General features: G+C 61.9%; 110 protein-coding genes and 1 tRNA gene (2 of these 111 only partly in view). 58 read left to right on the top strand and 53 right to left on the bottom strand.

What is annotated here, in order from left to right:
• Positions 1-18 carry the end of a LysE family translocator gene (locus CO670_RS07545; RefSeq protein WP_097589670.1) on the top strand. Its footprint begins 618 nt before the window's first position, so 18 of the gene's 636 nt are visible here — the last part of the coding sequence; its start codon lies beyond the left edge, outside the window; its stop codon occupies positions 16-18.
• A gap of 9 nt (positions 19-27) precedes the next feature.
• Here the strand turns inward: CO670_RS07545 and alr are convergent, their stop codons facing one another.
• A complete protein-coding gene (alr, locus tag CO670_RS07540) occupies positions 28-1,191 on the bottom strand; it encodes an alanine racemase (protein ID WP_097589669.1) in 1,164 nt (387 codons plus the stop codon).
• A 240-nt stretch (positions 1,192-1,431) separates the two neighbouring features.
• On the opposite strand from alr, the gene CO670_RS07535 reads away from it, so the two are divergent.
• From CO670_RS07535 to CO670_RS07525, 3 genes are all read left to right on the top strand, one after another.
• Positions 1,432-2,253, top strand: a complete 822-nt coding sequence (locus CO670_RS07535) for an AraC family transcriptional regulator (RefSeq protein WP_088677355.1) — start codon at positions 1,432-1,434, stop codon at positions 2,251-2,253.
• 67 nt (positions 2,254-2,320) lie between these two features.
• Positions 2,321-3,025 (top strand): AzlC family ABC transporter permease, encoded by a 705-nt coding sequence (locus CO670_RS07530; RefSeq protein WP_097589668.1) that lies wholly within the window; start codon positions 2,321-2,323, stop codon positions 3,023-3,025.
• Positions 3,022-3,324 (top strand): AzlD domain-containing protein, encoded by a 303-nt coding sequence (locus CO670_RS07525; protein WP_097589667.1) that lies wholly within the window; start codon positions 3,022-3,024, stop codon positions 3,322-3,324. Before CO670_RS07530 ends, CO670_RS07525 begins: the two co-directional genes overlap by 4 nt.
• Before the next feature lie 24 nt (positions 3,325-3,348).
• Here CO670_RS07525 and CO670_RS07520 read toward each other — a convergent pair whose 3' ends face one another.
• The 7 genes from CO670_RS07520 to CO670_RS07490 all read right to left on the bottom strand — a co-directional run bounded on the left by CO670_RS07520 (position 3,349) and on the right by CO670_RS07490 (position 10,382).
• Complete coding sequence (locus tag CO670_RS07520) at positions 3,349-4,845, bottom strand: replicative DNA helicase (RefSeq protein WP_097589730.1); 1,497 nt, start codon at positions 4,843-4,845, stop codon at positions 3,349-3,351.
• 375 nt (positions 4,846-5,220) lie between these two features.
• Positions 5,221-5,799 (bottom strand): 50S ribosomal protein L9, encoded by a 579-nt coding sequence (gene rplI / locus CO670_RS07515; protein ID WP_097589666.1) that lies wholly within the window; start codon positions 5,797-5,799, stop codon positions 5,221-5,223.
• A 20-nt stretch (positions 5,800-5,819) separates the two neighbouring features.
• Positions 5,820-6,806 (bottom strand): DUF2232 domain-containing protein, encoded by a 987-nt coding sequence (locus CO670_RS07510; protein WP_097589665.1) that lies wholly within the window; start codon positions 6,804-6,806, stop codon positions 5,820-5,822.
• Between the two features lie 156 nt (positions 6,807-6,962).
• Positions 6,963-7,211 (bottom strand): 30S ribosomal protein S18, encoded by a 249-nt coding sequence (gene rpsR, locus CO670_RS07505; RefSeq protein ID WP_004680498.1) that lies wholly within the window; start codon positions 7,209-7,211, stop codon positions 6,963-6,965.
• A gap of 12 nt (positions 7,212-7,223) precedes the next feature.
• Positions 7,224-7,682, bottom strand: coding sequence for a 30S ribosomal protein S6 (gene rpsF, locus CO670_RS07500; RefSeq protein WP_011424774.1), 459 nt, complete (start codon positions 7,680-7,682; stop codon positions 7,224-7,226).
• A gap of 267 nt (positions 7,683-7,949) precedes the next feature.
• Positions 7,950-9,110, bottom strand: a complete 1,161-nt coding sequence (locus CO670_RS07495) for a hypothetical protein (protein ID WP_141502243.1) — start codon at positions 9,108-9,110, stop codon at positions 7,950-7,952.
• 228 nt (positions 9,111-9,338) lie between these two features.
• A complete protein-coding gene (locus tag CO670_RS07490; protein ID WP_097589663.1) occupies positions 9,339-10,382 on the bottom strand; it encodes an aldo/keto reductase in 1,044 nt (347 codons plus the stop codon).
• Positions 10,383-10,590: 208 nt separating this feature from the next.
• On the opposite strand from CO670_RS07490, the gene fabD reads away from it, so the two are divergent.
• From fabD to gmk, 7 genes are all read left to right on the top strand, one after another.
• On the top strand, positions 10,591-11,535 hold the full coding sequence (gene fabD / locus CO670_RS07485) for an ACP S-malonyltransferase (RefSeq protein WP_097589662.1): 945 nt from the start codon (positions 10,591-10,593) through the stop codon (positions 11,533-11,535).
• Positions 11,536-11,566: 31 nt separating this feature from the next.
• Positions 11,567-12,304 (top strand): 3-oxoacyl-[acyl-carrier-protein] reductase, encoded by a 738-nt coding sequence (fabG, locus tag CO670_RS07480; RefSeq protein WP_097589661.1) that lies wholly within the window; start codon positions 11,567-11,569, stop codon positions 12,302-12,304.
• A gap of 286 nt (positions 12,305-12,590) precedes the next feature.
• Positions 12,591-12,827 carry an acyl carrier protein gene (locus tag CO670_RS07475; protein ID WP_003547058.1) on the top strand — a complete coding sequence of 79 codons (237 nt, stop codon included), beginning with the start codon at positions 12,591-12,593 and terminating at the stop codon, positions 12,825-12,827.
• Between the two features lie 93 nt (positions 12,828-12,920).
• Entirely contained in the window at positions 12,921-14,180 is a 1,260-nt protein-coding gene (gene fabF / locus CO670_RS07470) for a beta-ketoacyl-ACP synthase II (protein WP_097589660.1), read from the top strand.
• Between the two features lie 171 nt (positions 14,181-14,351).
• Positions 14,352-15,569 (top strand): endolytic transglycosylase MltG, encoded by a 1,218-nt coding sequence (gene mltG / locus CO670_RS07465; RefSeq protein WP_097589729.1) that lies wholly within the window; start codon positions 14,352-14,354, stop codon positions 15,567-15,569.
• Between the two features lie 19 nt (positions 15,570-15,588).
• Positions 15,589-16,476: a YicC/YloC family endoribonuclease gene (locus CO670_RS07460; RefSeq protein WP_097589659.1), complete on the top strand. Its 888-nt coding sequence runs from the start codon at positions 15,589-15,591 to the stop codon at positions 16,474-16,476.
• 3 nt (positions 16,477-16,479) lie between these two features.
• Entirely contained in the window at positions 16,480-17,142 is a 663-nt protein-coding gene (gene gmk, locus CO670_RS07455; protein WP_097589658.1) for a guanylate kinase, read from the top strand.
• Between the two features lie 39 nt (positions 17,143-17,181).
• Here gmk and rsmA read toward each other — a convergent pair whose 3' ends face one another.
• The 7 genes from rsmA to CO670_RS07420 form a co-directional block, all read right to left on the bottom strand.
• Positions 17,182-18,009 (bottom strand): 16S rRNA (adenine(1518)-N(6)/adenine(1519)-N(6))-dimethyltransferase RsmA, encoded by an 828-nt coding sequence (gene rsmA / locus CO670_RS07450; protein WP_097589657.1) that lies wholly within the window; start codon positions 18,007-18,009, stop codon positions 17,182-17,184.
• Positions 18,009-19,037, bottom strand: a complete 1,029-nt coding sequence (pdxA, locus tag CO670_RS07445; RefSeq protein ID WP_097589656.1) for a 4-hydroxythreonine-4-phosphate dehydrogenase PdxA — start codon at positions 19,035-19,037, stop codon at positions 18,009-18,011. The genes rsmA and pdxA overlap by 1 nt, the downstream gene beginning before the upstream one ends.
• Before the next feature lie 5 nt (positions 19,038-19,042).
• Positions 19,043-19,984, bottom strand: a complete 942-nt coding sequence (locus tag CO670_RS07440) for a peptidylprolyl isomerase (RefSeq protein WP_097589655.1) — start codon at positions 19,982-19,984, stop codon at positions 19,043-19,045.
• Positions 19,985-20,162: 178 nt separating this feature from the next.
• Positions 20,163-22,490, bottom strand: coding sequence for an LPS-assembly protein LptD (locus CO670_RS07435; RefSeq protein ID WP_097589654.1), 2,328 nt, complete (start codon positions 22,488-22,490; stop codon positions 20,163-20,165).
• On the bottom strand, positions 22,490-23,578 hold the full coding sequence (lptG, locus tag CO670_RS07430) for an LPS export ABC transporter permease LptG (protein ID WP_097589653.1): 1,089 nt from the start codon (positions 23,576-23,578) through the stop codon (positions 22,490-22,492). Before lptG ends, CO670_RS07435 begins: the two co-directional genes overlap by 1 nt.
• Complete coding sequence (gene lptF / locus CO670_RS07425; RefSeq protein ID WP_097589652.1) at positions 23,575-24,756, bottom strand: LPS export ABC transporter permease LptF; 1,182 nt, start codon at positions 24,754-24,756, stop codon at positions 23,575-23,577. Before lptF ends, lptG begins: the two co-directional genes overlap by 4 nt.
• Positions 24,757-24,856: 100 nt before the next feature.
• Entirely contained in the window at positions 24,857-25,627 is a 771-nt protein-coding gene (locus CO670_RS07420; RefSeq protein ID WP_097589651.1) for a phosphatase PAP2 family protein, read from the bottom strand.
• Positions 25,628-25,771: 144 nt separating this feature from the next.
• On the opposite strand from CO670_RS07420, the gene CO670_RS07415 reads away from it, so the two are divergent.
• Entirely contained in the window at positions 25,772-27,262 is a 1,491-nt protein-coding gene (locus tag CO670_RS07415) for a leucyl aminopeptidase (protein WP_097589650.1), read from the top strand.
• A complete protein-coding gene (locus CO670_RS07410; protein WP_097589649.1) occupies positions 27,262-27,714 on the top strand; it encodes a DNA polymerase III subunit chi in 453 nt (150 codons plus the stop codon). The genes CO670_RS07415 and CO670_RS07410 overlap by 1 nt, the downstream gene beginning before the upstream one ends.
• Positions 27,715-27,770: 56 nt before the next feature.
• On the opposite strand, the gene CO670_RS07405 is transcribed toward CO670_RS07410, so the two are convergent.
• The 6 genes from CO670_RS07405 to CO670_RS07380 form a co-directional block, all read right to left on the bottom strand.
• Entirely contained in the window at positions 27,771-28,694 is a 924-nt protein-coding gene (locus CO670_RS07405; RefSeq protein ID WP_097589648.1) for a Gfo/Idh/MocA family oxidoreductase, read from the bottom strand.
• 202 nt (positions 28,695-28,896) lie between these two features.
• Positions 28,897-30,936, bottom strand: a complete 2,040-nt coding sequence (locus CO670_RS07400) for a prolyl oligopeptidase family serine peptidase (RefSeq protein WP_097589728.1) — start codon at positions 30,934-30,936, stop codon at positions 28,897-28,899.
• A 188-nt stretch (positions 30,937-31,124) separates the two neighbouring features.
• On the bottom strand, positions 31,125-31,973 hold the full coding sequence (locus tag CO670_RS07395) for a polysaccharide deacetylase family protein (RefSeq protein WP_097589647.1): 849 nt from the start codon (positions 31,971-31,973) through the stop codon (positions 31,125-31,127).
• 126 nt (positions 31,974-32,099) lie between these two features.
• A complete protein-coding gene (locus CO670_RS07390; RefSeq protein ID WP_097589646.1) occupies positions 32,100-33,983 on the bottom strand; it encodes an ABC-F family ATP-binding cassette domain-containing protein in 1,884 nt (627 codons plus the stop codon).
• A gap of 43 nt (positions 33,984-34,026) precedes the next feature.
• On the bottom strand, positions 34,027-35,076 hold the full coding sequence (locus CO670_RS07385; protein WP_097589645.1) for a GGDEF domain-containing protein: 1,050 nt from the start codon (positions 35,074-35,076) through the stop codon (positions 34,027-34,029).
• Positions 35,077-35,216: 140 nt separating this feature from the next.
• Positions 35,217-35,726, bottom strand: a complete 510-nt coding sequence (locus CO670_RS07380; protein ID WP_097589644.1) for a DinB family protein — start codon at positions 35,724-35,726, stop codon at positions 35,217-35,219.
• A 139-nt stretch (positions 35,727-35,865) separates the two neighbouring features.
• Here CO670_RS07380 and CO670_RS07375 point away from each other — a divergent pair, with 139 nt between their 5' ends.
• Complete coding sequence (locus tag CO670_RS07375; protein WP_097589643.1) at positions 35,866-36,555, top strand: glutathione S-transferase family protein; 690 nt, start codon at positions 35,866-35,868, stop codon at positions 36,553-36,555.
• An 81-nt stretch (positions 36,556-36,636) separates the two neighbouring features.
• Positions 36,637-37,059 carry a nucleoside-diphosphate kinase gene (gene ndk, locus CO670_RS07370; RefSeq protein ID WP_004680549.1) on the top strand — a complete coding sequence of 141 codons (423 nt, stop codon included), beginning with the start codon at positions 36,637-36,639 and terminating at the stop codon, positions 37,057-37,059.
• A gap of 72 nt (positions 37,060-37,131) precedes the next feature.
• Here ndk and CO670_RS07365 read toward each other — a convergent pair whose 3' ends face one another.
• Both CO670_RS07365 and CO670_RS07360 read right to left on the bottom strand, forming a co-directional pair.
• Positions 37,132-37,635, bottom strand: a complete 504-nt coding sequence (locus tag CO670_RS07365) for a hypothetical protein (RefSeq protein ID WP_097589642.1) — start codon at positions 37,633-37,635, stop codon at positions 37,132-37,134.
• Positions 37,632-38,177, bottom strand: a complete 546-nt coding sequence (locus tag CO670_RS07360) for a CGNR zinc finger domain-containing protein (RefSeq protein WP_097589641.1) — start codon at positions 38,175-38,177, stop codon at positions 37,632-37,634. The genes CO670_RS07365 and CO670_RS07360 overlap by 4 nt, the downstream gene beginning before the upstream one ends.
• Before the next feature lie 65 nt (positions 38,178-38,242).
• Between CO670_RS07360 and CO670_RS07355 the strand changes: the two genes are divergently transcribed.
• The gene (locus CO670_RS07355; protein ID WP_097589640.1) at positions 38,243-39,139 is read left to right on the top strand and encodes a branched-chain amino acid ABC transporter permease; all 897 of its coding nucleotides are present in this window, start codon (positions 38,243-38,245) and stop codon (positions 39,137-39,139) included.
• Between the two features lie 10 nt (positions 39,140-39,149).
• On the opposite strand, the gene CO670_RS07350 is transcribed toward CO670_RS07355, so the two are convergent.
• From CO670_RS07350 to CO670_RS07330, 5 genes are all read right to left on the bottom strand, one after another.
• Positions 39,150-39,611, bottom strand: coding sequence for a molybdenum cofactor biosynthesis protein MoaE (locus CO670_RS07350; RefSeq protein ID WP_097589727.1), 462 nt, complete (start codon positions 39,609-39,611; stop codon positions 39,150-39,152).
• 248 nt (positions 39,612-39,859) lie between these two features.
• The gene (gene moaD, locus CO670_RS07345) at positions 39,860-40,114 is read right to left on the bottom strand and encodes a molybdopterin converting factor subunit 1 (protein WP_088687980.1); all 255 of its coding nucleotides are present in this window, start codon (positions 40,112-40,114) and stop codon (positions 39,860-39,862) included.
• Complete coding sequence (gene pgsA / locus CO670_RS07340; protein WP_088687979.1) at positions 40,111-40,701, bottom strand: CDP-diacylglycerol--glycerol-3-phosphate 3-phosphatidyltransferase; 591 nt, start codon at positions 40,699-40,701, stop codon at positions 40,111-40,113. Before pgsA ends, moaD begins: the two co-directional genes overlap by 4 nt.
• A gap of 163 nt (positions 40,702-40,864) precedes the next feature.
• Entirely contained in the window at positions 40,865-42,904 is a 2,040-nt protein-coding gene (gene uvrC / locus CO670_RS07335) for an excinuclease ABC subunit UvrC (RefSeq protein ID WP_097589639.1), read from the bottom strand.
• Positions 42,901-43,668, bottom strand: coding sequence for an SDR family oxidoreductase (locus CO670_RS07330; RefSeq protein WP_097589638.1), 768 nt, complete (start codon positions 43,666-43,668; stop codon positions 42,901-42,903). Before CO670_RS07330 ends, uvrC begins: the two co-directional genes overlap by 4 nt.
• A 365-nt stretch (positions 43,669-44,033) precedes the next feature.
• Between CO670_RS07330 and CO670_RS07325 the strand changes: the two genes are divergently transcribed.
• Positions 44,034-44,669, top strand: coding sequence for an outer membrane protein (locus CO670_RS07325; protein ID WP_097589637.1), 636 nt, complete (start codon positions 44,034-44,036; stop codon positions 44,667-44,669).
• A 97-nt stretch (positions 44,670-44,766) separates the two neighbouring features.
• On the opposite strand, the gene CO670_RS07320 is transcribed toward CO670_RS07325, so the two are convergent.
• Positions 44,767-45,363, bottom strand: coding sequence for a glutathione S-transferase (locus CO670_RS07320; RefSeq protein ID WP_097589636.1), 597 nt, complete (start codon positions 45,361-45,363; stop codon positions 44,767-44,769).
• A gap of 93 nt (positions 45,364-45,456) precedes the next feature.
• On the bottom strand, positions 45,457-46,326 hold the full coding sequence (locus CO670_RS07315; RefSeq protein ID WP_097589635.1) for a 23S rRNA (adenine(2030)-N(6))-methyltransferase RlmJ: 870 nt from the start codon (positions 46,324-46,326) through the stop codon (positions 45,457-45,459).
• 16 nt (positions 46,327-46,342) lie between these two features.
• On the opposite strand from CO670_RS07315, the gene CO670_RS07310 reads away from it, so the two are divergent.
• The 3 genes from CO670_RS07310 (at position 46,343) to CO670_RS07300 (ending at position 50,440) form a co-directional block, all read left to right on the top strand.
• Positions 46,343-48,547, top strand: a complete 2,205-nt coding sequence (locus CO670_RS07310; RefSeq protein WP_097589634.1) for a molybdopterin oxidoreductase family protein — start codon at positions 46,343-46,345, stop codon at positions 48,545-48,547.
• Positions 48,544-49,134 carry an NUDIX domain-containing protein gene (locus tag CO670_RS07305; protein ID WP_097589633.1) on the top strand — a complete coding sequence of 197 codons (591 nt, stop codon included), beginning with the start codon at positions 48,544-48,546 and terminating at the stop codon, positions 49,132-49,134. The genes CO670_RS07310 and CO670_RS07305 overlap by 4 nt, the downstream gene beginning before the upstream one ends.
• A gap of 136 nt (positions 49,135-49,270) precedes the next feature.
• Positions 49,271-50,440, top strand: coding sequence for an alpha-D-ribose 1-methylphosphonate 5-triphosphate diphosphatase (locus CO670_RS07300; RefSeq protein WP_097589632.1), 1,170 nt, complete (start codon positions 49,271-49,273; stop codon positions 50,438-50,440).
• Here CO670_RS07300 and purN read toward each other — a convergent pair.
• On the bottom strand, positions 50,437-51,108 hold the full coding sequence (gene purN, locus CO670_RS07295; RefSeq protein ID WP_097589631.1) for a phosphoribosylglycinamide formyltransferase: 672 nt from the start codon (positions 51,106-51,108) through the stop codon (positions 50,437-50,439). The two genes, CO670_RS07300 and purN, sit on opposite strands and share 4 nt — an antisense overlap.
• Positions 51,105-52,178: a phosphoribosylformylglycinamidine cyclo-ligase gene (purM, locus tag CO670_RS07290; protein WP_097589630.1), complete on the bottom strand. Its 1,074-nt coding sequence runs from the start codon at positions 52,176-52,178 to the stop codon at positions 51,105-51,107. The genes purN and purM overlap by 4 nt, the downstream gene beginning before the upstream one ends.
• Before the next feature lie 246 nt (positions 52,179-52,424).
• Here purM and CO670_RS07285 point away from each other — a divergent pair, with 246 nt between their 5' ends.
• From CO670_RS07285 to ppx, 4 genes are all read left to right on the top strand, one after another.
• Positions 52,425-53,549: an AI-2E family transporter gene (locus CO670_RS07285; protein ID WP_097589629.1), complete on the top strand. Its 1,125-nt coding sequence runs from the start codon at positions 52,425-52,427 to the stop codon at positions 53,547-53,549.
• Positions 53,542-54,255 (top strand): DnaA regulatory inactivator HdaA, encoded by a 714-nt coding sequence (gene hdaA / locus CO670_RS07280; protein ID WP_097589628.1) that lies wholly within the window; start codon positions 53,542-53,544, stop codon positions 54,253-54,255. Before CO670_RS07285 ends, hdaA begins: the two co-directional genes overlap by 8 nt.
• A gap of 65 nt (positions 54,256-54,320) precedes the next feature.
• Positions 54,321-56,525 (top strand): RNA degradosome polyphosphate kinase, encoded by a 2,205-nt coding sequence (locus CO670_RS07275; protein WP_097589627.1) that lies wholly within the window; start codon positions 54,321-54,323, stop codon positions 56,523-56,525.
• A 12-nt stretch (positions 56,526-56,537) separates the two neighbouring features.
• Positions 56,538-58,058, top strand: coding sequence for an exopolyphosphatase (gene ppx / locus CO670_RS07270; RefSeq protein ID WP_088687967.1), 1,521 nt, complete (start codon positions 56,538-56,540; stop codon positions 58,056-58,058).
• 91 nt (positions 58,059-58,149) lie between these two features.
• Here the strand turns inward: ppx and CO670_RS07265 are convergent, their stop codons facing one another.
• The 4 genes from CO670_RS07265 to CO670_RS07250 all read right to left on the bottom strand — a co-directional run bounded on the left by CO670_RS07265 (position 58,150) and on the right by CO670_RS07250 (position 63,418).
• A complete protein-coding gene (locus tag CO670_RS07265; RefSeq protein ID WP_097589626.1) occupies positions 58,150-59,508 on the bottom strand; it encodes an esterase-like activity of phytase family protein in 1,359 nt (452 codons plus the stop codon).
• Positions 59,509-59,613: 105 nt separating this feature from the next.
• On the bottom strand, positions 59,614-60,675 hold the full coding sequence (locus CO670_RS07260) for an adenylate/guanylate cyclase domain-containing protein (protein WP_097589625.1): 1,062 nt from the start codon (positions 60,673-60,675) through the stop codon (positions 59,614-59,616).
• A gap of 76 nt (positions 60,676-60,751) precedes the next feature.
• Positions 60,752-61,897, bottom strand: coding sequence for a ribonuclease D (gene rnd / locus CO670_RS07255; RefSeq protein WP_097589624.1), 1,146 nt, complete (start codon positions 61,895-61,897; stop codon positions 60,752-60,754).
• 129 nt (positions 61,898-62,026) lie between these two features.
• Complete coding sequence (locus CO670_RS07250; protein ID WP_097589623.1) at positions 62,027-63,418, bottom strand: multicopper oxidase family protein; 1,392 nt, start codon at positions 63,416-63,418, stop codon at positions 62,027-62,029.
• 250 nt (positions 63,419-63,668) lie between these two features.
• Between CO670_RS07250 and aspS the strand changes: the two genes are divergently transcribed.
• Positions 63,669-65,459 carry an aspartate--tRNA ligase gene (gene aspS / locus CO670_RS07245; RefSeq protein WP_097589622.1) on the top strand — a complete coding sequence of 597 codons (1,791 nt, stop codon included), beginning with the start codon at positions 63,669-63,671 and terminating at the stop codon, positions 65,457-65,459.
• Positions 65,460-65,526: 67 nt separating this feature from the next.
• Here the strand turns inward: aspS and CO670_RS07240 are convergent, their stop codons facing one another.
• Positions 65,527-66,696: a serine hydrolase domain-containing protein gene (locus tag CO670_RS07240; protein ID WP_097589621.1), complete on the bottom strand. Its 1,170-nt coding sequence runs from the start codon at positions 66,694-66,696 to the stop codon at positions 65,527-65,529.
• A 66-nt stretch (positions 66,697-66,762) separates the two neighbouring features.
• Between CO670_RS07240 and CO670_RS07235 the strand changes: the two genes are divergently transcribed.
• A complete protein-coding gene (locus CO670_RS07235; RefSeq protein WP_097589620.1) occupies positions 66,763-67,404 on the top strand; it encodes a TetR/AcrR family transcriptional regulator in 642 nt (213 codons plus the stop codon).
• Between the two features lie 87 nt (positions 67,405-67,491).
• On the opposite strand, the gene CO670_RS07230 is transcribed toward CO670_RS07235, so the two are convergent.
• A complete protein-coding gene (locus CO670_RS07230) occupies positions 67,492-68,679 on the bottom strand; it encodes a hypothetical protein (protein WP_097589619.1) in 1,188 nt (395 codons plus the stop codon).
• 234 nt (positions 68,680-68,913) lie between these two features.
• Between CO670_RS07230 and parC the strand changes: the two genes are divergently transcribed.
• Positions 68,914-71,169, top strand: coding sequence for a DNA topoisomerase IV subunit A (parC, locus tag CO670_RS07225; protein WP_097589618.1), 2,256 nt, complete (start codon positions 68,914-68,916; stop codon positions 71,167-71,169).
• Positions 71,170-71,381: 212 nt separating this feature from the next.
• Positions 71,382-71,843: an SRPBCC domain-containing protein gene (locus tag CO670_RS07220; RefSeq protein WP_097589617.1), complete on the top strand. Its 462-nt coding sequence runs from the start codon at positions 71,382-71,384 to the stop codon at positions 71,841-71,843.
• On the opposite strand, the gene CO670_RS07215 is transcribed toward CO670_RS07220, so the two are convergent.
• The 6 genes from CO670_RS07215 to hemB form a co-directional block, all read right to left on the bottom strand.
• Positions 71,833-72,225 carry a type II toxin-antitoxin system death-on-curing family toxin gene (locus CO670_RS07215; protein ID WP_097589616.1) on the bottom strand — a complete coding sequence of 131 codons (393 nt, stop codon included), beginning with the start codon at positions 72,223-72,225 and terminating at the stop codon, positions 71,833-71,835. The two genes, CO670_RS07220 and CO670_RS07215, sit on opposite strands and share 11 nt — an antisense overlap.
• A complete protein-coding gene (locus CO670_RS07210; protein ID WP_004673828.1) occupies positions 72,222-72,443 on the bottom strand; it encodes an AbrB/MazE/SpoVT family DNA-binding domain-containing protein in 222 nt (73 codons plus the stop codon). The genes CO670_RS07215 and CO670_RS07210 overlap by 4 nt, the downstream gene beginning before the upstream one ends.
• Positions 72,444-72,502: 59 nt before the next feature.
• Positions 72,503-73,390: a DMT family transporter gene (locus CO670_RS07205; RefSeq protein ID WP_097589615.1), complete on the bottom strand. Its 888-nt coding sequence runs from the start codon at positions 73,388-73,390 to the stop codon at positions 72,503-72,505.
• Positions 73,391-74,167, bottom strand: a complete 777-nt coding sequence (locus CO670_RS07200) for an arginyltransferase (RefSeq protein ID WP_097589614.1) — start codon at positions 74,165-74,167, stop codon at positions 73,391-73,393.
• Positions 74,168-74,347: 180 nt separating this feature from the next.
• Complete coding sequence (locus CO670_RS07195; protein ID WP_097589613.1) at positions 74,348-74,806, bottom strand: RDD family protein; 459 nt, start codon at positions 74,804-74,806, stop codon at positions 74,348-74,350.
• Between the two features lie 73 nt (positions 74,807-74,879).
• A complete protein-coding gene (gene hemB, locus CO670_RS07190) occupies positions 74,880-75,893 on the bottom strand; it encodes a porphobilinogen synthase (protein WP_097589612.1) in 1,014 nt (337 codons plus the stop codon).
• Between the two features lie 131 nt (positions 75,894-76,024).
• Here hemB and CO670_RS07185 point away from each other — a divergent pair, with 131 nt between their 5' ends.
• The 9 genes from CO670_RS07185 (at position 76,025) to CO670_RS07145 (ending at position 85,368) form a co-directional block, all read left to right on the top strand.
• A complete protein-coding gene (locus CO670_RS07185; protein ID WP_097589611.1) occupies positions 76,025-76,462 on the top strand; it encodes a DUF6163 family protein in 438 nt (145 codons plus the stop codon).
• 129 nt (positions 76,463-76,591) lie between these two features.
• On the top strand, positions 76,592-77,107 hold the full coding sequence (locus tag CO670_RS07180; protein WP_008522155.1) for a MarR family winged helix-turn-helix transcriptional regulator: 516 nt from the start codon (positions 76,592-76,594) through the stop codon (positions 77,105-77,107).
• Positions 77,108-77,593: 486 nt separating this feature from the next.
• Positions 77,594-78,514: a hypothetical protein gene (locus CO670_RS07175; protein ID WP_097589610.1), complete on the top strand. Its 921-nt coding sequence runs from the start codon at positions 77,594-77,596 to the stop codon at positions 78,512-78,514.
• 506 nt (positions 78,515-79,020) lie between these two features.
• A complete protein-coding gene (locus CO670_RS07170) occupies positions 79,021-79,896 on the top strand; it encodes a DUF4238 domain-containing protein (protein ID WP_176538886.1) in 876 nt (291 codons plus the stop codon).
• Positions 79,897-80,314: 418 nt separating this feature from the next.
• Positions 80,315-81,616: a L,D-transpeptidase family protein gene (locus CO670_RS07165; protein WP_097589608.1), complete on the top strand. Its 1,302-nt coding sequence runs from the start codon at positions 80,315-80,317 to the stop codon at positions 81,614-81,616.
• Positions 81,617-81,832: 216 nt separating this feature from the next.
• Positions 81,833-83,131, top strand: coding sequence for a serine hydroxymethyltransferase (gene glyA / locus CO670_RS07160; protein WP_097589607.1), 1,299 nt, complete (start codon positions 81,833-81,835; stop codon positions 83,129-83,131).
• 9 nt (positions 83,132-83,140) lie between these two features.
• Positions 83,141-83,617 carry a transcriptional regulator NrdR gene (gene nrdR, locus CO670_RS07155; RefSeq protein ID WP_088677088.1) on the top strand — a complete coding sequence of 159 codons (477 nt, stop codon included), beginning with the start codon at positions 83,141-83,143 and terminating at the stop codon, positions 83,615-83,617.
• A gap of 3 nt (positions 83,618-83,620) precedes the next feature.
• Entirely contained in the window at positions 83,621-84,748 is a 1,128-nt protein-coding gene (ribD, locus tag CO670_RS07150) for a bifunctional diaminohydroxyphosphoribosylaminopyrimidine deaminase/5-amino-6-(5-phosphoribosylamino)uracil reductase RibD (protein WP_097589606.1), read from the top strand.
• A complete protein-coding gene (locus tag CO670_RS07145) occupies positions 84,748-85,368 on the top strand; it encodes a riboflavin synthase (RefSeq protein ID WP_097589605.1) in 621 nt (206 codons plus the stop codon). The genes ribD and CO670_RS07145 overlap by 1 nt, the downstream gene beginning before the upstream one ends.
• On the opposite strand, the gene CO670_RS07140 is transcribed toward CO670_RS07145, so the two are convergent.
• From CO670_RS07140 to CO670_RS07130, 3 genes are all read right to left on the bottom strand, one after another.
• The gene (locus CO670_RS07140) at positions 85,349-85,864 is read right to left on the bottom strand and encodes a GNAT family N-acetyltransferase (RefSeq protein WP_097589604.1); all 516 of its coding nucleotides are present in this window, start codon (positions 85,862-85,864) and stop codon (positions 85,349-85,351) included. The two genes, CO670_RS07145 and CO670_RS07140, sit on opposite strands and share 20 nt — an antisense overlap.
• A gap of 26 nt (positions 85,865-85,890) precedes the next feature.
• Positions 85,891-86,394 (bottom strand): cupin domain-containing protein, encoded by a 504-nt coding sequence (locus tag CO670_RS07135; protein WP_097589603.1) that lies wholly within the window; start codon positions 86,392-86,394, stop codon positions 85,891-85,893.
• 111 nt (positions 86,395-86,505) lie between these two features.
• Positions 86,506-86,865 (bottom strand): hypothetical protein, encoded by a 360-nt coding sequence (locus CO670_RS07130; RefSeq protein ID WP_088677361.1) that lies wholly within the window; start codon positions 86,863-86,865, stop codon positions 86,506-86,508.
• A gap of 132 nt (positions 86,866-86,997) precedes the next feature.
• On the opposite strand from CO670_RS07130, the gene CO670_RS32890 reads away from it, so the two are divergent.
• The 4 genes from CO670_RS32890 to CO670_RS07115 all read left to right on the top strand — a co-directional run bounded on the left by CO670_RS32890 (position 86,998) and on the right by CO670_RS07115 (position 90,491).
• Positions 86,998-87,165 carry a hypothetical protein gene (locus CO670_RS32890; protein ID WP_176538885.1) on the top strand — a complete coding sequence of 56 codons (168 nt, stop codon included), beginning with the start codon at positions 86,998-87,000 and terminating at the stop codon, positions 87,163-87,165.
• A gap of 46 nt (positions 87,166-87,211) precedes the next feature.
• Positions 87,212-87,667, top strand: coding sequence for a 6,7-dimethyl-8-ribityllumazine synthase (locus tag CO670_RS07125; RefSeq protein WP_097589602.1), 456 nt, complete (start codon positions 87,212-87,214; stop codon positions 87,665-87,667).
• A gap of 3 nt (positions 87,668-87,670) precedes the next feature.
• On the top strand, positions 87,671-88,153 hold the full coding sequence (gene nusB, locus CO670_RS07120) for a transcription antitermination factor NusB (RefSeq protein WP_088677105.1): 483 nt from the start codon (positions 87,671-87,673) through the stop codon (positions 88,151-88,153).
• Between the two features lie 199 nt (positions 88,154-88,352).
• Positions 88,353-90,491 carry a sodium-translocating pyrophosphatase gene (locus tag CO670_RS07115; protein ID WP_097589601.1) on the top strand — a complete coding sequence of 713 codons (2,139 nt, stop codon included), beginning with the start codon at positions 88,353-88,355 and terminating at the stop codon, positions 90,489-90,491.
• 96 nt (positions 90,492-90,587) lie between these two features.
• On the opposite strand, the gene CO670_RS07110 is transcribed toward CO670_RS07115, so the two are convergent.
• Positions 90,588-91,121 carry an outer membrane protein assembly factor BamE gene (locus CO670_RS07110; protein ID WP_097589600.1) on the bottom strand — a complete coding sequence of 178 codons (534 nt, stop codon included), beginning with the start codon at positions 91,119-91,121 and terminating at the stop codon, positions 90,588-90,590.
• A 186-nt stretch (positions 91,122-91,307) separates the two neighbouring features.
• Between CO670_RS07110 and CO670_RS07105 the strand changes: the two genes are divergently transcribed.
• The 6 genes from CO670_RS07105 (at position 91,308) to CO670_RS07080 (ending at position 95,738) form a co-directional block, all read left to right on the top strand.
• Positions 91,308-91,898: a ubiquinol-cytochrome C chaperone family protein gene (locus tag CO670_RS07105; protein WP_097589726.1), complete on the top strand. Its 591-nt coding sequence runs from the start codon at positions 91,308-91,310 to the stop codon at positions 91,896-91,898.
• Between the two features lie 11 nt (positions 91,899-91,909).
• Entirely contained in the window at positions 91,910-92,464 is a 555-nt protein-coding gene (locus tag CO670_RS07100) for a DUF177 domain-containing protein (protein WP_097589599.1), read from the top strand.
• Between the two features lie 98 nt (positions 92,465-92,562).
• Positions 92,563-93,609, top strand: a complete 1,047-nt coding sequence (gene plsX, locus CO670_RS07095) for a phosphate acyltransferase PlsX (protein ID WP_097589598.1) — start codon at positions 92,563-92,565, stop codon at positions 93,607-93,609.
• A 20-nt stretch (positions 93,610-93,629) separates the two neighbouring features.
• Positions 93,630-94,601: a beta-ketoacyl-ACP synthase III gene (locus tag CO670_RS07090; RefSeq protein ID WP_088677362.1), complete on the top strand. Its 972-nt coding sequence runs from the start codon at positions 93,630-93,632 to the stop codon at positions 94,599-94,601.
• A 106-nt stretch (positions 94,602-94,707) separates the two neighbouring features.
• On the top strand, positions 94,708-95,046 hold the full coding sequence (locus tag CO670_RS07085; protein ID WP_088677111.1) for an integration host factor subunit alpha: 339 nt from the start codon (positions 94,708-94,710) through the stop codon (positions 95,044-95,046).
• A gap of 149 nt (positions 95,047-95,195) precedes the next feature.
• The gene (locus tag CO670_RS07080) at positions 95,196-95,738 is read left to right on the top strand and encodes a MerR family transcriptional regulator (protein WP_097589597.1); all 543 of its coding nucleotides are present in this window, start codon (positions 95,196-95,198) and stop codon (positions 95,736-95,738) included.
• Between the two features lie 114 nt (positions 95,739-95,852).
• Here CO670_RS07080 and CO670_RS07075 read toward each other — a convergent pair whose 3' ends face one another.
• Positions 95,853-96,200, bottom strand: coding sequence for a response regulator (locus tag CO670_RS07075; RefSeq protein WP_097589596.1), 348 nt, complete (start codon positions 96,198-96,200; stop codon positions 95,853-95,855).
• A 165-nt stretch (positions 96,201-96,365) separates the two neighbouring features.
• On the opposite strand from CO670_RS07075, the gene CO670_RS07070 reads away from it, so the two are divergent.
• Complete coding sequence (locus tag CO670_RS07070) at positions 96,366-98,009, top strand: response regulator (RefSeq protein WP_097589595.1); 1,644 nt, start codon at positions 96,366-96,368, stop codon at positions 98,007-98,009.
• Between the two features lie 40 nt (positions 98,010-98,049).
• On the opposite strand, the gene CO670_RS07065 is transcribed toward CO670_RS07070, so the two are convergent.
• Complete coding sequence (locus CO670_RS07065) at positions 98,050-98,367, bottom strand: DUF1236 domain-containing protein (protein ID WP_097589594.1); 318 nt, start codon at positions 98,365-98,367, stop codon at positions 98,050-98,052.
• A gap of 365 nt (positions 98,368-98,732) precedes the next feature.
• Between CO670_RS07065 and bcsN the strand changes: the two genes are divergently transcribed.
• The 8 genes from bcsN (at position 98,733) to CO670_RS07025 (ending at position 109,159) form a co-directional block, all read left to right on the top strand.
• Entirely contained in the window at positions 98,733-99,713 is a 981-nt protein-coding gene (gene bcsN, locus CO670_RS07060; protein WP_097589725.1) for a cellulose biosynthesis protein BcsN, read from the top strand.
• Between the two features lie 58 nt (positions 99,714-99,771).
• Positions 99,772-101,964: a UDP-forming cellulose synthase catalytic subunit gene (gene bcsA / locus CO670_RS07055; RefSeq protein WP_097589593.1), complete on the top strand. Its 2,193-nt coding sequence runs from the start codon at positions 99,772-99,774 to the stop codon at positions 101,962-101,964.
• Entirely contained in the window at positions 101,961-104,375 is a 2,415-nt protein-coding gene (locus CO670_RS07050) for a cellulose biosynthesis cyclic di-GMP-binding regulatory protein BcsB (protein WP_097589592.1), read from the top strand. The genes bcsA and CO670_RS07050 overlap by 4 nt, the downstream gene beginning before the upstream one ends.
• On the top strand, positions 104,372-105,418 hold the full coding sequence (locus CO670_RS07045; protein WP_097589591.1) for a glycosyl hydrolase family 8: 1,047 nt from the start codon (positions 104,372-104,374) through the stop codon (positions 105,416-105,418). The genes CO670_RS07050 and CO670_RS07045 overlap by 4 nt, the downstream gene beginning before the upstream one ends.
• Positions 105,415-107,781 (top strand): cellulose synthase, encoded by a 2,367-nt coding sequence (locus CO670_RS07040; protein WP_097589590.1) that lies wholly within the window; start codon positions 105,415-105,417, stop codon positions 107,779-107,781. The genes CO670_RS07045 and CO670_RS07040 overlap by 4 nt, the downstream gene beginning before the upstream one ends.
• 78 nt (positions 107,782-107,859) lie before the next feature.
• Complete coding sequence (locus CO670_RS07035) at positions 107,860-108,528, top strand: HAD family hydrolase (protein ID WP_097589589.1); 669 nt, start codon at positions 107,860-107,862, stop codon at positions 108,526-108,528.
• Between the two features lie 98 nt (positions 108,529-108,626).
• Positions 108,627-108,703 (top strand) — tRNA-Pro (locus CO670_RS07030).
• A gap of 240 nt (positions 108,704-108,943) precedes the next feature.
• Positions 108,944-109,159, top strand: a complete 216-nt coding sequence (locus tag CO670_RS07025) for a hypothetical protein (RefSeq protein ID WP_097589588.1) — start codon at positions 108,944-108,946, stop codon at positions 109,157-109,159.
• A 22-nt stretch (positions 109,160-109,181) separates the two neighbouring features.
• Here CO670_RS07025 and CO670_RS07020 read toward each other — a convergent pair whose 3' ends face one another.
• On the bottom strand, positions 109,182-109,415 hold the full coding sequence (locus CO670_RS07020; protein WP_097589587.1) for a DUF982 domain-containing protein: 234 nt from the start codon (positions 109,413-109,415) through the stop codon (positions 109,182-109,184).
• 186 nt (positions 109,416-109,601) lie between these two features.
• On the opposite strand from CO670_RS07020, the gene CO670_RS07015 reads away from it, so the two are divergent.
• Positions 109,602-109,814 (top strand): hypothetical protein, encoded by a 213-nt coding sequence (locus CO670_RS07015; RefSeq protein WP_097589586.1) that lies wholly within the window; start codon positions 109,602-109,604, stop codon positions 109,812-109,814.
• A gap of 13 nt (positions 109,815-109,827) precedes the next feature.
• On the opposite strand, the gene CO670_RS07010 is transcribed toward CO670_RS07015, so the two are convergent.
• Both CO670_RS07010 and CO670_RS07005 read right to left on the bottom strand, forming a co-directional pair.
• The gene (locus tag CO670_RS07010; protein WP_097589585.1) at positions 109,828-110,121 is read right to left on the bottom strand and encodes a helix-turn-helix domain-containing protein; all 294 of its coding nucleotides are present in this window, start codon (positions 110,119-110,121) and stop codon (positions 109,828-109,830) included.
• 73 nt (positions 110,122-110,194) lie between these two features.
• Positions 110,195-111,376: an ROK family transcriptional regulator gene (locus tag CO670_RS07005; RefSeq protein WP_097589584.1), complete on the bottom strand. Its 1,182-nt coding sequence runs from the start codon at positions 111,374-111,376 to the stop codon at positions 110,195-110,197.
• A gap of 313 nt (positions 111,377-111,689) precedes the next feature.
• Between CO670_RS07005 and CO670_RS07000 the strand changes: the two genes are divergently transcribed.
• Positions 111,690-111,903: the 5' end (the start) of a glycogen debranching protein gene (locus CO670_RS07000; protein ID WP_097589724.1), read on the top strand. It continues 1,541 nt past the right edge of the window; the window shows 214 of its 1,755 coding nt (coding positions 1-214); it begins with the start codon at positions 111,690-111,692; its stop codon lies beyond the right edge, outside the window.

The following is a 111,903-nucleotide window of genomic DNA, read 5'->3' as shown; positions in this document are numbered from 1 at the left end:
GCGCTCAGCAGCCGCTGACAGCAAGCTCTACTCCTCGGCCACGTAGCGCCGTTCGTGGCGCAGCCCCATGCTGGTCAGGATCTCGTATCCGATGGTGCCTGCTGCCCGCGCCACCTCGTCGAGCGGCATGTTCCTTCCGAACAGTTCGACATAATCGCCGGCGCGCACGGCATTGTCCGGCAGGTCGGTGATGTCGAAGATCGTCAGATCCATGGTGATCCGGCCCGCGACCGGCACCTTGTGTCCGGCGATGAAGCCTTGGCCGCCTTGCGGCACGACCTGGCGCAGAGGCACGCCGGCGCTCGACTGGCTGCGGATATAGCCGTCGGCATAACCGGCCGAGACGACCGCCAGCCGGCTGTCACGGTGAAGCTGCAGCGCCCGTCCGTAGCTGACGGTTTCGCCGGCTTCGACCGTCCGCACCTGTATGACGCGCGCTTCCGCGGTGGCGACCGGGCGCATCGGGTTCGCCATGCCGCTGACCGCTTCACCGCCATAAAGCGAGATGCCGGGACGGGTCAGATCGAAGTGATAGTCTTCGCCGAGAAAGACTCCGGCCGAGGCGGCAAGACTTGAATCGATGCCTTCATAGGCCGCGCTAACCTTGCGGAATGATTCGAGCTGGCGCCGGTTCATGGCATGGCCGGGATCGTCGCCACAGGCGAGGTGGCTCATAACAAGCACCGGCGCAAAGCTTGCCGGCCGCGAGACGTCGTCGGCGAGCGCCAGCGCATCTTCGATGTGCAGCCCCAGCCGGTTGAAGCCGGTATCGACATGCAGCGCGCAAGGATAATCGCCGTAATCGGCAAGCACTGCCATCCAGAAGGCGAGCTGCTCGTCGGAGGAGATCACCGGCACCAGATCGTTCTCGAAGAAGCGCCGTTCGGTGCCCGGCCATATGCCCGAGAGCACGAAGATGCGCGCCTCTGGCGCATAGAGGCGAAGCGTCACCCCTTCATCGACGGTCGCGACGAAAAAATCCCGGGCGCCCGCGAGGTAGAGCGCTTCGCCGGCATCCTCGATGCCCATGCCGTAGGCGTCCGCCTTGACGACGGCCGCGGCGCGCGCAGCGCCGGAGCGCCGCGCCATGTCGCGCCAGTTCTCCGTAAGCGCAGTCAGATCGACAGTCAGCCGCAGGCCCGCGGAAGCGAAAAGATCGTCATCTTCGAAGGGGATGGGAAAATCTGTCATGAATCGCCGTGAAGTAATGAAAGGAAATCGCCCGAGCCAGTCTAGAGCATGTCGCGCAAAACTGTGCAGCGGTTTTACGATTACGACATGCTTTAGAGAGCATTCTGGCCAAGGGAAAGCGCAGGCGGTGACATAACACCTTTTGCCTGTCCCACGATCACTTTTGTTCAAGACGCGTACAGGCTTCCGCGATAATCTAGCCGGATGCAGAACGTATCGCAAAAAGAGGCGGCCGAAGCCATGCCGCTTGCGAACGTGGAATCGGCCCGCTTCTGGCGGGATAGCCGCTTCCGCGACATGGAGTGTTTGAGCGCCACCTTCCTGACGCATGAATATGCGCCGCATGCGCATGATACCTTCAGCATCGGCGCGATAGAAAGCGGCAGCCAGATCGCCACGCTCAGCGGCAGGCGGGAGGAAACCGGCCCGGGAGACCTTTATCTCATCGATCCCGGCGTGATCCATGACGGCGCTCCGGGCGGCGAGGGCTATCGCTACCGGATGATCTATCCCGACATGAAGCTGTTCGTCGATATTCTGGAAGATGTCACCGGCAAGGCCTTCCATGCGACGCCGTCTTTCCCCGGCGGGCTTCCGCGCGATCCGCAGCTTGCCAATGCCTTTCATGCCGCCCACCGAACGCTGGAAAGCGGCGCGGGTGCGCTGGAGTCCGATGAGGGAATGTTTTCGGTGCTGGCGGCGATCTTTGCGCGTCACGGCAGCGCGATCATCGTTCCCGTCGATACCAAGGAGCGAAGCGCGGTCGCCCGCGCCCGCGAATACCTCGTCGAGAATTTCGACAGCGATGTGGGCCTCGAGGAACTGGCCGGCGTGGCGGGTTTGAGCCGCGCGCACCTCATCCGCGCTTTCCGCAAGGAATATCACATCACCCCGCACGCTTTTCTGACGGACCGGCGCGTGCAGGTGGCCCGCCGGCTGCTGCGGCAGGGGCGCATGCCGGCCGATATCGCGCTCGAATGCGGTTTCGCCGATCAGGCGCACTTCACCCGGCACTTCAAGGCACGCACGGGCGTGACGCCCGGCCAATTCCGCACGGGCTGATCACTTTCGTTCAATACAGCCATGGCCGCCTGGGTTAACCCTCCGCGATCTTGATCAGGAGGTTGCCATGTTGCAGCACAGCCGGCCATCCGGCGAGTTTCTCGCCGGAATGCGTGCCATTTTTCCGCTTGTTGTCGCCGTCTTGCCGATCGGCCTCGTTTTCGGCGCGGTCGCGGCCACCAAGGGGCTTTCGCCGCTGGAAACGACGCTGATGAGCGCGCTGGTCTTTGCAGGCGGTTCGCAATTCGTGGCCATGGACATCTGGACGCATCCGGCAAGCTGGATCGGCGTCGGCTTCGCAGCCTTGCTGGTCAATATCCGCCATGTGCTGATGAGCGCGTCGATCGGCACGAAGATGCAGTCTTTCTCCGGCATCAAACGTTATGTCGCCATGCTCTTCCTCGCCGACGAGCTCTGGGCCATGGCGGAATTCCGCGCCGGCAGCACACGGCTGACACCGGCCTGGTATGCCGGCATCGTCGCGCCCTTCTACCTCACCTGGGTCGGCTCTTCGCTGGCGGGCGCATTGCTCGGCGCCTTCCTCGGCAATCCAGCGGTCATCGGCCTCGACTTCGCCTTTCCGGCCGTCTTCATCGTGCTCGTCATGGGCTTCTGGAAGGGGCCGGAAACCGGTGCCGTCCTTGCTGCCAGCGGCGCCGCGTCCGTTGCGGTCCATCACTTCGTGCCGGGGGTCTGGTATATCGCCGCCGGCGCTCTGGCCGGGCTGGCAACGGCACTCTGGCAGGGCAGGGCGCGGGAGCAGGCGGCATGACGCTCGACCTCAACACGATCATCGCCATCCTCGCGATGGCGGCCGCTACGGTCTTCACCCGCGTCAGCGGCCTCGTCCTGATCCGTCATGTCGAGATGGATGAGCGGCGGAGAACGGCGATCGAGGCCATCCCGCCCGCCGTGCTGATGGCGGTCATTGCCCCGACCGCTTTTGCGGCCGGCTGGGCGGAGGCGCTCGCCTGCGCGGCAACGGCAATCGCCGCGCGCCTTCTGCCCATGCTTGTCAGCGTCGCAATTGGCGTTGCAACGGTTGCGCTGCTGCGGGCTGCCGGGTTCTAAAGGAGATTGATGCGGGAAACCACGTCAATGTTCCTCGTATTGTATGAAGGAAGGATCGGCGAGATCGGCGAAACGCGTGAACTCCGCCTGGAAGGCGAGCTTCACCGTGCCGGTCGGCCCGTGACGCTGCTTGGCGATGATGACGTCGGCCGTGCCCTTAACCTTGTCGAAAGTCGCTTCCCATTCCGGATATTTCGGATCGTGGATATCCCGCGGCTCCTGGTTCTTGACGTAATATTCCTCGCGGAACACGAAGAGCACGACGTCTGCGTCCTGCTCGATCGAACCGGATTCGCGAAGGTCGGAAAGCTGCGGGCGCTTGTCGTCACGGCTTTCGACCTGACGCGAGAGCTGCGACAGCGCGATGATCGGAACGTTGAGTTCCTTGCCGAGCGCCTTCAGGCCGGTAGTGATCTGGGTGATTTCCTGGACGCGGTTGTCGCTCGATTTGCCCGAGCCGGTCATCAACTGCACGTAGTCGACCACGAGCACATCGAGGCCGCGCTGGCGCTTGAGGCGGCGTGCGCGCGCCGAAAGCTGGGCGATCGAGATACCGCCGGTCTGGTCGATATAGAGCGGCACCTTCTGCATCATCATCGAGCAGGCGACGAGCTTTTCGAAATCCGCATCGTTGATGTCGCCGCGACGGATCTTCGAGGAGGAGACTTCCGTCTGTTCGGAGATGATACGGGTGGCGAGCTGTTCGGACGACATTTCGAGCGAATAGAAGCCGACGACGCCGCCGTTCTTGGCCTTCGTGCTGCCGTCCGACTGCACTTCGCCCTCATAGGCGGCCGCGATGTTGTAGGCGATGTTGGTTGCAAGCGAGGTCTTGCCCATGCCGGGGCGCCCGGCGAGGATGATCAAGTCCGACCGCTGCAGGCCGCCCATCTTGGCATCCAGCGAGTGGATGCCGGTGGAGATGCCCGAAAGCCCGCCGTCGCGTTCCTTGGCGACGGCCGCCATGTCGATCGCCAGCGCGACGGCATCGTTGAAGGACTGGAAGCCGCCGTCGTAGCGGCCGTTTTCGGCAAGTTCGAAGAGGCGGCGCTCGGTATCCTCGATCTGCGACTGCGGCGGCATGTCGAGCGGCGCGTCGTAAGCGATGTTGACGACGTCCTCGCCGATGGTGATCAGCGCCCGGCGCAGCGCGAGATCATAGATCGCCCGCCCATAGTCCTCGGCATTGATGACGGTGACCGCGTTGCTGACGAGGCTCGCCAGATATTGCGACACGGTCATGTCGCCGACCTTCTCGTCGGCTTTCAGGAAGGTCTTGATCGTCACTGGGTTGGCGATCTTGCCCATGCGGATGATGTCGCCGGCAACCTCGAAGATCTTCCGGTGCAGCGGCTCGTAGAGATGGATCGGCTTCAGGAAATCCGACACCCGGTAATAGGCGTCGTTATTCATCAGGATGGCACCCAGAAGCGCCTGCTCGGCTTCGATGTTGTTGGGTGCTTCGCGATAGTGCTGCTCCGAAGGAGCAACGGCTGCAATCTTTCGAGCGGCGTCGTTCATCATCATCCGTTCTGTCTTTTTCCAACTCCGGATTTGCAATTCCGGATGGAGAAATCAAGGGGCTGCGATCGGAGCGGAGCTGGTCTCGCCTAAATCCTGAACGCCTGTGCCCATTGTTCGACTTCTCCACAGTCTCGGGCGCCACAAAAGAGAAATACTGGCAGTGTCACCCTGAGGACACGGTACGGAGCCGACTCAGCTCATCCGTTCCGGAGAAGAAGATGTTAGCGCCATGACATCGGGCACGCAGCAAAAACATCGAGACAATCCCCCGGTAAAAAATGATCCGGCGGCTGCGCGCGCATCGAAAGAACGGAAACGAAAAAGCCCGGCGCGGTGGCCGGGCTTCCCTCTCGCGGATTGCTCCGGTGAGAATTATGCTTCGTCTTCGTCGAGGCCGTCGGCTTCCGGATCGAAGAAATCTTCCGGACGCAGTGCGTCTTCGTCGACGCCATAGATCGCGTCGACCGAGGTGAGCTCTTCGCCCTTGGCCTGGCGCTCTGCTTCTTCGGCGGAGCGGGCAACGTTCAGCTCGACGTTGATTTCGACTTCGGCATGCAGCTGCAGCTCGACCTTGTGCAGGCCGATCGACTTGATCGGCGTGTTGAGGTGAACCTGGTTGCGGCCGATGTTGAAGCCTTCGGCGGCGAGGATCTCGACGACGTCACGAGCAGCGACCGAGCCGTAGAGCTGGCCGGTTTCGCCGGCGGAGCGCACGACGATGAAGGACTTGCCGTCGAGAACGTCGGCAACCTTCTGGGCTTCCGACTTGCGCTCGAGGTTGCGGGCTTCGAGCGTGGCGCGCTCGGATTCGAAGCGGGCCTTGTTGGCGGGGTTGGCGCGCAGCGCCTTGCCGAGCGGCAGCAGGTAGTTACGGGCAAAGCCGTCGCGAACCTTTACGGTTTCGCCCATCTGGCCGAGCTTGGAGATGCGTTCGAGAAGAATGACTTCCATTTTCTTTCCTTTCTTGTGTCTCAGATTTTCGTGTCGGATTGTTTGGGGGCATCGGCATCTTTCGTCGGGGTCAGCGCGATCGCCTTGCGCGTATCGCTAAGACCCACGACCAGGATGAGGAGAGCTGGCAGCAGCATGAGCATCGAAGCCAGGTAGCAGAGGATGAGGGCCGGTATGCGCCAGTCCTTCCCACGCGTGCGGAAATGCAGCGAGGCGAAGCCGGAGAGCATGAAACCGGCGCCGAAGGCGCCGATCACGGTCGCCCCGAGCAGCGCCGGGACGCCGCCGAAGAAGCAGGCCGCAAGTCCGGCCAGGAAGATGAAGATCGAATTGCGGTTCATGCGCAGCGACGAGGGAATGTCCTCGCGCGGACGAAGGCCCCGGCCGGATGCCGCGACGATGCGCACCGCGAAATAATAGGCGGCAAACAGCATGCTGACCCACATGCCGCCCTGCACCGCCGGCAGCATCAGCAGGATCAGCGATTTGGTCTGCGCGGTCGCCGCTGGATCGGGCATGAATTCCGGCTGCTGCTGTTTGACCGAGGTGATCAGCAGATCGACGATCGGATCGGTAACCTCGGGCCCATAACCGATCATCACGCCGATGACGATGACGGCGATCGTCACCAGGCCGCAGAGATGCAGCAGGATATCGGAGAGCGGATACCAGGCAAGCAGATGGTCAGGGCCGCCGAGCTCGGAGGCGGGGCGCGCGAGATTGGCGAGATGGCTGAGCCAGCCGGCCGGCAGCAGCGTCACCAGCGTCATGATGAGCGCGAAAGAAGGAGAGATCAGGACCGCGCCGAGTGCGGCAGCGGTGACGACGGCCGAAATCGCGGCGGCATTGCCCCAGCCGAGCCCGACGATCAGGATCGGAAGCGCCGAGGCCGTGTAGAGGATCGCGCTGAAAAACGACGGCTGCATGCTCGCGCCCAGCACCAGCAGGGCGGCGGTCAATCCGGCGAGTGCGCCGATCAGCAGCGTTTTAAGGTTCGGTCGTTTCAAGGTCGCTGTCCTGCTTCATCAAGCAGTTAGAGGATGTTGCTGAATCGAATTCAGAAACGTCTCAACATGGGTTTTAACAGTTCCGATCCGCGCCCATCGCGGAAGGGAAAAGGGAAGGCACGAATGCCTTCCCTCGAATCTGATTGCGTCGGCCGATCAGGCGACGACGTAGGGCAGCAGGCCGAGGAAGCGGGCGCGCTTGATCGCCTGGGCGAGTTCGCGCTGCTTCTTCTGGGAAACGGCCGTGATGCGGGACGGAACGATCTTGCCGCGCTCGGAAATGTAGCGCTGCAGCAGGCGTACGTCCTTGTAGTCGATCCGCGGTGCGTTTGCGCCGGAGAACGGGCAGGTCTTGCGGCGGCGATGGAACGGACGACGGACCGGTGCGGAGGAAGCTTCAGACATTCTTATATCTCCTTATGCACGGTCTTCGCGGGGAGCGCGATCCGGACGCGGGCCACGCTGGAAGTCGCCGTCACGGCGCGGCGGACGGTCGCCGAATTCGCGGCGCGGGCCACGATCGCCGCCTTCACGCGGGCCGCGGTCGTCGCGGTCGCGCTTCTGCAGCATGGCAGACGGGCCTTCTTCGTGCTTTTCGACGGCGATGGTCATGTAGCGAAGAACGTCTTCGCTGATACGCATCTGGCGTTCCATTTCCTGGATCGCAGCCGGCGGTGCATCGATGTCCATCAGCGCGTAATGCGCCTTGCGGTTCTTCTTGATGCGATAGGTGAGGGACTTGAGGCCCCAGTTCTCGATGCGCCCGACCTTGCCGCCGTTAGCTTCGATCACGCCCTTGTACTGTTCTACGAGGGCATCGACCTGCTGAGCGGAAATATCCTGCCGGGCAAGGAATACATGTTCATAAAGAGCCATGACAGCTTTGCCTTTCTTGCGTTTGGTTCAACCCGATATTCGGCGGCTAAGCCTCAACGACTGCTCCTGATTGGGCGGACCCAGGCAAGAAAAGCGTTTCCGAGACGGTCGAGAGCGGAGACACGGGAGGCTGGAACGCTTCCGTTCCGAACGATTTCCGCGAGGAAACCGGCCCTCCGTTCAGCCACCAGCCAGAAGACCGGGTCAACGAACAGGCGCGCTTATACGGATTTTTGCGGGAAAGGCAAGCGAACGGGGCAAGAAACCTTATTTCGTTGCGTCCGGCCGTAGGAAAATGGTCTGTCCCGGCGGATTGTCTACGAAGAACCGGTCGTCGGCGATGAGCAGCGACTGCGTGTTAGGATTATAGCTAAAGCGAATATTATTGGCCTCGGTCATGCGGCCGGTCAGATTTATTGTAATCGTATCGGTATTGTGTGCGAAAGCGATTTTCAGCGTATTACCTTGCTTTTCGATAATTGCGTTCATCATATCGCCGCGTCTGGTTCCATCGCTGCTGACGGGCAGAATCTCCAGAAGATTGTTCGTCTCGATTGTGTCGTGGCCGTCTCCCTCTGCGAAAAAATAGGTCGACTGAACGCTCGATGAACCGTCCAGGATGACATAGTCGTCACCTTTACCGCCGGAGACGTTGTAAAGTGCGGCAGCGGAACTGGCGGAGATGATGTCGTTACCGTCACCGCCGTTGATGTTCATTATATTAAGACCCGCCACGTCGATCACGTCGTTACCACTGCCGCCATCCACATTGGTGACAAGGCGTGAGGCCACGTGGATGGCGTCATTGCCATTCCCACCATATGTGCTGTTTATGCTGGTCGAACTTTCTAGCGAAATGGTATCGTTGCCATCTCCACCATCGGTCGAATAGATCCCTTCAAACAGGTTTTCGACGGCTTCGGCGCCCCCACGCAGGGGAGCAGTTGTCACGATAGTGATCTTGTCATCGCCACTGCCGCCAGCGGTCGAAAAAACACTGCCTCTGCTCCTGATATCGATTGAATCGCTTCCGCTCCCGGCGTCAACGGAATAAACGGCTGGATTGAATATGCTATTGTCTTCTCCGCTACCTGCCGCGCGAATCCTGATCATATCGTCGCCGCTGTAGGTGGATACGTAGCCGACCTCACCGGCGGTGATGTCGACGACATCGTTCCCTCCGCTTGTGGTGGCTGAGACGGTGCCACCGGGAGAGTTGATCAGAACGCCGGAGTTGCCCTTCGCGTCAAGGATGATCCGCATTATGCTGTCGATTGCGCCGCCATTCTCGCTAACCGCGGCGACGCCGCTTCGGGTCGAGACGCCGTTCTGATTGCTGCCGCCGACGTCAAGCGAAGCTGTCTGCAACAGTTGCAGCGCGTATCTCCCGCTGAAACGAGCAGGAAACGTCGAAGAGATATTCGGCATCGCAAGGCTCCCACTTCCCGTGCCTTCTCATGAAGAGGAAGATGCGTTGTCGCCATCATGGCGGGAATGTTCCTGTGGGTAAAATTCAAGATGGCAGAATGGTGCCGAGGATCGGTTAATTGCCACTTAACAGCGAAGTACGAAATACAACTAAAAACGGCAGGGCCCTGCCGGAAATGAAAAGGGCGCGATCTCTCGCGCCCCAAAAAGCCGTCGCTATGGAAAGGTTCAAAGCGTCAGCGGATACTGCCGGTGCACCTTGGCGATCTCCGCCAGCACTTCGTCCGAAAGGGTCAGTTCGGCGGCGCCGATATCGACCTTCAATTGTTCCATCGAGGTCGCTCCGATGATGGCCGAGGCCATGAAGGGTCTCGACAGGCAGAAGGAGAGCGCCATTGCCGCCGGGTCGAGCCCGTACCGGGCTGCGATCTCCAGATAGGCCTTGGTCGCAGGCTCCTGCAGCGGCTGCAGGCGGCCGCCGATATCGTGGTTGATCGAGCCGCGCGAGCCCTTCGGCCTACCGCCGCCGACATATTTGCCGGTCAGGATGCCGCCGGCGAGCGGCGAATAGGCGAGCAGACCGACATCCTCATGATGCGAGAGTTCGGCGAGGTCGAGATCGAAATGGCGGTAGAGCAGGTTGTATTCGTTCTGGACGCTGGCGACGCGCGGCAGCCCCTTCTGTTCTGCGAGCGTCAGATATTTCTGGATGCCCCAGGTGGTTTCGTTGGAAAGGCCGATTGCGCGGATCTTGCCTTCATTGACCAGCGCGCCGAGCGTTTCCAGAATGTCGAGCATGTTGGCGACGGCCTGCTCGCGGTCCTGGTTGAAGGGATTGTAGCCCCAGTTCTGGCGGAAGTGGAAATGGCCGCGGTTCGGCCAGTGGATCTGATAGAGATCGACGTAATCGGTCCTTAGCCGCTTAAGGCTGGCCTCCAGGGCCAGGCGGATGTTCTTTGCATCCGCGCCTTCGCCGCCGCGCAAATAATCGCGGCCGAGGCCGGCGACCTTGGTGGCAAGCACGATATCGCTGCGCTTGCCTGATTTGCCGAACCAGCTGCCGATGTAATCTTCGGTCCAGCCCTGTGTTTCCGCCGAGACCGGGGTGGTCGGATAAAGCTCGGCGGTATCGAAGAAATTGACGCCCTTCTCGACGGCGTAATCCATCTGCGCATGAGCGTCGGTTTCGCTGTTCTGCGAACCCCACGTCATGGTGCCGAGGCAAATTTCTGAAACGGAGATGCCGGTACGGCCGAGCAAATTATACTTCATGGGAAAAACCTTGGGAGCGATCTTGAAGTGGAAGCCTTGGGAAGTGCCCGCGCAAATCTAGGCCGGATTTGACGGAGCGCAAGAGCAAAACCGGGCTTTTGTGCCGGTGCGAAAGGCTTTGCAGAGAGCGGGCCGCCACTTGACTCTCCGGGAAAGAATGTCAATTGGAGGCAAAATAGCCTCGAGGGGCGCAACCAGGGATACGAGAATGACCATCGCTTTCACTTTTCCCGGCCAGGGCAGCCAGGCCGTCGGCATGGGCAAGGATCTCGCCGAGAATTTCGCGGAAGCGCGCGCCGTTTTCCAAGAGGTCGACGAGGCGCTCGGTGAAAAGCTTTCGGACGTCATGTTCAATGGTCCCGAGGACACGCTGACTTTGACGGCGAATGCCCAGCCGGCCCTGATGGCCGTGTCGATCGCCGTCGTCCGCGTTCTCGAGGCCAAGGGACTGGATCTGAAGTCGAAGGTCGCCTATGTCGCCGGCCACTCGCTCGGCGAATATTCCGCACTTTGCGCTGCCGGCACCTTTTCGCTCGCCGACACCGCGCGGCTGCTGCGCATCCGCGGCAATGCCATGCAGGCGGCCGTTCCTGTCGGCGTCGGCGCCATGGCCGCGATCATCGGCCTCGAACATGCCGACGTCGTTGCCGTCTGCGAGGCGGCCGCAGCCACCGGCGCCTGTCAGATCGCCAACGACAATGGCGGCGGCCAGATCGTCATCTCGGGTGAAAAAGCGGCCGTCGAAAAGGCTGCCGGCCTTGCGACCGAGAAGGGCGCCAAGCGCGCCATCCTGCTGCCGGTTTCCGCTCCCTTCCATTCCAAGCTGATGGCGCCCGCTGCCGACGCCATGCGCGAGGCCTTGGCAACGGTTGCCAAATCCGACCCCGTCGTCCCGCTGATCGCCAATGTCCGCGCAGCCCCGGTCACAGGCGCCGGCGAGATCGCCGCGCTTCTCGTCGAGCAGGTGACGGGCCAGGTCCGCTGGCGTGAGACGGTGGAATGGTTCGCCGGCAACGGCGTCACGACGCTTTATGAACTCGGCTCCGGCAAAGTGCTGACCGGCCTTGCCCGACGCATCGACAAGACGATCAACGGCGTCTCGGTCAATGGTCCCGCAGACATCGACGCGGCCGTCGCCGCCCTCATGGCCTGATTGCTATCTCCAGACAATAAGGAACGTTTCCATGTTCGATCTATCCGGCCGCAAGGCTCTCGTCACCGGCGCATCGGGCGGCATCGGCGAGGAAATCGCCCGCCTTCTTCATAAGCAGGGCGCGATCGTCGGCCTGCACGGCACCCGCGTCGAGAAGCTGGAAGCGCTGGCAACCGAGCTCGGCGAGCGCGTCAAGATCTTCCCGGCCAACCTGTCGGACCGCGACGAGGTCAAGGCGCTCGGCCAGAAGGCGGAAGCCGATCTCGAAGGCGTCGATATTCTCGTCAACAATGCCGGCATCACCAAGGACGGCCTCTTCGTGCGCATGAGCGACGAGGACTGGGATGCCGTTCTCGAAGTGAACCTGACCGCGACCTTCCGCCTGACGCGCGAATTGACGCATCCGATGATGCGCCGCCGCTACGGCCGCATCATCAACATCACCTCGGTCGTCGGCGTCACCGGCAATCCGGGCCAGGCCAATTACTGCGCCTCCAAGGCCGGCATGATCGGCTTCACCAAGTCGCTGGCGCAGGAGATCGCCACCCGCAACGTGACGGTCAATTGCGTCGCGCCCGGCTTCATCGAAAGCGCCATGACCGGCAAGCTGAACGACAAGCAGAAGGAAACGATCATGGGGGCAATCCCGATGCGGCGCATGGGTACGGGCGGCGAAGTCGCTTCCGCCGTCGCCTATCTCGCCTCCTCGGAGGCCGCCTACATGACCGGACAGACGCTGCATGTAAACGGCGGCATGGCGATGATCTGAAACGACAAACGATCGGCACGGGAATAATTCCCGCAATAGCATGTTGAGCAATCACGAAGCGTTGATTTTCTGGCTTTGCGGCAGACATAAAGCATGTTAAGCGGGCCATGACTGTGAACAGTCGTCCCGAGAAAGCAGACGGACCGGCGGGCTTTTCGCAAGCCTGGGAAATCTCTGAAGCCGGGTAAACGAGTTTGCCGAGGATGTCTGACAACATCGCAGGCTGAAACAGGGTAGGGATGCCGTAACGGCATGCCGATCAGGACATAAGGTCGAGGAAACCGACATGAGCGATATCGCAGAACGCGTAAAGAAAATTGTTATTGATCATCTTGGCGTCGATGCCGACAAGGTCGTCGAGAGCGCCAGCTTTATCGACGATCTGGGCGCTGACTCGCTCGACACTGTCGAACTTGTCATGGCTTTCGAAGAAGAATTCGGCGTCGAAATTCCCGACGACGCTGCTGACTCGATCCTGACGGTCGGCGATGCTGTGAAGTTTATTGAGAAGGCCCAGGCCTGATCCTATGCATTTGAGAAAGGGCGGGCCGGGAGTCCGCCCTTTTCTTATCGGCATATTTCTCCATAGAACATAAGAGACGGGGGAAAGCACGCGATGAGACGTGTCGTCATCACCGGTACCGGCATGGTATCACCCTTGGGATGCGGAACAGAGGTGACGTGGTCGCGGTTGCTTGCCGGCCAGAACGGCGCCCGCCTGGTCACCGAATTCGAGGTTGACGACCTTCCCGCCAAGATCGCTTGCCGTATCCCACTCGGTGACGGTGCCGATGGCACCTTCAATGTCGATCAGTGGATGGAGCCGAAGGAACAACGCAAGGTCGATCCCTTCATCATCTACGGCATGGCGGCCGCCGACATGGCGCTTGCCGATGCCAACTGGCATCCCGAGACCGACGAGGACCAGATCGCCACCGGCGTGCTGATCGGCTCCGGCATCGGCGGCATCGAGGGCATCGTCGAGGCGGGCTACACCCTGCGCGACAAGGGCCCGCGTCGCATCTCCCCCTTCTTCATTCCCGGCCGCCTGATCAACCTCGTCTCCGGCCAGGTCTCGATCCGCCACAAGCTGCGCGGCCCCAATCATTCGGTCGTCACCGCCTGCTCGACGGGCGCGCATGCGATCGGCGATGCCGCGCGGCTGATCGCGCTGGGTGACGCCGACGTCATGGTCGCCGGCGGCACGGAATCTCCCGTCAGCCGCATTTCGCTGGCAGGCTTTGCCGCCTGCAAGGCGCTGTCGACCCAGCACAATGACGATCCGCAGAAGGCTTCGCGCCCCTATGACCGCGACCGCGACGGCTTCGTCATGGGCGAGGGCGCCGGCATCGTCGTGCTCGAGGAACTGGAACATGCCAAGGCGCGCGGCGCGAAGATTTACGCCGAAGTCGTCGGCTATGGTCTGTCGGGCGATGCCTATCACATCACGGCGCCGTCCGAAGACGGCGAGGGTGCCGGCCGCTGCATGGCGATGGCGCTGAAGCGCGCCGGGCTGACGCCGGCCGATATCGATTATATCAACGCCCACGGCACGTCGACCATGGCCGACACGATCGAACTCGGCGCTGTCGAGCGGCTGGTCGGCAATGCAGCGTCGAAGATCTCCATGTCCTCGACCAAGTCGGCGACGGGCCACCTTCTCGGCGCGGCCGGCGCCATCGAGGCGATCTTCGCCACGCTCGCCATCCGCGACAACGTCGCGCCGCCGACGCTCAATCTCGACAATCCCGAACGCGAGACGGCGATCGATCTTGTTCCGCACAAGGCGCGTGAGCGAGAAATCAACGTGGCGCTGTCCAACTCGTTCGGATTTGGCGGCACGAACGCATCGCTCGTGCTGCGCCGTTACGCCTAGCGGATACCCTACGGGTATCCCGGCGCCGTCGATAAGGCCGTCCTGCACGCCGCGTGGCAGGGCGTGCGAAAGCACAGCGGGTGACCGGCGTCATTGAGCGGCGGTAGACCTGCTTTTGCCGCATTGCTTCGCGAAATAGCGAAGTGAAGGCCAAGTTTTAGAGGATTGCCGGTGAGCGATACGACGAACCAGAGCAACGATAGCCAGGCGCAGAAGGGACCGATCATCCCCAAATCGCCGAACGAGGCCCTGCGTCCGGAGCGCGTTCCGGAGCCGCCGAAGCGGTCGAAGAATGCCCGCAGCCAGGTCGTTCTTTTCCTGAACTTCATCATGACGATGGCAGTTCTGGTCTGCATCGTTGCCGTTATCGGCTTCTACTACGCCAAATCGACCTATCAGAGCCCCGGTCCGCTGCAGACCAACACCAATTTCATCGTTCGCAACGGCGCGGGTCTGGCCGAAATCGCCTCGAACCTCGAGCGCAACGCCATCATCACCGATGCCCGCATCTTCCGTTATCTCACCGCCACGCATCTGTCGGCCGGAGAGAGCCTGAAGGCCGGCGAATACGAGATCAAGGCAAAGGCTTCCATGAGCGATATCATGGAGCTTCTGAAATCGGGCAAGTCCATCCTTTATTCCGTATCCTTCCCCGAGGGCCTGACGGTCCGCCAGATGTTCGACCGCATGCTGGCCGATCCGGTGCTGGAAGGCGACTTGCCGGCCGCGCTGCCGGGCGAGGGCAGCCTGCGCCCGGATACCTACAAATTCTCGCGCGGCACGAAGCGTTCGGAGATCATTCAGCAGATGGCGGCGGCACAGCAGAAGCTCGTCGACCAGATCTGGGACAAGCGCGACGCGTCGCTGCCGTTGCGGTCCAAAGAAGAATTCGTGACACTCGCTTCGATCGTCGAAAAGGAAACCGGCGTTCCCGACGAGCGCGCCCATGTCGCCTCCGTCTTCCTCAACCGGCTCGGCAAGGGCATGCGCCTGCAGTCCGACCCGACGATCATCTACGGCCTCTTCGGCGGCGAAGGCAAACCGGCAGATCGGCCGATCTACCAGTCGGACCTGAAGCGGGACACGCCTTACAATACCTATGTCATCAAGGGCTTGCCGCCGACGCCGATCGCCAATCCCGGCAAGGATGCGCTGGAAGCTGTTGCCAATCCCTGGAAGACGCAGGATCTCTATTTCGTCGCCGACGGCACGGGCGGCCACGTCTTCGCGGCCACGCTCGAGGAGCATAATGCCAACGTCAAACGCTGGCGTAAGCTTGAGGCCGACAAGGGGTCGGACCCGAACATAGCAGTTGACGGCCAGCCGGAAGAGCCGCCGGCGGACAATGGCACGGCTGTCGTCCCGCCGAAGAAAAAGAAGATCAACTGACAGATTTGGGGAGGCTCGCATGGCTTTGCAGTCCATGACCGGTTTTGCGCGGCGCGAGGGAACGAGCGGCCGCTGGCGCTGGGCATGGGAACTGCGCTCGGTCAACGGCAAGGGCCTCGATCTGCGCTTGCGCCTGCCGCCCGGGCTCGAACGCATGGAGGCGGAGGTTCGCCGCCTTGCCGGCGAAAGTTTCAGCCGCGGCAACCTGCAGGCATCGCTATCGGTCACCGCCGACGAGAACCGTTTCGAGGCGGTGCTGAACAGGCAAGCGCTTGCCGCCGTGCTTGCCATGCGCGGGCAATTGGAAGGCGTGATCGACCCCGCGCCGCTGAAGCTCGACACGCTGCTTCTGGTGCGCGGCATCGTGGAATTCCGCGAAGGCGAGGATAGTGAAGAGGCGCTTGCAGCCCGTGACGCCGATATTACCGCCGGCTTGCTGGCCGCGCTTTCCGATCTGAGGGCAATGCGCGAACAGGAGGGGGCGGCGCTTGTCCGCATTCTTCTCGATCATGTCGCCACGATCGAAGGCTTGACGCGGACGATCGAGCGCGATCCCTCGCGCTCGCCGCAGGAGATCGCAGCCCGGCTTTCTGCACAGGTGACCTTGTTGATGGATGGCATCGCCGCGCTCGACCGCGACAGGCTGCACGCCGAAGCCGCGCTGTTGGCGACCAAGGCGGATCTGCGCGAGGAAATCGATCGGCTCAAGGCGCATATCGCCGCTGCGCGCGATCTTCTGGTGAAAGGCGGCCCTGCCGGCCGCCGGCTGGACTTCCTTGCACAGGAATTTAACCGCGAATCGAATACCATCTGCTCGAAGTCGAATGCTTCGGCGGTCACCGCTGCCGGCATCGAGTTGAAAGTCGTGATCGACCAGTTCCGCGAGCAGGTCCAGAATTTGGAGTAGGACATGAAACCGGCGAAATCCTCGCCCGTACAGATCGCCCGCCGCGGTCTGATGCTTGTCATTTCGTCGCCGTCGGGCGCCGGCAAGTCCACCATCGCGCGTACGCTTCTGGAGACCGATAAGCATATCGGTCTTTCCGTCAGCGTCACGACGCGCCAGCGCCGCCCGAGCGAGGTCGAGGGCGTGCATTACCACTTCAAGAGCGTGCGCGAGTTCGAGCGGCTTCGCGATAGCGACTCGCTGCTCGAATGGGCCGAGGTGCACGGCAATTTCTACGGCACCCCGCGCGAGCCGGTCGAACAGGCCATGGCCGAGGGCCGCGATATGCTCTTCGACATCGATTGGCAGGGCGCCCAGCAATTGCAGGAGAAGATGTCGGCCGACGTCGTTTCGATCTTCGTGCTGCCGCCGACGATGACCGAACTCCAGTCGCGGCTGCACCGCCGCGCCGAGGATTCCGAGGAGGTCATCCAGACGCGTCTCGCCAACAGCCGCGCCGAGATCGGCCACTGGCGCGAATATGACTATGTCATCGTCAACGACGACCTCAACACCGCTTTCGACGCTGTCCAGTCGATCGTCAAGGCCGAACGCCTGCGCCGCGACCGGCGCCACGGCATGTTCGATTTCGTCCGCGAACTGCTGGAAGAGACGCCGTCACTTTGACGGCGAAAACTGTCGGCGGTTTTCGAAGAGCATTCGAATCTAAAGGCTGTTCGCCAGAAGGCAGAATTCCTCGACGGACAAGGTCTCCGCCCGGCGCGCCGGATCGATCCCTGCCTTGACGAGCAGGCTCTCGCCGCCGAGCGGCTTCAAGCTTTGACGCAGCATCTTGCGGCGCTGGCCGAAGGCGGCTTGCGTCACCTTTTCCAGATTGCCGACAGCGCAGGGAATCGGATTTTCGCGGGGAAGCAGCTGCACGACGGTCGAAGTTACCTTCGGCGGCGGCGTAAAGGCTTGCGGCGGCACATCGAAGGCCATGCGTGCGTCGGTTCTCCAGCCGCAGAGAACGCCGAGACGGCCGTAGTGATCGTCATCCTCGCCGGCAACGATACGCTCGCCGACTTCCTTCTGAAACATCAGCGTCAGCGACTGCCAGAACGGCGGCCAGGCCTTCGGCAGCAGCCAGTTGACCAGCAGCTGCGTGCCGACATTATAGGGCAGGTTGGCGATGATCTTGACCGGGCCTTCCGGCGCCAGGGCCTCGAAATCGGTCTTCAGCGCGTCGCCCTCGATCACCTCCAGCCGTCCGGGATAATGATCGGCGATCTCGGCGAGCGCCGGCAGGCAGCGTGTGTCGCGCTCGACGGCGATGACCTTCTTGGCGCCGAGCGCCAGGATCGCGCGCGTCAGCCCGCCGGGGCCGGGGCCGACCTCGAAGACGGTGGCTTCTTCGAGAGCGCCGGCCGTGCGAGCGATCTTTTGGGTGAGGTTGAGGTCGAGCAGGAAGTTCTGGCCGAGTGCCTTGCGCGCATCGAGGCCATGACGCTGGATAACGTCGCGAAGCGGCGGCAGACCGTCGAGTGCTGCCATCAGCGGCGGCTTTCCATGCTGCGGCCGAGCTGCGCGGCAAGCTTCAGCGCCGCGACGAGGCTCTGCTCGCGCGCCAGGCCCTTGCCGGCGATGCCGAAAGCGGTGCCATGATCCGGCGAGGTGCGCACGAAAGGAAGCCCGAGCGTCACGTTGACACTATCGTCGAAACCGAGCGTTTTGGCCGGGATCAGCGCCTGATCGTGATACATGCAGACGGCGACGTCGTATCGCGCCCGCGCTTCGTCGTGGAACATCGTATCGGCGGGCAGGGGGCCGATGGCATCGATGCCCTCGTCGCGTAGTCGCTCGATTGCCGGACGAATGATGGTCTCGTCTTCCTTGCCCATTGCCCCGCCTTCGCCGGCATGCGGATTGAGGCCGGCTACTGCAAGCCGCGGCGCCTCGATGCCGAAGCGCTGCCTCAGGTCTTCGTGGGCGATGCGGCAGGTTTCCATGATCAGTTCGCTCGTCAGCGCCTGCGGCACGTCGCGAACCGGAATGTGGATGGTGACGGGAATAGCCTTGAGCTTCGGTCCTGACAACATCATCACAGGCGTGACCGGCCGCCCTGTCGCTTTGGTAGCGAGATCCGCCAGAAATTCGGTATGGCCGGGAAAGCGGAAGCCCGCTTCGTAAAGCACACTTTTGGAAATCGGGTTGGTGACGACGCCAAGCGCCTCGCCATCGATCACCAGGGATACGGCTTTCTCGATCGCCGCAATCGTGCCTTTCGCCGTTGCCTCGTGCGGCTCGCCGGCGACCACCTCGATGCCGGCCGGCACTGTCCTGACGGGCAATGCATCGGCAAACATGCCGGCGGCCTCGCTGGCTGTGTCGCTCTCGCGGATCGAAACCGCCAGATTGAGCTGGCGGGCCCTCAACGCCAGGACACTCGGGTCGCCGATCAGGAAAAAGGGCGGCAGCCCGAGTTCACGCCGCCGGAGCCATGCCATCAGGGTGATATCCGGCCCGATGCCGGCGGGATCGCCCTGAGTGAGCGCAAGCGGGCGTGAGAACGGTATTGCCATCGTCGTCAGCGATAGGCGATCTGCGCCTTCTTGCGCAGCTCTTCCAGGTATTTCTTGGCGTTCTCGTTTTCCGGCGGACCGCTCTTGTCGGCCTTGGATTTGTCGAGATCCTCCTGGCGGAAGACCATTTCGGCGGCCTGGTCGTCGGAAACCTGACGCTGGCTGCAGATCGCCAGATATTCGACCCCTTTGTCGGTGACGCGGGTGCCTGTCGTGTTGCCCTTGGCCTGCTCGACCAGCGGCTTCCAATCCGGCGGGATCTCCGGGGCGAGCATGCGGCCGAGGTCGCGCACGGAAACGTCGCGCATCGTCGCGGCAAAAACCTTTGACTGGTCGCAGCCGGGGAATTTCGAGCGCGATGCCTCTGCCTCGCCCTTGCGCTTGCCGGTGATGGCGCCGCGCTTGGCTTGCGGAATGACGAAGATGATCTGCTGCAGCATATATTCCGTCGTCACCGGCTTCTGCTTGTTGTTCTGCATCATGCGGGAGACGAGGTCGTAATTCGACAGCCGAGACGTCGAACCGTAGCGCGCATTGACGACACGTGGCCAGCTCATCTGCACGGCAATGAAACTCTTGAAATGGTCGACACCGACACCGGCGCGATCAAGGATCTGCGACATCTGCTCAACGGAAAGCTTGTTGCCGCTCGAGAAGCGCGCGAACGAGGCATCGACGTCTTGCTGAGAAACCGACATGCGAACGCGGGCGACCTCCTGCCGCTTGAGCGTCTCGTCGATCAGCTGCTCCTCAGCAGTCTTGGCGTCTGCCTTCGTATGCTGCAGCCGCAGGAAGGCCTGGCGCTTGGCGACGTCGCCGCTGGTGATGGCGGTGCCGTTCACCACGGCTTTGACTTCGCTTGCGGCAAATGCCGGACCCGCAAAGCCAGCCAGGGTGATCGTTGCCCCCGTGATGAAGGCTGTTATGGCTTTTTTCGCGTCAATCATCTGTTGACCTCCCGATGGCGCCGCGAGACGTGTTCGCGGCGTTCTTACCACAGTGCGAGACACGCGGAAATCGCTTCCATCATGGCGCGAGACCGCTATGCCTCAGATATCGACTGGCGGCAATGTCCTGCACAGGCTTGCGGCGAAAGAATGACTTGAGGTCATGTTCCCCCGTCCGTCATTCAATACTATCGGTGCCGATCTTGATGTCGCCGAGCGTGCGGAAGGTAAGCCGCGCGCCGATCGTCCAGTCGCTTGCCGACTCTTCGTCGGAGTCCCTCGTATCGGTATAGGCGATCGTAAAGATCGTGCATTCGTCCTCGTAGCTGAGGCCGAGTGTGCGGCGGCTAATCACATCATTGTTCAGATCCCAGGCGATACCGCCGAAGATCGACCAATAGTCCTTGAACTTGATGCTACTGTTGGTCTGGATCTCGTCGTTGTCGTCGGCGAAGCCATATGCAGGCTGCGCGCTGAGATGGGTGTAGGTCACCTGCGTGGCGAAGGTGTCGTTCTGGTAAGCCGTCGTCAGGTCGCCGCGACGGAAATCGAAATCCTTCTCGTCGAGGCGATAGGAGGCCGTCACGGAAACGCCGAACGGCGTTTCGATGCCGCCGAGACCCACATAATCTGAGCGAGTGGTTTCGAGGCCCGAATCCGCGCCCACGTTGACGAGGTCATCGGTGGCGAACGAGTTCTGTCCGGCGATCTGGTAGGACTGGCCGAAGATGCCGTGCAGCTTGTAGCCGCTGTCGAACGTGCCGGTATACTGGATGCCGACATTGGCGCGGGTGCCGCCTTCGATACGGTCGTAGCCAGAGAATTTGTCGCGGTCGAATAGCGAGGTGGCGTCGAAGACGAAGCTCTGCGCATCCTCGTTCGGCAGCCGGCCGGCGAGCTGCTCATCCGGGCGGGCATAGATCTGGGCGATCGGCTCGAGGATATGGGTGCTGTTGTCAGTCGTCATCAGGATCGGATAACGCATCTCCAGCCCGGCGGTGAACATCGAACGGGTGGCTGAATTGCCGTCATAATAGTTGCCGGCATAGTCGGTCGGATCGTCCATGTTCAGCGCGAAAGCGTCGCCGCGCGCGGCCAGCAGCGGCGTGATCACCAGGCCGGTCGGCGTGACATAGGTACGCTTCCACTGCAGTTCTCCGCTCAGTCGCGAGGTCTGCCCCTTCAGGCCGCGGAAGCGGTCGAAGCCGTCGACGGTATAGAAGTCGTCATGGGTGCGCGAAATATTCGTCAGGTTGACATCGGCTGACAGCTCGCCGCCTGCAAGCGGCTGCGGCGCCACATAATGATAGTCGAGCGAGGGATAGACGATCGCCTGCTGCTTTTCAGCCGTGTTCGTACGGTCGGCATCCTGGACGTCGAAATAGAACGCCCGCATGTCGAAATAATTCCGCTTGCCCAATCCCGTCAGGTAGATCTGGTTGGTGCGATCCGTGCCGCTGAGCCCGCGCAGCTTATAGGTTTTCGAGAAGTTGTTGTCGCTCTGCGCCATGACGTCCCAGCCGAACGTCCAGCGCGGATTGATGCGGAACTCGGCCTTCGACGCCACCATGCCGCGCTGCTCGGCTTCGGCATCGCTGGTGCCGGAGCTGAAATTGCCCGGGGTTGCCTGGTCTATGCCGGCGACGCGCAGGATATGCGTGCCATTTTCAAAACGCTGGCGGAACTCGCCTTCGACGAGAAAGCCCTGGGCCGTGTAGCCGGTGGCGGTGACCGTCGCATCCATGCTCGGCGAGATCACATAATAATAAGGAATGGAAAGACCGAAACCGAGATTCTGCGACAGGCTCATCGTCGGGAAAAGAAAGCCCGACTTGCGCTTCACCGTGTTATCGGGAACTTCGATGAACGGCAGGAAGGCAATCGGATGGCCGAGCAGCTCGAATCGCGCCCTCTCCAGCCGGACCGTGTGCGTTTCGCCATTCTGGATGACGCGCTTCGCCTTCACCTGCCAGAAGGGCGCACGTTTGGGATCTTCGGCGCAGGGAAGGCAGGCCGTATAGACGCCCTTGTTGAGAATCATCAGCGTGCCGCCGACCCGCTCGCCGCTTTCGGCGACGATACGCGTATTGTCGGAGGTTTCGATGCGCAGCGAGTTCAGGAACCCGTCGGCGAAATTGTCGGTCACGTCGAGATTGTCGGCGTAGATGCGGTTGCCGTCGGGGCTGACCAGCTCGACATTGCCGATCGCCGTCATCCGGCCGGTCTTCTGATTATATTCGACCTTCTGAGCGACCATTTTGTAGCCGCCATAGTTGATCTGCACGCCGCCGATCGCCGACACCATGTCGGCATCGCGATTATAGACGAGTTCATTGGCCGACAGGAGAAGCTTGGCTCCTTCGGGGATCTTCTGCTGGATATTCTGTTCGGGCGCCGCGACCTGGCCGAAAGAGGCCGGCACGCTGCTGAAATAGGAACATAGAGTCGCGCCGGCAAGCAGGGCAACCAACTGTTTACTAAAGTACTTGCGGTCGCCTGCCGCCACTAGCCGTCCTCCTGATGAAGCAGAATAGTCGCGCCCAACGCCAACGCGACGACCACCGGTATCCACGTCGCCACGAAAGGAGGCACGACTCCACTGCTTCCGAATGCTTTTACAAGCACGGTGATGACATAAAGCACGAAGCCCGCGAGGATGCCACCCAGAATCACGGAGCGGGATTGGTTGAACCGGCTAAATTTTAGGGACACTGTTGCAGCAATGAGAGTCATCGCCACCAGCAGTAACGGCTGGGACAACAGCGCGTTGAATTGCGTCTCCAGTGCCTTGGTTGAGATGCCGAAGGATTTGGCCGCTGCAATCCGGTTCGAAAGGTCAAAGAAACCAATTGTTTCCGGCGCTGTCAGCCGCTCCTGGACGAAATCTTGTTTCAGATTGGTGCGAAGTTGAACCGAAGCTTTGCGCACGGGGATTTCGCCAGGCTTGCGCTCGACGACGGTGTTAAGTTGCCAGTAACCATCTTCCAACTTTGCCGTCGCGGCGTCCTGTCTCAGAATGACCTGGCCGCTTGAATCGAAATGGATCAGCACGGCGTCGATCAGCTTTGTTCCGTTCTCCTGAACGGTCTGGGCGCCGATGATGACATCGTCTCTGCCGCTGATCTGGCGCAGCCACGGAATCTGCGGCGCCTTGCGCAGGACCGCATTCTCGCCGCGCCAGTCGGATTCGACGAGAAGAGCCTGACGCTGTCCCCAGGCGGCAAGCGGGTTGAGCGCCGTCATCGTCAGCACGCCGATGGCCAGCGAGCCGACGATGAAGGGAAACATGAACTGCCAGACGGAAATGCCGGCGGCCCGCGTCACGACGAGCTCATATTTGCGGTTGAGCCCGATCAGCACCGTCATGCCGACGAAGAGCGTGATGAACGGCACCGTCTGCTGCAGGATAAGCGGCAGGCGAACGGCGGTCATCAGGATGCCGCCGCCGATCGTGTAGCCGGGCAGGCCGGACATGCGGCCCGCCGTCTCGCTGAAATCGAGGAGGAAGGCAATCGCCGACACGCCGATCAGGAACCAGCCCGTCGTCGCCAGATAGCGACGAAAAAAATAACGCGACAATGTGCCGAACATCATTGGGTAGCGCCCCCGCCGGTCCTGCCTGCAGCAGCGAGCAGTCTTTCCTGCATCCGTCTCCAGAACGACGAGATCCGATCCCGGATGAACGAAGGCATGACCAGTCGCTTGTGCAGGCCCAGGAAGACGATCGAAATGATGCTGCTGACGATCGGGATCGCATAGAGGACGGCGATATATTCAGGATCGGTGTCGATCTGATTGGCTGCGTAGAAGGCCGCCCAGCGCAGCGCGAAGGCATAGGTGAGCGCGCTGACCATCGGATGCAGCCGGGCTTCGCGATGCGAGCGCGCATCGCCGGCGATCGCCAGGGAAAACAGTGCGAAGACGACCGGCAGAATCCAGTCCGTCAGCCGCCGGTGCAGCTCGGCGCGGTAGCTCTGCGGCCGGATCGTATAGTCCTTGTCGGTCGGATCAGGGTTGAGCAGGAACCACAGATCCCGGTCGCTGGCGCGCAGCGTCGCCTGACCGCGATTTTCCGTCATGTCCGAGAGGTCGAAGGAATAGGAATCGAAATTGATGACCGAGACGTTGCCGTCAGGCGTTTTGCGGTGAACCTCGCCGTCATGCATGATCAGCGTGGTGCCCTTGTCGTCGACGGCGCCTTCCTTGGCGTAATAGATCAGTTCGTAGGCCGGATCGCGCTCGTCGGCGACGAACAGACCTTTCAGCATGCGGCCGGCCATGCGCTGCGAGATCTGCACATAGAGGCCTTCATCGAGCTTGCGGAAGGTTTTCTCCTCGATCACCGAGGAGAGAAGGTCGGCATAAGTCTCGGCGATCATCTGGCGGACCACCGTCTTTGCCCGTGGTTCGACGATGTTGTCGACGAAGAAGGAAAAGACGCTGATGACGGCGGCAAGCAGCAGGATCGGACGAATCAATATGCTGCGCCGCGCCCCGGCTGCATCGATGACGGTGAGTTCGGAATCGTTGTTCATCGTCGTCAGCGTCTGGGTGATGGCGATGACAAGCGCGAAAGGCAGCACGACGGGAATGATCGACGGGAGGATCATCGTCGCCAGCTTGGCGAACGAACCGATCGACTGGCCGCTGTCGGTGACGAGGTTGATGCGCTGCAGAACCTGTGTCGTCCAAATGATCGCCAGCACGGGCAGCAGCGCCACGAGAAACATCTGGCCGACGCGCCGTAATATGTATGTCTCGAGTAGTTTCATGCCGGCCCTTGAAAGCACCCTGCACGCCCAAGCGGCTTGCAGGAGAATCCCTCTACGCTCTTTGTCGCGCTTTTGCGACAAGCTGGTGTCAAAAATTCATTCAAATTTCAGAATTTTTTTGGCCCTGTTGCGACTCAGTTAATGCCAGCAGCGCGGCGAAGATGACGATCGTGGAAAGCCATCCCAGCACGACATCGGAAAGGTAATGCGCACCGAAGGATAGCCGCATCGCCGGTGTGAGGATCGAGATCACTACCACGGGCGGCACGATTGCGTAGCGCAGCGATTTCGGAACGAAGAGCAGCAGGCAGAGCAGCCAGCCGGCGCTCGCCGCCTCGCCGGAGACAAAGGAGCAGTTCGACACGCATTTGCCGGCGAGCGAACCCGCCTCGGCGAAATGCAGCGAGCCGCCAAAAATGTCCGTCTGCAGCGGCCGCGGCCGCCCCCAGTGTTCTTTCAGGATGACATTGACGAGCAGCACCGGCCCGATCAGCAGCGTTCCCAATGCGACTTTGAGCTTGCGCGCCCTCTCGGCATTGAAAGTCGCGCCATGCTGCTGATAACATTCGATGAATTTCCACAGCATCACGATCGCCACCACATAGGGCAGGCGGAGGAAGATGGTGCGCAGCAGGTCGAAATTCCCCGAGTCGCGATAGGGAAAACCGCCGCAGATGCTGCCGGCGGCGGTCGCATCGCAATCCGTCGCCACGAAAAAAAGCCGGGAAAAATAGATGTCTATTTCGGGAAAGGCGCGGAACACGGCAAGCAGCGCCCACCACGTCCAGAACAGCAGCACGAATGCACCGAAAGTCGTTTTCGGCAGGCGGATTGCCGAGCCGTGCCATCGATTTTTCGAAAAAATTGTCAACGCGAATATCTACGGAACTGACGAAAACAGAGAGGCCCTGATGGCCGCGGGCGACCATAACAATTGTCGCAAGCCATTGACAGACCCGCCAAACACGAAATTATCCGCCGGGAACGGATCCCGAAGAATCCCAGCGGAGAAGACATGTCAGCAAAGTTCGAAATTTCATTCTCAAAGTCGGCAAAACTCAACGGCGGCCTGGCGATCCTGCTGAAGTCGACTGAGGCCGAGAGCGCTGCGGGCGCCGAAACGGTCGATCCGGCCGGCGTGGTCGCCAAGGCTGCGAGGATCGGCCGGTTCTCCGCGAGATCCATGGCCGCGCTCGATATCGTCGCTCCCGAAGCCGCCCCCGTCGAGCGCATCGTCGTCATCGGGCTCGGCAAGGCTGCCGAACTCACCGCCCATGATTGGCTGAGGGCCGGAGGTGCCGCTGCATCGAAAATCAAGAATACCGACAAGGCCGCAATCTTCATCGATGTTCCCGGCCTCGAGACGACGGCCCGGGCAGCCGCCGATTTCGCGCTCGGTTTGCTGCTGCGCGCCTATAGCTTCGATACCTACAAGACGAAGAAGAACGACGAGGAGGAAAAGCCGGCGAAATCCGTGAAGGTGACGATCGTCACCGCCGATCCCGCCGGCGCAAAGAAGGCCTTTTCCCATTCCGAAGCGATTGCCGGCGGCGTCAATCTCGCCCGCGACCTCGTCAACGAGCCGCCGAACGTGCTTGGTCCGGTCGAGTTCGCGGCCAAGGCGAAGGAGCTGGAAAAGCTCGGCGTCGAAGTCGAGATCCTCACCGAAAAGGAGATGCGCCGTCTCGGCATGGGCGCCCTTCTCGGCGTCGCCCAGGGCTCGGTGCGCCCGCCCCGTCTTGCGATCATGCAGTGGAAAGGCGGAAAACCCAAGGATCGTCCCGTCGCCTTCGTCGGCAAGGGCGTGGTTTTCGATACCGGCGGTATTTCGATCAAGCCGGCGGCCGGTATGGAGGACATGAAGGGCGATATGGGCGGCGCCGCTGCCGTCACCGGCCTCATGCATGTGCTTGCCTCCCGCAAGGCCGCCGTCAACGCTGTCGGCATCATCGGCCTGGTCGAGAACATGCCTGACGGCAACGCCCAGCGTCCCGGCGATATCGTCACCTCCATGTCAGGCCAGACGATCGAGGTCATCAATACCGATGCCGAAGGCCGCCTCGTGCTCTGCGATGCGCTCTGGTACTGCAACGATCGTTTCAAGCCTCAGTTCATGATCAATCTCGCCACGCTGACCGGTGCGATCGTCGTCGCACTCGGCAATGTGCATGCGGGCCTGTTCTCCAATGACGACAAGCTTTCGGGGCAACTGACGGCAGCCGGGCTTTCGACCAACGAGAAGCTCTGGCGCATGCCGCTCGGCAAGGACTATGACAAGCTGATCGACAGCAAGTTCGCCGACATGAAGAACACCGGCGGCCGGCAGGCGGGCTCGATCACGGCGGCGCATTTTCTCAAGCGCTTCGTGCAGGAGACGCCTTGGGCCCATCTCGATATCGCCGGCACCGCGATGGGCTCGCCGCAGGACGAGATCAACCAGTCCTGGGGGTCCGGTTTCGGCGTGCGCCTGCTCGACGAGCTCGTCCGCGCCCACTATGAAGCCTGATGACCGACGTTCTCTTCTATCATCTGACCGAAACCAGGCTGGAGGATGCGCTTCCGCCGCTCATCGACAAAAGCGTCGAGCGCGGCTGGCGCGTCGCCGTGCAGACGCGGGAGCCGGCGCGGCGCGATGCACTCGATACGCATCTTTGGACTTTTCGTGAGGAGAGTTTCCTGCCGCATGGCACCGATGAGGCGGATTTCGCCGAGAGCCAGCCGGTACTTTTGACGGTGACATCGGACAATGCCAACGCAGCCACCGTGCGCTTCATCGTCGACGGCGCCGAGCCGCCGCCGGTCGTCGCCGCCTATGAGCGCATCGTCTTCATGTTCGACGGTCACGACCAGGCGCAATTGGACGCCGCACGCTCGCAATGGAAGAGGCTGAAAGGCGAGGGGCATAACCTCACCTATTGGCAGCAGACGCCGGAAGGGCGCTGGGAGAAGAAGGCTTAAACGTGCCGTCGGGATGGTCCTTGCCGTCGGGCCGACAGGCAAGGACCGCCAATCACTCAGTCGTGGAAGGCTTCGACGAACTTCCGCTTGCCGAGCATGAAGGCGTCGGCGACATGGCGCAGCGGTGCGAGATCGACATCCGATTTGCCGGCCTTGATGATTTCGGCGAAGCGGCGGTAGAGCGAGGGGTATTCCTGCTCCGGCTCGGCGAATGTCAGCGTGCCGTTGATCGAAAGTTTGGCGCCGCCTTCGGAGAGAACCATCTGGCCGGCAGCCGTTTCCGCGACGATGTCCCAGCTCTGCTTGCCGGTCTGGCGCCAGTCGAATTCGGCGTGAACCGGCAGGCCCTCCGCGTTCTGGAAGCGAATGTCGGCAGCGATCGGCGCATCGCGGTTTTCAGGAAATTCGAGCACGGCCCCGGTGATGAAGATCGGACTCAAGATATGCGTGACGATCGACAGCGCATTGATGCCGGGATCGAAAACGCCAAGGCCGCCGGCCTGCCAGATCCATTCCTGGTTCGGATGCCAGTGGCGGACATCTTCTTTCCAGATCACATGCACACTGTTGATCGTGGTCGAGGCAAGAAACGCCTTGGCAGCCTCGACGGCCGGCGCATAGCGCGAATGCCAGCTGGCAAAGAGCGACGCGCCTTGCCTTGCGGCAAGCGCCTCGAGATCGGCAACTTCGCTGAGCGTTGCGCCCGGCGGCTTTTCCAGGAAGACATGCTTGCCGGCGACGAGCGCCTTATAGGCTGCCTCGTAGCGATATTGCGGCGGCATGCAGAGCGAAACGGCATCGATCGAGGGCTCGGCATCGAGCATCGCGTCGATCGTCGTATAGGCGTTGATGCCTTCGACCGTGCCGTGGCGGCTTGCCGTGGCGACGAGCTTGAAGTCCGGGTTCTTGGCGATGGAGGGAAGGTGCTGGTCGCGGACAATCTTGCCGACGCCAACGATGGCGAGGTTGATAGGAGACATGGTGTTTCGCTCGAGCCTGTGAAAAGTATGATTTATTGCGCTTCTTGTAGCAGAAAGAGGAGCGCCGACAAGCTCTCCTCCTGCATTCTATCGCATCCTAAGGCGCGTCGCGATCTTTCAGGTTCGCTCCTGCCGCCTTAGGTCCTTGTTTTTACGCATGTCGTTGCCGCAAAAATCGCTGCACAGTTTTACGCGACGTGCTTTAGCGCTTGATGGTCTGGCGAAGGAAGCTGTAACCCATCGCTACGCGGGCCGCGCGCTCCTCGGAATTGCCGTCGCCGCCATGCCCGCCCGAACCGAATTCGTGGAAGAACGGCCGATGCCCTGCCTCCTCGAGCCGCGCGGCAAAGCGGCGCGCATGCGAGGGATGCACGCGGTCGTCATTGGCCGAGCTTTCGATGTAGATCGGCGGATAGGTGATCTCGGCTGCCGGCCTGACATTGTGAAGCGGCGAATAGCCGAGCATGAAATCCCGGTCCTCCGGCATGTCGGGGTCGCCATATTCGTCCATCCAAGCTTTTCCTGCGCTGAACAGATGGAAGCGCGTCATGTCGAGCACCGGCACCTGGCACCAGACGGCGCCGAAATCCTGCGGATAGCGTGTCAGCATGACGCCCGTCAGCAGGCCGCCATTGCTGCCGCCCTGGCAGGCGATCCGCGACGGCACGGTGTAGCCGCGGGCAACGAGATCGCGGGCAATGGCGACGAAATCGGCAAAGGCTTTGTCTCGTCCCTGCCGCTTGGCGCTGCGATACCAGTCGGGTCCGAATTCGCCGCCGCCGCGGATATAGGCCTGCACAAAGGCGCCGCCTTGCTCCAGCCAGCGTCCCGTTACGCCGGAATAGCTCGGCGAGAGAGCAACATCGAAGCCGCCATAGCCATAAAGCAGCACCGGCAGTTCTCCCTTGGTCCACTGCCTCGGCAACACCAGCCGATATGTAACCCTTGTTCCGTCTTCTGAGACAGCTTCCAGCAGTTCGGACGACATATCCGTTGCATCGAAATAACTCGGTGCGGCCGCGACAAAAACCGGCTCGGCCTCTCTGCTGCGATCCGAGAGTTCCAGGCGGTAACAGACCGGAGGCTGCAGAAAACCCTGGCCGACGATATGAAGCGTATCGTCGCCGAGATGCAGATCCGCGTAGAGTGGTCTGAAATGGGCCGTCTGCATGTCCGCGGGCAGCGGGATCTCGCGCTGTTCGGCATCCTGCCTTGTCAGATCGAGCACCATCAGACGCGGACGCAGCCGGTCGGAGATGATGAAGACGCACCATTCGCGCATCAGCATCAGCTGTGAGATGGACTGGCCTTCGCCGGGCTGGAACAGGATCCGCTTCGGCCCGAGCACGCTCTCAGATGTCGGATCGAAGCGCTGCAGCACGAGGCTGCCGGTGGGAACGCGCTCGTCGGTCTTCGCCCTCCAGAGGCAATGATTGCGATTGAACTGGAAGTCGGCCTCCGCAGGCAGATCGATGCGCTGCCGCTTACCATCGTCGTCGATGAGAAAAGCGCTTGCGACGCCGATCTCATGACCGGCGACAAAAATGCTGATCAATCCGGCATCCCGCGAGCCACCGGACAGGGCGGGGTCGATGACGAGATTGGAGCCGTAGACATCTTCGTCCGCAGCCTCGAACATGACGGCGGCATCTTCCGGCCGCTGCCCGCGCTTCAGCCGCCGCCCGACGCGCGGCCATCCGGAGCGGGTCGCCGAAAATCGGTCGATGGAACCGAAATAACAGATTTCGTCGCGGCTCAGCCAATTGGCGTGCGACCGCACGGCGGGGGTGTCGAAGCCGCCCTCGACGACCTGCCTGGTTTCGGCGTCGAATTCGAGCAACCGGAGAAGGTCGGAGCCGCCGTCTGACAGAAGGAGCAGCACACGCGTCGGCTCCCAGGGGCAGGTCACGGCGCCGCGCCAGTTCCAGCGCTTGCCCTCGCTGACGCAGAAGGCGTCGAGATCGAATACCGGCTCCCACTCGGCATCAGGCGACGGGTTCTGGCTGGCGGGCAGGCGAAGCCAGACGCCGAGCGGATTGTCCTTGGTCTGGCGGAAGTCGAACAGCCAGCTGCCCCGCCGCATTGGGATGATCAGCCTGTCCTGCCGCTCGATCAGCGCCTTGATCGCATCGCGATCCGCGGCGAACTCAGCCGTTCTAAGCGCCGTGTCCGAGTGCGCGTTGTGCTCGTCGATGAACTGGCGGGTGCGGAGATCGTCGTCCGTTTCGAGGTGAAGATTCATGTCGGACCTATCGGCTTTCATTGCGATCGCACTGGTTTAGAGCCTTTCCTGGTCAGATTGAAGCATTCTGTTGGCTCAAAAGGAGTCGGATGATCGACCGGCCCGTTTCAGCCAACCTGCTCCGGCAGAATGCTTCAATCTGACCAGGAAAGGCTCGAGGACAGCCGGTCCCGCCTTTGCAACCCGCCTTAGCGGGTCGTGGTGAGATCGGCTGAGGCGACGAGATTGCTCGGGGCGCGAGTCCCCTTGAATTTCAGCGTCACCACCTTGTAGCCTTCGGCCTCGAGTTTCGACAGCAGGGTCGGCAGCATCGTCGCGGTCCGCTTGTGGATGTCGTGCATCAGGACGATGCCGTGGCCGCGTCTGTGCAGCAGGTCCATGGTCCGCTGGGTCACCGAGGCCGGCGTTCCGGTGAAATAGTCCTTGCTGTCGATATCGACATCCATGACCACCATGTCGCGCATGGCGATTGCGGCGCGCAGCTTATGGCTCTCGGCAAGGTAGGGGAAGCGGAAGAAGGAGACATCCGTTCCGGTCGCCTTGGTCACCGCCATTTCGCCCTTCATGACTTCGGCCATCGCCGCTTCGAAGCTCAGCGCATTCAGGTTGGCGTGCCGGTAGGTGTGGCTGCCGATCGTATTGCCGTCCATCGCCACCTTGCGGGCGAGCTTCGGGTGCATCTCGGCCATCTGGCCGACCATCATGAAGGCGCCTTTGACGCCGAACTGGTCGAGCGTTGCCAGCACCTTGTCCGTCCGCCCGGGCACCGGACCGTCGTCGAAACTCAGGATCACTTCCTTGTTGTCGAGCTTGAGATCGGCAAGCGAGCCGACCTCCAGCGTTCGTCCGGCCAGATGATGCGGGCCGGCCGGAAGGAGCGGTGTGGCATCGCCATCGGCCATATCGGCAGGCTTTTGCCCTTCGGGGGCAATCACCGAGGAGGTTTTGATCGATGTGTCAGGAGCTTGTCTGGTCGTGCCGCAGGCGGTGAGGGCGGCTGTCAGGACGATGCAGGACAGAACGAAAAAACGATGCATGAAAGGGCTCAACAAATCAGTAATGAATGTTGAGGCAACCTTTCGAATTATGGTTAACGATCGGTTGAGATCGGCCGGAATTGTGCCGAAACGTGGCGCTTCGCCGCGTTTCATTGATGGCTGTGGCTATCCTGCCATCGCCTCTTCATATTCGGCCGACAGCATCAGCCAATCTTCTTCGGCGGCGGCGAGTTTTGCCGCGGCCTCGCCGCGCTGCTTTGCCTTCTCGGCGGCCTTGGCGGGCGTTTTCTCGTAGAGGGCGGGGTCCGCAAGTTCTGCGTCAAGCGCCTGAATCTGTTTCTCCAGCTTGGCCGTCAAGGATTCGATTTCGTTGATCTTTTTCCTGAGCGGCGTCAGCGAGGCGCGCTTTTCCGCATTGAGCTTGCGCTGGTCGGCCTTCGATGTCGTCTCGTCGGCGGCCTGCGGCTTCTCTTCTTTTTTTCTGCCGGAGCTGACGATCAGGTCCCGGTATTCGTCCATATCGCCTTCGAAACTGGTGACGGTGCCGCCATTGACCAGCCAGAGGCGGTCGACCGTCGCTTCGATCAGGTGGCGATCGTGCGAGATCAGGATGACTGCGCCGTCGTAGTCGTTCAGCGCTTCGATCAACGCGCGGCGGCTGTCGATGTCGAGATGGTTGGTCGGTTCGTCGAGGATGAGCAGGTTCGGCGCATGGAAGGCGGCAAGCCCCATCAGCAGGCGGGCCTTTTCGCCGCCGGAAAGATCCTTGGCGGCCGTCGCCATTTTCTCGGTCGCGAGCCCCATCTGCGCCACGCGGGCGCGCACCTTGGCTTCCGGCTCGGCCGGCATCAGCCGGCGCACATGCTCCACCGCCGACTGCTCGGGGATGAGGTCATCGAGCTGATGTTGCGCGAAGAAGCCGATCTTCAGGCCCGGCGCGAGCCGGACTTCGCCGCTCTCCGGCGCCAGCCGGCCGGAGATGAACTTGGCGAAGGTCGACTTGCCGTTGCCGTTGGAGCCGAGCAGGGCGATACGGTCGTCATTGTCGATGCGCAGGCTGAGGTTCTTCAGGATCGGCTTGCCGGGCTCATAGCCGACGGCGCCGCCCTGGATCGCGACGATCGGCGAAGCGGGCTGCTTCTCCGGCTCGGGGAAGGTGATCGGCTGCACATGGTCTTCGATGACGGCCGCGACGGTTCCCATGCGCTCGAGCGCCTTGACGCGCGACTGCGCCTGCCGCGCCTTGGAGGCCTTGGCCTTGAAGCGATCGATGAAGCTCTGCAGATGTTTGCGCGCCGCCTCGTTCTTCGCCTTGGCTTTCGTCTGCAGCTCGTCGGCTTCCGCCTTCTGCCGCTCGAACTGGTCGTAATTGCCGCGGTAGAAGGTGAGCTTCCTCTGGTCGAGATGCACGATGGAATTGACCGCGTTGTTCAAGAGGTCGCGGTCGTGGCTGATGATGATGACGGTGTGCGGATAGCGGCGGATATAGTCCTCCAGCCACATCGTACCTTCGAGATCGAGATAGTTGGTCGGCTCGTCGAGCAGAAGCAGATCCGGCTCGGCAAACAGCACGGCCGCAAGCGCCACGCGCATGCGCCAGCCGCCGGAGAAGGAGGAGGCTGGACGGGCTTGCGCAGCCTGGTCGAAGCCCAGGCCGGCGAGAATGCTTGCCGCGCGCGCTTCGGCCGAATGCGCATCGATATCGATGAGGCGCATCTGGATTTCGGCGATGCGGTGCGGATCGCTCGCCGTTTCGGCTTCGGCAAGAAGTGCCGCGCGTTCCTTGTCGGCCGCAAGCACGATCTCGATCAGCGAATCCTCGGTTCCGGGCGCTTCCTGCGCCACCTGGCCGATGCGCGCACCCTTGGGGATCGATACCGATCCGGTTTCCGCGCTGAGATCACCGGTGATGACACGAAACAGCGTGGATTTGCCCGCGCCGTTACGCCCGACGAGGCCGGCCTTCGTGCCCGAAGGCAGCGACACGCTGGCATTGTCGAGAAGCAGGCGGCCGGCGATGCGGGCGGAAATGTCTGTGATCGTGATCATGGCCGGCGTTTTGGCCGAAAGCGCCCGTCAAGGCAAGAGTGCTTCAGCGGCCGAAGGCCTGGACCGGCAGGCGGCGGTTCGACTGTGCGGCGAGAAGCGCCACGCGGGCATTGGCCTGTAGCTGTCCGGGGCTTGCCGCATCGGCGCTCAGCGCGACGCCGATCGAAACGGTGAGCCTGCCGGGATCTGATGTGTCGGAGGTCGAGAAGACGAGATTGTCCTCGACGGAGGTGCGCAGACGCTCGGCGATCGCCATCGCATCCTGCATGCCGACATTGGAAAACAGGAAGGCGAATTCGTCGGCCTCGGTGCGGGCGACGAAATCGTTCTTCTTGATCGATTTGCGGAAGAGGCTGGCGAGCTTCTTCAGGAGCTTGTTGCCGGCCTGGGTGCCGTATCGGCCGTTGAGATCGGCGAAATTGTCGATGTCGACCATGATCAATGCGCTGCCGGCCGCTCCCTCTTCGCGCTCATAGAGTTCGGCCATCGTCCGGTTGAGGGCAATGCGGTTCGCAAGTCCGGTGATCTTGTCGGCCACGGCGGCCGATTGCATCGCCGAAATCCCGCGCTCCAGCACTTCCAGCGCCTTGATGTCTTCCTGCAGCCTGGCTGCGGTTTCCATTTCCGCCGACAGCACCGTCGCGAGCGAGGCGGAGAGATAGTCGAGTTCGCTGATGAAGGCCGCAAGGCTCTGGTCCTCGTGGCCCGACACGGATTTCAGGATGGTGCCGCAGGCGCGCGCGAAGGCGTCCTTGTGCCTGAGGTCTTCGGCGAGCCGCTCGGCAACGTCGCGCAGCATCCGGCTTGCCTCGTTCCGTGACGTTTCGCCCGCCAGCCCGCAATGGCCGACCAGGCGGTATTTCAGCCCGAGTTCGTCGAGCATCGCCTGTTGCGGCTGAGGTCCGAGCGCGGCGATATCCTGGGCGAGGCCGGGATTGAGGCCAATAATCGCCTCGTGGAAGAGTTCGTAATTGCGCGGCAGCGCGGCGACATTCAGCCGCGCCATATGCTGGGCGATCCTCTGAATGTCGGCCGCCGGCGACGGGCGCGCGGCCTCGCGCGGCACCAGTGCGTTTGCGCTTGCATTCTGCATGACGATCCCTCGCGGCCCGGCCTCATCTCTGATGTTCCGCTATGCCCGCAAGCTTTTAAGAGAGGCTGAATTTGCGAAGGGAAACGCCCGATTGGCGGTGGGAACCGGCAAAGGCGGTTAATTCAGTCTTGATGTCTGCCTCACATCCACTCGCGTCCCTCGTTGCGCAGGAAGTGGATCAGGTCCAGCTGGAGGCTCGGCTTGCCGAGCGCCGTCAATGTCATGTGACATTGGCCGCGATGATGGGGCTGGTGATTGAAGAGATGCGCAAGCGCCGTCCACAGCGGCTGGGTGATCCCGACCGGCCGCGTCACCATCCTGTATGTGAAGTCGGCTGCAAGGCTTGCCTCATCGAGCGTGCCGGTCCAGGCAACGATACGCTCGTCCTCAGCCCGGCGTGCTGCGGTAAGCGTCTCCAACTCCTCGTAGAGCACGGCATCGAGGGTAGACGGCGCTTCGCCCGTGCCGGTGAAGCGCTTCATCCAAATCCGGTCGGCGACGAGCAGGTGATTGAGCGTTCGGTGGAGCGAGCCGAAGAAGGCGCCGCGGTCGCTATGAAATTCCGCATCGCTGAGCTCTGCCGCTGCCGCGTAGACGAGCGCGTTGGCCCAGCGGTTATAGGCGGCGAACATGCTGTATTGCCTGAGCATCCGGTCCCTCCCGTTCTCGTTGGGGCAGTCTAGCCGGTTTGCCCGAAAATCGCAGTGATGTGCCCATGAAATTTCCTGATTTGATCGCCGGCGCCTTCTGTCGTCGAATGGAGAAAGCTGCGATCTCGAAAGGACTGATATGACCAGAGTTCTCTATTCCCTGTGCGGCGCCGACGAGCGGCACTTCTTCTCTCCTCACTGCTGGAAGGCGGTGATGGCGCTGGCGCATAAGGGTCTCGATTTCGAGGAGATTCCGACGACCTATACCCGCATCCGCGCGATTGGCGGCGGTGTCTCCCCGACCTTACCGGTGCTCGACGACAACGGCCGGCTGATCCCGGATAGTTTCGCGATCGCCCTCTATCTGGAGGAGGCCTATCCCGAGCGGCCGTCGCTCTTCAACGGTGAAGGCGGCAAGGCGCTGTCGCGCATGGTGGAAGGCTATTCCCAGATGATCATCCATCCGGCAATCATGCGGATCGCCCTTCTCGACATCCATGCGATCCTCGATGAGGGAGACAAGGCCTATTTCCGCGAAAGCCGCGAGGTGAGGCTCGGCAATCCGCTGGAAGTGGTTGCCGCCGACAGCGAGGCGGAGAAGGCGGCTTTTGCCGCCAAGCTGGAGCCGCTCCGGCATATGCTGAAGTTCCAGCCCTTCATCGGCGGGCAGACGCCGCTCTTTGCCGACTATATCGTCTTCGGCGCGCTGCAATGGCTGCGTGTCTCCTCGGGCCTGACCATGCTGGCCGCCGACGATCCTGTCATGCTTTGGTTCGAACGCTGCCTCGATCTCCATGAAAGCCGCGGTCGGACTGTGACAGCGGCGTGAAATTGCCGCCGGCCTCTTGTTTTCGGGCGTTGGGGCGGGTAAAGACCGCCCACTTTTCCCGAGAAAACAGAGGATTTGACTATGGCGATTGAACGCACCTTCTCGATGATCAAGCCGGATGCAACCAAGCGCAACCTGACGGGCGCCATCACCAAGATGCTCGAAGACGCAGGCCTGCGCGTCGTCGCCTCCAAGCGCGTCTGGATGAGCCGCCGCGAAGCTGAAGGCTTCTACGCCGTTCACAAGGATCGCCCCTTCTTCGGCGAACTCGTCGAAGGCATGACCTCCGGCCCGACCGTCGTCCAGGTCCTGGAAGGCGAAGGCGCGATCCTCAAGAACCGCGAAATCATGGGCGCGACCAACCCGGCAAACGCTGACGAAGGCACGATCCGCAAGGTTCACGCCCTTTCGATCGGCGAAAACTCCGTCCACGGCTCGGATGCTCCGGAAACGGCTGCCCAGGAAATCAAGTACTGGTTCTCCGACACCGAAATCGTCGGCTGAGGCCACACTTCGGCATTGTCTGGCAATGCCTTGAATTGACTCTCGAAAGCCGGAGCTTCGCTCCGGCTTTTTCTATGCCGGGCACTTGTCGGCATTCGAGAAATCGACGCTGCCGTCCGGCTTAAAGACCTCAGGGTTCTTGTCATAAAGCGCACCGACGACGAGCGGCTTGCTCGGCAATACGGTCTGGTCGAGGTCGGATCGGAACTGCGTCTGCAGTTCCTGCAGCACCTTGCCGTCCTTGTCGACCAGCCGGACATTCACCGTATAGGGGCGGTCCTTGCGCACGCAATGCAGGTTTTCGCTCTGCAGCGCGATCTTGTCGTCGATCGGATAGATCTTCTGGTTCAGCATCAGCGGCGCGCCGCCTTGAGGATTTTCGAATTCGGCGATGATGAACGAACCGTCGGGAATGGGCCCGGTCTTCTTCAGCGTCAGCAGATAGGTGGCGCTCGCGACGCGGTAGTTGAAGACGAAGAGATGGCCGGTCACCTCGACCAGATTTTCGGCCTGGCGCTGGCAGGCGGACAGCAGAAGGCCGGCGGCTGCCGCCATCATGACCAGCTGTTTCCTCATGGCATTTCCTCCTTCTTGCGGCGGTAGTGCCGGTTCGCCTTGGCGCGGTTGCCGCAGACCGCCATGTCGCACCAGGCGCGGCTCCTGTTCTTGCTGCGATCGATGAACAGCCAGCCGCAATTGCCGCAGATCTTCATGCGCTCCGGATCCGGCATGGCGATCAGCCGCAGCACCGAATGGGCGGTCGCCGCGGCGAGACCCCCGGGGCTCGCGCTGCGCAAGGTCTTTGCCAGCGCCTCCAGCAGGCCGGCCAGCAGCCCGTCGTCGCCGCCATCGAGTATACGCTTGCGGAAATAGAGGTCGATCGCTTCGCGGAGCGCAATAAAATCCGCCTCTTCTTCCCCGGCCACCGGCGCGACATCGCCGAAGAGGGCGCGTTCGGCGCAGAATTGAGCGGCGGCGCTGGGAAAGCTCAGCATCTGGTCCCGAACCGCGAAGCGGTCGATCCGCCGATGGGTGTCGTGGCGCAGCACGACGCTGTTGGCGACATCGAGCGCCAGTGCGCCGCCCGCAAAGCGGTGAGGGGTCCAGGAAAAGCTCATGACGAAATTATAACTGGCGAAATAGCTTTTACCAGTTATAATTTTGCCGACGCGGAGTGTCTGGAATGGCCTATCTTCTGCAGCAGCTGGCGAATGCGGTTCCGCTCGCCGCGCTTTATGCAGCGCTCGCTTTCGGTTATGCCGTCGCCTTCGGCGTGACCAAGCGCGCCGACATCACCTATGGGGCGATCTTCGCCTTTTCGGGCCAGATCCTGCTGCTCTTCACGGAACTAGCCTTCAACCGCTTCTGGCTCGTGCTGCCGGCGGCTTTGGCCGTCGGCGCCTGCGCCTCCATCCTTTATTCGCTCGGGACAGGCCTATGGATTGGCCGCTCGATCATGCTGCCGCTGGTTAGGAAGTCGCCGAACACGGTCATCGTCGCCGCCCTCGGCATGATGATCGTGCTGATGGAAACCGCCCGGCTTGCCTCCGACACTCGGGCCATCTGGCTGCCGCCGTTCCTGAACGATGTCGTCATCTTCTGGAGCGACGGGCCGTTCAAGGTGACGCTCACCTATATTCAACTGATCGATACGGTGCTGATGTCGGCCATCGTGGCGATCGGTGCTCTCATTCTAAAGCGCACGGCCTGGGGCCGCGTCTGGCGCGCCGTCACCGACGATCCGCTGGCGGCCGAGCTTTGCGGCACCAGCGCCGATCGCGTCTTTCTCGTTGCGTATGCGGCGGCGAGCCTTGTCGCCACGATCTGCGGCATCCTCGCGACCTTCTATTACGGCTCGATGGATTTCGGCGCCGGGCTGATGTTCGGGCTGAAGGTGCTGCTGATATCAGCCGTCGGCGGCTATTCCGATCCACTGCGTTCGGCGGGTGGCGCCGCCGCGCTCGCCGTCGTCGAAACCATGTGGGGCGCCTACGGCCCCTTCGTCTGGCGCGATCTCGTCATCTTCTCGCTGCTCGTCCTGCTCCTGGTCATGAGCCGCAGGGAGCGCGTGATTCTTTAGAAAAAGCCGGTCACTTCCACTTGTCGCGCGCCGCATCGTCGGCGTCCTTCGCCGCGACCCAGTCGCCGGCGGCGCCGTCCTTGCCGTGCTCCTTCTTCCAGAAGGGGGCGGCGGTTTTCAGGAAATCCATGACGAAATTGGCGCCGTCGAATGCCGCCTGCCGGTGCGGCGCGGCCGCGACGACGAGCACGATATTCTCACCCACGGCGATTTTGCCGTAGCGATGGATCGCAGTCAGGCCGAGCAGCCCGAAACGCTCGACGGCAAGTTTGCCGATGCGAGCCATCTCGGCTTCGGCCATGCCGGGATAATGCTCGAGCTCCAGCGCCGCCAGCACACCGCCGTCATCGCGGCAGAGACCGGAGAAAGTGACGACCGCGCCGATGCCGGGCTTGCCCTTGGAGAGCAGGTCGACCTCGGCCTGCAGATCGAAGTCTTCGCGCTGGACGCGGATGGTGGGGGGGATGGTCACAGCGAAATCCTCCGCTGCTTTGATGCGCTGCCGAAGCCGCAACCTCCCTCATTCCTGTGCTTGTCACAGGAATCCAGCCACCGCGCGTCGGCGCGGTGAACGACTCTTTCCTTTTGGCAAGTGCTTCTCCCGCGCCCGAGGACTTGGGCGCACTGGATTCCTGTGACAAGCACAGGAATGAGGGAGCAGAGAGGGAAGTGCGCAGTCCTACCCATTGTAAGCTTTCTAAAACCCAGACGAACCGGGTTTCATCCCCCCGTCATCGGCGGAAAAATCCCGATCTCCTTCGCGCCGGAGATCGGCTCGTCATGTTCGACATGCTCCATGTCGAGCGCCACGCGGATCACGTCGGGATATTGAAGTGCGGCCTCATATTCTTCGCCCAGCGTCTTCAAATGATTCAGAAGATCGGCGACGGTGACGACCGAGGAGGGGAGGTCGATCTCCTCCTCGCCCTTGCCGATGCGTTCGCGCACCCAGGCGAAATAGACAAGCCGCGTCATTCCTCGTCATCCACGATATGTTTCAGCCCGGCGCGGAAATAATCGTAGCCGGTGTAGATGGTCAGCAGCGCTGCGATCCATAAGAGCGCGATGCCCGTCTGCGTCGTATAGGGGAAAATCTCGTCGCCGGCCGGTCCGGCGAGCAGGAAGGCGATGGCGACGAGCTGCAGCGTCGTCTTCCACTTGGCGATCCGTGTCACCGGCACGCTGACCTTCAGCGCCGCCAGATATTCGCGCAGGCCGGAAACCAGGATCTCGCGGCAGAGAATGGTGATCGCCGCCCAGATCGACCAGCCGGCGATGGTCTGGTCGGCCGCGACCAAGAGAAGGATCGAGGCGACCAGCAGCTTGTCGGCGATCGGATCGAGCATGCGGCCGATATTCGACGTCTGGTTCCAGATGCGGGCGAGATAGCCGTCGAGGAAATCGGTGATCGAGGCGATGACGAAGATCCAGAGCGCCACCCAGCGCGCCGTATTGCTGATCGACAATCTGCCTTCGATGAAGAAGCAGAGGACAATCACCGGCACGGCGAGGATACGGCCGTAGGTCAAAAGATTGGGAATGCTGTACGCACGCGATGCCATGGGATCGTTCTCTGAATTGATGCGCCGCGACAGCGCCGCGCGTCTTTACGAAAATCGATTCCGATTTTCGGGCCGATGCGGTAGATGACGGCTTTGACCGCGGACCGTCAACATTCTTTCTGTCTTTTCGCCGCCTTTGCGTGGAATTTGCGACGGAGGCCGGTTATTTCGCGGCGTCGTCGTGGAAATGGTTATAGACCTGCCTGGCGACGGCCTCCGATATGCCCTCCACAGTCATTAGGTCGGAAAGAGCAGCGCGCGAAACCGCCTTTGCTGTACCGAAATGCTGAAGCAGCGCGCGCTTGCGCGACGGACCGATGCCGCCGATCTCGTCGAGCGGGTTCTTGACCATTTCCTTCTTCCGCCGCGCCCGGTGCGAGCCGATCGCAAAACGGTGGGCCTCGTCGCGCATGCGCTGAATGAAGTAGAGCACCGGATCGCGCGGCGGCAGCGTGAAGCTTTCGCGCCCGGGCGGGAAGAAGCGTTCGCGTCCGGCTTCGCGGTCGACGCCCTTGGCGACGCCGATCGCCGTCACGCTGTCGGTGATCCCGAGCTCTGCCAGGATGGCGCGCACGGCGGTCATCTGCCCCTGGCCGCCATCGATCAGGATCACGTCGGGCCAGGCGGGGAAGGGCATGTCCGCGGCATCGGCGGCGGTTGCCTGTGCCGTCCGGTCGGGAATGCCTTCCTCCTTGATCAGCCGCGAGAAGCGCCGCGTCATCACCTCGCGCATCATGCCGAAGTCGTCGCCGGGGGTGATGTCGGTCGATTTGATGTTGAACTTGCGGTACTGGTTCTTCACGAAGCCTTCCGGCCCCGCCACCACCATGCCGCCGACGGCATTGGTGCCCATGATGTGCGAGTTGTCGTAGATCTCGATGCGCTGCGGCGCATAGGCAAGCCCGAAGGTCTCCCTGAAGCCTTCCAGCAGCCGCGATTGCGAAGCCGTTTCGGCAAGCTTTCGCCCATGCGCTTCGCGCGCATTGCCGATGACGTGCTCGACCAGATCGCGCTTCTCGCCGCGCTGCGGCACCAGGATGGAGACCTTGTGTCCGGCCTTCTCGCTGAGCGCCGCCGCGAGCAGTTCCAGCTCCTCGACCGTTTCCGACAGCATGATCTGTTTCGGCACCGGCTTGTCGTCATAGAATTGCGCGAGGAAGGCATTCAGCACCTCGGCGCTGGAAAGCTGCGGGTCGGCCTTCGGGAAATAGGCGCGGTTGCCCCAGTTCTGGCCGGTGCGGAAGAAGAACACCTGGATGCAGGAGACGCCGCCTTCGTGATGAATGGCGAAAACATCGGCCTCCTCGACGCCGGCGGGATTGATGCCCTGATGGCTCTGCACGTGCGAAAGTGCGGCCAGGCGGTCGCGATAGATCGCCGCCCGCTCGAAATCGAGGTCCTCGGCCGCCTGGTTCATGGCCTCGGCCATATGCGACTTCACCTTCTGGCTCTTACCGGAGAGAAAGTCCTTCGCCTCCTGCACCAGTTCGGCGTAACCCTCGTCGCTGACCTCGTGCGTGCACGGTCCGGAACAGCGCTTGATCTGGTAAAGCAGGCAGGGCCGGGCACGCGTCTCGAAGACGCTGTCGGTGCAGGTGCGGATCAGGAAGGCGCGCTGCAGCGAGTTGATCGTGCGCCCGACCGCGCCGGCCGAAGCGAAGGGCCCGAAATAGTCACCCTTGCGCGCCCTTGCGCCGCGATGCTTGAAAATGGCGGGCGCGCGGTGGTCGCCGGTGATGAGAATATAGGGAAAGGACTTGTCGTCGCGCAGCAGCACGTTGAAACGCGGCCGCAAGCGCTTGATCAGATTGGCTTCCAGCAGCAGTGCTTCGGTTTCCGTGCGCGTCGTCACGAATTCCATGTTCGCCGTCTGGCGCACCATCTGGGCGATGCGGTTGGAATGCACGCGGCCGACGGCGTAATTGCCGACGCGCTTCTTCAGGCTGCGCGCCTTGCCGACATAAAGCACGTCGCCCTCGGCATTGAACATGCGGTAGACGCCCGGGCTGTTCGGCAGGCGCTTGACGAATTCGCCGATCAGATCCGCGCCGATGAGGCCGGTCTCGTTGAGGCTGCCTGCATTCCAGTCGACGGCTGCCGCGAGCGGCGAGGCGGAAGCATCGCCTTCCACCTCGATATCGTCTTCATTCTCATCCGTTTCGTCGTAGAGAACGCCGCCATCCGGCAGCTTTCGTCCGTTCATTCCGTAATCTCCGCCACATCGGGCGTCTGCCAGGCAAGGTGCTGGCCGCCGTCGAGGGCAATCATCTGGCCGGTGATCGAGGGCGTGTCGTAAAGGAAGCGAATCGTTTGTCCGAATTCCTCCAGTGCTGGCCCTCGCTGCAAGATAAGGGCTGAGACCTGCGCTTGGAAGTCCTCCAGCGCCTGCCGCTCGCTCGGCATCGATGGACCAGGCCCGATGGCGTTGACGCGGATGCGTGGCGCCAGTGCCTGGGCGAGCGTCTGCGTCGCCGTCCACAGCGCGGACTTGGAGAGCGTATAGGAATAGAAGCTGGGCCTCAGCGCCCAGACCCTCTGGTCGATGATGTTGACGATCAGCCCCACTGCCTCGGCGGGCATCTGCTGCGCGAAGGCGGACGCCAGGATCGAAGGCGCACGCACATGCAGGTCGAAGTGCAGGGCCCATGTGGCGGCGTTGAAGCTGCGGGCGGAATCATGCTGGAAGACCGACGCATTGTTGACGAGCAGATCGAGCGGTCCAATGGCTTCGGAGGCCTTTGCAATGAGCTCTCCGGTTTGGCCGATATCGGTGAGGTCGGCCTGCAGCGCGATCGCTCCTTGCCCCTTTCGCTGCAATTCCGCCGCCAGCTCCTCGGCCTCGCCGACGGAGCCGTTGGCGTGGATCGCAACGGAAAAGCCATTTGCAGCAAGGTCTTCGGCGATTGCCCGGCCTATTCTCTTGGCAGCCCCTGTTATGAGGGCTGAGCGAAGTCTTTTGTGGTTCAAAATCCTGCCTTCTGGTCCCGCGAGTCTGTGTGCAACCTATATAAGGGCCGGCGGACATTATATAAATAGGCGGCGGCGGTTGCGTCCGCGGCCCGGATATTCTATGTATTATTTAAGAATGCGATTTCTTAAAATAAGTAATTTAAGTTTAACTCTTCAGTAGGGTTAATGAAGTGTATGTTGCTTCCAAGCAACATCGAATTTCGGCCATGCGGCAGCCACAATGATATCACAATTTGGCTCTTTCAAATCCGCAATTCAGTTCCAATTTCAGTCTCGATCCGGAAGGGACATCTGGCAAATTTCCCGCCAATGCTTCGCTGAGAGACAGTGATCAAGTGGTGCGGGACTGAAAGGAGAAAAGTATGCGTGTACTCATTGCTGGCCTCATGGCCTCCGCTTTTGCGATTGCGGGCATTTCGGCAGCTCAGGCGGCTGATGCCGTCGATCAGGTTCCGGAAGCACCGGTTGCCCAGGACGCCCCGGTCAAGCCGGCCGGCAACTGGGAGGGCTTCTACCTCGGCGGCGCCGGCACCTACAACATGGGTGACTTCGGTTCCGATCGCCACACCTACGGTTTCGGCGGCCAGGTCTTCACCGGCTACAACTGGCAGCAGGGCCAGATCGTTTACGGCGTTGAATCCGATCTCGGCTACAGCGGCGACGACGTTTCCTCGGGCGGTGTTGAGAACAAGTATGGCTGGAACGGCTCTGTCCGTGGCCGCGTCGGCTACGACATGAACCCCTTCCTGCTCTACGGTACGGCTGGTCTTGCCATCGGCGACGTCAAGGTTTCCGACGACACCTCGTCTGAAAGCAAGACGAACTTCGGCTACACGGTCGGCGCCGGTGTCGAAGCCTTCGTGACCAACAACATCACGACGCGCCTGGAATATCGCTACACCGATTACCAGAGCAAGGACTACGACCTCGACTCCGGCAGCTTCTCGCGCGGTTACGACGAGAACAGCGTCAAGCTCGGTATCGGCGTCAAGTTCTAAGCCGAGAGCATATCCAGAAATTAAAGAAGCCGGGCACGTCGCCCGGCTTTTTGCGGTTTGGCCGTCATTCGCAGGCGGCCCTGTACCGAGCCGCGGGTCAGGCGGTTGTCTTGAGCTCGCGATGGGCGGGGAATTTCTTTTCGAACTGCGCCAGCCAGTCGATCAGCGGCGCATGGTCGGCTTCCCACTGGTCCTTGAATCGCAGGTCGAGATAATCGAGCGTGGCGGCGAGCGCGAAATGCCCGCCGGTCAGCCTCTTGCCTAACTTCGGCGGGTTGGCGCCGAGATGAGCGAGCCCGGCCGTCGCCTTCTTCCATTGCCGATCGATCCAGGGCTGGTAAATTTTTTCCTCGTCGCGGAAGCGCCGCTCGTAGGTGATTGCGAGCAGGCAATCGCAGATGCCGTCACAGAGCGCTTCGAGAACCTCGGCATCCGTGCGCTTACCCTTCTTGGAAGGGTAGAGCCCGCCCTTCGTCAGCCGGTCGAAAAAATGCATGATCGCCACGCTGTCGAAGATCGAGGCGCCGTCATCGGTCAGAAGCGTGGGGATTTTGCCGAGCGGATTGTTGTCCACCAGGATCGCCGGCCCGGTATTGGTATCGACCCGTATGGCGTTCAGCTCGATGCCCAGATAGTGCGCGGCCATCCTGACCTTGCTGGAATAAGGCGAGGTGGATGAACAAAGCAGCTTCATGGGACACCTGATGAAAATTTGTAAGATCTGTAGGCGGGACAGTTTCCGACGCTAGCGCATAAGCCCGAAAATCGGAATCGATTTTCGGAAAGGTCAATCGTCCTTGACGGTCTTGTTCTCGCCGCGCAGCCAGAAGGCGCGGTGCGAGGCGAAGCGGTCCTGCGCCAGATGGTCCTTCAAGGCCGGCAGCATCTGATGCAGTTCATCCTTCAGCGTGAAGGGCGGATTGACGATGACGAGGCCGGAGCCGGTCAGTCCGGTAATGCCGCGGTCGCTGCGAACGGTCAGTTCGGCGCAGAGCATTTTCGGAATGTCGAGCGCCTGCAGCGTCTCGTGGAACTCCTTGATCGGCGCGCCCTTCTTCAGCGGATACCACAGGCAGTAAGTGCCGCCGGGAAAGCGGCGATAGGCCTTTTCCAGCCCCTGGGCCAGTCGCTCATATTCGTCCTCTTCCTCGAAGGGCGGGTCGACGAGTACGATGCCGCGCTTTTCCTTCGGCGGCAGATGCGCGCCGAGCGCCAGCCAGCCGTCGAGCTCGGTGATGCGGGCGTGGTGATCGCCTTCGAACAGCCGGTGCAGGCGGGCGAAGTCTTCGGGATGCAGCTCCATCGCCGACAGCCGGTCCTGCGGGCGGAACAGCATGCGCGCAAGCTTCGGCGACCCGGGATAAAAGCGGATGCCGCCCTCCGGATTGAGCTCGCGGATCGCCGAGAGGTAGGGTTCCAGCAGTTCGGAAACCTGGGATCCCAGATCCGCTTCCATCAATTTCCCGATGCCGCCCTGCCACTCTCCGGTCTTTTGCGCTTCCTCGGAGGAAAGGTCATAGAGCCCGATGCCGGCATGGGTGTCGAGCACCCGGAAGGCGCCTTCCTTCTTCTGCATGTAGCGGATCAGCCGCGCCAGCACGGCATGTTTCAGCACATCGGCAAAATTGCCCGCGTGGTAGATGTGGCGGTAGTTCATTTTCGCTGATGTCCGTATGAATTCACGTCATGGGGAGCTTTTGTGGCTTTTGGCCATTCAAGGCTTGGCATATACAAATGCCATGAACATTGCGACCCCCATCCACGCCAAATCCCCCAAGCTGGACAGCAAGGTCGGCCACACGGCCTGTCCGCACGACTGTCCCTCCACATGCGCGCTCGAGGTCGAGATATCAGAGGATGGCCGCATCGGCCGCGTGCGCGGCGCGGGCGATCATTCCTATACGGCGGGCGTCATCTGCGCCAAGGTGGCCCGCTATGCCGAGCGGCTTTATCATCCCGACCGCCTGATGCATCCGCTGCGCCGCGCCGGCGCCAAGGGGGCAGGGCAGTGGCAGCAGATTTCCTGGGACGATGCGCTGGATGAGATCGCCGAAGCTTTCGTGAAGGCCGAGGCCAAAGACGGCAGCGAGGCGATCTGGCCCTATTTCTACGCCGGCACCATGGGCTGGGTGCAGCGTGACTCGATCGATCGTCTGCGCCACGCCAAGCGTTATTCCGGCTTCTTCTCTTCGATCTGCACCAATCCCGCCTGGACCGGCTTCACCATGGCGACCGGCGTGCTGCGCGGCCCCGACCCGCGCGAGATGGGCCGCACCGACTGCGTCGTCATCTGGGGCACCAATGCGGTTTCGACCCAGGTCAACGTGATGACCCACGCGATCAAGTCGCGCAAGGAACGCGGCGCCAAGATCGTCGTCATCGACATCTACGACAATCCGACGATGAAGCAGGCCGATATGGCCTTGATCGTCAGGCCGGGCACCGACGCGGCACTCGCCTGCGCCGTCATGCACGTCGCCTTCCGCGACGGCTATGCCGATCGCCAATACATGGCTAGATACGCCGACGATCCGGCCGGTCTCGAAGCGCACCTGAAAACGAAGACGCCGCGATGGGCTGCCGATATCACCGGCCTTTCCGTCGAGGAGATCGAAGCCTTTGCCCGTCTCGTGGGCACCACGAAGAAGACCTTCTTCCGCCTGGGCTACGGCTTCACCCGCCAGCGCAACGGCGCGGTCGCCATGCACGCGGCTGCCTCGGTAGCCACCGTTCTCGGCTCCTGGCAATATGAGGGCGGCGGCGCCTTCCATTCGAACAGCGATATTTTCCGCATGAATAATGTGGAGCTGACTGGCCGGTCGATGAAAGACGCGGATATTCGCATGCTCGATCAGTCGCAGATCGGCCGCGTGCTGACCGGCGATCCGGTGGCGCTGCGCCATCGCGGCCCGGTGACGGCCATGCTGATCCAGAACACCAATCCCGCCAACATCGCGCCCGAGCAGCGCCTCGTCAGACGCGGCTTTGCCCGCGACGACCTGTTCGTCGCCGTCCATGAGCAGTTCATGACCGAAACGGCGGAGATTGCCGACATCGTGCTGCCCGCGACGATGTTCGTCGAACATGACGATATCTACCGGGCCGGCGGCCAGAACCACATCCTGCTGGGGCCGAAGCTGGTCGAGCCACCGCCCAGCGTGCGCACCAATCTCTTCGTCATCGAGGAACTGGCAAAACGCCTCGGCGTCGCCGATCGCCCGGGTTTCGGTTTCACCGCCCGCGAAATGATCGACCGCATCCTGAAATCGAGCGACCTGCCGGACTACGACCACTTCCTCGAACAGAAATGGTTCGATCGCCAGCCGGCTTTCGAGGAGGCGCATTTTTTGAACGGCTTCGCCCATCCGGACGGCAAGTTCCACTTCCGGCCGGACTGGATCAACCAGCCGGCGCCGAACAAGCCCCCGGCCGCGATCGGCGTGCTTGGGCCGCATGCCGAGCTGCCTGCTTTTCCCGATCAGGTCGATGTCATCGAAGTGGCCGACCCTGAGCATCCCTTCCGCCTCGCCACGTCGCCCGCCCGCAACTTCCTGAATTCGAGTTTTTCCGAAACCAAGACCTCCCGCCAGAAGGAAGGCCGCCCCGAGGTGATGGTCAATCCTGTCGATGCCGAGGCCAATGACATCGCGCATGGCGAACTCGTCCGCATCGGCAACGGCCGCGGCGATCTGCGCATCCACGCCCGCATCACCACCGAGGTGAAGACGGGCGTACTGATCGCCGAGGGCCTCTGGCCGAACAAGGCGCATGTGGACGGCGAGGGCATCAACGTCCTGACCGGCGCCGATCCGGTCGCGCCTTATGGCGGCGCGGCCGTGCACGACAACAAGGTCTGGCTTCGCAAGGACACGGTATGATGCAGCCGAAATCACGGGTGAAGATCGTCGGCGAGGAAATTCTGTCGAATGGATGGACGCGGCTGAGCAGCTATCTGCTCGACTATATCGACCGCAAAGGCGCGACCCAGCGGCTGAAGCGGGAGGTCTACCACCGCACGCCGGCCGCCTGCATTCTGCTCTATGATCCCAGGCGTGACCGCGTCGTCCTCGTCCGCCAGTTCCGTCTGCCTGTGCATCTCAACGGCGATCCTGCCTGGACGATCGAGGTGCCGGCCGGCCTTCTCGACGATGACCATCCCGAACAGGCGATCCGCCGCGAGGCGATGGAGGAAACCGGCTACCGCCTGCGTGAGGCCCGCTTCCTTTTCAAATCCTATACCTCGCCGGGGGCTATCGCTGAGGTCATTCATTTCTTCGTTTCCCTCATCGATACCACCGACCGCGTCGCCGAAGGCGGCGGTCTGGCCGAGGAACATGAGGATATCGAGGTTCTTGAAATTCCGCTGGATGAGGCGGCCCGGATGATCGAAACCGGCGAGATCTTCGACGCCAAGACGATCGTGCTGCTGCAATGGGCGGCCTTGAACAGACACAAAATTCGATAGCGGATGAGGCGGTCTTAGGGCGGCTTGGCGGCCCGTTTTCCGCATTGAGATAATAGCGCTTACGATTTCATACGAATGTCATGGAGCGGTTCTATCCGCTGCGGCTTGTCAACCTCGGATCGCTCAGGAGAAGGCCATGTGGCTCAGCAATTTCACCCTCGTTCTGCCAAACGAGGTGGTGAGTGAAGGTTCCGTGCGTGTCGAGGATGGCGCCATCGCCGAGATCCGGCCGGAACCGGTTGCCGGTGCCGTCATCGATGGCGGCGGGCGGCTGCTGATGCCAGGTTTCGTCGATCTGCACGGCGACATGATCGAGCGCGAGATCGCGCCGCGGCCGAATGCGACGATGCCGATCGATTTCGGCATTCACGAACTCGACAAGAAGCTTGCCGCCGCCGGCGTCACGACGGCATTTGCCGCCGTCTCCTTCGCGACCGAAAGCGTCTACGGCCATGTCCGTTCGCTGGAGACGACATCGGCCGTGATCGAGGGCATCAACCGGCTGCGCGACAATCTCCTGATCGACCACCGCGTCCACGCCCGCTACGAAATCACCAATATCGGCGCCGCCGCCGTGCTGGAGCGTCTGCTGAACGCCGGTGAGATCGACATGGTTTCGCTGACCGACCACACGCCGGGCCAGGGTCAGTACAACAACCTGCAGAGCTATATCCTCAGCATTTCCGAGCGCCGCGCCGTCTCCGAGGACATGGCGGCCGAGATCGTCGCCAAGCGCATCGCCATGCGCAACAATCCCGAAATCGAGACCAAGCTGAAGGAGATCGTCGCGCTGTCGCTGAAGCACAGGCTGTCGCTGGCCTCGCATGATGACGACAGCGTCGAAAAAGTTGCCGAAATGCACGATCTCGGCGTCACCATCAGCGAGTTTCCGGTTACCGCGCCTGCGGCCGAAGAGGCGCGCCGCCGCGGCCTCTGGACGCTGATGGGCGCGCCGAACGCGCTGCGCGGCCAGTCGATGTCGGGTAATCTCAGCGCGCTCGATGCTGCAAGGGCCGGACTGCTCAGCGTCATCGCCGCCGATTATCATCCAGCCGCCTTCGTGCCCGGCATCTTCAAGCTCGCGGAAATGGTGGAAGGCGGCCTCCCGGCCGCCGTCGCCATGGCGACCGGCAACGCTGCCCGTTCGGCCGGTCTTCAGGATCGCGGCGAAATCGCCATCGGCCAGCGCGCCGATCTGGTCGTGGTCGAGCCGGGCGACATCAACCGCATCCGCGCCACCTTCCGCGCCGGCCGCTTCGTCTACAGCGATGGCACGCTGCATCCGTTGCGGGCGCTGGCGGCTTAAGCCCGATCGCCGATCAGCGAAATCAGCTGTGCTTTGGGCACGGCGGCCGAACCCTGGGTGCCCACGGCCTTGCCGCCTTCCATCGCCACACCGCCTTCGGCAAAGAGCCGCAGCGCTTGCGGATAGATCTGGTGTTCGACGGTGAGCACGCGCGCCGCAAGGCTTTCGGCCGTATCGCCTGTGAGAATCGGAACGGCGGCTTGGCCGATGACAGGACCCTCGTCCATGCCTTCGGTGACGAAATGGACCGTGCAGCCGGCGATGCGCATGCCGGCGTCGATGGCGCGCTGATGGGTGTGCAGGCCAGGAAACAGCGGCAGCAGGGAAGGGTGGATGTTGAGCATGCGGCCTTCATAACGCTGGATGAAGGTCGCCGTCAGCAGCCGCATGTAGCCCGCCAGACAGAGGATGTCGGGCGAAAGCTTATCGAGGGCGGCAAAGATCGCCGCCTCATGCGCTTCCTTGCTGGCATAGTCCTTGCGAGGGAAGGCGAAGGTGGCGATGCCTTCGGCGGCCGCCTTGGCGAGGCCGCCGGCCTCCGCCTTGTCTGATATCACGCCGACGATTTCAGCCGGATAGTCGGCCGCTTTCGCTGCGGCGACCAGCGCCATCATGTTGGAGCCGCCGCCGGATATGAGGACGACGACGCGTTTGCGCGGCGCGCTCATATGGCAAGCGTGCCCTTATAGACTGTGCCGGCAGCGCCTTCGGCGCGGGCAATCATCCGGCCGAGCGTTATGACCTTTTCGCCTTCGGCTTCGAGCGCCTGCGATACCGCGGCGGCATTCTCTTCGGCGACGACCACGATCATGCCGACGCCGCAGTTGAAGGTGCGCAGCATTTCCTTGGCCTCGACGCCGCCCATCTTGGCGAGCCACGAAAACACCGGCGGGACCTTGACGGCGGCAAGATCGATCTCGGCCGCCAGGTGCTTCGGCAGCACGCGCGGAATATTTTCCGGGAAGCCGCCGCCGGTAATGTGCGCGAGCGCCTTCAGCGCACCCGTCTCGCGGATCGCCTTCAGCAGCGGCTTCACATAGATGCGGGTCGGCTCCAGCAGGGCTTCGCCGAGCTTCTTGCCTTCGGTGAACGGCGCCGGCGCATCCCAGCCGAGGCCGGACAGTTCCACGATCTTGCGTACCAGCGAGAAGCCGTTGGAATGGACGCCTGACGAGGCGAGGCCGAGAATCACGTCGCCCTCGGCAATGTCGCCGGAGGGCAGCAGCTTGCCGCGTTCGGCAGCGCCGACGGCAAAGCCGGCAAGGTCGTAGTCGCCGGAGGAATACATGCCGGGCATTTCGGCCGTCTCGCCGCCGATCAGCGCACAGCCCGCCTCGCGGCAACCGGCGGCAATGCCGCCGACGATCGCGGCACCCTGGTCGGGGTCGAGCTTGCCGGTCGCGAAGTAATCGAGGAAGAATAGCGGCTCGGCGCCCTGGACGACGAGATCGTTGACGCACATGGCGACGAGGTCGATGCCGACGGTGTCGTGATAGTCCGCGTCGATCGCGATCTTCAGCTTGGTGCCGACGCCGTCATTGGCGGCGACGAGAACCGGATCGGTAAAGCCCGCTGCCTTGAGGTCGAAGAGCCCGCCGAAGCCGCCGATTTCGCCGTCGGCGCCGGGACGGCGCGTCGAGCGCACCGCCGGCTTGATCTTCTCGACGAGGAGGTTGCCGGCATCGATGTCGACGCCTGCGTCGCTGTAGGTCAGGCCGTTTTTCCCAGACTGGCTCATGCTGGTCTCCGATGGCTGTTTTTCAGGCGGCCAACATGCCGCGTCATCTGCCGGTCGCAATTGCATGGCAGGGGCGTTTATGCAAGCGCTGCATGGGAAAAGCCCCCAATTTCCCGCGTCTTCAGCCGGCATTTTCCGGAATTGCCGCGACAGGGTTGACCATCTTTGCGCCTGCATCCTATGTGCTGATGACCGCGTCGCAGAAGACGCGGCGTTTAGCGGCGGCGAGCCATCAGCGGGGAAGCGATGCCACAGCATGTCAGCGGCAACAGTCTGAAGCGCCAGATCTTCTTCTGGCTGGCCGTGCTCGTCTTCTTCATCGCCTTTCTTTATGTCTTCAGCTCGATCCTGCTGCCTTTCATCGCTGGCATGGCGATCGCCTATTTCCTCGATCCGGTGGCAGACAGACTGCAGCGGCTGGGTCTGAGCCGCATGATGGCGACGATCGTCATCCTGATCGCCTTCGTCATCACCTTCACCCTGGCGCTGATGATCCTCATTCCCGTGCTCGTCAGCCAGTTCAACGATTTCGCCGAACGGCTGCCGGGTTATATCAGCCAGCTGCAGCAGTTCATCGACAATTCGAAGAACTCGCTGCTGCCGGAATGGGTCAGGAGCCAGGCCGGCACGATCAAGGACAATTTCTCCGGCATCCTCTCCGAGGGCATGGGCTTCTTGACCGGGCTCTTCGCGCAGATCTGGAATTCCGGCAAGGCGATCGTCGACGTCATATCGCTGCTGGTCGTCACTCCCGTCGTCGCCTTTTATATCCTGCTCGACTGGGACCGTATGGTCTCCAAGGTCGATCAGTGGATCCCGCGCGATTACGTCGCCGATGTCCGCCAGATCGCCAAGGAGATCGACCAAGCGATCGCCGGCTTCATTCGCGGCCAGGGCTCGCTCTGCCTCATCCTCGGCATCTATTACGCCGCCGGGCTGTCTCTCGTCGGGCTGAATTTCGGCCTGCTGATCGGTCTCTTTGCCGGCATGATCAGTTTCATTCCCTATGTCGGCTCGCTGGTCGGCCTCGTTCTGTCCGTCGGCGTGGCGCTCGTGCAGTTCTGGCCGGATTATCCCTGGATCGGCCTGGTGCTCGTCGTTTTCTTCAGCGGCCAGTTCCTGGAAGGCAACATCCTGCAGCCGAAGCTCGTCGGCTCCAGCGTCGGCCTGCATCCGGTCTGGCTGATGTTTGCGCTCTTCGCCTTCGGCGCGCTTTTCGGCTTCGTCGGTCTTCTGGTCGCCGTGCCGGCTGCCGCCGCCGTCGGCGTTCTTGTCCGTTTCGCGCTTTCACGCTACCTTCAGAGCGATCTTTATTTTGGCGGGTCGCCTGGTACCCGCGCCCGGAAGACGAAATCAGTTCCCAATGAATGACGTGAAGAATGCTGTGCTGAAGCGCAAGGCCGCGGAGCAGTTGTCGCTGCTCTTTTCGCACGATGCCGCAAGCGGCCGTGACGATCTGCTGATCTCGGAGCGCCTTGCCGCCGCCGTTTCGATCGTCGATGCCTGGCCGGAATGGCCGTCGCCGGTCGTGGTGCTCGCCGGCCCCGTCGGCTCGGGAAAATCCCATCTCGCCCGCATCTGGAGCGAGTTGAGCGGCGCCGTCAGCATCCATCCCGAGCTTGGCTCGGACGCCGCGGTTGCCGCAGCCGCCGGCCCGGTGCTGTTCGAGGATGCCGACCGCCAGGGCTTTGACGACAACGCGCTCTTCCACGTCATCAACAGCGTGCGCGAAAACGGCACCAGCCTGTTGATAACAAGCCGTCTCTGGCCGATGTCCTGGCCGGTTCAGCTGCCCGATCTGCGCTCTCGTCTCAAGGCTGCGACCGTCGTCGAAATCGGCGAACCCGATGAGGCGCTGTTGTCGCAGGTGATCGTCAAGCTCTTCGCCGACCGGCAGCTTTATATAGATGACAAACTCGTGCTCTATATCGTCAACCGGATGGAGCGGTCGCTCAACGCGGCCCAGACGATCGTCGACAGGCTGGACCGGCTGGCCCTGTCGCGGGGCACGAAAATCACCCGGTCTCTTGCTGCCGAAGTATTGAATGAATTGGGAAATTCGGAACCGGCCGATTGACTGTCACAGTTCCGTCGTGAAACTGATATATTCGCCGTCGCGATTGGAAACGGGGGAAGCGGATCATGGACAGCGCAGTCGCAGAAAATCAGGAAGTCTTCCCGCAGACCAACGACAACATGCCCCCGCTGGAAGAGCTGCTCACGAGCCCAGAGCGCTTCATCAACCGCGAATTCTCCTGGCTGCAGTTCAACCGCCGCGTCCTCGAAGAGACGCTGAATACCGAGCATCCGCTGCTCGAGCGGGTTCGCTTCCTGTCGATCTCGGCCGCAAACCTCGATGAGTTCTTCATGGTGCGTGTTGCCGGCCTCGAGGGCCAGGTGCGCCAGAACATCGCCATCCGCAGCCCCGACGGCAAGACGCCGGCCGAACAGCTCGACTCGATCCTGCAGGAGATCGATCATCTGCAGATGGAGCAGCAGGCTTCGCTTGCCGTGCTGCAGCAGTATCTCGCCAAGGAAGACATTCTGATCGTGCGGCCCGGCGCCTTGAGCGAGGCCGATCGCCAGTGGCTGGCAAACGAGTTCGAACAGTCGATCTTCCCGGTGCTGACGCCTTTGTCGATCGATCCGGCCCATCCGTTCCCGTTCATTCCGAATCTCGGTTTCTCGATCGGCCTGCAGCTCGTCAGCAAGAGCGGCCGCGAGCCGATGACGGCGCTGCTGCGCCTGCCGCCGGCGCTCGACCGTTTCGTCCGCCTGCCGGATGACGCCGGCACCATTCGCTACATCACGCTGGAAGATGTCGCCAACATCTTCATCCACCGGCTCTATCCGGGTTACGAGGTGCAGGGTTCCGGTACGTTCCGCATCATCCGAGACAGCGATATCGAAGTCGAGGAAGAGGCCGAGGATCTCGTCCGCTTCTTCGAGACGGCGCTGAAGCGCCGCCGCCGCGGCAAGGTGATCCGCATCGAGACCGACTCCGAAATGCCGGCCTCGCTCCGCCAGTTCGTCGTCCAGGCGCTGAGCATTCCCGACAATCGCGTCGCCGTTCTGCCGGGCCTTCTGGCGCTGAACACCCTGTCCGAGATCACCAAGGCGCCGCGCGACGATCTCAGGTTCCAGCCCTACAATGCGCGATTTCCCGAGCGCGTCCGCGAACATGCCGGCGACTGCTTTGCCGCCATCCGCGAAAAGGACATGGTCGTCCACCACCCCTACGAATCCTTCGACGTGGTGGTCCAGTTTCTCCTCCAGGCTGCGCGCGATCCTGACGTCCTGGCGATAAAGCAGACGCTCTACCGTACCTCCAACGACAGCCCGATCGTCCGTGCGCTGATCGATGCTGCCGAAGCCGGCAAGTCGGTGACGGCGCTGGTCGAGCTCAAGGCGCGCTTCGACGAAGAGGCGAATATCCGCTGGGCGCGCGATCTCGAGCGCGCCGGCGTGCAGGTCGTCTTCGGCTTCATCGAGCTCAAGACCCACGCCAAGATGTCGATGGTCGTCCGCCGCGAGGAGGGCAAGCTCAGGACCTATTGCCATCTGGGAACCGGCAACTACCATCCGATCACCGCCAAGATCTATACCGATCTCTCCTATTTCACCTGCAACCCCGTCATCGCCCACGACATGGCGAACATCTTCAATTTCATCACCGGTTACGGCGAGCCTGAAGAAGGCATGCAGCTCGCCATCTCGCCCTATACGTTGCGCTCGCGCATCCTGCGCCACATCGAGGAAGAGATTCAGCACGCCCGGAACGGCGCGCCGGCCGCGATCTGGATGAAGATGAACGCCCTCGTCGATCCCGACATCATCGACGCGCTCTATCGCGCCAGCCATGCCGGCGTCGAGATCGACCTCGTCGTGCGCGGCATCTGCTGCCTGCGTCCGCAGGTGCCGGGCCTCTCGGAAAAGATCCGCGTCAAGTCGATCGTCGGCCGCTTCCTCGAGCACAGCCGCATCTTCTGCTTTGGCAACGGCCATGGCCTGCCGTCCGACAAGGCGCTGGTTTACATCGGCTCGGCCGACATGATGCCGCGAAATCTCGACCGCCGCGTCGAAACCATGGTTCCGCTGACGAACCCGACCGTTCACGAGCAGGTCTTGTCACAGATTATGCTCGGCAACGTGATTGACAATCAGCAAAGCTACGAGATATTGCCCGACGGTACGTCGCGGCGCATGGAAGTGCGCAGAGGCGAGGAACCGTTTAATGCGCAGCAGTATTTCATGACGAATCCGAGCCTCTCAGGCCGTGGTGAAGCCTTGAAGTCCAGTGCGCCGAAGCTGATCGCCGGCCTGCTTGAAGGCCGCAACAACAAGTAAAACTGGACCTAAATGGTTGAATCTGAAGCCCAGGGGCGCCTTCCGGGGATCGCCCCGGTCTCCGTGGTCGACATTGGATCGAATTCGATTCGTCTCGTCGTCTACGAAGGACTGTCCCGCTCGCCGACCATCCTCTTCAACGAAAAGGTCCTTTGCGGCCTCGGCAAGGGCATAGCCCTCACCGGGAAGATGGATGAGGAAAGCGTTGCGCGCGCGCTCCAGGCCCTTCACCGGTTCAAGGCTTTGTCCGATCAGGCTCGCGCCGCCACCATGTATGTGCTGGCGACCGCCGCCGCGCGCGAGGCGAGCAACGGACCGGATTTCATCCATCAGGCCGAGACGATCCTGCAACGCCATGTTCGTGTGCTGTCGGGAGAGGAGGAGGCTCGCTTCGCCTCACTCGGGATCATCAGCGGCTTCTTCAATCCGGATGGCATCGCCGGTGACCTCGGCGGCGGTTCCCTTGAACTGATCGATATCAGGGGCAAGGACGTCAGCAACGGCGTGACGCTGCCGCTCGGCGGCCTGCGGCTGTCCGAATATGCCGGCGGCTCGCTCTCCAAAGCGCGCACCTTTGCCCGCAAGCAGGTCAAGATGGCCAAGCTTCTCTCCAGGGGGGAGGGGCGCACATTCTATGCGGTTGGCGGCACGTGGCGAAACATTGCCAAGCTGCACATGGAGATCACCCGTTATCCGCTGCATATGATGCAGGGCTACGAAGTCTCCCTCGGCGCGATGATACAGTTCCTCGATCAGGTGGTCGCCGCCAAGGATTCCAAGGAGCCGGCCTTTCAGGCCGTATCCAAGCATCGCCGCTCGCTGTTGCCCTTCGGCGCCATCGCCATGCAGGAAGTGCTGACTGCGATGAAGCCTTCGGTGATTTCCTTTTCGGCACAGGGCGTGCGCGAGGGCTATCTCTATTCCTTGCTGTCCGAATCCGAACGCAGGGCCGATCCGCTGCTGGCTGCTGCCCGTGAGCTCGCCATTCTGCGTGCCCGCTCACCGGAGCATGCCCGCGAGCTGGCGGAATGGACCGGGCGCATGATGCCCTTCTTCGACGTCCAGGAAAGCGAAGAGGAAAGCCGCTATCGCCAGGCTGCCTGTCTGCTAGCCGATATCAGCTGGCGCGCCCATCCCGATTATCGCGGCCTGCAGGCGCTGAACGTCATCGCCCACTCCTCCTTCGTCGGTATCAGCCATCCTGGCCGCGCCTTCATCGCGCTCAGCAATTATTACCGTTTCGAAGGTCTGCACGACGACGGCGCCACCGGTCCGCTGGCGCAGATTGCAACACCCCAGTTCATCGACCGCGCCAAGCTGCTCGGCGGCATGCTGCGCGTCGTCTACCTCTTCTCCGCCTCGATGCCGGGGATCGTCAAGAACCTGACCTTCCGCAAGTCGTCGAACCCGGATCTCGATCTCGAATTTGTCGTGCCCCCCGAATACCGGGACTTCGCCGGCGAACGCCTGGATGGCCGCCTGCAGCAGCTGTCGCGGCTGACGAACAAAAGGCTGGCGTTCCGGTTCGAATAGGCTGAATTGCGGCCGTTATGCCGCACGGCATGCCCTCAAAAAAGGGCGGAACCTTCGCGCCGCCCTCCATATTTCGTACCAGGAATCGCGATTACTTCGCGTTCAAAAACGCGCCGACCTCAAGCAGGCTGAATTCGTTGTTGTCGGCCTTGTCGACGGCGCGGCCGGCCGAGAAGGGCAGGTTGTTGTCGTTGCCGATGATGATGTGGGTGGCGTCGACGCGGTCGACGTTTTCGATGGTCACGAACGGCATGTCGTAGACGCCGGCCTTGCTTCCGGCCTTCTTCTTGTTGTCGGGATCCTGGATGTTCAGGAGATCGATATAGCCGATCTTGCGGACGGCCTTGCCGGCATTGGCGTCGTTGAACTCGATCTTGTAGACGCGCTTCAGCACGGCCGGAGCTTCGAAGCAGTCCGGCTTCGGCTGCTTCGGGTCCGCGCAGGCCTTGTCGGCAGTGCCGGCGCCGCTGTCGCGCTCGATGACGAGGGCGGTGGTGTCGTCGAGCATGTTGAAGTCGCCGATCGACACGCCCTTGTCCTCGAGCGGATAGAGCCAGCTGCGGCCGGTCCACTTCTTGGCGGCGACGTCGAACTCGATGACGCGGATGGCGGTGTGGCCGTCGGCTGATTCCATCTGGCTGTCATCCTTGTAGATGGCGCCTTCGAGCAGGCCGTAGAGCTTGGAGCCGTCCTTCGACATGGCGAGGCCTTCGAAGCCGCCGGAGCGCTTCAGGTTGAAGACCGGCATCTTTGCGACCGGATTGCCTGAGAGCTGGATCAGCGGATTGTCGGGCGAAAGCACCGGCTTGCCGTCGAGCGTGGTCGGGATCACGTCGGTCAGGCGGCCTTCCGTGTCGACCTTCAGGATGTAGGGACCGAATTCGTCGCCGAGCCAGAAGCCGTCGGCAACCGGCTGGATCGATTCGATGTCGAAGTCGGCGCCTGTGAGGTAACGCGTATCCGTGCCTTCGAGGACGATCGGGAAGGGCGCGATCTTGTTGGGGTCGGAAAGGAAGAGGTTCTTGACGACCTCGGCCTTGTTGGCCGTCCAGTCGAACTTCATCTGGTGCAGAAACAGCATGGAGTCCGAAGAGTTGGCTTTCGAGCCGAAACCGTTGTCCGAGAGCGTCCAGAAAGTGCCGTCGGTCATCGTCTTGACGCCCGAGAAGCCCTGGATCGGCTGGCCGTCGAAGGGAAGCTTCAGGTCGGTGACGCGGGCGCCGTCCTTGCCGGGAACGGTGGCGAGCGCCTCGGTGCGCTTGCGGTCCGCCGTCGTGAACTTGCCAGAATGCTTGAGGAACTCAGGAGCGTCGGCCGGAGCCGGGACCATGGTGTTGGCAGGCAGGATCGCCTGGCCGGCGAGCTTGGCCGGAAATTCCTGCTGGTCGGCCGAAGCGGGGCCGGCAATCAGAATGAAAAGCGATACGGAAGCAAAAAGGACCTTCTTCATAATATCCCCTGGGAACGGATGCCAATGCCTCCGCTTAACAGGGCTTCCGTGTCAGCGAATTGACGGTTGAATGAAGCTTTGGTGACGTGAGGCCAGGCCCGTTGCTCAGCCGTGCAGAATGACCGCGGGCGTGTTCAGCACGGTCACCGCGCGCGAGGAAAGCGCCATGACGCCAAGCGCCTGGCCGCGTCCCTTGACGGCATGGATGCCGAGATCCTCGCAGGAAATCTCGTCGGGAAACGTCATGCGTCCCGCGAGCTCTGCAGAGATCAGCACGTGCCTGTTCAGGCTGCGGCAGAGCGTCTCCAGCCGGGCGGTGGTGTTCACCGTATCGCCGAAATAGCTGATCTTGTGGTGATCGACGCCGACTTCCGCGGTAATGATCTCGCCGCCGTGAAGAGCGGCGCGAAGCTTCGGCACCTGCCCGTAGCTCTTCCGCCAGCCGGCGGCATTGGCCTCGATATCGGCAAGGATATCGAAGATGCAGCGAACGCAGCGCGCATCCTTGATGCCGCGGGCAAGCGGCCAGGTGATGATCGCGGCATCGCCGACATAGTCGTTGATCATGCCCTTGTGGCGCCGGACGGGCTCGGCGAAGGTCGCAAACAGCGAGCTCAGCAGCTGCTGCGCCCGGAGATCGCCATGCTTCTCCGCAAAAGCCGTCGAATCGACGAGGTCGATGAACAGGAAGACACGTTCTTCCTTGCGCGGATTGCGATAGCGGCTGATGAGCATGCTGATGAATACTTCGCGGCCGAGCAACTCGCGCACACGCAGGATAAAGATCAGCGCCGAGCAGACGGCAAGCGCATAGAGGAAGATCTCCAACGGCATGATGACGAGATCGAGGAGAGACGGCGGCTTCAACACGCCGAGCGCCCAGAGCAGCAGGCCGGCGCAGGCAAAGCCGATGCTCATCAGGATTTCGTAGATCACCAGCTCGGTGATGATGAAAACGAAAGTCGGCAGCCTCTGGATGCGCCTGTAAAGCGTGCGAAACAGCACCTTGCGCTCGAAAGCGAGGATCGGCATGCCGATGAACAGCGCGAAGATCGCTCCGATGACGGGCGTCTGATTGGAGTAGAACATCAGATCGTAGACGACGCCGCTGGCAGCCAGCACCAGCGCAATCAAGATCCAGTTCTGCGTCGGAGATATTTCCCGCATGCCGACTCTTCGTCCTGAAGTTTTCCCGGTCATTGTTTCAGCTGGGAAAAAAGCGTCAAGCGAATTCGATTTGGTTTCAGAGGCTGACGGTTTCGACCTTCCGGCCGGCGAACCGCAATCCGATCTGGCCCTGGATGAGCTGCAGCGCCGGCTCGCCGAAGAGATCGCGTCGCCAGCCGTGCAGGGCGGCGACATCGGCCTTCTCGCCGTCGGCGGCGATCTTGTCGAGGTCCTCGCTGTTGGCGATCACCTTCGGCGCGACGCCGTGTTTCTCCGAGATCAGCTTCAGGAGCACTTTCAAGAGCTCGACTGCGGCAGCAGCCCCCTCGGGCGCCTGCGTCTGGCGCGGCACATGCGGCATCTCGGTCTTCGGAAGAGCGAGCGCCGCATTGACGGCTTCGACGACCGCGGCGCCGGCGGCCGAGCGCTCCCAGCCTTTGGGAATGGTGCGCAGGCGGCCGAGTGCCTCGGCGTCCTTCGGCTGCTGCTGGGCGACCTCGTAGATCGCATCATCCTTCAGCACGCGCGAACGCGGCACGTTGCGGGCGCGCGCCTCACGCTCACGCCAGGCGGCGACAAATTTCAGGACCGCCAGTTCCTGCGGTTTGCGCAACCGCATCTTCAGCCGCTGCCAGGCATCGTCGGGATGCATGTCGTAGGTTTCGCGCGATTCGAGAATGTCCATCTCCTCGCGAAGCCACGACGTTCGGCCTTCGCGGTCGAGCTGCGCGCTCAGCGACAGGTAGACGTCGCGCAGGTGGGTGACGTCGGCCAGCGCATATTCCAGCTGCTTGTCGGAGAGCGGCCGGCGGCTCCAGTCGGTGAAGCGCGACGACTTGTCGATATGGACGTTCTTGATGCGGCTCACCAGCTGGTCGTAGGAGACGCTGTCACCGAAGCCGCAGACCATGGCCGCGACCTGCGTGTCGAAGATCGGGTGCGGAATGAGGTTGCCGCGATTGAAGATGATTTCGATGTCCTGCCGCGCGGCATGAAAGACCTTCAGCACCTTCGTATCGGCCATCAGCTCGAAAAAGGGGGCGAGATCGATGCCCTTGGCCAGCGGATCGACGAGAACTTCCATCGTCGGGCTCGCCATCTGGATCAGGCAGAGCTCCGGCCAGAAGGTCGTTTCGCGCAGGAATTCGGTGTCGATGGTAATGAAGTCGGACTTGGCCAGCTCTTTGCAGGCGGCCGCCAAATCGGCGGTGGTTTCGATCATATCATTTCATTCGCAAGGAAAAGGTCGGTTGAACCTTCCTTCTCCTTTCGGTTCGATATGTCAATACAACAGCATAAGCTTCCCGCACTGCTGGCTAAGAATCACGTCCAAACTGTGGCAAACCGAACCTCAGCTCACTCTGAGATAGCTCGTCATGCCCGTCTTCTGGTGCTCGATGATATGGCAATGCAGCAGCCAGTCGCCGGGATTGTCGGCGACGAAGGCGAGCTGGACCTTCTCGTCCGGCTGGATGAGGTAGGTATCCGAGACCAGCGGCATCACGGCCCGCGTCGAGGAGGAGATCACCGTGAAGCTCATTCCGTGCAGATGGATCGGATGCGCATGCGGCGTGGTGTTCTCCAGATTGAAGGCATAGCTCTTGCCGAGCTTCAATTCCGCAAGCGGAGCGGTCGGATCCGGCGTATCGCCCGGCCACGGCACCTTGTTGATTGCCCAGAAGCTGTAGCCGAGCGTGCCGCAGATACTCTCGACGGCGGCATTCTCCGCCGTGGCGCTCAGAACCAGCGGGATCTGCTCGGCGGCGGAAAGATCGGCCCTCGGCACGGGATTTTCGGCAAGCAGAGCAAGATCGCCGACATTGCGCTTCAGCGACTGTCCGATGGCGCGCAGGCTGGCGATCGTCTTCGGCGTCGTGCCGCGAATATCCTCGAGCGTCGCGACGGCGCCTTCGCCGTCAGGCATGCGCACGGCCAGATCGAGCCGCTGCCCCGGCCCGATCTGCAGCAGGTCGAGCGCGAAGCGCTTCGGCACCGGATTGCCATCGATCGCGATAACAGTCGCATCGGCGCCTTCCATCTTCAGTGAGAAGATGCGCGTCACGTCGGTGACGGCGATGCGCAGCCGCACCAGCCCGCCGGCCGGCGCGTCATATTGCGGCTCCCGGTGCCAGTTGGCGGTGCGCACCGTGCCGTAGGTGCCGGTCTTGGCGGCGTCACGCGGTCGGAAGGGGGCGATGAACTGGCCGTCGCCGCCAAGCCGCCAGTCACGTAGATTCAACACCACCTCCGCGTCGAACGCCGGATCGGCCGGATCCTCAACGACGATGACGCCGGTCATGCCGTGCCCCATCTGCGTCAGCGTATTGCAATGCGGATGATACCAGAAGGTGCCGGCGTCGGGCGGCGTGAAGGCATAGTCGAAGCTGTCGCCGGTATAGACGTAGGGCTGGGTCATGAAGGGTACGCCGTCCATGCCGTTGTCGATGCGAAGCCCATGCCAATGGACCGTCGTCGGTTCGTCGAGCTTGTTGATCAGCCGCGCCGCATAGGGCCGTCCCCTCGTCATTCTGAGAGTGGGCGGCATGCCGTCCTGGCCCCAACTCATGATATCGCGGGTCGGTCCCGCCGCGGTCAGCATCGCCTCGGTCTTCAACGCCGTCAGCACCTGCGGCTCCGGCGCTGCCTCGGCAAGCCCGAATTTACCGGCAATGCCGATACCGGCGCCATAGGCGCCCGCAACGGCGGATGCCTTCAGCAGGTTGCGGCGGGTCAGCAGAGGCATGGGGCGCTCCAAGATGAGAATGCGTCCTTTTAAAGTTGACCGGCATTTTCATCAATATGGAAGGCGCGGGCCAAACTGCCGCAGCGTTGACGCCGCAGCCTCGCCATAAACCCGTGCCAAACACCCGGCTGCGCGCGCCAAGCCTTGACAAATCGGACCGTCCATGCGCTTTTCCGCCCGATTTTCTTGTCGGCGCTTGAGGGTCTTTGAGCCCTTGCAGCCGTCTCACCACATGCCAGGATTTGAGATCATGCATCGCTACCGCAGCCACACATGCGCCGCCCTCCGCAAGACGGATGTCGGCTCGACCGTCCGCATCGCCGGCTGGGTCCACCGCGTTCGCGACCATGGCGGCGTTCTCTTCATCGACCTTCGCGACCACTACGGCATCACCCAGGTCGTTGCCGATCCCGACAGCCCGGCCTTCAAGCTGGCCGAGACCGTGCGTGGCGAATGGGTCATCCGCATCGACGGCCTGGTCAAGGCCCGCACCGAAGAGACCGTCAACAAGACGATGGCGACCGGCGAGATCGAACTCTATGCGCAGGAGATCGAAGTTCTCTCCGCCGCCAAGGAGCTGCCGCTGCCTGTTTTCGGCGAGCCGGACTACCCGGAAGATGTCCGGCTGAAGTACCGATTCCTCGACCTGCGCCGCGAGACCCTGCACAAGAATATCGTCAAGCGCACCCAGGTGATCTCGGCGATGCGCCGCGAAATGGGCACGGCCGGCTTCACCGAATATACGACGCCGATCCTGACGGCCTCCTCGCCGGAAGGCGCGCGCGACTTCCTCGTGCCGAGCCGCATCCATCCCGGCACCTTCTACGCGCTGCCGCAGGCGCCGCAGCAGTACAAGCAGCTGCTGATGGTCGCAGGCTTCGACCGCTACTTCCAGATCGCGCCGTGCTTCCGCGACGAAGACCCGCGCGCCGACCGCCTGCCGGGTGAATTCTATCAGCTCGACCTCGAAATGAGCTTCGTGACCCAGGAAGACGTCTGGAACACGATGGGCCCGCTGATGACCCGCGTGTTCGAGGAGTTCGCCGAAGGCAAGCCGGTCACCAAGGAATGGCCGCGCATCCCCTATGACGAGGCGATCCGCAAATATGGTTCGGACAAACCGGATCTGCGCAACCCGATCGTCATGGAAGCGGTGACCGAGCATTTCGCCGGCTCCGGCTTCAAGGTCTTCGCCGGCATGATCGCCTCCAACCCGAAGGTCCAGGTCTGGGCGATCCCGGCCAAGACAGGCGGCTCGCGTGCCTTCTGCGACCGCATGAACGCCTGGGCGCAGAGCCAGGGCCAGCCGGGTCTCGGCTACATCTTCTGGCGCAAGGAAGGCGACAAGCTCGAAGGCGCCGGTCCGCTTGCCAAGAACATCGGCGAGGAGCGCACCGATGCGATCCGTACCCAGCTCGGCCTCGATGACGGCGACGCCTGCTTCTTTGTCGCCGGCGAGCCGGAAAAGTTCTACAAGTTCGCGGGCGAAGCCCGCACCAAGGCCGGCGAAGAGCTGAACCTCGTCGATCGCGACCGCTTCGAATTGTGCTGGATCGTCGACTTCCCCTTCTTCGAATGGAGCGAGGAAGAAAAGAAGGTCGACTTCGCACACAACCCGTTCTCGATGCCGCAGGGCGGCCTCGATGCGCTGCAGAACCAGGATCCGCTAACGATCAAGGCCTTCCAGTATGACGCGGTCTGCAACGGCTTCGAAATCGCTTCCGGTTCGATCCGTAACCAGTCGCCTGAAACCATGGTCGCTGCCTTCGAGAAGGTGGGGCTCAGCCAGCAGGATGTCGAGGATCGTTTCGGCGGCCTCTACCGCGCCTTCCAGTACGGCGCCCCGCCGCATGGCGGTGCTGCCTTCGGCATCGACCGCATCATCATGCTGCTCGTCGGCGCGAAGAACCTTCGCGAGATCTCGCTGTTCCCGATGAACCAGCAGGCCCAGGATCTTCTGATGGGCGCGCCGAGCCCGGCAACGCCGACGCAGCTGCGCGAACTCGCAATCCGGCCGATCCCGCCGGTCAAAAAGGACTGACGGTTTTGTCAGCGTGAATGCAAAAGCCCGGCGATGCTGTCGCCGGGCTTTTTGCCGTCTCGGTCGCTCACCGTTCCGCGTAGATCGCTTCGCGGAGATCGACCGTGAACTTGCCCCACATGCCTTCCAGCGTCGTGTTCGTCAGCGCCACGACGGTCAATCCGTTGACCGGGTCGATGAACCAGCTATGGCCATAGACGCCGCCCCATTTCAGAGTGCCGGCGGGGAAGGGGACGCCTGCCTCGAGCGGATCGGTGAGAACGGACCAGCCGAAGCCGAAGCCGGAACCGGGCTCGTGTCGCTGGCGGTGGCCGCCGGCCTGGTCCGTCGTCATCATCCGCACGGTTTCGCTCGAGAGCAGCGGTGCGCCGCCCTTGCGGATGGTTTCGAGGATGGTCAGCACGTCAGCCGCCGTTCCCGCCATGCCGGCGCCGCCTGAATGATAGGAGGCGGGATCGAAGATACGGTTCGGCGCAAACCGGATGGGACCCATCAGCGACATCACCACGGCATTCTCGCCCATGAGCGCCGGCTCCGGCGAAGCATTCATATAGGCGGCCGCAAGCCGGCTTCGGTCACGGACGGAAAAAGCGGTGTCGGTAAGCCCAAGTGGCCCCGTCACCAGTTCGGCAACGCTTTCGCCCAACGGCATGCCGGTTTCCGCTTCGACGATGCCGCCGAGAACGTCCATGGCAAGGGAATATTGCCAGTCGCTGCCCGGCGCGAAACGCAGCGGCACGCTGGCGATCCGCCTGAGATTTTCGGCGAGCGGCAGTCCCGGTTCGTCAAGGCCGTCTGAAATGCCGGCGCTGATATAGGGACCGCCGTCCTCTTCGGAGAAGCCGTAGCCGAGCCCTGACGTATGGGTCAGCAAATGGCGGATGCGAATGGTTGCGTCGCTGCCGTCAGCCAGCCTCGGCCGGAAATCCGGCAGCCATCGCGTCACGGCGTCGTCGAGCCCGATCCTGCCTTCCTCGACGAGCCGCATCGCGGCGATGGTGACGATCGGCTTGGTGATGGAGGCAAGCCTGAAGATGGTGTCCTCGCGCATCGCCAGACCCTTCTCGCGATCGGCAAGACCGCCGGCGCGGCGGTGGACGATCTCTCCGTCGCGGGCGACCAGCACCACCGCTCCGACAAGCCGCTTTTCGTCGAGCGCATTGGTGATTACCGCGTCAACAGCCGCGCCGAGGGATGAACGCCGGTTGGCCTCTGCCTTTTCGAGGGGAAGACTCATCAGATTAAACCTTCTATAATCACAATGACCGTTCCTGAATATAGCAAGCTGCCTCGAATTTCTAGAGTGATCATTGTGAAAAATAGTGCCGACGTGAAAAACCCTCCCGCCCGCCGCCGCGGCCGCCCGCCGGCTTTCGACCGCGAGACGGTTCTGTCCGCCGCCCGCGAAACCTTCTGGGCGCACGGATATGAGGGCGCCTCGATCGCCGATCTCACGGCCGCCATGGGCATCACGCCGCAAAGCCTTTATGCCGCCTTCAATTCGAAAGCCGATCTCTATCGCGAGGCGCTGCAGCAATACCGAGGGCTTGGCGCGAACACTTTTTCAGCGCTTGGGGAACCGATCGACACCGTCTCCGCCTTCGAGCATATTTTGCGAGGGTCGGCTGCAATCTTTTCCGCGCCGGAACATCCGAAGGGCTGCATGATTTCGACGGCGGTACTGAACTGCGCCACCGAGAACGACGCCGTTGCCGATCATGTTGCGGCGCTGCGCCGCCAGTCGCTGAGTGCCTTTGCAGCAAGGATCGAGCGCGGCATGCGCGAGGGCGATATCAAGGCCGGGACCAATGCCCGCGCGCTGGCGCGATTCCTCGCCGCTATCGTCCAGGGAATGTCGGTGCAGGCGAGGGACGGCGCATCCCATGAAGAGTTGCTCGATATAGCAGACCTCGCCATCGCCGAGGTCGCCCGCCATCGTGCCTGAAAACGAAAAGGGCCTGACGGTCGTGACTGACACCAGCTGCTGGGGTCAGTCACACGCTGCCAGGCCCTTCAAGAATGAAACAGCCGATCAGTCGTTCGCCGAAACCTTGACGCCGAGCACCTGCGGCAGCGTGTTCGGAGCGCCCATGGCAGCGCCGACGATCGTCGGGAACGGCACCGGCTTTTCAGGCGCGGCCTTCACCGTCAGGCTCTTCGGGTCGTCGAGGAAGGTGTTGACGGCCGCCGATACGGCGTTCTGCAGCTCCGGCACATTGAATTGCGCCAGCATGATCGGCGTCATCGCCTTCAGCGAATCCGCCATCTGCTGGCCGGAAATGTTCTGCTGCGCGCCGGCATAATCGAGCGCGCGCTTGGTGATCGAGGCATCTTCGAAGCGCACCTGTGCGCCCTCGAAGGAGAGCTGCTGCATCAAGCCGAGCATGGCGAGACCGAGCGCCTGCTGCGCCTGCTCCTTGTTCGGATTGGCCTCGGACTCCTTCATCGCATCCTGCAGCGACTTCACGAAAGCCATCGTGTAGCCGGAGATCTTGAAGCCGAGATTGAGCTTGCCGATGTTGTTGAAGTCCAGAGCGAATTCCGAAATGTCGATCGTGCCCGGCGCGAGTTCCCAGGCGCCCTTCATGGTGATGTCGCCCTGAACGTGCTGCAGGGCGAGCTTCTCGATCGCATCCTTGCTCTGCGGGTCCTCGGCCTTGCTGAGATCGGCCTTCATGCTTTTGAAGGCGCCGTCGAAATCGAAGCCGGATTCGTCTTCGCGCAGCGTCAGATTCATGTCGCTTTCGAGCACGGAGAAGACTTCCGCACCATCCTTGACCACCTTCAGCGGACCGGTATGGGCGTTTTCGTAGAGCATCATGGTGTCGAGCGAGTCACCGCCCGGCGTTGCCGGGACCGAGATGCCGCCGAGCGTCAGCTCCTGCGCCGTCACCGTGACGCCTTCCTTCGTCGTATTGATGTCGGGGAAGGCGGCTTCTTCGATGTAATAACCGCCGTCTTCGTCTTCTTCCACGCCGGAAAGGGTGACTTCGCCGATGGCGAGGCTCTCGCCGCCGGTCGGCTTGACGCTGACATTCTTCAAAATCACGGTCGTGCCGTCGATGTCGACGCCGTCAGCCGAAATCGTTCCGCCCTGTTCGGCATAGGCGGCATTGAGCTTCTTCAGCAAGTCGGCGCCGTCGAGAGCGAAAGCCGAGCCGGCGAGCGAGAAAAAGGCTGCGCTCGACAGCATCAGCCGCGTTGTCCGGTAAAAGTTCATGGGGTGATTCCTCTGGTGGCGTGTGGCGGTTTGGAAATCTGCAGTTACGCTACTACGGATTAGGCCGGCTTTATATTGCAGCCCACTAATTTTTTGTTGAAGGGAAGGGCAAACGAAATCGAAATTGCGACGAACAGCTTGTCTCATCCTTTGATGTCGGCCGGAAGACTTCATCCACAGCTGCAATAGGCTGGATTCCTTGCCCCCCGGGCTCTTCTGAGCTAGTCAAGGCCCATGGGACAAGAGATTTTGCCGCCTTCGGGCGGAGACGACGACAACATTCAACCGGTCGACCTCAAGGCGGCGCTTGAGCAGCGCTATCTCGCCTACGCGCTATCGACCATCATGCATCGCGCCCTGCCTGACGTGCGCGACGGGCTGAAGCCCGTTCATCGCCGCATCGTCTATGCGATGAACGAGATGGGGCTGCGGCCGACCTCGGCCTTCAGGAAATGCGCCAAGATCGTCGGCGAAGTGATGGGTAACTACCATCCGCACGGCGACCAGTCGATCTACGACGCGCTTGCCCGTCTCGCCCAGGATTTCTCGCAGCGCTACACGCTGGTCAACGGCCAGGGCAATTTCGGCAATATCGACGGCGACAGCCCTGCCGCCATGCGTTACACCGAATCGAAGATGACGGCGGTCTCGGAACTGCTGCTCGAAGGCATCGATCAGGATGCCGTCGATTTCCGCGACACCTACGACGAATCGAATTCCGAGCCGGTCGTCCTTCCCGGCGCCTTCCCGAACCTGCTCGCCAACGGCTCTTCCGGTATCGCCGTCGGCATGGCGACCTCGATCCCCTCGCACAATGCCCACGAGCTTTGCGACGCCGCCCTGCACCTGATCAAGCATCCCGACGCGACCGTCGAGAAGCTCGTCGAGTTCATTCCCGGCCCGGATTTCCCGACCGGCGGCATCATCATCGACAGCCGCGACAGCATCATCGAGAGCTACCGTACCGGCCGCGGCGGTTTCCGCGTGCGGGCGAAATGGCAGACCGAGGATCTCGGCCGCGGCGGCTACCAGATCGTCGTCACCGAAATTCCCTTCCAGGTGCAGAAGTCGCGGCTGATCGAGAAGATCGCCGAGCTGTTGATTGCCCGCAAGCTGCCGCTGCTCGAAGACATCCGCGACGAATCGGCCGAGGATATCCGTATCGTCCTGGTGCCGAAGAGCCGCAGCGTCGATCCGACGATCCTGATGGAATCGATGTTCAAGCTGACGGAGCTCGAAAGCCGCTTCCCGCTGAACATGAACGTCCTGTCCATGGGCCGCATCCCCAGGGTCATGGCGCTGAACGAGGTGCTGAAGGAGTGGCTGGACCACCGTCGCGAAGTCCTGCAGCGCCGTTCGCGCTTCCGCCTGGCGGCCATCGACAAGCGCCTCGAAATCCTCGGCGGCCTGTTGATCGCCTACCTCAACATCGATGAGGTGATCCGGATCATCCGCGAGGAAGACGAGCCGAAGCCCGTCATGATGGCGCGATGGGACCTGACCGACAATCAGGTCGAGGCGATCCTCAACATGCGGCTGCGCGCCCTGCGCAAGCTGGAAGAATTCGAGATCCGCAAGGAGTTCGACGAACTCACCAAGGAAAAAAGCGAGATCGAGGCGCTGCTCGCCTCCGACGACAAGCAGTGGCAGACGGTCGCCTGGGAAATCGGCGAGGTGAAGAAGAAATTCGCCAAGGCGACCGAGGTCGGCCGCCGCCGCACCCAGTTCGCCGACGCGCCCGAAACCGACGAGGAAGCGATCCAGCAGGCGATGATCGAGAAGGAACCGATCACCGTCGTCATTTCCGAAAAGGGCTGGATCCGCGCACTAAAGGGCCATATTGCCGATACGGCGACGCTGACCTTCAAGGAAGGTGACGGCTTGAAGGTGGCCTTCCCGGCGCAGACGACGGACAAGATCCTGATCGTCACGACGGGCGGCAAGGCCTTCACGCTTGGCGGCGACAAGCTGCCGGGCGGCCGCGGTCACGGCGAGCCGCTGCGCATCATGGTAGATATGGATAACGACCAGGCAGTGCTGACCGCTTTCGTCCACGATCCCTCGCGCAAGCAGCTGATCGTTTCGACTGCCGGCAACGGCTTCGTCGTTCCGGAGGCTGAGCTCGTCGCCAACACCCGCAAGGGCAAGCAGATCATGAACGTCGCGCTGCCCGAGGAAACACAATTGCTCGTGCCCGTCACCGGCGACCATATCGCCGTCGTCGGCGAAAACCGCAAGCTGCTGGTCTTCCCGCTGGTGCAGGTGCCGGAAATGTCGCGCGGCAAGGGTGTGCGCTTGCAGCGTTACAAGGATGGCGGCATTTCCGACGTCCGCTGCTTCGCGATCTCGGATGGCCTCGTCTGGGAAGACAGCGCCGGCCGCACGTTCACGAAGAACAAGGACGAGCTTGCCGAATGGCTGGGCGATCGCGCCACCGCCGGACGCACCGTGCCGAAGGGCTTCCCGCGCAGCGGCAAGTTCGCCGGCTGAGCCTTGCAGCGCGGCGCGCCTCACAGGCAGGTGCGTCGTAACGCCTTGATTTGACCCATAAGTAAATTCCGCGCTCCGCTCTTGGCGGGCGTGGGAACTTCTCTATCTCACTCCTGTTATCAAAAATAAGAGAAGGCCGGTTCCGTGGGCGGACGGTGCGGCTGTAGCTTTTGCGCCCTGGGGAGGCGCGCGGCCTTAACGGAGGAAAATCGATGCCCGCCGCCAATACCATCAAATTGCATGTCAGCCACACCTATAAGGCGCCGCCCGCTGCCGTTTACGACGCCTGGCTCAATCCCGAAATTGCCCGCCGCTTCCTGTTTGCGACCGATGAGGGCCATGTCATCCGTGCCGAGATCGATCCCCGTGTCGGCGGCCGTTTCTTCATCGTCGACCGCCGCCCGACCGGTGATGCCTTCCATCAGGGAGTTTTTCTGGAGCTGAAACGCCCTCGGCACATGGCCTTCAGTTTCTCGGTCGAGGAGCACGACCACAATTGCGACCGCGTCGAGATCGATATCGAACCTCTCGGCGGCGGCAGCCGCCTGACGCTGACCCACGAAATGTGCGCCGAATGGGCCGAACACGAGGAAAAGACCCGGCAAGGCTGGGCGCATGTAGTCGAAGGGCTCGGCAGGGAGCTGGAACAGCAGCAGCTGAAGGCTACGGGTTGAGCGGCACGCTGAAATCCTGAAGGAAGCGGGTTGCGCCTTCCTCATCGATCTCGCCGGCGGCGACGTCTAGCACAAATGCGATAACCTCCGGGTTATCGGCATCAATGATGTAACCGTTGATATAGAGAAAAGTAAACGCGGCAAGATAGCCGGTGCGCTTGTTTCCATCCACGAAGGGATGGTTTCTCACAATGCCGTAAAGATAGGCTGCGGCGAGTACGAAGATATCGGTTTCGCCATAGGCAGCTTTGTTGGGTGGGCGTGCCAAGCTTGTTTCCAACGCGTTGGCATCCCGTAGGCCCGACAAGCCGCCATGCTCGGCAATCTGCTCAGCATGCATATTTTCGACGGCTTGGCGGCTGAGCCATTTCAGCCGTATCATTTCGCGAGTTCGCGGAGCGCTACCCGATATTTTTCCATGCCGATGCGGGCTGCCCGCATTTGTTCAGCCAGATCTGCTGATTCCGGCACGAGGTGAATGTTGCCCTCGATCTCCCGCAGTTCCAGGCTGTCGCCGCTGCTAAGGCCCAACCGCTGCAACACCTCCTTGGGGATGATGACACCCTCGGAGTTTCCGATTTTGCGGATCGTGACGTTCATCGCTCTATCTCTCTGTGTGGCAACAAGGTTATAACATGGGTGCGGAGAGCCGACAACATCTACTCAGCGGCCTGCCTGACGCTCTTCCCTCGTACCATCCAGAAACAATGCCCGGCGATCGCGGCTACCAGGATACTGCCGCCGACGAGTGTCATCGTCGCCGGCGTTTCCGCGAAGATCAGCCAGACCCAGATCGGGGCGAGCACCGTTTCGAGCAGGTAGAACATGCCGACCTCAGGGGCGGAAAGATAGCGCGGCCCGGTCGCAAGGCACCAGAAGGCGACCGGCATCATGATGGCTCCGTTGACGAGGATCCAGCCGGGATGGGCGATGGAAAGCCCCGAGGGCAGAGCTTGCGCGAGGCCGAGCGCGGCCGGCAGGATGGCGGCAAGCAGCGGCACGAAGCCCATTTCCCGGCGCGAGGCACGCCCGATGGTGATGGCTGCAGCAAGAATGAGCGCGCTGAGCAGCGCCATGGCGTCGCCAAAGAAATGGCCGCTGGAAAGCCCTTCGCGTACGATCAGCCCGACGCCCAAGATCATGAACAGCATGGCGATCAGCGTCGCGGGCCGCGGCTTCTCCTTGAGGAAAATCCAGGAAAGAAGCGCCCCGAACATCGGGTTGAAGGCGACGATGAAGACGACATTGGCGGTGGTCGTGTTGAAGATAGCGAGCACGAAGGTCAGCGACGAGAGACCGTAAAGCAGACCGGCGAGAACGCCAGGCCGCCCGGGAACGAGGACCGGCCATTTGCCCGAGGCAAGGCGCATTGCTGCAAGGATGACGAGCGTGGCGACAACGGTGGCCGCGCTTCGCACTCCCAGGACCGACCAGATGTCGCCCTCGCCGAGGCGGACGAGCGGGATATCCATGGAAAGCGCCAGGCCGCCGATCGCCGTCAGCAGCAGGCCCTTCCGGTGGTCGGAAAGAGCGGTCGGAAAAGACATTCAGTCGTGGGTGCTTTCGGGCATCGTGGAGGGGTCGAAACGCTCCCAGCCGCGCGGCGTCAGATGCTCCTGCGGCTGGAAACGCGTTTTATAGTCCATCTTTCGCGACCCTTGCACCCAATAGCCGAGGTAGACATGCGGCAGGCCGAGCGCCTTGGTGCGCCGGACGTGGTCGAGAATCATGAAGGTGCCGAGCGAACGGCGTTCGAGCGCCGGGTTGAAATAGGAATAGACCATCGAAAGCCCGTCGCTCATCGTATCGGTCAGCGCAGCGGCGAGCAGTTCGCCCTTCGGCCGCTCCTCCAGCCCCGAGCCTTCCTCCCGCCGACGGTATTCGACGATTCGCGTGTTCACATGCGTGTCTTCCACCATGATCGCATAATCGAGCACCGTCATGTCGGACATGCCGCCCTGCTGGTGGCGGAAATCGAGATAGCGCCGGAAAAGCGAATATTGCTCGCTCGAAGGCTGGGCGGCGAATTCGGTGGCGATGATGTCGGAATTGGCGGCAAGCACCCGCTTCATCGATTTCGTCGGCTCGAATTCCTGGGCGAGAATTCGCACCGAAACGCAGGCGCGGCAGGACTCGCAGGCCGGTCGATAGGCGATGTTCTGCGAGCGGCGGAAGCCGCCCTGCGTCAGGATATCGTTCATCTCGGCGGCGCGCGGGCCGACGAGATGGGTGAACACCTTGCGCTCCATCTCATGCGGCAGATACGGACATGCAGCCGGTGCCGTCAGATAAAACTGCGGGGATGGCGTCGTCTGCGTATTCATTTGTCGCGGAAGTTTCCTTGTCGAGACAGTGCCGTTTTCTGACAGCATGACCTAAGAATAGAAAACGTCAACAGCGGGGCGGTTCGCGCCCTTCATTTCAGTCCTCTAATTTTAGATATGGAGCCCTGCAACACCCGGCAAAGGGAAGGCGGAGACTTTATTTCGTCTCCGCCGCGGGTTTCAGGCGGTGCGCACCGTCACCGTGCCGACCAGCAGGTCATGGATGAGGCGGCTGCGCTCGGTAAACAGGCCGACGAGCAGAATGAGCGGCGTCAGCACCGAGTTGAGGATCCAGAACAGCGCCAGATGCACGACCGCCGTCAGGAAATCCAGCGGCCGTCCGTCGACGCGCATCATCGCGATCCCCATCGCACGCATGCCGAGCGAGGCCTGGCTCGGCCCGCCGACCGTCAGGCCGAAGTAAATGCCGGCGACGATGACGAAGAGGGCAGGGTAGAGAAGAAAGCCGAGCCCGAGCGTGAGGATCGACAGGAAGAACAGCACGACCGCTGCTGGAATCCAGAGCAGCGCCACGATGACGTAATCGAGGATGAAGGCGAAGACACGGCGGCTCAACACGCCGCTATAGGCGCGCCAGTCCTCCGGTGCGGCATAAAGCGGGTTGGGGTTGTAGCTCATCTCAATCTCCTCAGGAAAAGCGATGCCGCTGATATGGTGTCAGCAAGACGAAATGCAATCATCGCCATCCAATTCAGCGTTTGCTGAGGATTTTCGCCACCTCGACCGCGAAATAGGTGAGGATGCCGTCGCAGCCCGCCCGTTTGAACGACAGCAGCGTTTCCAGCATCGCCCGCTCGCCGTCGATCCAGCCGCTCATCGCCGCCGCCTTGATCTGGCTGTATTCGCCGGACACCTGATAGGCGAAAGTCGGCAGGCCGAAGGCCTCCTTCATGCGCCAGCAGATGTCGAGATAGGGCAGGCCGGGCTTGACCATTAGCATATCGGCGCCTTCCTCGACGTCGAGGGCGGCGTCGCGGATCGCTTCGGTGCCGTTTGCGGGATCTATATAATAGGTCTTCTTGTCGCCCTTCAGCAGCCCGCCTGTCGAGATCGCCTCGCGATAGGGACCGTAGAAGGCGGAGGCGAATTTCGTCGCATAACTCATGATGCCGACGTTCTGGTGGCCGGCCGCATCGAGCGCCATGCGGATCGCGCCGATCCGCCCGTCCATCATTTCCGACGGCGCGATGATGTCGGCGCCCGCATCGGCCTGCATCACGGCAGCGCGCGCCACCTGATCGACCGTCTCGTCGTTGACGATCTCGCCGTCTCTCAAGATGCCGTCATGGCCGTGGCTGGTGAAGGGATCGAGCGCGACATCGGTGATGACGCCGATATTGGGCACCGCCTTCTTGATCGCCGCCGTCGCCTGGTTGATCAGGTTGTTGGCTTCGAGGCTGTTCGAGCCCGTTTCGTCGCGCAGCTCCATCTCGATATTGGGAAAGGTCGCAAGCGCCGGAATGCCGAGGCCGGCCGCTTCGCGCGCGGCTTCGACGGCCGTGTCGATGCTCATGCGGTTGACGCCGGGCATGGCCGGGATCGGATCGATAATGCCGGAACCCGGCACGATGAAGATCGGCCAGATCAGGTCGTCGACCGTCAGCCGGTTCTCCTGTACCAGACGGCGCGTCCAATCCGCCTTGCGGTTGCGCCGCATGCGGCGATGGCCGGTGATTTCGTCGACGAGATGCGTCCTGTCCTGCATGATATCTGCCCCTGGCCCATTCCATTTATCGGAGCGCTCATTATCATGGCGCCCGGAAAATCCAAACCGGACGATTGGCCGCGGCGGAAAACCGCTCGCAACGAGACAACCCCAAAACCGAAGTTTGCGCTATGGAAACCGATTCCCCGACGATACCGAAACGCACGCTGGCGGATCTTCTTTTCATTCTCTTCCTGAGGCTGGTGGCGGTGTCCTGCTTCTGGTTCGGCCTGCAGTATTGGGCGATGCTCGTCGGCTATTCGCTGGTCGGCAGCGGCCGCTTCGATCTTTTGAGCCTGCCGTGGAAGGTGGCGAGCACCAGCCTTGCCGTGCTGTTCCCCGTCGCTTCACTCGGCCTCTGGCTGACCGTCTCATGGGGTCCCGTCATCTGGGTGCTGGCGGCCGGTGGCCAGATCGTCATGCATGGGCTGCTGCCCGACATTTTCGGCGCCAACCAGCTGATCATCCTGCTGCATGCCATGGTCGCCGTCGTCTATTGGATTTTCCGCCTGCTGCTCTGGCTGGAAAAGCGCCGGCACCGCCGCCAGGTAAGCGTTGATTTACCCTGAGACAACGTGGGGTTTCCAGTAAGGCTCCGTTAAGCCTGCGGTTTAAGTCGAATTTTATATGTATTCGATAGGGTCTCACTCAAGGCGGGAAGAAAACGACACCGCCAAACAAACAGTGAGGCAGTCAATATGAATACGAAAATCAAGCCGCAGGCGGTATCTAACTTCCGTGACCAGCAGGATCAGGGCATCCGTGATCTTTACATGGAATCCCTTCATCTTGTCGAACGTCTTCACCGCCGTCTTCTCGACGTCATCAAGGACGAGTTCGACCGTCAGGGCCGCAGCGACGTCAATGCCATCCAGGCGCTGCTCCTTTTCAACATCGGCAATTCCGAGCTGACCGCCGGCGAGCTGCGCTCGCGTGGCTACTATCTCGGCTCCAACGTTTCCTACAACGTCAAGAAGCTGGTCGATCTCGGCTTCATCAACCACCAGCGCTCACGCATCGACCGCCGCTCGGTCCGCATCAGCCTGACCGAAACCGGCCAGGATATCGCCGAAACGGTCGCCAAGCTCTACGAACGCCACATCGCCTCGATCGACAAGGTCGGCGGCATCGGCACCGACGAGTTCACCCAGATGAACAAGCTGCTCCAGCGCCTGGACCGCTTCTGGAACGACCAGATCCTGTATCGTCTTTAAAGCGCGGATTGTTTCTGCTTCGATATCAGAGTGCTTTAACTGGCGCAAAACGCGTAAAAAGGCACAGGGTGGCGTAGGTTTACGCGCCACTTGCGCGCCAGAAATTCCGACCTCCAATCGGCGCCTAAAGCGCAAAGCGGCTTTCCCTCCGCGATGCGCTTTTCTGCTTGATGCTCTTCGATGAGGAGGGCGCGTTATGTCATCACGACGGTGACGGCAATCGTGTTCGCGCGCACGCTCAAAAACAGCATACGGCTCCGCCTCTAAGCCTCCGCGTTCACGGCAACCACCCGCCCATCCCGCTTCTGTTGGACAGGCGACTTCCGGACGTAAGTAATCGTGCGGTTTTTGTTCGTGTCTTGGCAGAAATTGAGATACTGCAACGCCACGAGTTTCATCGGATTGCGCGCTGCGGATAACCCTCCTCTCTAAGTTGAAAGGCATTTCTAAAACCGCTAGTTGATGGGGGTCGCTGGGAGAAAAACAATGACGCCGTCCAAAGTTAAGCAACCTGTATGTTTTGTCGTAAGTCCTATTGGGGAGGATGGAAGTCCGGAGCGCGTCCACGCTGACTGGCTGCTCGACGGCATAATCAAGCCTGTCTTCGCGGAGCATTATTCAAACTACAAGGTCATCCGTGCAGACAAGATGCCTGCGCCTGGGTTGATCGACGTTCAGATCATTGAACAGCTGCTTGATGCCGAATTGGTCATCGCTGACATTACGACGCTCAATCCCAATGTATTTTACGAGATCGGCGTCCGGCACGTCGTGAACAAGGCGATCATCCATATGAGCCGCGTCGGCGACCCGATACCATTTGATATAAAGCTGTTCAGGCACATCACATTCTCTGTGACAACGCCGCAGGCGCTCGTATCGGCAAAGGTCGCTCTGAAGGAGGCTTTGGACGCGACGTTCGCGGAGGGCTTCAAGGTCGACAACCCTGTCACGCGCACCCGTGGGATAGTGAAGTTTGAAGAAAGTGCAACGCCGAGCGAGAAGGTGTTGCAGGACCAGATGGCTACTTTCGATGCGCGTTTGGCGCTGCTCGAACGAGCGGAGTTTCCCATTTCGAATTCAGTAGCTGAGGCTCTGCTGCGGCCATCCGTTAAGCCCATTAGAGGGGCCGATTATGGGCGCCGAACTGTACTGCGTTTTGCTCAGGACGAGATCACGATCAAGGTCGTCGCGAACCTTCAATCTACTCGCCAGCTCCATCAAGACTCGCAGAGGGCCATGGAGACGCATTTCGAGTCATTTGCGAAGACCGAAGAGAATGAGGTTAGCGCCCTCTACAGCGTACTTTACAATGAGAGGAACCTCAAAGCTGCTCATGACATAGCGAAGCAGCTTGAGGCGATGGGGTATGGTATAGATATCTCGGCGGGTCGGCGCATAGAATAAAGCCCCGAAGGGGCTCGTCATGCTTTTTGAATGGATACGGTTTGACCCCTTCTCCCGTGAACCCACACCGCCGTTGTTGATGGTCACTAAAAAGCCGAGACCTAAAGGATAGGCATCGCCTCCACTTGCTCCCTTATGGCGGCCTAATTAAGTAAACAAATCAGGAACATTTACGGTTCATTCACAAAGGTTATCTCCGCATTAAGGGTTGTCCGATATGCTGCATGCAATTGACTTTGGATCGCCCGAGCTACAATATCGATACCGCTAGAGTGCATGCGGCGGACCTAGTCACCAACAAATTTAGTTTCCTCGGAGATAGAGGATGGATCTTACGTTCATACGTGGACGGGGGTTCAAGGTGACAATAACTCCCAAGTTCATTGCAGCCTTGAGCGGTTTCCTCGTGATTGTTTTGCACGGTGAAAAGTTTGCACCTTCGATGGAGATAGTGCGAGCGATCTTTCATTGACGGTCTATTGTCTGAGTGGCGCCAGGAGACGCCGTTGAAGCACCATTATATTCCGCAATTTTACCTTCGCCCATGGGAGGGAAATGACAATCGTCTACAGGAGTTTAAGCGCGGTTACCAAAACCAGGTGACAACCAAGCGCGTATTCACCAAGCAGACGGGCTATGCTCCAGACTTGTACACCTTACCCGGTGCTACTGAAGAGACGAAGCAGAATGTGGAGAAGGCCTTTATGGCCCTTCTGGACAATGAGGCCGTTAAAGCACGAGACATGATGCTGTCGGGCCAAATACCGGCCGATCCGAAAACGCGAGAATCATGGACGAGGTTCGTTCTCTCGATGGTCTTCCGCAATCCGGAAGAAATGGCAAAATTTAAAGAAAGCTTCTGCAACGAACTCCGGAAGCCTGACGCAAGAATTCAGGCGGAATATGAGAGTCTTAAGGCGCCGGGCGATCCGGAAACCTTTGAAGAGTGGCTGATGACTAATCGGCCAGCTCGTGTCGAGCGGTCTGCGATACTGGTGATGACCAATCTCGTGCAGCGGAACAACGTTAACTATCTTCTTCGAACGATGCACTGGAGAGTGATCGATATCAGCGTGGTCTCACGTCGGCTCATGACGTCGGACAGGCCGATAATGATGAGCAACGGGATGGTCCAATACGCCGGTCACTTCGCGCTTCCGATCAGCCCAACGAAGCTATTCCTGGCTTGTACGACGGTCCAGTTTGCCGATCAGTTTTGCGCCATGCCAACCGGCAAGATGGTGCGCGAAGTGAACAAGCTCGTGGTAGGACAGGGACGTAAATTTATCTACGCGCAGGATGCGGCTCAGCTGAGCGATGTACGTCAACAAATGGGTAGGCTTCCGTATCCGTCGTTTGTGCGACCTGAACGTAGCGATTGACATATGGGGCGGCTTCATCGAAGCCGCTTTTATAAATGCCTTCCCCTCGCCTTGACGTGGCATCTTTGCAACGCAAGGCAGGCAAGCGTTGTCGCCTGTATCCAAGCCGTTTTTTAGCCGTTATTAACCGGCACGATTTACGCCGTCATATGGTTCGTTGTGTCGTGTTCCCGGAGCCGGCGGCTTGTCTTCCCACCCGGCAACACGAATTGGCCATATTGGTGTGGCAGCGGAATGCTTAACAACCGGCGCTTTCAATGGACCAGGAACGTTCAGGCTTTCGCATCGCGATTTTGTGATGCGGCGGGCGGGATTTTCTGATGCGCCGGGAGAACGAATGGATAGGGATCTGCGTTAGCGCGCAGTGATATCGCAAAGGGCCGCGCTTCCTTCATAGCGGCATTCAGTGGTTGGGACTATGTCGAAGAAAAACGGAAATGAAGCTCTCTCGCGCCGCGCTTTCCTGGCGTCGGCAGCAACAGTTGGTGCTGGCGCGCTTGCCGCCCCCGCATTCGCGCAATCGGCGCTCGATGGGCTCCTGAATGCCCCGAAACGCGGCAACTGGGACGATCAGTTCGACGCCAAGGCGGCTTCGCGCACGGCAACCGCCGTCGTTTCCAACACGCCGATCCTCGGCCCCCAATCGGTCGCCAGCGCGCAGCAGGCGATCATGCAGTATCAGCAGATCGCGGCCGCCGGCGGCTGGCCTGAAGTCAACCCCGGTGACCAGCGCCTGCAACTCGGCGTCAGCCATCCCGCGGTCCAGGCGCTGCGCCAGCGCCTCGCGATCACCGGCGACCTGCCGCGCGAGGCCGGCCTGTCGAACGCCTTCGATTCCTATGTCGATGGCGCGGTCAAGCGCTTCCAGGCCCGTCACGGCCTTCCGGCCGATGGCGTTCTCGGCGAATTCACGCTGAAGGCGATGAACATCCCGGCCGATGTCCGCCTGCAGCAGCTGAACACCAATGTCGTCCGCCTGCAGACCTTCCCCGAAGACCTCGGCCGCCGCCACCTGATGGTCAACATCCCGGCCGCCTACGTCGAAGCTGTCGAAGACGGCAGCGTCGCGACGCGCCACACCGCAGTCGTCGGCCGTCTCAGTCGCCCGACGCATATCGTCAACTCGAAGGTCTACGAGGTCATCCTCAACCCCTATTGGACAGCGCCGCGCTCGATCGTCGAGAAGGACATCATGCCGCTGATGCGCAAGGACCCGACCTATCTCGAAAAGAACGCCATCCGCCTGATCGACGGCAAGGGCAACGAAGTTGCGCCTGAAACCGTCGACTGGAACGGCGAGGCGCCGAACCTGATGTTCCGCCAGGACCCGGGCAAGATCAACGCCATGGCCTCGACGAAGATCAACTTCTACAACAAGAACGGCGAGTACATGCACGACACGCCGCAGCAGGGCCTGTTCAACAAGCTGATGCGCTTCGAATCCTCGGGTTGCGTTCGCGTGCAGAACGTGCGCGACCTGACGAACTGGCTGCTGCGCGAAACACCGGGCTGGAACCGCCAGCAGATGGAGCAGGTGATCGCAAGCGGCGTCAACACGCCGATCAAGCTGGCCACGGAAGTGCCCGTCTATTTCGTCTACATCTCCGCTTGGGGCATGCCCGACGGCATCGTCCAGTTCCGCGACGACATCTATCAGATGGATGGCAACGCGGAGCTCGCGCTCGATACCACGGCGGGCATGGAACAGCCGGTCCAGTAAGCGGCGACCTCCGCATCGCATCTTCAAACCGCGCCCTCCCGGCGCGGTTTTTTTATGCCGGGGAGGGCGCTCGGTAACGTGACCGCCGGTTCTTAGTTTTGCGCTGTCGCAAAATGACTGGAGCGCGCGCTTTGCTCAGCAAATGTCGTTCTTCGTATTGCCCTTGCCACGGCGGAAGGCTAATACCTCAGCGCATTCCAGTTGAGGAGCCCGCCCATGACCAATGCTTCCACCGAAGTCTTCTTCAATCGCTCGCTTGCGGACGTCGATCCGGAAATTTTCGGCGCGATCGGAAAGGAACTCGGTCGCCAACGGCACGAGATCGAACTGATCGCTTCCGAGAACATCGTCTCCCGCGCCGTGCTGGAAGCCCAGGGCTCCATCATGACCAACAAATATGCCGAGGGTTATCCCGGCAAGCGCTACTACGGCGGCTGCCAGTTCGTCGATATCGCCGAGGAACTGGCGATCGAGCGCGCCAAGAAGCTGTTCGGCGTCAATTTCGCCAACGTCCAGCCGAATTCCGGCTCGCAGATGAACCAGGCCGTGTTCCTGGCGCTGCTGCAGCCCGGCGATACCTTCATGGGTCTCGACCTGAATTCGGGTGGCCATCTCACGCACGGTTCGCCGGTCAACATGTCCGGCAAGTGGTTCAACGTCGTGTCCTACGGCGTGCGCGAGGGCGACAACCTGCTCGACATGGATGAGGTCGCCCGCAAGGCCGAAGAGCACAAGCCGAAGCTCATCATCGCCGGCGGCACCGCCTATTCCCGCATCTGGGACTGGAAGCGCTTCCGCGAGATCGCCGACTCGGTCGGCGCCTATCTGATGGTCGACATGGCCCATATCGCCGGTCTCGTCGCCGGCGGCCAGCATCCGTCGCCGTTCCCGCACTGCCATGTCGCCACGACCACGACCCACAAGTCGCTGCGCGGCCCGCGCGGCGGCGTCATCCTCACCAATGAGGAGGATTTGGCCAAGAAGTTCAACTCGGCTGTCTTCCCGGGCCTCCAGGGCGGCCCGCTGATGCACATCATCGCTGCCAAGGCGGTTGCCTTCGGCGAGGCGCTGCAGCCGGAGTTCAAGGAATACGCTGCCCAGATCGTCAAGAATGCCAAGGCGCTTGCCGAAACGCTGATCGCGGGCGGCCTCGACGTCGTTTCCGGCGGCACCGACAACCACCTGATGCTGGTCGACCTGCGCAAGAAGAACGCCACCGGCAAGCGCGCCGAGGCTGCGCTCGGCCGCGCCTACATCACCTGCAACAAGAACGGCATTCCCTTCGATCCGGAAAAGCCCTTCGTCACCTCCGGCGTGCGTCTCGGCGCCCCGGCCGGCACGACTCGCGGCTTCAAGGAAGCTGAATTCCGTGAAATCGGCAATCTGATCGTCGAGGTTCTCGACGGCCTGAAGGCTGCCAATTCCGATGAAGGCAACGCCGCCGTTGAAGCCGCCGTGCGCGGCAAGGTGGTCAACCTCACAGACCGCTTCCCAATGTATGGCTACATGGGATAAGGAGTAGCGATGCGCTGCCCCTATTGCGGTTCGGAAGATACTCAGGTTAAAGATTCGCGCCCGGCGGAGGACAACACGTCCATCCGCCGGCGGCGTATCTGTCCGGATTGCGGCGGCCGCTTCACCACCTTCGAGCGCGTGCAGTTGCGCGAGCTGATGGTGACCAAGAAAACCGGCCGCAAAGTACCCTTCGACCGCGAAAAGCTGGTGCGCTCCTTCGAAGTGGCATTGCGCAAACGTCCCGTCGAGCGGGACCGCATCGAGCGCGCCGTTTCCGGCATCGTCCGCCGGCTTGAAAGCTCCGGCGAAACCGAAATCTCTTCCGAGCAGATCGGTCTTCAGGTGCTCGAGGCCATGAAAAGCCTCGATGATGTCGGCTTCGTGCGCTACGCCTCGGTCTATCGGGATTTCTCGCTGGCCGAGGATTTCGAGAAAGTTATTTCGGAAATCAACGCCAAGATCGCCCGCGACCCGCTGGACGGATGAGCCATGAGCATCTCGCCGCATGACGAACGTTTCATGGCGGCGGCGATCCGCCTGTCGCGCGCGCATCTCGGCCGTACCGCCAGCAACCCTTCCGTCGGCTGCCTGATCGTCAAGGATGGCGTCATCGTCGGCCAGGCGGTCACCGCCATCGGCGGCCGCCCGCATGCCGAGCCGCAGGCGCTCGCCGAGGCCGGCGAACGCGCCCGTGGCGCCACCGCCTATGTCACGCTCGAACCCTGCTCGCATCACGGCAAGACGCCGCCCTGCGCCGAGGCCCTGATCGCCTATGGCGTTGCCCGCGTCGTCATCAGCGTCACCGATCCCGATCCCCGCGTCTCCGGCCGCGGCATTTCCATGCTGCGCGAGGCGGGCATCGAGGTGGATGCCGGCGTGCTGGAGGCCGACGGCCGGCGCGCGCTTGCCGGCTATCTCACCCGCCAGACGAAGAACCGCCCCTATGTGACTCTCAAGCTTGCCGTTTCCGCCGATGGCATGATCGGCCGCCAGGGGGAGGGTCAAGTGGCGATAACGGGACCGGAGGCCCGCGCTGAGGTTCAGGCGCTGCGCGCCGAAACCGACGCAATCCTGGTCGGCATCGGCACCGCCATATCGGACGATCCGCTGCTGACGGTGCGAACACCGGGTCTCGAAGCGTATTCGCCTGTTCGTATCGTGCTTGATCCCGCACTGGCGTTACCGCTGACGAGCAAGCTGGTTGAAACGGCGCGGGAAGTGCCGGTCATCTTGGTGGCGAGTGAAGATGTTTCGCCGTTGGGGTCAGAGGGGGGTACTCCACCCACCGTGTCTGACATAGATTCCCGCCGTACCGCTCTCGAAGCCGCCGGTGTCGAGATCGTCTACTGCAATCCCTATCACCCCGAAGTCCTGCTGCCGGCCTTGGCGACGCGCGGCATCTCCTCGCTTCTGGTCGAGGGCGGCGCAAAGACCGCGAAGCTTTTCCTCCAAGCCGGCCTTGTCGATCGCATCCAGCTTTACCAGGCACCCGTCGTCATCGGCGAGGGCGGTATTGAATCCCCGCTTGACGCAACCGACATACCATCCGGTTTCGCCCACAGGGGCACGCATATGTTCGGCGCTGATCGCCTGGATGAATATGAAAGAGAGAATTGATGTTCACCGGAATTGTTACTGATGTCGGTACGATCGAATCCGTTTCGTCGCTGAAGGAGGGCATCAAGCTCCGCGTCGCGACGAGTTACGACCCGGCGACCATCGATATGGGCGCCTCCATCTCCCATTCCGGCATCTGCCTCACCGTGACCGGCCTGCCGCAAGAAGGCAGCAACGGCCGCTGGTTCGAGGTGGAAGCCTGGGAAGAGGCGCTGCGGCTGACGACGATCGGCACCTGGCGGGAAGGCAGCCGCATCAATCTCGAACGGTCGCTGAAGATCGGCGATGAACTCGGCGGCCACATCGTTTCCGGCCATGTCGACGGCAAGGCGGAAATTCTTTCCGTGACATCGGAGGGCGACGCCACGCGCTACCGCCTGCGCGCACCCGAACATCTGGCAAAATTCGTCGCCCCCAAGGGTTCGATCGCCCTCGACGGCACCTCGCTGACCGTCAATGCCGTCGACGGCACGGATTTCGACGTCCTGCTCATCCGCCACACGCTCGAAGTGACCACCTGGGGCGACCGCAAGGCCGGCGATTTCGTCAATTTCGAAGTCGACACCATGGCGCGTTACGCCGCCCGACTGGCGGAATTCCCTACCGCGAAAACTGAATAACTTCGCCGTTATACTGCGCGCGCGCCGTCTCGCGAAAGCCGAGCTTGGCTGCGACCCTGAGCGAAGCCTCGTTCTCGGGGCTGATGATGCAGCTCATCGGCTTTCCCGGAAAATGCGTTCTCCCCCAACCGATCAAGGCGGTCAGCGCCTCGGTGGCGTAACCGCGGCCGTGCGCCGAAGGCATCAGCGCCCAGCCGACTTCCATCGTGCCCTCGATCGACGGCTTCATTTCGCGGCGGGCTTCGAGGAAGCCCGCTTCGCCGATGAAGAGGTCGCTCTCTTTTTCCACGATGGCGAGAAAGCCGAAGCCCATATGGTGCCACATGCCGGCGATGCGCAGCATGCGGCTCCAGCTCTGCTCTCGGCTTGACGGCGCCCCGGTGATGAAGCGAACGACATCCTCGTCCGCCCACAGCGCCGCATGTGCGTCGAAATCGTCCAGGCGGTGAGGGCGAAGCGTCAGCCGCGCCGTTTCGAGGGTCGGAATGGTGGTCATGTCTGATCCCTGGGGAAATTATGCTCTCAGGCGCCGGGCTCGCCGTCCCAATAGTCGAGGTCGCTTTCCGGCCGTCCGATATGGCGGAAGCGCCCAGGCTTCGCGCCGTCCCTGTTGGTCTTGGCAAGGAACTTTCCGGAATCGGGATATTCGACGATCTCGGTTTTCGCCATCGTCGAAATGCCGAGATAGACGAGCGTCGCCGTGCCTGAATTGATGATCTGATGCGCCGTTTCAGGCCCGCCGGCTGGCGCGCCGAGCACGTCGCCCGCTTTGATCGCATGGCGCTCGTCGCCGAAACGGTATTCGCCGGCGCCTGAAATTACATAGAAGAGCTCGTCTTCGACGTGATGATTGTGGAAGGGGCAGCTCGATTTGCCGGGCGGCACTTCGTTATAGCTGATGCCGAGTCCGGCCAGGCCTAGAAGCGCCCCGAACGAGGTATCGGCGCCTTCGTAGAACGCGCCTTGTTTCCAGTGGTCGAGCTTGAGATCGGCGGTGTTGATCACCGCTTTCGGTTCCGTGGCCATGAGGTCCTCCTGTCGCAGGAAGAGAAACCATCATCGCGTCGAAAAATTCAATGATTTTCTGGGAGAGACCGGCATGGGCGGAGAGGAGACCGCCGCCCATGCGGGAAGCCGTCAGCGAACGTAGAAGGTCAGGCTTCCGTCGGCCGCCTGTTCGGCATTGACGATGTTGCGAACGTCGACGCCCTCGTTGTTAAGCCGGTGGGCGAGCGACCTGTTGGCATCGATCGAGGCCTGGATGCCGCGAACGGCCTGGCCGGAGCGCTCCGGCGCCGAGTGCGGGCCGGTCCACTCGTCGTCGAGGTTGCGCCAGTTATGGACCTGTTCGACATTGAAATCATTGCCCTGGAAGCTCCTGAGCGTCTGCTCGATGCCCCGGTCTGTGTTCATTCCAAGGCTTTCGGCCCGGCTGACGCCGGCAAATGCCAGGGAGGATAGAGCTGCGGCGAGGGTGACGGTGACAATACGGTTCATGATCATATCCTTTCATCTGCTTTGACGGTCGGCTGTCGTTGCAGGGGATCGTCGGTGTCACGACATGGAATTGGCCCTCTCCCTTTCGCGATTCAATGGCTTAAGCCACTGAAAATCCATTAAAAATTGTTCATGAAAACTGCCTTCGAATTGCCGTTTTCCAGGCATCCGGCAAAACAGGTTTTAAAGGTCTGTTCTGTCGCGTGCGGATCGTTCGGCTATCCCTTTGCGGATATTTCCTCTTTCCGTGTCGCGGCATCGGGCGAAATTGCTTGCCATTCTGATGAAGGCATGTTTTGACCGCGGCCTGCCGAGTGGAAAATGTCCTGCGAAACGAAGGTGAACCATGTCGAGAGAGACCGCTCCCCATATTTTGATCGTTGAAGCCCGCTTCTACGACGACATGGCCGACGCGCTGCTCGAAGGCGCGACCTTTGCTCTCAAGGAAGCCGGCGCCACCTATGAGGTGGTGACCGTTCCCGGCGCCCTGGAAATTCCGGCGGCGATTGCCATGTCGCTCGATGGGGACGACAATGGCGGCACGCATTATGACGGCTATGTCGCCCTCGGCATGGTCATTCGCGGCGAGACCTATCACTTCGATATCGTATCGAACGAATCCTCGCGCGCTTTGATGGATCTCGCGGTCAGCGAGTCCCTTGCCATCGGCAACGGCATCCTGACCGTGGAAAATGATGAACAGGCCTGGGCGCGCGCACGCCGCTCGGACAAGGACAAGGGCGGCTTTGCCGCCCGCGCGGCTCTGACGATGATCGAGTTGAAGCAGAAACTGGGTGCTTAACGAATGAACGACGACAAGACGGAACGGCCGGTCAAGACTGCGAACCAGCGGGGTGCTGCTCGTCTCGCGGCCGTGCAGGCGCTTTATCAGATGGATGTCGGCGGCACGGGCGTTCTGGAAATCGTGGCCGAATACGAGGCGCACCGCCTCGGGCAGGAACTCGACGGCGCGACCTATCTGAAGGCCGACGCGGGCTGGTTCCGCTCCATCGTCTCCGGCGTCGTGCGCGATCAGGTCCGTCTCGATCCGCTGATTGCCGCGGCCCTGCAGGATGATTGGGCTTTGTCCCGCCTCGACAGCACCGTGCGCGCCATCCTGCGCGCGGGCGTTTTCGAGCTGACCGACCGCAAGGACGTTCCGGTGGCGGTCATCGTCACCGAATATGTCGAGATCGCGCAGGCCTTTTTCGAGGACGACGAGCCGAAGCTCGTCAACGCCGTGCTCGACCGCATCGCCAAGCAGGTTCGCGGCGAGGCGAAGAAGTAAGCTCTTAGCCGCCGAACAATCTCCCTAAGTCTTTCTTCATACCGCAATGGTTTTCGCCCGTTGCGGTCTTGACGCCACGTGATCGACCACGCAATCTCCGGACCGCTTAGCTGTGGCATTTCTGTGGAGAGGAAAGGCGATTCGGCGGCGTTTTTGCCGGAGAAGGAGTGAGCTCCGGCCTACGGGAGGAAAGAGCGAAATGACCATTCTTTTATGCGTAATTGCATGCGGTCTGCTCTCGGTGGTCTACGCCGCCTGGGCAACCCGGTCGGTGCTTGCCGCCGATCAGGGCAACAGCCGCATGCAGGAGATCGCGGGTTATATCCGCGAAGGCGCTCAGGCCTATCTGACCCGCCAGTACAAGACCATTGCCCTTGTCGGCGTTGTCGTTTTCATCGCGGCATGGCTTCTTCTTTCCGCTACGGCCGCCATCGGCTTCCTGATCGGCGCCGTACTGTCGGGCGCTGCCGGCTTCATCGGCATGCACGTCTCCGTCCGCGCCAATGTGCGCACCGCCCAGGCGGCCTCCGCCAGCCTCTCCGCCGGCCTCGACATCGCCTTCAAATCGGGCGCGATCACCGGCATGCTGGTGGCAGGCCTCGCGCTGCTCGGCGTCTCCATCTACTACACCATATTGACGGTCGGGCTTGGACATGAAAGCGGCTCGCGTGAAGTCATCGATGCGCTGGTTGCGCTTGGCTTCGGCGCCTCGCTGATCTCGATCTTCGCCCGTCTCGGCGGCGGCATCTTCACCAAGGGCGCCGATGTCGGCGGCGACCTCGTCGGCAAGGTGGAAGCCGGCATTCCCGAGGACGATCCGCGCAACCCGGCGACGATTGCCGATAACGTCGGTGACAACGTCGGCGACTGCGCCGGCATGGCCGCCGACCTTTTCGAGACCTATGCCGTCTCCGTCGTCGCCACCATGGTTCTCGCTGCGATCTTCTTTGCCGGTGCGCCGGTCCTCCAGTCGGCGATGATCTATCCGCTGGCGATCTGCGGCGCCTGCATCATCACCTCGATCATCGGCACCTTCTTCGTCAAGCTCGGCTCGAACGGCTCGATCATGGGCGCGCTCTACAAAGGCCTCATCGTTACCGGCCTGTTGTCCATCATCGGTCTCGGCGCCGCCACTTCGCTGACGGTCGGCTGGGGCTCGCTCGGCACCGTCGCCGGCGCCGACGTTACCGGCACGAACCTCTTCATCTGCGGTCTCGTCGGCCTCGTCGTTACCGCCCTGATCGTGGTCATCACCGAATATTACACCGGCACCGGCAAGCGCCCCGTCGTTTCGATCGCCCAGTCGTCGGTGACCGGCCACGGCACCAACGTCATCCAGGGTCTTGCCGTCTCGCTGGAATCGACAGCTCTGCCGGCCATTGTCATCGTTGGCGGCATTCTCGCCACCTATCAGCTCGGCGGCCTCTTCGGCACCGGCATCGCAGTCACCGCCATGCTCGGCCTTGCCGGCATGATCGTTGCGCTCGATGCCTTCGGCCCGGTCACCGACAATGCCGGCGGTATCGCCGAGATGTCGCACCTGCCGCCGGAGGTGCGCAAGTCGACCGATGCGCTCGACGCCGTCGGCAACACCACCAAGGCCGTCACCAAGGGCTACGCGATCGGCTCGGCCGGTCTCGGCGCGCTGGTGCTCTTTGCCGCCTATGCCAACGACCTGCAATATTTCGCGGCGCATGGCGATCAGTATCCTTATTTCGCCAATATCGGCACGATCTCCTTCGAGTTGTCGAACCCCTATGTGGTTGCCGGACTGCTTTTCGGCGGCCTGATCCCCTATCTGTTCGGCGGCATCGCCATGACAGCCGTCGGCCGGGCCGCCGGCTCGATCGTCGAGGAGGTGCGCCGTCAGTTCAAGGCCAAGCCCGGCATCATGCAGGGCACGGAAAAGCCGGACTACGGCAAGGCCGTCGACCTTCTGACCAAAGCTGCGATCCGCGAGATGATCGTGCCGTCGCTGCTGCCGGTGCTGGCGCCCGTCGTCGTTTATTTCGGCGTGCTTCTGATCTCCGGCTCCAAGGCCTCGGCCTTCGCCGCCCTCGGAGCATCGCTGCTCGGCGTCATCATCAACGGCCTCTTCGTCGCCATCTCGATGACATCGGGCGGCGGCGCCTGGGACAATGCCAAGAAGAGCTTCGAGGATGGTTTCGTCGATAAGGACGGCGTGCGTCATATGAAGGGCTCGGAAGCGCACAAGGCCTCAGTTACCGGCGATACCGTCGGCGATCCCTACAAGGACACGGCCGGCCCCGCCGTCAACCCGGCGATCAAGATCACCAACATCGTGGCGCTTCTGCTGCTGGCCGTTCTCGCCGGTTGACGCATCCAGGCACCGCGCTTCGCCGCGGTGCCATACCCAACAATGAAAAAACCCGCCGGAGCGATCCGGCGGGTTTTTCGTTTGAAGCTTGTCCGATCAGCGCAGGCTGCTCGGGTTCTGCGGCGTGCCGCCGGCGCCGCCGCCGAACAGGCTGCGAGCAGCACTTGCGGCGCTGCCGCCGGAGAGCATCTGCTGCAGGAAGGTGAGTTCCTTGCCGCCGGTCGGCGTGACGCGCGAAATCGTGTCGAACACCTTGCCGTCCTGCAGCGTGTAGTTGGCGCGGCGGGTAACGACGCTGTCCTTGTCGAAATAGACGGCCAGAACGCTCTGGTCGACGACCTTCAGCTTCTGGAAGGCGACTGCGCGCGTGCGCCGCTGCGAGATATAATAAAAGACTTCGCCGTCGAAGGTCGCCGTCGTCGACGGCGTGCCGAGCGACAGCAGCACCTGCTCGCGGCTCGAACCTTCGGGAACCAGGTTCAGCGACTGCTGATCGACGACGTAGCCGCCGTTGAGCACGGTGCTGGTCTGGCAGCCGGAAAGAGCAGTGGTGGAGGCGATTATGAAGGCGATGGCCGCGCTGCTGAAGAATTTCATGTCAGACTTGAAATACCGTTTCTTCAACGACATCTACTCCCTTGAGTGTCGATAGCAGCCATTTGGGGCCTTACACGCTTCCTCCTGCAAAACCATTGTGGCCATTCCGGGTCGAATTTCCCGTTTTTGTTTCGCTGGCGCCTTGAAGGCATCGTCCCGAAACTGGCCACGATCGGCATTGCAATTCGCGCCTGCTTCGGTAAACCAGCTTTCGAAATCATGCAACAAGGCCAGACGCCAGCCGGCGCGAAGAATGAGGCATTTCCGGAAAAAACAATGATCTTCGGGCTCTTCCGCAAGAAAAACAACAATCAGGCAATCGTCGACCGGCAATATGCGGCGCTGACGGCCGCCGCGCGAATGCCCGAGCTTTACGAAGGCCTCAATGTGCCGGACACGGTCATGGGGCGTTTCGAGATGCTGTCGATCGCCATGATTCTGTTTTTCCGCCGCACGCGCGGTTCCACCACCAGCGGCCAGGAGATCGCCCAGGAGATTGTCGACGCCTTCTTCCAGGATATCGACTATTCGATCCGCGAGCTCGGCATCGGCGACAACAGCGTACCGAAACGCATGAAGAAGCTCGCCGGCATGTTCTACGGCCGGCTCGAAGCCTATTCGAAGGCGATGGATGCGGGCGATGCCGAAGCGCTCGCTCTCGCGCTCGAGCGCAACATCTATCCGGAACCCTCGACGCCGGCCGACATGTCCGGCCTCGCGGCATGGATGATGGCAGCCGAAGCCCATCTGTCCGCCGTTCCGGAAGAGCTGATCGCCACCGGTTCGGCAACGCTGCCGCCGGCCGCCTGAAGGAGGAAACGATGAAACACGATCGGGACGATGTTCCCTTCTCCTATCACGTCAAGGTCGGCCATATCTCGGCCAATCCCGTCGAGGTCCATATCGAGGCCGATGCCAGCGAATTGAAGGCGCTTGCCGAGACCTGGAGCGTGGTCTCCGTCGATGATTTGCGCGCCGATCTGCAGATCGCCCGCTGGAAACGCGACGGCGTGCGCGTCAAAGGCCGCGTGCAGGCGAAGATCGTTCAGTCCTGCGTCGTGACGCTGGAACCGGTCAAAGCCGCCATCGACGAGAGTTTCGAGCAGATTTTCGTGCCCGAGGGTTCCAAGCTTGCCCGCCAGCCCGGCAACGACGCCGGTGAGATGCTGCTCGACCCCGATGGCCCGGATCTGCCGGAGACTTTCGTCGGCGACACGATCGATGCCGGCGAGGTGGTTGCCGAATTCGCCGCTCTGGCGATCGATCCCTATCCGCGCAAGGAGGGCGTCGAGTTCCGTGGCCATATCGAGGATAGCGGCGAGAACGACAAAAAGCCCTCCGCTTTCGCGGTCCTCAAGGACTGGAAAAAGGACTGAAGCGCCTCTGGCGTTTGACATAATTCAGTTGTAAGGGACGCCAAAACCGGTATTTTGGCCGAAATTTCGCCCTCGGCGAAAAGAAGGATCAGGGACGCGTGATCAGAATATCTCTCGACCTCATGGGTGGCGACTATGGTCCCCAGGTTGTCATCCCCGGCGCCGCCAAGGCGCTGGAAAGGCATCCGGATATTTCCTTCGTTTTCTACGGCCTCAAGGAACAATGCGAACCGGTTCTCGCCAGGTTCCCGAAACTCAAGGAAAAATCGGTCTTTCACGATTGTGAGCTGGCCGTCAGCATGGAGGAGAAGCCAAGCCAGGCGCTGCGCCGCGGCCGCTATATCTCCACCATGTGGCGTTCGATCGAGGCGGTGAAGACGGGTGATGCCGACGTCGCGGTTTCGGCCGGCAATACCGGCGCTCTGATGGCGATGGCGAAGTTCTGTCTTCGCACCATGGCCAACATCGAGCGCCCGGCGATTGCGGCGATCTGGCCGACGCTGAAGGGCGAGAGCATCGTGCTCGATGTCGGCGCGACGATCGGCGCCGATGCGCAGCAGTTGATGGATTTCGCCCTGATGGGCGGCGCCATGGCGCGCGCTCTTTTCGAGATCGAGCGTCCGACGATCGGCCTTCTGAACGTCGGCGTCGAGGAGGTGAAGGGCCAGGAAGAGGTCAAGGAGGCCGGCCGGCTTCTGCGCGAGGCGAACATCGATTCGCTCGAATATTCCGGCTTCGTCGAGGGTAACGATCTCGGCAAGGGCACTGTCGACGTCGTCGTCACCGAAGGCTTCTCCGGCAATATCGCGCTGAAGACCGCCGAAGGCACGGCCAAGCAGATCGCCGAATATCTGCGTGCGGCCATGTCGCGCACGCTGCTTGCCCGCATCGGCTACCTCTTCGCCAAGAGCGCCTTCGACATGCTTCGCGAGAAGCTCGATCCGAGCAAGGTCAATGGCGGCGTGTTTCTCGGCCTGAACGGCATCGTCATCAAGAGCCATGGCGGGGCGAATGCCGAAGGCATCGCCGCGGCCATCGAGGTCGGCTACGACATGGCTAAGAACGGCCTCAATCAGAAAATAGAAAACGATCTTAAGAAATACCATGCCAAGCGGCTGCCTCCCATAGGCCCGGAAGCGGCATGAGCTACGGGGTTCAATCGAATATGATCCGTTCAGTGGTTCGCGGATTCGGAGCCGCGCTTCCGAAGCGCGTGATGACCAATCGTGACATGGAGGCCATCGTCGATACGTCGGACGAATGGATCGTCCAGCGCACCGGCATCCGCCAGCGTTACGTCGCCGGCGATGACGAGACGACGGCTTCGCTCGGCGAGGCTGCCGCACGCGCGGCCCTTGCCAATGGCGGGCTTACGCCTGCGGATATCGATCTCATCATCTGCGCTACCTCGACACCCGACAACACCTTTCCGGCGACGTCGGTCAACATCCAGAACCGTCTCGGCATGAGCCACGGCTTCGCCTTCGACGTCCAAGCCGTCTGCACCGGTTTCGTCTATGCGGTCACGACCGCGGACGCCTATATCCGCGGCGGCCTTGCAAAGCGTGTTCTGGTCATCGGCGCCGAGACTTTTTCGCGCATCCTCGATTGGAACGACCGCACCACTTGCGTGCTCTTCGGCGACGGCGCCGGTGCGATCGTGCTGGAAGCAGCCGAAGGCGAGGGTACCTCTGCCGATCGCGGCGTGCTGACGGCGCATCTGCGCTCCGACGGCTCGCACAAGGACAAGCTCTATGTCGATGGCGGACCGTCGAGCACGGGAACGGTCGGCAAGCTGCGCATGGAGGGCCGCGAGGTCTTCAAATACGCGGTCGGCATGATCACCGATGTCATCCAGGCCGCCTTCGATTCGACCGGCACCACTGCCGACGACCTCGACTGGCTGGTGCCGCATCAGGCCAACCGGCGCATCATCGACGGCTCTGCGAAAAAGCTGAACATCGCCGCGGAGAAGGTCGTCGTCACCGTCGACCTGCATGGCAACACGTCGGCCGCCTCGATCCCGCTCGCCCTTGCGACCGCTGCCGGCGACGGCCGCATCAAGAAAGGCGATCTCGTGATGCTCGAAGCCATGGGCGGCGGTTTCACCTGGGGCGCAGTTTTGCTGCGCTGGTAGGCAAGAATCCTAAAAAACTGGCGGCGAACAAGAGCTTGACCGTAAGGCGCAAGACAAATACTCTTCGTTCGCTTTCACAAAATATTTTGTAATGGGCGGGGAAACCATGACGGGAAAAACAGTGACGCGAGCAGACCTGGCGGAATCCGTTTTCCGAAAGGTAGGGCTTTCCCGGACCGAATCCGCCGAACTGGTCGAAACCGTCATCGATGAAATATGCAACGCCATCGTGCGCGGCGAAACCGTAAAACTTTCCTCCTTCGCGACCTTCCAGGTGCGCGACAAGAACGAGCGGATTGGCCGTAACCCGAAGACGGGCGAGGAGGTTCCGATTTCACCTCGCCGCGTGATGACCTTCAAGGCCTCGAACGTCCTGAAGACGCGCATCCTCAAGGCGCATGTCGCCCGCAAGGTCAAGCTGAAGCCGCAAAACCCGGCCTCCTGATCGCGACTTCCCGTTTCCCGACGGCAGTTTTTTCCTCTCGCGCTGTCCTTGGCTGTGCGCAACGTCAAGACATGACTTGAATTGTCGGCGCCAAACCTTTGAAATATGATGAGTCGCCGTTGGATCGAGCCGCGAGGTCGCGTAGCAGTATGACGTTGGACAAGAGCCCCGATGCCTTTCGCACCATCAGCGAAGTTGCAGACGATCTTGATCTGCCGCAGCATGTGCTGCGCTTCTGGGAAACGCGCTTTCCCCAGATAAAGCCGATGAAGCGCGGCGGCGGCCGTCGCTATTATCGGCCGGAGGATGTGGATCTCCTCAAGGGCATCCGGCATCTCCTCTATGATCACGGCTATACGATCAAGGGCGTCCAGAAACTTCTGAAGACCAACGGCAACAAGTTCGTCGTCGCTGTCGGCCATGGCGATCTCGCCAGCGTCGAGGCGCTTGCGTCTGGCGTGCAGGAGGCGGGCGCCGGCGAACCGCGCGTCGGCATGGCCGAGGAAGATCAGATCGTCGGGCGCGCCAAGCCGCCGATCACCCGCCGCTTCTTCAACTTCGTCGCCGGAGACGATGACCAGCCGGAAGTCTCGATCGGCAAGTCGAGCGTCGGCAAGGAAGACAGGGCGCTGCTGCAGGAGGCGCTTTACGATCTCCTGGAATGCAAGCGTCTGCTCGATCAGGTGCGCTGAGCAGGAAGGTCCTAAAGCGCGTCGCGATCTTTTGGATTCGCTCCTTGCGCTTTAAGTGTTGTTTTTACGCATGTCGTTGCCGTAAAACCGCTGCACACTTTTGCGCGACATGCGTCACGCTGCAGTCAGCCGCTTCATCGCCTCTTCGAGCTCGCTGAGCTGGAAGGGTTTGCGCAAGACGGGCAGCGTGCCTGCGCTGCTGCCTTCCGGCGCACTGCCATACCCGGTTGCGAAGAGATAGGGCTTGCCGCGTTCGTCGAGTAGCTTTGCGACGGGCAGCGAGCTGTGGCCGGCAAGCGAGACGTCCAGGATCGCGGCATCGAATTCCGAGTCTTTGGCCGTTGCCAGCGCCCGTTCCAGATCAGGGGCGCTCGCGCAGACCCGGTAGCCAAGATCGCTGAGCATATCCTCGAGCAACATGGCGATCAGCGCATCGTCTTCGACGATGAATATGTCTTTCATGATTCCCGTCCACCCATTTACCTTGCCGGGCATGCAGATATGTGGACTGCTTATGCGGCTCGTCAAGACGTCCTGCACGGCAGTGCGAGAAACTGCATATTGCCGGGTGAAATTCGATGTGCAAAAGCTGGAATGCCGGTGTCGAAGCGGAGGGAAGAGTCTGGAATGGATTTGCTGAGTGCCACGGACTGGTTGCGTCAGAGGCCCGCTTTTACATATCCGCTGGCTTTCGCCGCGGTTGGATTGACGTTTCTTCTGAGGCTTGCCGCCAGCGATTATCTTTCCGGGTTTCCTTTCCTGAGTTTCCTTCCGGCGATCCTGTTCGCGAGCTTCATCGGCGGCGCGGGACCCGGCCTCGTCGCGGCCATGCTCGCCTGTTTCGTCGTCCAGCAGTTCTTCGTCGAGCCGCATGATGTCTTCTGGCCTGTCAGCGCCGGGCAATGGGTCGGTCTTTCGACCTATCTCATCAATGCCGTGATCATCATCGGCCTGATGGAGATGATCATCGTCGCCCATGCCAGGCAGAGCCGCCTTCGCGACGAGCTCAACAGTTTCAACGAGCGTCTGGAAGAGACGGTGGCGCAGCGCACGGGCGAACTCAGGCATGAAATGGAAGAGAATGCTGCCGCTCAGGCGCAGGTGCGCCAGTTGCAGAAGATGGAGACGATCGGTCAGCTGACGGGCGGCGTTGCCCATGACTTCAACAACATGCTGGCGATCATCATCGGCAATCTCGACCTTGCCCAGCGGCGCTTGACCGGAAACGAGGATCCGCGCCTGCTGAATTCCATCCAGAATGCCAAGGACGGCGCCCAGCGGGCGGCGGTGTTGACCGCGCGCCTTCTTGCCTTCTCGCGCCAGCAGCCGCTGGCTCCCGAGGTGATCGATGTCAACAAGCTGGTCGGCGGCATGTCGGAGCTGCTGCGGCGTACGCTCGGCGAGCATATCCGCATCGAGACCGTGCTTGCCGGCGGTCTCTGGCCGAGCTTTGCCGATCTCAGCCAGCTTGAAAACGCCATGCTGAACCTTGCCGTCAACGCCCGCGACGCCATGCCGGGCGGCGGTCATCTGACGATCGAGACCGCCAACACCGAACTCGACGAGCGATATGCGCGCATGCACTCGGAAGTGGATGCCGGCCAATATGTGATGATCAGCATCACCGACACCGGAACCGGCATGTCGCCTGATGTGATCGATCGCGCCTTCGATCCCTTCTACACGACCAAGGGGCCGGGCAAGGGGACCGGCCTCGGCCTCAGCCAGGTCTATGGCTACATCAAGCAGAGCAGGGGCCACATCAAGATCTACTCGGAGATCGATAGAGGCACGACGGTCAAGATCTATCTTCCGAGGCATGTCGGTGCGGCCGACGCCCGCGCGAGCGCCGGCTCTCGGCCGATCCCTCAGGGCAGCGCCAATGATACGATTCTTGTGGTGGAGGATGACGAACACGTCCGCACCATGACTGCCGAGAGCCTGCACGAGCTGGGCTATACCGTCTTGCAGGCTGCGAGCGGCACGGAGGCGCTTCTCATTCTTGAGAAAAATGCGGCGGTGGACCTGATATTCACGGATATCGTCATGCCCGAGATGAGCGGGCGCCAGCTTGCCGATATCGTCGAGGAAAGATGGCCGGCGATCCGCATCCTCTATACGACCGGCTACACGCGCAATGCTATCGTCCACAACGGCGTGCTCGATCACGGTGTTTCCCTGCTGGCCAAGCCTTTCAGCCTGGAGCAGCTGGCCCACAAGATCCGCGACATTCTGAACGTGCCAGGAAGGGTACACGACGAGCGGACGTGAGGCCGCAACAAGGCCGCACGCCCGCTGCCTTCAGATCGTGTTATTCCAAAACCTGGATCACGCGATGCGTCTGCGGCTCAACGATGACGCGCCGATCGTTGACGACGGTATAGGCGTAGCCGTCGACATTCGGCACGGTATGCACTTCGATCGTGTCGGGCAGCGTCGTGCCGACCACGACGTCGCCGTCATAGACGACGGACGGCGTATTTTGCTCCATCACATAAGTGCGCACCTCGCCGGGCAGTACCACAGTTGAGTTGGTCGGTGCGGGATCGGTGACGATGACGCTGCTCTGCGCGAATGCGGAAGAGCAGATGGTCAGCATGGCGGCCGCAGCCAGCATGGTCTTGCGCATGGGTGTTCTCCTTTTCCTACCCCAGACACGAAGGCAACGTCGGCCATGCTTCATGGTTCCCCATGTCCCGGCGGCAGCGTTTCTATGTCTGCTTTTGTGCGCGCTTCAACAATCGCCGCGGGGGCGAAGGCCGGGGGAAGACCGATTAAGTTGTTGGCGAATCACTTTGCGCATCATAGGGTTGAGTCGTCCTAACAGCATCCAGCATGGGTTCGTCCGGTGACGCCGAGGCGCGGTTGGTTACTCTTCGTTAACCATGTTGGCGGTTTATGTCCGGTAGGCGGCCCGTGGGTCGTTGATTCGAAGATCCGTCGCGTTTCGGCTTGCGAATGGATATCTGGGAAACGATTGCGGCGGCTCGAGATATGCACTTGCGGAAAACGATATCGCTGGTGGCCGTGGCGGGCGCGATAGCCGGCTGCACATCGACAGGCGGTGTACGCGAGCCGTCGGGACCAGAGACCGTTGCGCCCGAAAAGGCGCTGGTTTTGCCGCCGCCGGGCGGCCCGTCGATCGTCAGCGTCGTGGAGCGCAAGCACGGCAATGGTGTCGAGCAGACGATCTCGCTGTTTACCTCATCCTCCGTGCCCGGCCAGAATTTCCTGAAGGTCCAGTTCTTCGGCGCCTCCGGCGCCAATCCCGGCACCGGTAATGCCGGTTACAAGATGATCAATGAGGGTGCGATTGCCCGCGAGGTGGCGCGCTCGGCTCCCGGCGTGCCGATGGCGACCTCGGCGACCTTTCTGCAGAACAGCTACGGCCCCTTCGGTTATGCCGCCGGCCAAAGCCGCGCCGGCGACACGTGCATCTATGCCTGGCAGCAGATCCGCTCGAGCGCGTCTGCCAATACTCAGGCGCGCAATTTCGGCATGATCCAGCTGCGCCTGCGGCTCTGCGACGCCAGGGCGAGCGAGCGCCAGCTGCTCGGCATCGTCTACGGCTACACCGTCACCGGCACCTTCGACGGTGAGATATGGAACCCGTACGGCAATCCGCCGCCCGCCGACGCAGCGCTCGGACGCACCGGTCAGCCGATCTATCCCGACGAAGGCGGTTATCGCACCGGCCCGATGCCGATCGGCTACGAGCCGGCGCCCGCCATTGTCAGCCGGCCGCGGACAGCTCCGGTCCGCAGTGCCCCAGCTTCGCAACCGGCGCAGAATACCGCGCCGCTGCCGGCGCCCATCGGCCCGCGCGTGCCGCTGCCGGGCGAGGCGCCGCAGGCGAGCGCGAAGCCGGCCCCGTTGGCTGCGCCTGTCGAACAATTCGCAAGGGCGATCGGCGTCACCGTGCCGTCGCCGGACTGCATAGGCGACGCGGCCATGACGGCCGCCTGCCGGAAATAATGAGCATATCTGGAGCGCCCGACGGTGCCTCCGGTTGAGCAATTTCGAAGGAAGGTCGATGCGCAAAGCCCGCAGTGTCATCATCTGGGCCGTGGTTTCGCTCTGCATGATCGTGCTGATCACGCTTCCGGTCAATTTGCAGACCCAGCTCATCACCAGCATCACGGTCGTGACCGTCATGGCGCTGATCAAGATCCTGAAGGGCGAGGGGACCTGGCGCCTGGTGGCGCTCGCCTTCGGCACGTCGATCGTGCTGCGCTATGTCTACTGGCGCACCACCAACACGCTTCCGCCTTTGAATCAGCCGGAAAATTTCATCCCCGGCCTGCTGCTCTATCTTGCCGAGATGTACAGCGTCGCGATGCTGGCGCTCAGCCTCTTCATCGTCGCGACACCGCTGCCGCCACGCCCCTCGCGCGCCGCAAATCCCGGACGCCTTCCTCACGTCGACATCTTCGTGCCGTCCTACAACGAGGACGCCGGCCTTCTCGGAAACACGCTGGCCGCCGCCAAGGCCATGGATTATCCGGCCGACAAGCTGCATGTCTGGCTGCTTGACGATGGCGGCACCTTGCAGAAGCGCAACTCCGGCAAGCTGCTCGAGGCCCAGGCGGCGGCTGCCCGCCATACCGAGTTGAAGCAGCTCTGTGAGGATCTCGACGTCAACTACCTCACGCGCGACCGCAACGAGCATGCCAAGGCTGGCAATCTCAACAACGGCATGAAACATTCGAGCGGCGAGCTCATCGCCGTCTTCGACGCGGACCACGCACCGACTCGCGATTTCCTGCTCGAGACCGTCGGCTATTTCGAAGACGATCCGAAGCTTTTCCTCGTCCAGACGCCGCATTTCTTCATCAATCCCGACCCGTTGGAGCGCAACCTGCGCACCTTCGAGAAGATGCCGAGCGAGAACGAAATGTTCTACGGCATCATCCAGCGCGGCCTCGATAAATGGAACGCTGCCTTCTTCTGCGGCTCGGCCGCGGTTCTGAGCCGCAAGGCGCTCGAATCCCAGAACGGCTTTTCCGGCATCAGCATCACGGAGGATTGTGAGACGGCACTGGCGCTGCATGGCAGCGGCTGGAACAGCATCTATGTCGACAAGCCGCTGATCGCCGGCCTGCAGCCCGCCACCTTCGCCAGCTTCATCGGCCAGCGCAGCCGCTGGGCGCAGGGCATGATGCAGATCCTGCGCTTCCGGTTCCCGCTTCTGAAGCGTGGGCTATCGATCCCGCAGCGTCTTTGCTACATGTCCTCCACGCTTTTCTGGCTCTTCCCGTTCCCGCGCACGATCTTCCTGTTTGCGCCGCTCTTCTACCTGTTCTTCGATCTGGAAATCTTCACGGCCTCCGGCGGCGAGTTCCTCGCCTATACGCTGGCCTACCTGCTCGTGAATCTGATGATGCAGAACTATCTCTATGGCTCGTTCCGCTGGCCGTGGATTTCCGAGCTCTACGAATATGTGCAGACCGTTCATCTGCTGCCGGCCGTCGTCTCGGTGATGCTCAACCCGCGCAAGCCGACCTTCAAGGTGACCGCCAAGGACGAATCGATCTCCGTCAGCCGCTTGTCGGAGATCAGCCGTCCGTTCTTCGTCATCTTCGCGGTGCAGATCGTCGCGCTCGTCATCACCATCTACAAGATCTATGCCGAGCCTTATAAGGCCGATGTGACGCTCGTCGTCGGCGGCTGGAACGTCATCAACCTGATCATGGCCGGCTGCGCGCTCGGCGTCGTGTCGGAGCGCGGCGAGCGCGCTTTGTCCCGCCGCGTCCGCGTCAACCGGCGCTGTGAATTCTCCGCCAACGGCAAGTGGTACACGGCTTCGATCGAGGATGTTTCCGTCCACGGCGCAAGGCTTCATATCTTTAACAAACATCTCGACGAGATGCTCGTCGGCGCGCCCGGCGAAATCCGCTTCCGGCCCTATAGCGGCGCGGAGCTGGCAACCTTGCCGCTCATCGTCCGCAACATCGAGCCGTCGGGCGACATCACCAATGTCGGCTGCCAGTACGTGCCGAAAAGCGCGCTCGACCATCGCCTGATCGCCGACCTGATGTTTGCCAATTCCGACCAGTGGACCCAGTTCCAGGAGTCGCGCCGCCGCAATCCGGGCATCATCCGCGGCACCATCTGGTTCCTCGGCCTGTCGCTCTATCAGACGAGCCGCGGCCTGATCTATCTCTTCCGCAGCATGCGGCCGGAAAAGGAAGCCCAGCAGCGAACGGCAAAGGTCAACGCCGGATGAGAACAGCCGTCGCCGCGTCGCTCATTTTGCTCCATGCTTCCGTCTTCGCCCAGGCGCAGACGGCGCCCTTCGACATGTCCGGCGAGCGGCCGCCCGGTGCGCCCATTGCTCCGAGATTGGCGCCGGCCGCTGCTCCTGCGGCGCCGGCGCCGGTTCCCGCCGCTCCGGCTGCCGTTCCGCCACCGATCGCCACCGAGCCGCAGCCGGCGGCGCCCGCGCCCCAGCCTGCCGTGGCGGCAAATCCAGCTTCGCCGCCGCGCTCCGTCGATGTCCGCCGCTATGTTTTGCCGTTTTCGAAACTTGCTCTTGCCGGGGAATACGACCGCCGGTCATGGTCGGTCTATCTGACGCCGGAGCAGGCGGCGGCCAAGGCAAGCTTTACCTTCGCCTACCAGAATTCGATCGTCGCCGCGCCCGAGGCGTCCGCGTTGACCATCTACCTCAACAACCGTCCGATCGGCCAGCAACGCATCAGTTCGCCGGATGGCCCGTCGGCAGTCACTTTCCAAATTCCCTCCGGTCTGCTGCAGCCCGGCGCCAACCTCGTCACCTTTGAAGCCGATCAGCGCCATCGCACCGATTGCAGCATCCAGTCCACCTATGAACTGTGGTCGAACATCGATCCGGCCGGAACCTATATGAGCTTCGCCGGCCGGGATGCCGCAGAGCTATCGAGCGCAGATGCCATCCGCGCCATCGGCGTCGACAGCGCCGGCAAGACCGAGTTCGACATCGTTGTCCCGGCGCTGGAACAGCCGGGAACGACCAAACCGCTGCTGCGGCTGGCGCAGGGCCTGTCGGTGTTGAGCAGCATGCCGAACCAGGTCTTCGCTTTCGGCACGGGCTCGCTTCCGGTCACCGGACCCGGCAAGCTCAGCGTGCTCGTCGGCACCGCGGCGGAGCTGCGGCCGTTCTTTCCGAGCCTTCCGCCTGCGGCCGAAAGTGCCGCGCTCGCCGCCTTCGTTACCGATCCGCGCAGCGGCTCGCCGGTGCTGCTGATCAGCGGTCCTTCCTGGCAGGCGGTCTCCTCGGCGATCGACACCATCGTCGCCCCGACGGACAGATCCCCGGATACGCGCCGCGATGTGCTGACGACGGAACGCTGGAGCGCGCCGAATGCGCCGCTCATCTTTTCCGACACGAACGTCGCTTTATCGCAGCTCGGCGTGAAGACCACCGAATTCTCGGGGCGGCGGTTCCGGACCGACTTCAACATCGGCGTGCCGGCCGATTTCTACGCCAACGCGTATGGCGAAGCGAAGGTGCTGCTCGACGCCGCCTACACAGACAATGTGCTGCCCGGCAGCCATATCGACATCTACGTCAACGGCAACATCGCCTCCACCGTGCCGATCACCACGACATCGGGCGGCATTCTCCGTCATCTGCCGATCCGCATGACGATGCGTCACTTCAAGCCCGGCCTCAATTCGATTGCGATCGAGGCGATCCTGATGACCAAGGACGATGCGGCCTGCACACCCGGCGCCAACGCCGGCGCCAATCCGCGTTTTGCCCTCTTCGATACCTCGGAACTGCATATTCCCGATTTTGCCCGCGTCGGTCAGCGGCCGAACCTGGCCGCGGTCGCCGGCACCGCCTATCCCTATGGCCGCGACCTTGAGCCCGTGCCGCTCTTCATCGACCGCGCCGACCCTGATACGCTTTCGGCCGCTGCCACGCTTCTTGGCCAGATGGCGATCGTGGCCGGCCATCCGATCTCGGTCGAAACCGTTGCCTCGCCGAATACGATCGGCGATCGTGATGCGATCTTCATCGGCTCGATCTCGCAGATGCCGGCGACCGTGCTGACGCAGACCAATGTCTCCACGACCAGCCAGGCATCGTGGCGGCCCGTCGTCGATACGCAGACAGCGGTCGTTGATACCGGCGCGGCCTTCGAACAGTGGAATTCCAAGGTCAGCGGCGGTGTGTTGCGCGGCCGGATCACCGCCTTCCGCGAATGGCTGTGGCGCAATTTCGATATTTCCCGCAGCTCGTTGCAATTCGTGCCCGGCGCCGAGGAGATCTTCACGCCGTCCAACGCCGCCACGCTTCTGGTCGCTCAGGGCGCCAGCCCGGCCGGAGGCGGCTCATGGACCGTGGTGACGGCGCCTTCGGCGAAGGATTTGCGCGAAGGGCTCGCGGCCGTGACCGAGCAATTGAACTGGTCGCAGATATCGGGCCACATCACCACCTATTCGAGCAAGACAGGCAAGGTCGACACGGTGCCCGTCACCCGTTTCGATTTCGTCCCGTCCACGCCCTGGTCGATCGGCAATTACCGCCTGATCGCCGCCAACTGGCTGTCGACGAACATCCTGTCCTATGCCTTCCTGCTTGTTGTCTTCGTATTGCTGATCGGCTTCGCCACGTCGAGCATGCTGAGAAGGCTGGGTCGGTCGCAATGAGAGGGTGGATCGCGCTCCTGTTTGCGGCAACGGTCGCACTCTCTCCCGTGGGCTCGCCCGCCCTCGCGCAGCAGGCGATGATCAATGCAGGGGCATGGTCTGCCTATAAGGCGAAATTTCTCGATGCGTCCGGCCGCATCGTCGACAATGGCAACGGCAATATCAGCCATAGCGAAGGGCAGGGCTATGGCTTGCTGCTCGCCTACCTCTCGGCAAGCCCCGCCGATTTCGAACAGATCTGGTATTTTACCCGCACGGAACTGCTGCTGCGCGACGATGGTCTGGCCGTGTGGAAGTGGGATCCGAACGTCAAACCGCATGTCACCGACACCAACAATGCCACCGACGGCGACATGCTGATCGCCTATGCGCTGGCGCTTGCCGGTACGGCGTGGAAACGCGACGACTATATCCTCGCCGCCTCCCGCATGGCGCAGTCGCTGCTTGCCGAAACCGTGGTGCGTACAGACGGCCGGACGCTGTTGATGCCGGGAGCGGAAGGCTTCACTGCCGCCGATCGCGACGACGGCCCCGTCGTCAACCCGTCCTATTGGATTTACGAGGCCATTCCCGTGATGGCCGTGCTCGCTCCCTCGGATGACTGGAAGAAACTGTCGGAAGACGGCGTGGCGCTGTTGAAGACGATGCAGTTCGGCCCGCGCAAGCTTCCGGCCGAATGGGTGAGCCTGCGCGGCCAGCCACGGCCCGCGGAGGGGTTCGATGCCGAATTCGCCTATAACGCCATTCGCATACCGCTTTATCTCGCGCGTGGCGGCGTGACCGACAAGGCGCTGCTGACCCACCTGCAGCAGGGCATGTTGCAGGACGGCCTTCCCACCACCGTCGATCTGACCACCGGCCGGCCGAAGGCCGTGCTGTCGGACCCTGGTTATCGAATTGTTAACGATGTTCTGGCCTGTGTAATCGATGGGACCAAGCTGCCGGCTTCGGCTCTGCAATTTGCGCCCGCACTCTATTATCCGTCCACGCTTCAGCTGCTGGGGCTGGCCTATATTGGGGAGAAGCATCCGGAGTGTCTGTGAAGACTTCTCTCGTGGCGATTTCGGCGGCAGCCGTGGTGGCGACCCTCGTCACCGGGTTGAAGGACCGTGGCGCTCTGCAGGAAAAATTCGGCCTTGGACCCGCGGCAAAGCCGGCGCCGGAATTGATGATGATGGGCCGGATCAAGCCCAGCGACGCTCCGGCGGTCGATCCCGAATACGTGCAGAGTGTCACTGATAAGATCGAGGCGATTACTTCTCCATCGCCGTCGGCACCGGTTGCACCCGAGGCGCAAACGGCTGCGCCGCAGCCTGCGGCACCGCAACCCGCTGTGCCACAGACGACCGCAGAGCCGACGCCGGTTCCGCCTCCGATCGTTTCGGCGCCGCCGCCACCGCAGCAGGCCGCAGAACAGCCGCAGCCACAGCCTGCTGTCGATGAAAGCGCGCTGCGTTATTTCGCCAGCCGCGGCGACAAGGTGCGCCTGCAGGCCGAAATTTCCCGCCTTCAGGCGCTCTATCCGAACTGGGTTCCGCCGGCCGATCCGCTCGCCGTGCCGCAGAATGGCGACAAGCGGCTCGAGGCCATGTGGCAGCTTTATTCCGACGGCCGCTATGCCGAGCTGCGCAAGGCGATCGCCGACCGTCAGGCCGAGGATGCCGGCTGGCAGCCGCCGGCCGATTTGCTCGACCGCCTCGACGTCGTCGAAGCCCGCGCCCGCCTCGTGAATGCTTCGGACCTCAAGCAATATGCGACCGTGGTCGATATCGCTGCCGTAACGCCGAGCCTGCTGACCTGCAGCGAGGTCGACGTTCTCTGGCGCGTCGCCGAAGCCTTCGTCCAGACGAAGAGGGCGCAGCGCGGGCAGGATGCCTACACCTATATCCTGAAGAATTGCACCGATCCCGCCGAGCGGCAGGCGACGGTCGAAAAGGCCTCGACGCTGCTCGGCTACCAGCCGATGCAGGCGCTGCTGGCGCTGGAAAAGCCGGCCGCCGGCGGCAGCAGGGAATTCGATGCGATCCGCGATAATCTTGCACGGCGCTTTGTGGCCGAAGGCAATGACGATCCGAAGCTCGCCATCGCGCCCGACTATGTCGCCCGCGTGGAAAAACTCGCCGCGACCGAGGGCCTTGCCTCGGATGCGCTGCTGCTCGGCTGGTATCAGCTTCGCCGCAACAACGATGCCGATGCCGAGAAGTGGTTCCGCGCCGCCCGCGCCAAGCAGGATTCGGCGGCCGCTTCGCAGGGGCTGGCGCTGGCGCTGATTGCCCGCAAGGCGCCTGAGGAAGCCGAGGACGTGATGTTCCGCTGGCGCGCCGATTCCGACGATGCGACCGCCACCTATCTCGCCGCCACCGCCAACCTGATGGCGTTGCAGCCGCCGGCCGATCTGGCCGAAGACGTGCTGCACCGTATCGCCGCGGAGATCATTGCCAGGAAATATGCGCCGACGGCGCAGCAGTTCGGCTGGTACGCCCGCTCTCTCAATCAGTTCCAGACCGCCGCGCGCTGGTTCGAGACGGCGCTCGCCTGGAAACCCGATGACGAACCCTCCGCCTATGGCCTCGTCATTACCCGCGAACAGTTGAACGACCGCAAGGCTGTGGCCGACCTCCAGCGCGCCTGGGCCGGCCGTTCGGCCCGGATCGCCAATCTGGAAGACACGGCCGCTCTGACGCCGGGTGCGGTCATGCCGCCGGAGAAGGCTGCGCTCGCCCCGCAGAAACAGGCTCCGCAGCAGCCGACGCAGCGCCCCGCCGCCATCGAGCCGCTTCCGGCCGAACGCGGCACCGCCCAGCAGCCGGAGCCGGAAATGGCCGTTCGTGCGGCAAGATCCGCAATGCAGACCGTGACCGTCCGGCGCGGTCCGCGCCAGACGCGCGGCTGCTCGACGACCGTCGACTCTGCGCAGCTGAGCCCGAACGACGCGCTGTCGCGCGGCTGGTGCCTGATGGACATTAATCGTCCGATGGAGGCAATCTCCGCTTTCGAGGCGGCATTGCAGAGCCCCGTGCGTAGGGTTCGCGAGGATGCAGCCTATGGCCAGAGCCTCGCCTATCTGCGTGCCGGCCTTTCCAGCAATGCGGCCGTTGCAGCCACCAAGGCGCCGCAGAATCGCCAGCGTGCCGCCGAGCTCCAGGTGGCGATCCTCGCCGATCGCGCCCTTTCGGCCTTCGATGCCGGGCGTTATCGCGAGACGCTCATCTATCTCGATCAGCGCGCCCAGCTGCAGCAGGAGCGCATCGACCTGATGGTGCTGCGCGGCTATTGCTATCTCAATCTGAAGATGTACGACGATGCCGGCCGCATCTTCCAGGCCGCCGCCGCGACCGGCAGTCGCGATGCGGCCCGCGGCCTTGCGGACCTGCGCAACGCGACCCACCCCGACGTCAACAACTGACGTTGACGTCGCCGCCGCTCTCCGCTACTCGCCTGCCTGAGGGGCCGTCCGCGCCTCGTCGCCCGCAAGGAAACGCCCGTGTCCGCTCTCCACAACATCCTCGACAGGTCTTACGACGCCTTCCTCTTCGATATGGATGGAACGCTCCTGAATTCCATTGCCGTCGTCGAGCGCGTCTGGAGCGAATGGGCAAGACGCCATGGTTTCGAGCCGGAGGTCTTCCTGAAGACGATCCACGGCATCCGCGCCTCCGACGTCATCCGCGGGCTCGGTCTGCCCGATGTCGATCCCGCCCATGAAGCGGATCTGCTGCTTGCCGAGGAGATGGAGGATGTCGCCGGCATCGTCGAAATCCCCGGCGCCATCCGCTTCCTCGGCGCCATCGCCGATGGCAAATGGGCGATCGTCACCTCGGCTCCGATCGAACTCGCCAGGCGCCGCATGGCAGCTGCCGGCATTCCGATGCCGAAGGTCATCGTCAGCGGCGGGGAGGTCAAGTCGGGCAAACCCAGCCCCGAGGGATATCTGCTCGGCGCAAGCCGCCTCGGCGTCGATCCGTCGAAATGCCTGGTCTTCGAAGATGCGGTTGCCGGCATTCTCGCCGGCGAAGCCGCAGGCGCTGACGTCGCCGTCATCACCGAAACCCACGCGACGCCCTTCGCAACGCCGCATTTTTCGATCGCCAACTACCAGGCCTTCCAGCCTCGCCAGACCGCCGAAGGCCGGCTGATGCTGGCCGCGATCTGACCATCGTCGCTAAGTCCCTCCTTTTTCTGCGAGACAGGCTTTTTCCGCTTGCATTGCACGCGCTGAAAAACTAAACGAAGCAAGCCGTTTCGGCAGGTCGGGGCGTAGCGCAGCCCGGTAGCGCACTTGACTGGGGGTCAAGGGGTCGCTGGTTCAAGTCCAGTCGCCCCGACCATTTAAAATAAATAACGCGACGAAATACTCCCCCAGAGTGCAGTCGCAAACAAATCCGGTAGTTCTTTTTGGGACTCCTCTAGTTTGAGGATGGGATATTTGTTGTCTTTTGTTAAGGCTATACCCGCTTCTTGCCTGAACAACCCAGTTCTGGACTGAAAAAGAGCTGAAACCTCTTCGCATTCTCGCGAATAGGTGTAGATTAACATTATCCCAGTCCCAGATAGCCCAGTGCGAGCGCATGGCGGATATGAAGCAGAATCTAACTTGCAGGCAGGCCCTCGCCAGCGCGTTTCAGGCTCTGTCGGACGAGGCCGTCAAAGCCGGCTGGCCGGAGGGCGAAGTGGCGCTCGCGCTTGCGGAACTCGCCGAGGAGCGGGTGGTCGAGATCACCGCCAAGGTGATCATGGAAGGCTCCATTCATCCTCAATTCGCCGCCAGTGGCCGCAGCAGCTAAAGCATGTAGTGCAGAAGTGATCTCATAGCAGCAATCCGGCCCTCTTCGCCGCCGTGACGAAGGAAGCCTGTGCCGCGCGTGGGCTGCGCAGTCCATCCAGCGCGTCCAGGCAGTGCTGGAGAGCCGCGCGATAATCGCGCCCGCGCTTGGCCGGCCATCGTTTCAAGTATTCGACGGCATCCCAGGCGGTGGAAACGATCAGGCTGCTGTTTGGAGAAAGGACCCGGACGGGGGAGGGAAAGCGCTTTTCGCTCACGTCTGCACTCACTGATTCCTACTTTAAAACCTCGCGGTAACGCACGGGACAAAATATCGTTCCGCCGAAATTTGCGTAGTTGCTAAAGTTCGGACCCTCGCGCATAATGATGATATTGTCGGTTGCGGAGGGCGTCCGGCGATGCAAGCGTCAGATGCGTTTGCCCTCGGAGGGAACTGTGACGTGATGTTGCGATCGTCAATTCACCCCCATGATTTGCCGCTTTTTTCGGAAGACCTCGATCTCCTCTCACAGGTGCTCGACAAGGTCTGCGATGAACGCGGTCTCAACAGGACGACGCCCGAGGCCGAGCGGATCGGCGCGGTGATCATTCAGCTCTATAGGCAGGGCGTGAGGGACGGCGGTAAACTCGCCGACCTCGCCAAGACCTATCTTTGATCGTTCGGTTCCGTCAGTCGTCGTTGGCGGCGTTGAGGTTTTCCGGCCGGATGCCGTCATCGCTCAAGGTGCGCGCACGCAACCGGATGCCGGGGCCGCCTTCGTCTTGATTGCCGCTGGACAGGAAGATGATGCCTTGCGCCTCGAGCGTTGCGCGCAGATCGAGCAACGCATGCGGCTCCCCCATCCATTCGCCTTTTTCCAGCGCCGCAACGGTCTCAGGCGTGAGACCGCTTGCGGCGGCGAGCTCTTCGAGGCTCATCCCGATCATGGCGCGTGCGCCGCGTATCTGCGTTGCCGTTATCATGACGGAAAATCTAGCGCATCGAACACAGTTCTCAAGTGGCGCGCCGGCCTCTCTTCAACTGCCGGCGCATTCTTCAGATTTCCCTGAATTTTACGCCAAACAGATCGTCATGCATGCGCTCGACCGCGATCCCCACGCCTCCGATGAGGGAGGCTCGGTTCCCGAAGCGGCTGATCTCGATGCGTGGCGGGTAGGGCGTGCAGCGCGGCAGGAAACGCCGAATGGCGTCTGCCAATTCCGGTCTGGCGCCGATGCTGCCGCCGACGATCACCATCTCGGGATCGAGAGTCGCTCCGATGGCGGCTATGGCGACCGCCACCAGTCTGGCCGTCTCTTCGATCGCGGCCACGGCGCTTGTTTCTCCTGCGTTGAACGCGGCGAAGAGATCGGCGACGGTGGAGGCGTTGCGTCCGCCGAACCCGGTGTAGCGGCGCAGCATCGCGACACTGCCGACCGCGCTCTCAAAAGTGCCGAGCGTAAAGCCGCCGGGATCGAAAGCATCTCCGCCGATCGGAAGATAGGCGATTTCGCCGGCCGCGCCGCGCGCGCCGCGCATCAGAGCGCCGTTGGCGATGATGCCCATGCCGACGCCCGTTCCGAGAGCAATGAAAGCAAAATTGCCGGTTTCGACACCATGTCCCCGCCAGCGCTCCCCTTGCGCGGCCAGGTTGACGTCATTTTCGACGATGACAGGTATGCCCATTCTGTCGCTGAAGACCTGCTTCAGATTTATGGCATCGATGCCGGGGATGTTCGGCGCCACGTTGATGTGTCCGGTGGCCGGATCGAGCACGCCGGGGCTGCCCAGAACCACGAGGCGGAGTTTGTCGGCGGTCGTCCCGGCCGCAACCGCAAGCTCGACGATGAGATCGCTGAACTGATTGACGAGGTGCATTCCGCCGCGCGGGTCGGTCGGCACCTTGGTTTCGGCAACGACGTTACCGAGCAGATCGCAAACAGCCGCGGCGATCTTGGTGCCCCCAAGATCGATGGAGACGGCCAGGCCTGCCCTGGCATTGATTTCGTAGGTGATGGCGTTCCGGCCCGGACGGCCGTCTGTTTGCCCGACGGGTTTCAGCCACCCGTCATTTTCGAGATCGCGGACGACATCGGAGATCGTCTGTTTTGACAGGCCGGTCAACTTGGCGATATCGGCGCGGGAGATTGACCCGTTCGCCAGAACGGTTCGGATCACTGCGTTCGTGGAAATTTTTCGTGCGATGGGAGTCTCAGCGACAGGAGATGTCTTTGCCATCCGGATAGCCCGTTCCAATTAGTTCGGAGCGCATACTTAATGAGGGCCATATTGGGTTGCAATTATCGCGACAACCCAGACTTTGGTACACTGTCTCCAACAATTTGTCTATGTCCTTGACAAATGTGGGTCGGCCTGTAGGCTGGAATGAACGTGCGATGATATGCACGGCGTAGAGGGTCAAGGAAAACTATGAGCCATACGTATCGTCCGGTTAGCCGCGCTCCCGTCGAGATCGCCCGAAGAGGACTATCTGGCCGCTTCCTCTTTCACGTCCTGATATCTCCTTGATTTGCCTGCCGGGGATCTGCTCATGATAAAGCCCTCGACCGATGGACAGCTTTCTTCCGATGACGCCGTTCTGCTGCCGGTCATGGCGCCACGTCTTCAGGCGGACGTTCATCCGGAGGGATATGCCGATCTTGCTTTGTGGGGCGCCGGCAGCCTGGGGCGGGTGAGATTTTCTCAAATCGGCGGCCCTTTTACCTATGCGCCGAACCGCATCCTGTCGAAACATGGCGGCGTAT

Origin of the sequence: Rhizobium sp. J15, assembly GCF_002531825.1 — a bacterium.
GTDB lineage: Bacteria > Pseudomonadota > Alphaproteobacteria > Rhizobiales > Rhizobiaceae > Rhizobium.
Note: the sequence above shows the minus strand (reverse complement) of the source record. Positions and strands in the feature narration are given on the sequence as shown.

What these genes read in the sequence shown, in the direction of transcription:
- CO670_RS07050 (WP_097589592.1), top strand. Translation starts at nt 101,961, where the DNA reads ATGAGAACAGCCGTCGCCGCGTCGCTCATTTTGCTCCATGCTTCCGTC.
- CO670_RS07015 (WP_097589586.1), top strand. Translation starts at nt 109,602, where the DNA reads ATGTTGCGATCGTCAATTCACCCCCATGATTTGCCGCTTTTTTCGGAA.
- ppx (WP_088687967.1), top strand. Translation starts at nt 56,538, where the DNA reads ATGGTTGAATCTGAAGCCCAGGGGCGCCTTCCGGGGATCGCCCCGGTC.
- moaD (WP_088687980.1), bottom strand. Translation starts at nt 40,114, where the DNA reads ATGACGCGGCTTGTCTATTTCGCCTGGGTGCGCGAACGCATCGGCAAG.
- rpsF (WP_011424774.1), bottom strand. Translation starts at nt 7,682, where the DNA reads ATGGCTCTTTATGAACATGTATTCCTTGCCCGGCAGGATATTTCCGCT.
- glyA (WP_097589607.1), top strand. Translation starts at nt 81,833, where the DNA reads ATGACCAATGCTTCCACCGAAGTCTTCTTCAATCGCTCGCTTGCGGAC.
- ndk (WP_004680549.1), top strand. Translation starts at nt 36,637, where the DNA reads ATGGCGATTGAACGCACCTTCTCGATGATCAAGCCGGATGCAACCAAG.
- rnd (WP_097589624.1), bottom strand. Translation starts at nt 61,897, where the DNA reads ATGATCGAAACCACCGCCGATTTGGCGGCCGCCTGCAAAGAGCTGGCC.
- lptF (WP_097589652.1), bottom strand. Translation starts at nt 24,756, where the DNA reads ATGAAACTACTCGAGACATACATATTACGGCGCGTCGGCCAGATGTTT.
- CO670_RS07440 (WP_097589655.1), bottom strand. Translation starts at nt 19,984, where the DNA reads ATGATTGACGCGAAAAAAGCCATAACAGCCTTCATCACGGGGGCAACG.
- pgsA (WP_088687979.1), bottom strand. Translation starts at nt 40,701, where the DNA reads ATGGCATCGCGTGCGTACAGCATTCCCAATCTTTTGACCTACGGCCGT.
- CO670_RS07185 (WP_097589611.1), top strand. Translation starts at nt 76,025, where the DNA reads ATGGAAACCGATTCCCCGACGATACCGAAACGCACGCTGGCGGATCTT.
- fabF (WP_097589660.1), top strand. Translation starts at nt 12,921, where the DNA reads ATGAGACGTGTCGTCATCACCGGTACCGGCATGGTATCACCCTTGGGA.
- CO670_RS07005 (WP_097589584.1), bottom strand. Translation starts at nt 111,376, where the DNA reads ATGGCAAAGACATCTCCTGTCGCTGAGACTCCCATCGCACGAAAAATT.
- CO670_RS07530 (WP_097589668.1), top strand. Translation starts at nt 2,321, where the DNA reads ATGTTGCAGCACAGCCGGCCATCCGGCGAGTTTCTCGCCGGAATGCGT.
- CO670_RS07240 (WP_097589621.1), bottom strand. Translation starts at nt 66,696, where the DNA reads ATGAGTCTTCCCCTCGAAAAGGCAGAGGCCAACCGGCGTTCATCCCTC.
- fabG (WP_097589661.1), top strand. Translation starts at nt 11,567, where the DNA reads ATGTTCGATCTATCCGGCCGCAAGGCTCTCGTCACCGGCGCATCGGGC.
- lptG (WP_097589653.1), bottom strand. Translation starts at nt 23,578, where the DNA reads ATGATGTTCGGCACATTGTCGCGTTATTTTTTTCGTCGCTATCTGGCG.
- CO670_RS07115 (WP_097589601.1), top strand. Translation starts at nt 88,353, where the DNA reads ATGACCATTCTTTTATGCGTAATTGCATGCGGTCTGCTCTCGGTGGTC.
- CO670_RS07300 (WP_097589632.1), top strand. Translation starts at nt 49,271, where the DNA reads ATGTGGCTCAGCAATTTCACCCTCGTTCTGCCAAACGAGGTGGTGAGT.
- hdaA (WP_097589628.1), top strand. Translation starts at nt 53,542, where the DNA reads ATGAATGACGTGAAGAATGCTGTGCTGAAGCGCAAGGCCGCGGAGCAG.
- hemB (WP_097589612.1), bottom strand. Translation starts at nt 75,893, where the DNA reads ATGCAGGACAGGACGCATCTCGTCGACGAAATCACCGGCCATCGCCGC.
- aspS (WP_097589622.1), top strand. Translation starts at nt 63,669, where the DNA reads ATGCATCGCTACCGCAGCCACACATGCGCCGCCCTCCGCAAGACGGAT.
- CO670_RS07390 (WP_097589646.1), bottom strand. Translation starts at nt 33,983, where the DNA reads ATGATCACGATCACAGACATTTCCGCCCGCATCGCCGGCCGCCTGCTT.
- CO670_RS07175 (WP_097589610.1), top strand. Translation starts at nt 77,594, where the DNA reads ATGACGCCGTCCAAAGTTAAGCAACCTGTATGTTTTGTCGTAAGTCCT.
- purM (WP_097589630.1), bottom strand. Translation starts at nt 52,178, where the DNA reads ATGAGCCAGTCTGGGAAAAACGGCCTGACCTACAGCGACGCAGGCGTC.
- CO670_RS07110 (WP_097589600.1), bottom strand. Translation starts at nt 91,121, where the DNA reads ATGTCGTTGAAGAAACGGTATTTCAAGTCTGACATGAAATTCTTCAGC.
- alr (WP_097589669.1), bottom strand. Translation starts at nt 1,191, where the DNA reads ATGACAGATTTTCCCATCCCCTTCGAAGATGACGATCTTTTCGCTTCC.
- CO670_RS07215 (WP_097589616.1), bottom strand. Translation starts at nt 72,225, where the DNA reads ATGATACGGCTGAAATGGCTCAGCCGCCAAGCCGTCGAAAATATGCAT.
- CO670_RS07180 (WP_008522155.1), top strand. Translation starts at nt 76,592, where the DNA reads ATGAATACGAAAATCAAGCCGCAGGCGGTATCTAACTTCCGTGACCAG.
- CO670_RS07145 (WP_097589605.1), top strand. Translation starts at nt 84,748, where the DNA reads ATGTTCACCGGAATTGTTACTGATGTCGGTACGATCGAATCCGTTTCG.
- CO670_RS07130 (WP_088677361.1), bottom strand. Translation starts at nt 86,865, where the DNA reads ATGAACCGTATTGTCACCGTCACCCTCGCCGCAGCTCTATCCTCCCTG.
- CO670_RS07525 (WP_097589667.1), top strand. Translation starts at nt 3,022, where the DNA reads ATGACGCTCGACCTCAACACGATCATCGCCATCCTCGCGATGGCGGCC.
- pdxA (WP_097589656.1), bottom strand. Translation starts at nt 19,037, where the DNA reads ATGGCAATACCGTTCTCACGCCCGCTTGCGCTCACTCAGGGCGATCCC.
- CO670_RS07395 (WP_097589647.1), bottom strand. Translation starts at nt 31,973, where the DNA reads ATGCATCGTTTTTTCGTTCTGTCCTGCATCGTCCTGACAGCCGCCCTC.
- CO670_RS07495 (WP_141502243.1), bottom strand. Translation starts at nt 9,110, where the DNA reads ATGCCGAATATCTCTTCGACGTTTCCTGCTCGTTTCAGCGGGAGATAC.
- bcsN (WP_097589725.1), top strand. Translation starts at nt 98,733, where the DNA reads ATGCACTTGCGGAAAACGATATCGCTGGTGGCCGTGGCGGGCGCGATA.
- CO670_RS07490 (WP_097589663.1), bottom strand. Translation starts at nt 10,382, where the DNA reads ATGAAGTATAATTTGCTCGGCCGTACCGGCATCTCCGTTTCAGAAATT.
- CO670_RS07220 (WP_097589617.1), top strand. Translation starts at nt 71,382, where the DNA reads ATGCCCGCCGCCAATACCATCAAATTGCATGTCAGCCACACCTATAAG.
- CO670_RS07415 (WP_097589650.1), top strand. Translation starts at nt 25,772, where the DNA reads ATGTCAGCAAAGTTCGAAATTTCATTCTCAAAGTCGGCAAAACTCAAC.
- CO670_RS07075 (WP_097589596.1), bottom strand. Translation starts at nt 96,200, where the DNA reads ATGAAAGACATATTCATCGTCGAAGACGATGCGCTGATCGCCATGTTG.
- rpsR (WP_004680498.1), bottom strand. Translation starts at nt 7,211, where the DNA reads ATGTCTGAAGCTTCCTCCGCACCGGTCCGTCGTCCGTTCCATCGCCGC.
- CO670_RS07105 (WP_097589726.1), top strand. Translation starts at nt 91,308, where the DNA reads ATGCAACAAGGCCAGACGCCAGCCGGCGCGAAGAATGAGGCATTTCCG.
- CO670_RS07010 (WP_097589585.1), bottom strand. Translation starts at nt 110,121, where the DNA reads ATGATAACGGCAACGCAGATACGCGGCGCACGCGCCATGATCGGGATG.
- CO670_RS07285 (WP_097589629.1), top strand. Translation starts at nt 52,425, where the DNA reads ATGCCACAGCATGTCAGCGGCAACAGTCTGAAGCGCCAGATCTTCTTC.
- CO670_RS07250 (WP_097589623.1), bottom strand. Translation starts at nt 63,418, where the DNA reads ATGCCTCTGCTGACCCGCCGCAACCTGCTGAAGGCATCCGCCGTTGCG.
- CO670_RS07100 (WP_097589599.1), top strand. Translation starts at nt 91,910, where the DNA reads ATGAAACACGATCGGGACGATGTTCCCTTCTCCTATCACGTCAAGGTC.
- CO670_RS07070 (WP_097589595.1), top strand. Translation starts at nt 96,366, where the DNA reads ATGGATTTGCTGAGTGCCACGGACTGGTTGCGTCAGAGGCCCGCTTTT.
- CO670_RS07315 (WP_097589635.1), bottom strand. Translation starts at nt 46,326, where the DNA reads ATGAACTACCGCCACATCTACCACGCGGGCAATTTTGCCGATGTGCTG.
- CO670_RS07090 (WP_088677362.1), top strand. Translation starts at nt 93,630, where the DNA reads ATGATCCGTTCAGTGGTTCGCGGATTCGGAGCCGCGCTTCCGAAGCGC.
- CO670_RS07520 (WP_097589730.1), bottom strand. Translation starts at nt 4,845, where the DNA reads ATGAACGACGCCGCTCGAAAGATTGCAGCCGTTGCTCCTTCGGAGCAG.
- CO670_RS07025 (WP_097589588.1), top strand. Translation starts at nt 108,944, where the DNA reads ATGGCGGATATGAAGCAGAATCTAACTTGCAGGCAGGCCCTCGCCAGC.
- CO670_RS07195 (WP_097589613.1), bottom strand. Translation starts at nt 74,806, where the DNA reads ATGAGCTACAACCCCAACCCGCTTTATGCCGCACCGGAGGACTGGCGC.
- uvrC (WP_097589639.1), bottom strand. Translation starts at nt 42,904, where the DNA reads ATGAACGGACGAAAGCTGCCGGATGGCGGCGTTCTCTACGACGAAACG.
- CO670_RS07325 (WP_097589637.1), top strand. Translation starts at nt 44,034, where the DNA reads ATGCGTGTACTCATTGCTGGCCTCATGGCCTCCGCTTTTGCGATTGCG.
- CO670_RS07265 (WP_097589626.1), bottom strand. Translation starts at nt 59,508, where the DNA reads ATGAAGAAGGTCCTTTTTGCTTCCGTATCGCTTTTCATTCTGATTGCC.
- CO670_RS07355 (WP_097589640.1), top strand. Translation starts at nt 38,243, where the DNA reads ATGGCCTATCTTCTGCAGCAGCTGGCGAATGCGGTTCCGCTCGCCGCG.
- CO670_RS07410 (WP_097589649.1), top strand. Translation starts at nt 27,262, where the DNA reads ATGACCGACGTTCTCTTCTATCATCTGACCGAAACCAGGCTGGAGGAT.
- CO670_RS32890 (WP_176538885.1), top strand. Translation starts at nt 86,998, where the DNA reads ATGAAAACTGCCTTCGAATTGCCGTTTTCCAGGCATCCGGCAAAACAG.
- CO670_RS07080 (WP_097589597.1), top strand. Translation starts at nt 95,196, where the DNA reads ATGACGTTGGACAAGAGCCCCGATGCCTTTCGCACCATCAGCGAAGTT.
- CO670_RS07400 (WP_097589728.1), bottom strand. Translation starts at nt 30,936, where the DNA reads ATGAATCTTCACCTCGAAACGGACGACGATCTCCGCACCCGCCAGTTC.
- nrdR (WP_088677088.1), top strand. Translation starts at nt 83,141, where the DNA reads ATGCGCTGCCCCTATTGCGGTTCGGAAGATACTCAGGTTAAAGATTCG.
- CO670_RS07405 (WP_097589648.1), bottom strand. Translation starts at nt 28,694, where the DNA reads ATGTCTCCTATCAACCTCGCCATCGTTGGCGTCGGCAAGATTGTCCGC.
- CO670_RS07320 (WP_097589636.1), bottom strand. Translation starts at nt 45,363, where the DNA reads ATGAAGCTGCTTTGTTCATCCACCTCGCCTTATTCCAGCAAGGTCAGG.
- CO670_RS07125 (WP_097589602.1), top strand. Translation starts at nt 87,212, where the DNA reads ATGTCGAGAGAGACCGCTCCCCATATTTTGATCGTTGAAGCCCGCTTC.
- CO670_RS07210 (WP_004673828.1), bottom strand. Translation starts at nt 72,443, where the DNA reads ATGAACGTCACGATCCGCAAAATCGGAAACTCCGAGGGTGTCATCATC.
- rplI (WP_097589666.1), bottom strand. Translation starts at nt 5,799, where the DNA reads ATGGAAGTCATTCTTCTCGAACGCATCTCCAAGCTCGGCCAGATGGGC.
- purN (WP_097589631.1), bottom strand. Translation starts at nt 51,108, where the DNA reads ATGAGCGCGCCGCGCAAACGCGTCGTCGTCCTCATATCCGGCGGCGGC.
- CO670_RS07045 (WP_097589591.1), top strand. Translation starts at nt 104,372, where the DNA reads ATGAGAGGGTGGATCGCGCTCCTGTTTGCGGCAACGGTCGCACTCTCT.
- gmk (WP_097589658.1), top strand. Translation starts at nt 16,480, where the DNA reads ATGAAACCGGCGAAATCCTCGCCCGTACAGATCGCCCGCCGCGGTCTG.
- rsmA (WP_097589657.1), bottom strand. Translation starts at nt 18,009, where the DNA reads ATGGCAGCACTCGACGGTCTGCCGCCGCTTCGCGACGTTATCCAGCGT.
- CO670_RS07085 (WP_088677111.1), top strand. Translation starts at nt 94,708, where the DNA reads ATGACGGGAAAAACAGTGACGCGAGCAGACCTGGCGGAATCCGTTTTC.
- CO670_RS07260 (WP_097589625.1), bottom strand. Translation starts at nt 60,675, where the DNA reads ATGCGGGAAATATCTCCGACGCAGAACTGGATCTTGATTGCGCTGGTG.
- CO670_RS07305 (WP_097589633.1), top strand. Translation starts at nt 48,544, where the DNA reads ATGATGCAGCCGAAATCACGGGTGAAGATCGTCGGCGAGGAAATTCTG.
- CO670_RS07365 (WP_097589642.1), bottom strand. Translation starts at nt 37,635, where the DNA reads ATGAGGAAACAGCTGGTCATGATGGCGGCAGCCGCCGGCCTTCTGCTG.
- CO670_RS07205 (WP_097589615.1), bottom strand. Translation starts at nt 73,390, where the DNA reads ATGTCTTTTCCGACCGCTCTTTCCGACCACCGGAAGGGCCTGCTGCTG.
- CO670_RS07135 (WP_097589603.1), bottom strand. Translation starts at nt 86,394, where the DNA reads ATGGCCACGGAACCGAAAGCGGTGATCAACACCGCCGATCTCAAGCTC.
- CO670_RS07475 (WP_003547058.1), top strand. Translation starts at nt 12,591, where the DNA reads ATGAGCGATATCGCAGAACGCGTAAAGAAAATTGTTATTGATCATCTT.
- parC (WP_097589618.1), top strand. Translation starts at nt 68,914, where the DNA reads ATGGGACAAGAGATTTTGCCGCCTTCGGGCGGAGACGACGACAACATT.
- CO670_RS07200 (WP_097589614.1), bottom strand. Translation starts at nt 74,167, where the DNA reads ATGAATACGCAGACGACGCCATCCCCGCAGTTTTATCTGACGGCACCG.
- fabD (WP_097589662.1), top strand. Translation starts at nt 10,591, where the DNA reads ATGACCATCGCTTTCACTTTTCCCGGCCAGGGCAGCCAGGCCGTCGGC.
- CO670_RS07140 (WP_097589604.1), bottom strand. Translation starts at nt 85,864, where the DNA reads ATGACCACCATTCCGACCCTCGAAACGGCGCGGCTGACGCTTCGCCCT.
- CO670_RS07275 (WP_097589627.1), top strand. Translation starts at nt 54,321, where the DNA reads ATGGACAGCGCAGTCGCAGAAAATCAGGAAGTCTTCCCGCAGACCAAC.
- bcsA (WP_097589593.1), top strand. Translation starts at nt 99,772, where the DNA reads ATGCGCAAAGCCCGCAGTGTCATCATCTGGGCCGTGGTTTCGCTCTGC.
- CO670_RS07535 (WP_088677355.1), top strand. Translation starts at nt 1,432, where the DNA reads ATGCCGCTTGCGAACGTGGAATCGGCCCGCTTCTGGCGGGATAGCCGC.
- CO670_RS07165 (WP_097589608.1), top strand. Translation starts at nt 80,315, where the DNA reads ATGTCGAAGAAAAACGGAAATGAAGCTCTCTCGCGCCGCGCTTTCCTG.
- CO670_RS07360 (WP_097589641.1), bottom strand. Translation starts at nt 38,177, where the DNA reads ATGAGCTTTTCCTGGACCCCTCACCGCTTTGCGGGCGGCGCACTGGCG.
- nusB (WP_088677105.1), top strand. Translation starts at nt 87,671, where the DNA reads ATGAACGACGACAAGACGGAACGGCCGGTCAAGACTGCGAACCAGCGG.
- CO670_RS07310 (WP_097589634.1), top strand. Translation starts at nt 46,343, where the DNA reads ATGAATTCACGTCATGGGGAGCTTTTGTGGCTTTTGGCCATTCAAGGC.
- CO670_RS07375 (WP_097589643.1), top strand. Translation starts at nt 35,866, where the DNA reads ATGACCAGAGTTCTCTATTCCCTGTGCGGCGCCGACGAGCGGCACTTC.
- CO670_RS07385 (WP_097589645.1), bottom strand. Translation starts at nt 35,076, where the DNA reads ATGCAGAATGCAAGCGCAAACGCACTGGTGCCGCGCGAGGCCGCGCGC.
- CO670_RS07065 (WP_097589594.1), bottom strand. Translation starts at nt 98,367, where the DNA reads ATGCGCAAGACCATGCTGGCTGCGGCCGCCATGCTGACCATCTGCTCT.
- CO670_RS07230 (WP_097589619.1), bottom strand. Translation starts at nt 68,679, where the DNA reads ATGAACTTTTACCGGACAACGCGGCTGATGCTGTCGAGCGCAGCCTTT.
- CO670_RS07460 (WP_097589659.1), top strand. Translation starts at nt 15,589, where the DNA reads ATGGCTTTGCAGTCCATGACCGGTTTTGCGCGGCGCGAGGGAACGAGC.
- CO670_RS07380 (WP_097589644.1), bottom strand. Translation starts at nt 35,726, where the DNA reads ATGCTCAGGCAATACAGCATGTTCGCCGCCTATAACCGCTGGGCCAAC.
- ribD (WP_097589606.1), top strand. Translation starts at nt 83,621, where the DNA reads ATGAGCATCTCGCCGCATGACGAACGTTTCATGGCGGCGGCGATCCGC.